Annotated in this window: 106 protein-coding genes and 4 pseudogenes (1 of these 110 running past the window's edge); 57 read left to right on the forward strand and 53 right to left on the reverse strand. The window is 67.2% G+C overall.

Going from position 1 to position 115,343, the window contains the following annotated elements:
* A pseudogene (locus tag U3653_RS17450) lies at positions 1 to 125 on the forward strand (Rv2640c family ArsR-like transcriptional regulator); the annotation flags it as partial.
* Positions 126 to 185: 60 nt separating this feature from the next.
* Here the strand turns inward: U3653_RS17450 and U3653_RS17455 are convergent.
* Both U3653_RS17455 and U3653_RS17460 read right to left on the reverse strand, forming a co-directional pair.
* Positions 186 to 665 (reverse strand): SRPBCC family protein, encoded by a 480-nt coding sequence (locus U3653_RS17455; RefSeq protein WP_195081399.1) that lies wholly within the window; start codon positions 663 to 665, stop codon positions 186 to 188.
* Positions 662 to 991, reverse strand: a complete 330-nt coding sequence (locus U3653_RS17460; RefSeq protein WP_195081398.1) for an ArsR/SmtB family transcription factor — start codon at positions 989 to 991, stop codon at positions 662 to 664. Before U3653_RS17460 ends, U3653_RS17455 begins: the two co-directional genes overlap by 4 nt.
* Before the next feature lie 247 nt (positions 992 to 1,238).
* On the opposite strand from U3653_RS17460, the gene U3653_RS17465 reads away from it, so the two are divergent.
* Positions 1,239 to 2,423: an MFS transporter gene (locus U3653_RS17465; RefSeq protein WP_323124237.1), complete on the forward strand. Its 1,185-nt coding sequence runs from the start codon at positions 1,239 to 1,241 to the stop codon at positions 2,421 to 2,423.
* 3 nt (positions 2,424 to 2,426) lie between these two features.
* Positions 2,427 to 2,798: an ArsR/SmtB family transcription factor gene (locus tag U3653_RS17470; RefSeq protein WP_195081397.1), complete on the forward strand. Its 372-nt coding sequence runs from the start codon at positions 2,427 to 2,429 to the stop codon at positions 2,796 to 2,798.
* 235 nt (positions 2,799 to 3,033) lie between these two features.
* Here the strand turns inward: U3653_RS17470 and U3653_RS33375 are convergent, their stop codons facing one another.
* The 10 genes and pseudogenes from U3653_RS33375 to U3653_RS17520 form a co-directional block, all read right to left on the reverse strand.
* Complete coding sequence (locus U3653_RS33375; RefSeq protein ID WP_323124288.1) at positions 3,034 to 3,336, reverse strand: RDD family protein; 303 nt, start codon at positions 3,334 to 3,336, stop codon at positions 3,034 to 3,036.
* The gene (locus U3653_RS17480) at positions 3,287 to 3,439 is read right to left on the reverse strand and encodes a hypothetical protein (RefSeq protein WP_195081396.1); all 153 of its coding nucleotides are present in this window, start codon (positions 3,437 to 3,439) and stop codon (positions 3,287 to 3,289) included. The genes U3653_RS33375 and U3653_RS17480 overlap by 50 nt, the downstream gene beginning before the upstream one ends.
* An 86-nt stretch (positions 3,440 to 3,525) precedes the next feature.
* Positions 3,526 to 4,074 (reverse strand): hypothetical protein, encoded by a 549-nt coding sequence (locus tag U3653_RS17485; protein WP_195081395.1) that lies wholly within the window; start codon positions 4,072 to 4,074, stop codon positions 3,526 to 3,528.
* 387 nt (positions 4,075 to 4,461) lie between these two features.
* Complete coding sequence (locus tag U3653_RS17490; protein WP_195081394.1) at positions 4,462 to 4,608, reverse strand: hypothetical protein; 147 nt, start codon at positions 4,606 to 4,608, stop codon at positions 4,462 to 4,464.
* A 76-nt stretch (positions 4,609 to 4,684) separates the two neighbouring features.
* Positions 4,685 to 4,837: a hypothetical protein gene (locus tag U3653_RS17495; RefSeq protein WP_195081393.1), complete on the reverse strand. Its 153-nt coding sequence runs from the start codon at positions 4,835 to 4,837 to the stop codon at positions 4,685 to 4,687.
* Between the two features lie 162 nt (positions 4,838 to 4,999).
* Complete coding sequence (gene mhpA / locus U3653_RS17500; protein WP_195081392.1) at positions 5,000 to 6,559, reverse strand: bifunctional 3-(3-hydroxy-phenyl)propionate/3-hydroxycinnamic acid hydroxylase MhpA; 1,560 nt, start codon at positions 6,557 to 6,559, stop codon at positions 5,000 to 5,002.
* Positions 6,556 to 6,825, reverse strand: coding sequence for a DoxX family protein (locus tag U3653_RS17505; RefSeq protein WP_435406572.1), 270 nt, complete (start codon positions 6,823 to 6,825; stop codon positions 6,556 to 6,558). The genes mhpA and U3653_RS17505 overlap by 4 nt, the downstream gene beginning before the upstream one ends.
* Before the next feature lie 23 nt (positions 6,826 to 6,848).
* Positions 6,849 to 7,487, reverse strand: a pseudogene (locus U3653_RS17510) (AMP-binding protein); the annotation flags it as partial.
* Positions 7,484 to 8,422, reverse strand: a complete 939-nt coding sequence (locus tag U3653_RS17515; RefSeq protein WP_195081390.1) for a fumarylacetoacetate hydrolase family protein — start codon at positions 8,420 to 8,422, stop codon at positions 7,484 to 7,486. The pseudogene U3653_RS17510 and the gene U3653_RS17515, both read right to left, overlap by 4 nt.
* The gene (locus tag U3653_RS17520) at positions 8,419 to 9,552 is read right to left on the reverse strand and encodes a VOC family protein (protein ID WP_195081389.1); all 1,134 of its coding nucleotides are present in this window, start codon (positions 9,550 to 9,552) and stop codon (positions 8,419 to 8,421) included. The genes U3653_RS17515 and U3653_RS17520 overlap by 4 nt, the downstream gene beginning before the upstream one ends.
* A 121-nt stretch (positions 9,553 to 9,673) precedes the next feature.
* Here U3653_RS17520 and U3653_RS17525 point away from each other — a divergent pair.
* The 11 genes and pseudogenes from U3653_RS17525 (at position 9,674) to U3653_RS17575 (ending at position 18,527) form a co-directional block, all read left to right on the forward strand.
* A pseudogene (locus tag U3653_RS17525) lies at positions 9,674 to 10,185 on the forward strand (TetR/AcrR family transcriptional regulator).
* Positions 10,186 to 10,643: 458 nt separating this feature from the next.
* Entirely contained in the window at positions 10,644 to 11,861 is a 1,218-nt protein-coding gene (locus U3653_RS17530; RefSeq protein WP_195081388.1) for an acetyl-CoA C-acetyltransferase, read from the forward strand.
* A gap of 24 nt (positions 11,862 to 11,885) precedes the next feature.
* Positions 11,886 to 12,641: an SDR family oxidoreductase gene (locus U3653_RS17535; protein WP_195081387.1), complete on the forward strand. Its 756-nt coding sequence runs from the start codon at positions 11,886 to 11,888 to the stop codon at positions 12,639 to 12,641.
* Positions 12,642 to 12,651: 10 nt separating this feature from the next.
* Positions 12,652 to 13,635 carry an NADPH:quinone oxidoreductase family protein gene (locus tag U3653_RS17540; RefSeq protein WP_195081445.1) on the forward strand — a complete coding sequence of 328 codons (984 nt, stop codon included), beginning with the start codon at positions 12,652 to 12,654 and terminating at the stop codon, positions 13,633 to 13,635.
* A gap of 40 nt (positions 13,636 to 13,675) precedes the next feature.
* Positions 13,676 to 14,437 carry a 3-oxoacyl-ACP reductase FabG gene (gene fabG, locus U3653_RS17545; RefSeq protein WP_195081386.1) on the forward strand — a complete coding sequence of 254 codons (762 nt, stop codon included), beginning with the start codon at positions 13,676 to 13,678 and terminating at the stop codon, positions 14,435 to 14,437.
* Positions 14,438 to 14,454: 17 nt separating this feature from the next.
* Positions 14,455 to 14,907, forward strand: coding sequence for a MaoC family dehydratase (locus U3653_RS17550; protein WP_195081385.1), 453 nt, complete (start codon positions 14,455 to 14,457; stop codon positions 14,905 to 14,907).
* Between the two features lie 147 nt (positions 14,908 to 15,054).
* Positions 15,055 to 15,753, forward strand: a complete 699-nt coding sequence (locus tag U3653_RS17555; protein WP_323124238.1) for an acyl-CoA dehydrogenase family protein — start codon at positions 15,055 to 15,057, stop codon at positions 15,751 to 15,753.
* Between the two features lie 75 nt (positions 15,754 to 15,828).
* Positions 15,829 to 16,830 carry an NADP-dependent oxidoreductase gene (locus U3653_RS17560; RefSeq protein ID WP_323124239.1) on the forward strand — a complete coding sequence of 334 codons (1,002 nt, stop codon included), beginning with the start codon at positions 15,829 to 15,831 and terminating at the stop codon, positions 16,828 to 16,830.
* A gap of 15 nt (positions 16,831 to 16,845) precedes the next feature.
* Complete coding sequence (locus U3653_RS17565; protein ID WP_195081382.1) at positions 16,846 to 17,487, forward strand: TetR/AcrR family transcriptional regulator; 642 nt, start codon at positions 16,846 to 16,848, stop codon at positions 17,485 to 17,487.
* A 174-nt stretch (positions 17,488 to 17,661) separates the two neighbouring features.
* On the forward strand, positions 17,662 to 17,835 hold the full coding sequence (locus U3653_RS17570) for a hypothetical protein (RefSeq protein ID WP_323124240.1): 174 nt from the start codon (positions 17,662 to 17,664) through the stop codon (positions 17,833 to 17,835).
* Positions 17,832 to 18,527 (forward strand): DUF3556 domain-containing protein, encoded by a 696-nt coding sequence (locus U3653_RS17575; RefSeq protein WP_323124241.1) that lies wholly within the window; start codon positions 17,832 to 17,834, stop codon positions 18,525 to 18,527. The genes U3653_RS17570 and U3653_RS17575 overlap by 4 nt, the downstream gene beginning before the upstream one ends.
* Here U3653_RS17575 and U3653_RS17580 read toward each other — a convergent pair.
* The 3 genes from U3653_RS17580 to U3653_RS17590 form a co-directional block, all read right to left on the reverse strand.
* The gene (locus tag U3653_RS17580; protein ID WP_195081381.1) at positions 18,428 to 19,288 is read right to left on the reverse strand and encodes a fumarylacetoacetate hydrolase family protein; all 861 of its coding nucleotides are present in this window, start codon (positions 19,286 to 19,288) and stop codon (positions 18,428 to 18,430) included. The genes U3653_RS17575 and U3653_RS17580 overlap by 100 nt on opposite strands.
* Before the next feature lie 84 nt (positions 19,289 to 19,372).
* Positions 19,373 to 20,059, reverse strand: coding sequence for a VOC family protein (locus tag U3653_RS17585; RefSeq protein ID WP_323124242.1), 687 nt, complete (start codon positions 20,057 to 20,059; stop codon positions 19,373 to 19,375).
* A gap of 5 nt (positions 20,060 to 20,064) precedes the next feature.
* The gene (locus U3653_RS17590) at positions 20,065 to 20,907 is read right to left on the reverse strand and encodes an alpha/beta hydrolase (RefSeq protein WP_195081380.1); all 843 of its coding nucleotides are present in this window, start codon (positions 20,905 to 20,907) and stop codon (positions 20,065 to 20,067) included.
* A gap of 95 nt (positions 20,908 to 21,002) precedes the next feature.
* On the opposite strand from U3653_RS17590, the gene U3653_RS17595 reads away from it, so the two are divergent.
* The 3 genes from U3653_RS17595 to U3653_RS17605 all read left to right on the forward strand — a co-directional run bounded on the left by U3653_RS17595 (position 21,003) and on the right by U3653_RS17605 (position 22,949).
* Positions 21,003 to 21,650, forward strand: coding sequence for a TetR/AcrR family transcriptional regulator (locus U3653_RS17595; protein ID WP_195081379.1), 648 nt, complete (start codon positions 21,003 to 21,005; stop codon positions 21,648 to 21,650).
* Positions 21,651 to 21,665: 15 nt separating this feature from the next.
* Complete coding sequence (locus U3653_RS17600) at positions 21,666 to 22,319, forward strand: polysaccharide deacetylase family protein (protein ID WP_195081378.1); 654 nt, start codon at positions 21,666 to 21,668, stop codon at positions 22,317 to 22,319.
* 276 nt (positions 22,320 to 22,595) lie between these two features.
* Positions 22,596 to 22,949 carry a DoxX family protein gene (locus tag U3653_RS17605; protein ID WP_195081377.1) on the forward strand — a complete coding sequence of 118 codons (354 nt, stop codon included), beginning with the start codon at positions 22,596 to 22,598 and terminating at the stop codon, positions 22,947 to 22,949.
* A 183-nt stretch (positions 22,950 to 23,132) separates the two neighbouring features.
* Here the strand turns inward: U3653_RS17605 and U3653_RS17610 are convergent, their stop codons facing one another.
* The 3 genes from U3653_RS17610 to U3653_RS17620 are packed head-to-tail and all read right to left on the reverse strand — an operon-like array spanning position 23,133 to position 26,017.
* Entirely contained in the window at positions 23,133 to 24,038 is a 906-nt protein-coding gene (locus U3653_RS17610; protein ID WP_195081376.1) for a LysR family transcriptional regulator, read from the reverse strand.
* 44 nt (positions 24,039 to 24,082) lie between these two features.
* A complete protein-coding gene (locus U3653_RS17615; RefSeq protein WP_195081375.1) occupies positions 24,083 to 25,018 on the reverse strand; it encodes a dihydrodipicolinate synthase family protein in 936 nt (311 codons plus the stop codon).
* A 27-nt stretch (positions 25,019 to 25,045) separates the two neighbouring features.
* On the reverse strand, positions 25,046 to 26,017 hold the full coding sequence (locus tag U3653_RS17620) for an SDR family oxidoreductase (RefSeq protein ID WP_323124243.1): 972 nt from the start codon (positions 26,015 to 26,017) through the stop codon (positions 25,046 to 25,048).
* Between the two features lie 59 nt (positions 26,018 to 26,076).
* Between U3653_RS17620 and U3653_RS17625 the strand changes: the two genes are divergently transcribed.
* A complete protein-coding gene (locus tag U3653_RS17625; RefSeq protein WP_195081374.1) occupies positions 26,077 to 27,156 on the forward strand; it encodes a zinc-dependent alcohol dehydrogenase in 1,080 nt (359 codons plus the stop codon).
* Positions 27,143 to 28,303 carry a DUF3500 domain-containing protein gene (locus U3653_RS17630; protein WP_323124244.1) on the forward strand — a complete coding sequence of 387 codons (1,161 nt, stop codon included), beginning with the start codon at positions 27,143 to 27,145 and terminating at the stop codon, positions 28,301 to 28,303. Before U3653_RS17625 ends, U3653_RS17630 begins: the two co-directional genes overlap by 14 nt.
* Positions 28,304 to 28,398: 95 nt before the next feature.
* Here U3653_RS17630 and U3653_RS17635 read toward each other — a convergent pair whose 3' ends face one another.
* Complete coding sequence (locus tag U3653_RS17635) at positions 28,399 to 28,896, reverse strand: TetR/AcrR family transcriptional regulator (RefSeq protein ID WP_195081373.1); 498 nt, start codon at positions 28,894 to 28,896, stop codon at positions 28,399 to 28,401.
* 611 nt (positions 28,897 to 29,507) lie between these two features.
* On the opposite strand from U3653_RS17635, the gene U3653_RS17640 reads away from it, so the two are divergent.
* On the forward strand, positions 29,508 to 30,545 hold the full coding sequence (locus U3653_RS17640; protein ID WP_195081441.1) for an MCE family protein: 1,038 nt from the start codon (positions 29,508 to 29,510) through the stop codon (positions 30,543 to 30,545).
* Positions 30,546 to 30,615: 70 nt separating this feature from the next.
* Here the strand turns inward: U3653_RS17640 and U3653_RS17645 are convergent, their stop codons facing one another.
* From U3653_RS17645 to U3653_RS17665, 5 genes are all read right to left on the reverse strand, one after another.
* Positions 30,616 to 30,813 carry a ferredoxin gene (locus U3653_RS17645; protein WP_195081372.1) on the reverse strand — a complete coding sequence of 66 codons (198 nt, stop codon included), beginning with the start codon at positions 30,811 to 30,813 and terminating at the stop codon, positions 30,616 to 30,618.
* Positions 30,814 to 30,824: 11 nt separating this feature from the next.
* Positions 30,825 to 32,009, reverse strand: coding sequence for a cytochrome P450 (locus U3653_RS17650; protein WP_195081371.1), 1,185 nt, complete (start codon positions 32,007 to 32,009; stop codon positions 30,825 to 30,827).
* Positions 32,010 to 32,623: 614 nt separating this feature from the next.
* Positions 32,624 to 34,303: an FAD-dependent oxidoreductase gene (locus U3653_RS17655; protein WP_323124246.1), complete on the reverse strand. Its 1,680-nt coding sequence runs from the start codon at positions 34,301 to 34,303 to the stop codon at positions 32,624 to 32,626.
* Complete coding sequence (locus tag U3653_RS17660) at positions 34,210 to 35,106, reverse strand: alpha/beta fold hydrolase (RefSeq protein WP_195081370.1); 897 nt, start codon at positions 35,104 to 35,106, stop codon at positions 34,210 to 34,212. The genes U3653_RS17655 and U3653_RS17660 overlap by 94 nt, the downstream gene beginning before the upstream one ends.
* A complete protein-coding gene (locus U3653_RS17665) occupies positions 35,103 to 36,008 on the reverse strand; it encodes an alpha/beta fold hydrolase (protein ID WP_323124247.1) in 906 nt (301 codons plus the stop codon). Before U3653_RS17665 ends, U3653_RS17660 begins: the two co-directional genes overlap by 4 nt.
* Before the next feature lie 61 nt (positions 36,009 to 36,069).
* On the opposite strand from U3653_RS17665, the gene U3653_RS17670 reads away from it, so the two are divergent.
* The gene (locus tag U3653_RS17670) at positions 36,070 to 36,780 is read left to right on the forward strand and encodes a TetR/AcrR family transcriptional regulator (RefSeq protein WP_323124248.1); all 711 of its coding nucleotides are present in this window, start codon (positions 36,070 to 36,072) and stop codon (positions 36,778 to 36,780) included.
* A 296-nt stretch (positions 36,781 to 37,076) separates the two neighbouring features.
* Here the strand turns inward: U3653_RS17670 and U3653_RS17675 are convergent, their stop codons facing one another.
* Together U3653_RS17675 and U3653_RS17680 are read right to left on the reverse strand one after the other, a co-directional pair.
* The gene (locus U3653_RS17675) at positions 37,077 to 38,420 is read right to left on the reverse strand and encodes an amidohydrolase family protein (protein WP_324722396.1); all 1,344 of its coding nucleotides are present in this window, start codon (positions 38,418 to 38,420) and stop codon (positions 37,077 to 37,079) included.
* A 513-nt stretch (positions 38,421 to 38,933) separates the two neighbouring features.
* The gene (locus U3653_RS17680; protein WP_195081367.1) at positions 38,934 to 39,362 is read right to left on the reverse strand and encodes a type II toxin-antitoxin system Rv0910 family toxin; all 429 of its coding nucleotides are present in this window, start codon (positions 39,360 to 39,362) and stop codon (positions 38,934 to 38,936) included.
* A 347-nt stretch (positions 39,363 to 39,709) separates the two neighbouring features.
* Between U3653_RS17680 and U3653_RS17685 the strand changes: the two genes are divergently transcribed.
* Positions 39,710 to 41,545, forward strand: a complete 1,836-nt coding sequence (locus U3653_RS17685; RefSeq protein ID WP_195081366.1) for an acyl-CoA dehydrogenase — start codon at positions 39,710 to 39,712, stop codon at positions 41,543 to 41,545.
* A gap of 545 nt (positions 41,546 to 42,090) precedes the next feature.
* Here the strand turns inward: U3653_RS17685 and U3653_RS17690 are convergent.
* The 4 genes from U3653_RS17690 to U3653_RS17705 all read right to left on the reverse strand — a co-directional run bounded on the left by U3653_RS17690 (position 42,091) and on the right by U3653_RS17705 (position 45,045).
* Positions 42,091 to 42,618 carry a CAP family protein gene (locus U3653_RS17690; RefSeq protein WP_195081365.1) on the reverse strand — a complete coding sequence of 176 codons (528 nt, stop codon included), beginning with the start codon at positions 42,616 to 42,618 and terminating at the stop codon, positions 42,091 to 42,093.
* A 148-nt stretch (positions 42,619 to 42,766) separates the two neighbouring features.
* Positions 42,767 to 43,681 (reverse strand): NAD(P)H-binding protein, encoded by a 915-nt coding sequence (locus tag U3653_RS17695; protein WP_324722397.1) that lies wholly within the window; start codon positions 43,679 to 43,681, stop codon positions 42,767 to 42,769.
* Positions 43,582 to 44,469 (reverse strand): alpha/beta hydrolase, encoded by an 888-nt coding sequence (locus U3653_RS17700; RefSeq protein WP_195081363.1) that lies wholly within the window; start codon positions 44,467 to 44,469, stop codon positions 43,582 to 43,584. Before U3653_RS17700 ends, U3653_RS17695 begins: the two co-directional genes overlap by 100 nt.
* An 81-nt stretch (positions 44,470 to 44,550) precedes the next feature.
* A complete protein-coding gene (locus U3653_RS17705; protein WP_323124249.1) occupies positions 44,551 to 45,045 on the reverse strand; it encodes a nuclear transport factor 2 family protein in 495 nt (164 codons plus the stop codon).
* A 256-nt stretch (positions 45,046 to 45,301) separates the two neighbouring features.
* Between U3653_RS17705 and U3653_RS17710 the strand changes: the two genes are divergently transcribed.
* Positions 45,302 to 46,219 carry a LysR family transcriptional regulator gene (locus tag U3653_RS17710; RefSeq protein ID WP_195081362.1) on the forward strand — a complete coding sequence of 306 codons (918 nt, stop codon included), beginning with the start codon at positions 45,302 to 45,304 and terminating at the stop codon, positions 46,217 to 46,219.
* Between the two features lie 234 nt (positions 46,220 to 46,453).
* On the opposite strand, the gene U3653_RS17715 is transcribed toward U3653_RS17710, so the two are convergent.
* Genes U3653_RS17715 through U3653_RS17725 form a run of 3 tightly spaced genes read right to left on the reverse strand, consistent with a single transcriptional unit; the run spans position 46,454 to position 51,277 of the window.
* Positions 46,454 to 48,868, reverse strand: coding sequence for a hypothetical protein (locus U3653_RS17715; RefSeq protein WP_195081361.1), 2,415 nt, complete (start codon positions 48,866 to 48,868; stop codon positions 46,454 to 46,456).
* Positions 48,869 to 48,877: 9 nt separating this feature from the next.
* Complete coding sequence (locus U3653_RS17720; protein ID WP_195081360.1) at positions 48,878 to 50,059, reverse strand: alpha-xenorhabdolysin family binary toxin subunit A; 1,182 nt, start codon at positions 50,057 to 50,059, stop codon at positions 48,878 to 48,880.
* Positions 50,060 to 50,092: 33 nt separating this feature from the next.
* Entirely contained in the window at positions 50,093 to 51,277 is a 1,185-nt protein-coding gene (locus U3653_RS17725; RefSeq protein ID WP_195081359.1) for an alpha-xenorhabdolysin family binary toxin subunit A, read from the reverse strand.
* Positions 51,278 to 52,513: 1,236 nt separating this feature from the next.
* Between U3653_RS17725 and U3653_RS17730 the strand changes: the two genes are divergently transcribed.
* From U3653_RS17730 to U3653_RS17745, 4 genes are all read left to right on the forward strand, one after another.
* The gene (locus U3653_RS17730; protein WP_195081358.1) at positions 52,514 to 52,954 is read left to right on the forward strand and encodes a ricin-type beta-trefoil lectin domain protein; all 441 of its coding nucleotides are present in this window, start codon (positions 52,514 to 52,516) and stop codon (positions 52,952 to 52,954) included.
* Positions 52,955 to 53,158: 204 nt separating this feature from the next.
* Positions 53,159 to 53,740, forward strand: coding sequence for a spore germination protein GerW family protein (locus tag U3653_RS17735; RefSeq protein WP_323124250.1), 582 nt, complete (start codon positions 53,159 to 53,161; stop codon positions 53,738 to 53,740).
* 160 nt (positions 53,741 to 53,900) lie between these two features.
* Positions 53,901 to 54,584: a hypothetical protein gene (locus U3653_RS17740; RefSeq protein ID WP_195081357.1), complete on the forward strand. Its 684-nt coding sequence runs from the start codon at positions 53,901 to 53,903 to the stop codon at positions 54,582 to 54,584.
* Positions 54,581 to 55,507, forward strand: a complete 927-nt coding sequence (locus U3653_RS17745; RefSeq protein ID WP_195081356.1) for a universal stress protein — start codon at positions 54,581 to 54,583, stop codon at positions 55,505 to 55,507. Before U3653_RS17740 ends, U3653_RS17745 begins: the two co-directional genes overlap by 4 nt.
* Positions 55,508 to 55,668: 161 nt before the next feature.
* Here U3653_RS17745 and U3653_RS17750 read toward each other — a convergent pair whose 3' ends face one another.
* On the reverse strand, positions 55,669 to 55,845 hold the full coding sequence (locus U3653_RS17750) for a hypothetical protein (protein ID WP_195081355.1): 177 nt from the start codon (positions 55,843 to 55,845) through the stop codon (positions 55,669 to 55,671).
* Positions 55,846 to 56,050: 205 nt separating this feature from the next.
* Between U3653_RS17750 and U3653_RS17755 the strand changes: the two genes are divergently transcribed.
* The 3 genes from U3653_RS17755 (at position 56,051) to U3653_RS17765 (ending at position 59,010) form a co-directional block, all read left to right on the forward strand.
* A complete protein-coding gene (locus U3653_RS17755; protein ID WP_195081354.1) occupies positions 56,051 to 56,686 on the forward strand; it encodes a hypothetical protein in 636 nt (211 codons plus the stop codon).
* A 70-nt stretch (positions 56,687 to 56,756) separates the two neighbouring features.
* Positions 56,757 to 57,611 (forward strand): hypothetical protein, encoded by an 855-nt coding sequence (locus tag U3653_RS17760; RefSeq protein WP_324722399.1) that lies wholly within the window; start codon positions 56,757 to 56,759, stop codon positions 57,609 to 57,611.
* Positions 57,612 to 58,080: 469 nt separating this feature from the next.
* The gene (locus U3653_RS17765; RefSeq protein WP_195081352.1) at positions 58,081 to 59,010 is read left to right on the forward strand and encodes a universal stress protein; all 930 of its coding nucleotides are present in this window, start codon (positions 58,081 to 58,083) and stop codon (positions 59,008 to 59,010) included.
* A gap of 42 nt (positions 59,011 to 59,052) precedes the next feature.
* Here the strand turns inward: U3653_RS17765 and U3653_RS17770 are convergent, their stop codons facing one another.
* Positions 59,053 to 59,841 (reverse strand): hypothetical protein, encoded by a 789-nt coding sequence (locus U3653_RS17770; RefSeq protein WP_195081351.1) that lies wholly within the window; start codon positions 59,839 to 59,841, stop codon positions 59,053 to 59,055.
* A 467-nt stretch (positions 59,842 to 60,308) separates the two neighbouring features.
* Positions 60,309 to 60,704 carry a hypothetical protein gene (locus U3653_RS17775; protein WP_195081350.1) on the reverse strand — a complete coding sequence of 132 codons (396 nt, stop codon included), beginning with the start codon at positions 60,702 to 60,704 and terminating at the stop codon, positions 60,309 to 60,311.
* Positions 60,705 to 60,936: 232 nt separating this feature from the next.
* Here U3653_RS17775 and U3653_RS17780 point away from each other — a divergent pair.
* A pseudogene (locus U3653_RS17780) lies at positions 60,937 to 61,476 on the forward strand (MmyB family transcriptional regulator).
* Positions 61,477 to 61,597: 121 nt separating this feature from the next.
* Here U3653_RS17780 and U3653_RS17785 read toward each other — a convergent pair.
* The 3 genes from U3653_RS17785 to U3653_RS17795 all read right to left on the reverse strand — a co-directional run bounded on the left by U3653_RS17785 (position 61,598) and on the right by U3653_RS17795 (position 63,285).
* Entirely contained in the window at positions 61,598 to 61,780 is a 183-nt protein-coding gene (locus U3653_RS17785; protein ID WP_195081349.1) for a hypothetical protein, read from the reverse strand.
* A gap of 285 nt (positions 61,781 to 62,065) precedes the next feature.
* Positions 62,066 to 62,275 (reverse strand): hypothetical protein, encoded by a 210-nt coding sequence (locus U3653_RS17790; protein WP_195081348.1) that lies wholly within the window; start codon positions 62,273 to 62,275, stop codon positions 62,066 to 62,068.
* Between the two features lie 86 nt (positions 62,276 to 62,361).
* Entirely contained in the window at positions 62,362 to 63,285 is a 924-nt protein-coding gene (locus U3653_RS17795) for a DAPG hydrolase family protein (protein ID WP_323124251.1), read from the reverse strand.
* A gap of 204 nt (positions 63,286 to 63,489) precedes the next feature.
* Between U3653_RS17795 and U3653_RS17800 the strand changes: the two genes are divergently transcribed.
* From U3653_RS17800 to U3653_RS17835, 8 genes are all read left to right on the forward strand, one after another.
* On the forward strand, positions 63,490 to 64,089 hold the full coding sequence (locus U3653_RS17800; RefSeq protein WP_195081347.1) for a TetR/AcrR family transcriptional regulator: 600 nt from the start codon (positions 63,490 to 63,492) through the stop codon (positions 64,087 to 64,089).
* A gap of 342 nt (positions 64,090 to 64,431) precedes the next feature.
* Positions 64,432 to 65,916, forward strand: coding sequence for an FAD-binding oxidoreductase (locus U3653_RS17805; protein ID WP_195081346.1), 1,485 nt, complete (start codon positions 64,432 to 64,434; stop codon positions 65,914 to 65,916).
* 330 nt (positions 65,917 to 66,246) lie between these two features.
* Positions 66,247 to 67,503, forward strand: a complete 1,257-nt coding sequence (locus tag U3653_RS17810) for an ABC transporter substrate-binding protein (protein WP_195081345.1) — start codon at positions 66,247 to 66,249, stop codon at positions 67,501 to 67,503.
* An 86-nt stretch (positions 67,504 to 67,589) separates the two neighbouring features.
* Positions 67,590 to 69,599, forward strand: a complete 2,010-nt coding sequence (locus U3653_RS17815; RefSeq protein ID WP_195081344.1) for an ABC transporter permease — start codon at positions 67,590 to 67,592, stop codon at positions 69,597 to 69,599.
* Positions 69,592 to 70,401 (forward strand): ABC transporter ATP-binding protein, encoded by an 810-nt coding sequence (locus U3653_RS17820; protein WP_195081343.1) that lies wholly within the window; start codon positions 69,592 to 69,594, stop codon positions 70,399 to 70,401. Before U3653_RS17815 ends, U3653_RS17820 begins: the two co-directional genes overlap by 8 nt.
* Positions 70,398 to 71,168 carry an ABC transporter ATP-binding protein gene (locus U3653_RS17825; protein WP_195081342.1) on the forward strand — a complete coding sequence of 257 codons (771 nt, stop codon included), beginning with the start codon at positions 70,398 to 70,400 and terminating at the stop codon, positions 71,166 to 71,168. The genes U3653_RS17820 and U3653_RS17825 overlap by 4 nt, the downstream gene beginning before the upstream one ends.
* A gap of 78 nt (positions 71,169 to 71,246) precedes the next feature.
* Complete coding sequence (locus U3653_RS17830) at positions 71,247 to 71,918, forward strand: TetR/AcrR family transcriptional regulator (RefSeq protein WP_195081341.1); 672 nt, start codon at positions 71,247 to 71,249, stop codon at positions 71,916 to 71,918.
* A gap of 265 nt (positions 71,919 to 72,183) precedes the next feature.
* Complete coding sequence (locus U3653_RS17835; RefSeq protein WP_195081340.1) at positions 72,184 to 72,948, forward strand: MsnO8 family LLM class oxidoreductase; 765 nt, start codon at positions 72,184 to 72,186, stop codon at positions 72,946 to 72,948.
* On the opposite strand, the gene U3653_RS17840 is transcribed toward U3653_RS17835, so the two are convergent.
* The 5 genes from U3653_RS17840 to U3653_RS17860 are packed head-to-tail and all read right to left on the reverse strand — an operon-like array spanning position 72,835 to position 87,314.
* Positions 72,835 to 74,589 (reverse strand): hypothetical protein, encoded by a 1,755-nt coding sequence (locus tag U3653_RS17840; protein WP_195081339.1) that lies wholly within the window; start codon positions 74,587 to 74,589, stop codon positions 72,835 to 72,837. The two genes, U3653_RS17835 and U3653_RS17840, sit on opposite strands and share 114 nt — an antisense overlap.
* A gap of 2 nt (positions 74,590 to 74,591) precedes the next feature.
* Complete coding sequence (locus U3653_RS17845; protein ID WP_195081338.1) at positions 74,592 to 79,202, reverse strand: hypothetical protein; 4,611 nt, start codon at positions 79,200 to 79,202, stop codon at positions 74,592 to 74,594.
* Entirely contained in the window at positions 79,202 to 82,522 is a 3,321-nt protein-coding gene (locus U3653_RS17850; RefSeq protein WP_195081337.1) for a hypothetical protein, read from the reverse strand. The genes U3653_RS17845 and U3653_RS17850 overlap by 1 nt, the downstream gene beginning before the upstream one ends.
* Positions 82,522 to 85,746, reverse strand: coding sequence for a HEAT repeat domain-containing protein (locus U3653_RS17855; RefSeq protein ID WP_195081336.1), 3,225 nt, complete (start codon positions 85,744 to 85,746; stop codon positions 82,522 to 82,524). Before U3653_RS17855 ends, U3653_RS17850 begins: the two co-directional genes overlap by 1 nt.
* Before the next feature lie 5 nt (positions 85,747 to 85,751).
* Positions 85,752 to 87,314, reverse strand: coding sequence for a matrixin family metalloprotease (locus U3653_RS17860; protein ID WP_195081335.1), 1,563 nt, complete (start codon positions 87,312 to 87,314; stop codon positions 85,752 to 85,754).
* A gap of 504 nt (positions 87,315 to 87,818) precedes the next feature.
* Between U3653_RS17860 and U3653_RS17865 the strand changes: the two genes are divergently transcribed.
* The 4 genes from U3653_RS17865 (at position 87,819) to U3653_RS17880 (ending at position 92,135) form a co-directional block, all read left to right on the forward strand.
* Positions 87,819 to 88,214: a hypothetical protein gene (locus U3653_RS17865; RefSeq protein WP_195081334.1), complete on the forward strand. Its 396-nt coding sequence runs from the start codon at positions 87,819 to 87,821 to the stop codon at positions 88,212 to 88,214.
* A gap of 191 nt (positions 88,215 to 88,405) precedes the next feature.
* The gene (locus U3653_RS17870; protein WP_195081333.1) at positions 88,406 to 89,302 is read left to right on the forward strand and encodes a hypothetical protein; all 897 of its coding nucleotides are present in this window, start codon (positions 88,406 to 88,408) and stop codon (positions 89,300 to 89,302) included.
* A gap of 496 nt (positions 89,303 to 89,798) precedes the next feature.
* Positions 89,799 to 90,311 carry a hypothetical protein gene (locus U3653_RS17875; RefSeq protein ID WP_195081332.1) on the forward strand — a complete coding sequence of 171 codons (513 nt, stop codon included), beginning with the start codon at positions 89,799 to 89,801 and terminating at the stop codon, positions 90,309 to 90,311.
* A gap of 312 nt (positions 90,312 to 90,623) precedes the next feature.
* Entirely contained in the window at positions 90,624 to 92,135 is a 1,512-nt protein-coding gene (locus tag U3653_RS17880) for a lectin-like domain-containing protein (RefSeq protein ID WP_195081331.1), read from the forward strand.
* Between the two features lie 269 nt (positions 92,136 to 92,404).
* On the opposite strand, the gene U3653_RS17885 is transcribed toward U3653_RS17880, so the two are convergent.
* The gene (locus tag U3653_RS17885) at positions 92,405 to 93,100 is read right to left on the reverse strand and encodes a DUF8020 domain-containing protein (RefSeq protein ID WP_195081330.1); all 696 of its coding nucleotides are present in this window, start codon (positions 93,098 to 93,100) and stop codon (positions 92,405 to 92,407) included.
* 195 nt (positions 93,101 to 93,295) lie between these two features.
* Here U3653_RS17885 and U3653_RS17890 point away from each other — a divergent pair, with 195 nt between their 5' ends.
* From U3653_RS17890 to U3653_RS17940, 11 genes are read left to right on the forward strand one after another with little or no spacing between them, the layout of a single operon-like run.
* Positions 93,296 to 94,552 carry an ATP-grasp domain-containing protein gene (locus U3653_RS17890; protein WP_195081435.1) on the forward strand — a complete coding sequence of 419 codons (1,257 nt, stop codon included), beginning with the start codon at positions 93,296 to 93,298 and terminating at the stop codon, positions 94,550 to 94,552.
* Positions 94,549 to 95,409 (forward strand): hypothetical protein, encoded by an 861-nt coding sequence (locus U3653_RS17895; protein ID WP_195081329.1) that lies wholly within the window; start codon positions 94,549 to 94,551, stop codon positions 95,407 to 95,409. Before U3653_RS17890 ends, U3653_RS17895 begins: the two co-directional genes overlap by 4 nt.
* A complete protein-coding gene (locus U3653_RS17900; RefSeq protein WP_195081328.1) occupies positions 95,406 to 96,455 on the forward strand; it encodes a PLP-dependent cysteine synthase family protein in 1,050 nt (349 codons plus the stop codon). The genes U3653_RS17895 and U3653_RS17900 overlap by 4 nt, the downstream gene beginning before the upstream one ends.
* Positions 96,452 to 97,492, forward strand: a complete 1,041-nt coding sequence (locus U3653_RS17905; RefSeq protein WP_195081327.1) for a mandelate racemase/muconate lactonizing enzyme family protein — start codon at positions 96,452 to 96,454, stop codon at positions 97,490 to 97,492. The genes U3653_RS17900 and U3653_RS17905 overlap by 4 nt, the downstream gene beginning before the upstream one ends.
* Complete coding sequence (locus U3653_RS17910; RefSeq protein WP_323124253.1) at positions 97,489 to 98,799, forward strand: MFS transporter; 1,311 nt, start codon at positions 97,489 to 97,491, stop codon at positions 98,797 to 98,799. The genes U3653_RS17905 and U3653_RS17910 overlap by 4 nt, the downstream gene beginning before the upstream one ends.
* Complete coding sequence (locus U3653_RS17915; RefSeq protein WP_195081326.1) at positions 98,796 to 99,632, forward strand: class I SAM-dependent methyltransferase; 837 nt, start codon at positions 98,796 to 98,798, stop codon at positions 99,630 to 99,632. Before U3653_RS17910 ends, U3653_RS17915 begins: the two co-directional genes overlap by 4 nt.
* Positions 99,629 to 100,558 (forward strand): GHMP family kinase ATP-binding protein, encoded by a 930-nt coding sequence (locus U3653_RS17920; protein WP_195081325.1) that lies wholly within the window; start codon positions 99,629 to 99,631, stop codon positions 100,556 to 100,558. The genes U3653_RS17915 and U3653_RS17920 overlap by 4 nt, the downstream gene beginning before the upstream one ends.
* A complete protein-coding gene (locus U3653_RS17925) occupies positions 100,555 to 101,364 on the forward strand; it encodes an ABC transporter ATP-binding protein (RefSeq protein WP_195081324.1) in 810 nt (269 codons plus the stop codon). Before U3653_RS17920 ends, U3653_RS17925 begins: the two co-directional genes overlap by 4 nt.
* Positions 101,361 to 102,443, forward strand: coding sequence for a FecCD family ABC transporter permease (locus tag U3653_RS17930; protein ID WP_195081323.1), 1,083 nt, complete (start codon positions 101,361 to 101,363; stop codon positions 102,441 to 102,443). The genes U3653_RS17925 and U3653_RS17930 overlap by 4 nt, the downstream gene beginning before the upstream one ends.
* Positions 102,444 to 102,472: 29 nt before the next feature.
* Complete coding sequence (locus tag U3653_RS17935) at positions 102,473 to 103,441, forward strand: ABC transporter substrate-binding protein (RefSeq protein WP_195081322.1); 969 nt, start codon at positions 102,473 to 102,475, stop codon at positions 103,439 to 103,441.
* Positions 103,438 to 103,983: a GNAT family N-acetyltransferase gene (locus U3653_RS17940; RefSeq protein WP_323124254.1), complete on the forward strand. Its 546-nt coding sequence runs from the start codon at positions 103,438 to 103,440 to the stop codon at positions 103,981 to 103,983. Before U3653_RS17935 ends, U3653_RS17940 begins: the two co-directional genes overlap by 4 nt.
* Positions 103,984 to 104,969: 986 nt before the next feature.
* Here U3653_RS17940 and U3653_RS17945 read toward each other — a convergent pair.
* From U3653_RS17945 to U3653_RS17980, 8 genes are all read right to left on the reverse strand, one after another.
* Entirely contained in the window at positions 104,970 to 105,980 is a 1,011-nt protein-coding gene (locus U3653_RS17945; protein WP_195081321.1) for a Rieske (2Fe-2S) protein, read from the reverse strand.
* Complete coding sequence (locus U3653_RS17950; protein ID WP_397070521.1) at positions 105,973 to 107,571, reverse strand: FAD-dependent oxidoreductase; 1,599 nt, start codon at positions 107,569 to 107,571, stop codon at positions 105,973 to 105,975. Before U3653_RS17950 ends, U3653_RS17945 begins: the two co-directional genes overlap by 8 nt.
* Complete coding sequence (locus tag U3653_RS17955; protein WP_195081320.1) at positions 107,568 to 107,900, reverse strand: lycopene cyclase domain-containing protein; 333 nt, start codon at positions 107,898 to 107,900, stop codon at positions 107,568 to 107,570. Before U3653_RS17955 ends, U3653_RS17950 begins: the two co-directional genes overlap by 4 nt.
* Positions 107,897 to 108,250, reverse strand: coding sequence for a lycopene cyclase domain-containing protein (locus U3653_RS17960; RefSeq protein WP_195081319.1), 354 nt, complete (start codon positions 108,248 to 108,250; stop codon positions 107,897 to 107,899). The genes U3653_RS17955 and U3653_RS17960 overlap by 4 nt, the downstream gene beginning before the upstream one ends.
* A gap of 10 nt (positions 108,251 to 108,260) precedes the next feature.
* Positions 108,261 to 109,265, reverse strand: coding sequence for a phytoene/squalene synthase family protein (locus U3653_RS17965; protein ID WP_195081318.1), 1,005 nt, complete (start codon positions 109,263 to 109,265; stop codon positions 108,261 to 108,263).
* Positions 109,266 to 109,302: 37 nt separating this feature from the next.
* Complete coding sequence (locus U3653_RS17970; protein WP_323124255.1) at positions 109,303 to 110,388, reverse strand: glycosyltransferase; 1,086 nt, start codon at positions 110,386 to 110,388, stop codon at positions 109,303 to 109,305.
* Positions 110,389 to 110,926: 538 nt separating this feature from the next.
* Positions 110,927 to 111,589, reverse strand: a complete 663-nt coding sequence (locus U3653_RS17975; protein WP_195081316.1) for a response regulator — start codon at positions 111,587 to 111,589, stop codon at positions 110,927 to 110,929.
* A complete protein-coding gene (locus U3653_RS17980; RefSeq protein WP_195081315.1) occupies positions 111,586 to 112,668 on the reverse strand; it encodes a sensor histidine kinase in 1,083 nt (360 codons plus the stop codon). The genes U3653_RS17975 and U3653_RS17980 overlap by 4 nt, the downstream gene beginning before the upstream one ends.
* Before the next feature lie 194 nt (positions 112,669 to 112,862).
* On the opposite strand from U3653_RS17980, the gene U3653_RS17985 reads away from it, so the two are divergent.
* The 3 genes from U3653_RS17985 to U3653_RS17995 all read left to right on the forward strand — a co-directional run.
* The gene (locus U3653_RS17985) at positions 112,863 to 113,207 is read left to right on the forward strand and encodes a DUF6223 family protein (RefSeq protein WP_195081314.1); all 345 of its coding nucleotides are present in this window, start codon (positions 112,863 to 112,865) and stop codon (positions 113,205 to 113,207) included.
* A 142-nt stretch (positions 113,208 to 113,349) separates the two neighbouring features.
* Complete coding sequence (locus U3653_RS17990; RefSeq protein WP_195081313.1) at positions 113,350 to 113,679, forward strand: ArsR/SmtB family transcription factor; 330 nt, start codon at positions 113,350 to 113,352, stop codon at positions 113,677 to 113,679.
* Between the two features lie 90 nt (positions 113,680 to 113,769).
* A protein-coding gene (locus tag U3653_RS17995; protein ID WP_323124256.1) for a phosphoenolpyruvate carboxykinase (GTP) crosses the window boundary here: on the forward strand, positions 113,770 to 115,343 show its 5' portion. Its footprint extends 259 nt past the window's final position; the window shows 1,574 of its 1,833 coding nt (coding positions 1-1,574); its start codon is at positions 113,770 to 113,772; its stop codon lies beyond the right edge, outside the window.

Consider the following 115,343-nt stretch of genomic DNA (forward strand, 5'->3'; position numbering starts at 1 on the left):
TCGGCCAGTTGCGCAAGGCCGGGCTCGTGGAATCCGAACGGCGCGGTATGAACACCTTCCACCGCGCCCGCCGCGATGCCCTGGCGGCGCTGTGTGTGGTGCTGGACCCCAACTGCTGCCGCTGAACGACAAGTGCGGCCCGCCACGGTGAGCGAGGCGTCGGGGCGGGTCGCACCGTTGATCGGTCAGCCTTGCGCTTCGGCGGTTTTGGCGAACAACTCCAGCAGGGTGCCCCACCCGCCGCCTTGTTCGGCGATGGTGTCGCGGATGGCTTTGCCCTCCACGAGGCGGTCGAGGTGGCGGTGTTCGAGTTCGACGTTGGTGTGGTTGGGTCCTTCTGCGGTGAAGCGGATTTCGATTTCGCTGGCGTGATCGGGGTCGGGGTCGTATTGCCAGTGGCCGTTGATCTGCCAGGTCACCACGAGGCGCTGGGGTGGTTCCCAGGTGAGTACGCGGCCCCAGTCGCATTCGGTGCCGTCGACGCCGCGCTCGTACCAGCGGCCGCCGACGCCGGGTTCGAGGATCGCGTCGGCCATTTCGGTTTGTCCGATGTGGTAGGCGGCCGGCCACCAGCTGCCGAAGGATTGTGTGAAGAAGGCGAATGCCTTCTCGATCGGCATCGCGACACTGGCTTTGCCTTGCAGGGTGGGAAGGGTCGTGGTCATGAGCTCTCCTGTTCGGGGTCGGCCGCGGCGTCCACGGCCTTCTGGAAACTGGTCAGCGCGTCGTCCCAGATCCGCTGGAAGTACGCCTGGATCGCGGCGAGTCCGTCCGGATTGATCTGGTAGATGCGTCGCGTGCCCTGCGGTGTGGCCACCACCAGTCCCCCGTCCTTGAGCACCCGCAGATGCTGGGAAACGGCTTGGCGGGTGATCGGCAACGATTCCGCCAGCTCACCGACCGACGACGGCCGCCGGGCGAGTCGTTCGAAGATCGCCTGCCGCATGGGGTCGCCGAGGATGGTCAGATCCGCATCTCTGAAAGCAGCCACGTACGTAAGCGTGCGCTTTCAGATACGGTTCCACAAGGGCTGCGGGGCGGATTTTTACGGGGTTTTCCGGTCGGTGATCACCAGCCGCAGGCGTGACCGCCCGCGGCGCCCTACTCGTCAATAGGTTCGCATCTGCGCACCTATTGGCGTAAGGTCGCCCTTAGTCGGGGAGTTCGGGGAGGTCAGGGGTGATCGAGGTATTGCGGCATCGCCGGTTCCGGCGTTTGTTCGCCGCGCAGGTGGTGCGTTGGTCGGGACCGGTTTGCTGACGGTGGCATTGGGGCTGCTGGCCTACGATTTGGCCGGTAGCGATGCCGGGGCGGTGCTGGGTACCGCGCTGGCGATCAAGATGGTCGCCTACGTCTTCGTCGCGCCGGTGATTGCGGCGGTTACCGATCGAGTGCCACGCCGGGTGCTGCTGGTCTCCGCGGACGCGGTCCGGGCGGTGATCGCCGTGACGCTGCCTTTCGTCACCGAGGTGTGGCAGATCTATCTGCTGATCTTCGTGCTGCAAGCCGCCTCGGCGACGTTCACGCCCGCCTTTCAGGCAGTGATCCCGTCGGTGCTGGTGGGCGAGGACGACTACACCCGCGGGTTGTCGCTGTCACGGCTGGCCTACGACCTGGAATCATTGCTGAGCCCGATGATGGCCGCCGCGTTGCTGACGCTGATCGACTACAACCTGCTGTTCGTCGGCACCGCCGCCGGGTTCGTCGCCTCCGCCGTGCTGGTGGTGAGGACCCCCTTGCCGCGCCTGGTACCCGGTGACCGATCCGTGCCGCTGATCGAGCGGATCACCAGCGGCGCCCGAGTCATGGTCGATCGGCCCGTGCTACGCGGCCTGCTGGCCATGAACCTGGCCGTCGCCGCGGCCACCGCGCTGGTCGTGGTCAACACCGTGATCTACGTTCAGGACCTGCTGCACGGCTCCGCCGCCGGTGTCGCCTTCGCCCTGGCCTGCTACGGCGGCGGCTCGATGCTCATCGCTCTCACCATGCCGCGGCTGCTGTCACGCTTCAGCGACCGCCGCATGATGCTCACCGGCAGCGCTGCGCTGCCGGTGGGGCTGCTATCCGCGGCCGCGATCACCGCGGTTGATCCTTACCCCGGGCCGGGTTGGCTGCTGCTGGTCGTGGCGTGGACAGCGCTCGGCGCGGGCACCTCGATGATCAACACACCGTCCGCGCGTCTGCTACGCGCGGAATCGACACCGGAGAACCGCACAGCGGTCTTCACCGCCCAGTTCTCCCTCTCCCATGCCTGCTTCCTGCTCACCTACCCCGTCGCGGGATGGGTCGGCGCCGGAGCGGGCCAGCTCACCGCCGCACTGACCCTGGCCGCCATCGCTACACTTGCAGCAACCACAGCCGCCCGCGTCTGGCCCGCGACCACGCCGACCGAACCGGAGGCGGTGCCAGCAGGAAGGCGGTGAACGATGGCAGGGCCTCCGAATCCGGCCGCTGACCCTCCCGTGCCCAGCCTCCTTCACCCGATCACCCCCGACCAACCGCGTCTGGACGCCGCGACCGGCGCCTTCCGCATGCTGTCGGACCCCACCCGGCTGCACATCCTGTGGATCCTCGCCGACGGCGAAGCCGACGTCACCGCCCTCACCGAAGCAGTCGGCGCCTCCCGCACCGCGGTCAGCCAACACCTCGCCAAACTCCGCTTCACCGGCCTGGTCGACACCCGAAGAGAAGGCCGCCGCATCATCTACCGCGTCCGCGACGGCCACCTCACCCGACTGGTCCGCGAAGGACTCAACCTCGCCGACCACATCGTCACCGGCGAACCACCACACGCCTGACCCGATCGGTCCACGGCCGAGCCCACCACGCCATGCCATGGCCTTCGCCGATCAAGCTGGACACGAGAGGTCGTACTCGAACTCATCATGACACCCCATCGCCGAAGTCGCCGGTGGCCTGATCCGCCTTCTGGCCGGCCTCAGCGTCACAGCACGGTGACCAGGACCTCGCCCGTGTCACGAATCTCGTGAGATTCCGGCGCCTTCCGGTCTGCGAGCACCTGGCGTCGGATTACTAACTGTCATACCTCGACGACCTGGGTGCCGTCGGCGAAGTTGTCGTGCCGGCCCTGCTTGGTGGGGCTCGAGCCGACGGTGGCGGCGAGTGCGGCGAAGAACCACAGCACTCCGCCGATGCAGGGAACGAGGTTGAGCAGCATGTACGCGTTGCGCAGGCCGAGTCCTTGATACTCGGTTTCGACGCACCGGCACGACCGTTGACGTGCAGCCCCAGGGCCTTCTTACCAAGCGTCGACCCGGTAGTGACTTCACAGGCCAGGAAATAGAGAAACCCGAATCCGGCACCCGGAAGGATGATCGTTGTACAGCTTGTACCAGCCGACCGAGGTACGTTCCGCCGAGTTCGAGGCTTCGGACACCGCGTCCCGCTTCACCTCGAGAGCTTGCTCCGCTTTGGTCATTGCCTCCTTCGATTGGGCGTTCGTCACACAACGAAGCGGTGGCGTGAACCCGCACAGGCACTCGAGCCCACGCCGAGCCGCCGGCATCACCCCACGATCTGACTCCACCCGTCCTCGAGACGCCGCATCAAGTCGCTGAAGAATCCGTTCACCTGGCCTGCCTGCTGGGGCGTGTTCGACATCAGCGATTGAAGGAATCCGAATTCCTTTGTCAGCAAGTCGATCTGCAGATCACTGACTGCTTCGAACACCGAGAGGATCATCGCTTGCCAGTCGGGGTGCTGGCGACCGAGGCTTTGGAGTTTTGCCTTGGTCGAGCCCTGCAGCTGAGTGAACTGGGTTTGGGCGCTGTCCATCAGTTGACTGATCAGGTCCTCGAACTGTTCGCGTGAGATGTCACCGGCCAGGACACGCCGAGCATCCGTGGACGCGGCGGCGCCGGTGTGGCCGAACTGCTCCAGCATGCCGGTCTCGGCGGGTTGAAGGGCGTCTTCGACCTCCTGCGGAACATCCGCCGCTCTGACCTCGGGGATGTGCGTGGAGGACTCCGCCGAAACTGTGCCGTCGCCGGCGCTGCGGCGCTGGGCGATGGTGTCGAGCAGAGTGGAGAATTCCTGTGGATCGGTTCTGGTCATTGCCCCTCCAACAAGATCGTGCACTGGGCCTTGCCGTCGACGACACCAACTCGGCCAGATCGCCAGGGACTCCCGAGCCGTGTCGCGCTGAGCCGGTCGAACGGGTCAGCGCACACGGCAGACCCGCACAGTGGCTCCCACCTCTACGCGGCGCTCAACCACAGGTTATGAGCACATCCCAGGGCAGGGATCACCCCTTACGGATGAAACCCGCGGGATGTCGAGATCCGATGGTTTTACGACATCCACCGACGTGGCCGGTGCCGACGCACTCCGATCAGCTGTTGGGTGTCATCCTCACCCGACAGTAGAGGGCCTGGATCGTGACGGCGGTGACGGCAACAGGCCACACAGCCGCCTCCCACGCCGACGGCCCGCCAGGCGGGCCTACTCGAACCCGAACGTCGCGACCGCGGGGTAGGCGCCGACGGCGACGAACGCGAAGGACGTCATCGCCGGGGCCGACGAGGCGTACTGGTGAGTCCAGCGCAGCCGCAACTCTTCGCTGGACGGATGGAACGCCGAAAACCCCACTGAGGTGTCATTACGCCTCGAGACCGCCGAGTTCGCCCAGTGTCGCCGAGAGCGAGTGATCGGTCGCGGCGAACGGCTACTTGTTCCTCGGTCTCCGCGCGGTGCGCCTGCGCACATGGCGGCGGCGATATTCGGTGCCGGGGACGGTGAAGTTGTCGTTGGTCTTGCCGCCGGTGCTCGCGGCGAACGTGATCGCGCCGATCAGCAGGACGACCCAGACGGCCAGCATCCACCAGCGGCGACGGCCACGAATCGGCCCAGAGCGAACAGATAGCGAGACATGGGATTCCTCCTACCCAGACATCGACGAGCGGGTCTAGCGGTAGCCATCACGCATGATTCCGCTACCTTTACACCGACTCTGACGACATCGTCATGAGTAGTGTCCGAATCAATCAGCGGCTTTCGGGGTTGCCGAGCCGGTCTGCGCCGGACGTGCACTCGGCGCGAAACTCGGCAGTGACGAGTACAGATCCGACAGCGTTCTCCCGCAGGTCTGCACGGTGCCGTCGGGGCGGACGAGCACGGCGTCGGCATGCCCGCCGCGCAGCCAGCGGTGCAGCGCGGTGCCCGGCACGGCCCGCAACACCACACCGCCGCGCTGTTCGACGGTCACCGCCTCCATCGGTGATGGGGCGGATGTCGTGATGATGGCGTAGCGGCCGGCGATGAGGTCGTCGACCCGGCGCCCGTCGGCCATCCGTTCGTTCGGGACCAGCCGTCCGGCCAGACCTCGCCGCAGCGGCGGTGCGGCCACCAGCGCGGAGCGGTGCAGCGGCGGTGACTCTCCGCTGATGATCGTCCGGGTCAGCCCGGGCAGCCGGTGCAGTCGCGGAGCGAGCAGGCCGCGCAGTCGATTGCCCAGTTCGCCGCCCTCGGTCATGGTCATGCCGGTGAGCTTGGCCAGCCGGATCATCGTGCGCGCGTGCGGTTTCCGCTCGGTTTCGTAGGTGCCGAGCATCGACTCCGGCAGCTCGCCGCGCAGCACCCCGGCCAGCTTCCAGCTGAGGTTGGCGGCATCGCGCACGCCCGCGCCCATGCCCTGCCCGATGAACGGCGGGGTGAGGTGGGCGGCATCGCCGAGCAGGAATACACGTCCGGCACGCCATCGGTCGGCCAGTTGCGCGCGGAAGGTGTACTCCGCCACCCGGACCAGCTCCAAGCCCTCGCGGTCGGTGTCGGCCAGCCATGGGGCCAGCAGGGGCCACAGTCGAGCCAGGTCACGGTAGTAGTCGGCGGATTCGCCTGGCTGCAAACGGAATTCCCAGCGGTGGCGGGTCGCGCCGATGCGCATGTATGTCGCGGCTCGACGCGGGTCGCATACCTGATGCACGCCTCCCCAGTGCCCAGGATCGACCGTGGTCGCGAGGTCGACGACCAGCCAGCGCTGCTCGAATCGCAAGTCCCGCATGCGCGCGCCGATCGCGGCGCGCACCAGGCTGTTCGCGCCGTCGCAACCCAACACGTAGCGGGCGCGCACCGAGTAGGACGCGCCGGTCGCTCGGTCTTCGCAATCAACTCGGGCACAGTCCTTCTCGACCGCCAGCCCGGTGACTTCCACACCGCCGCGCAGCGAGACGGCCGGATGCAGTGCCAGATTGGCCCGCAACAGCGCCTCCAGCTCCGGCTGGTCGAACAGGTTGGCTTCGGGGAATCCGTTGCGGCCCCCGGCCGGATCGCGGTCGAATTGCGCCAGCACCCGATGCCGCCGATCCACCAGGCGCAACCCGGAAGCGGGCCGGGTGATCGCGTCGAACCCCGGCCCGATGCCCAGACGTTCCACGATCCGCCGGATCTCACCGTCGAGATGGACCGCGCGCGGCTGCGGGTAGACGCCCTCCCACCGCTCGAGCAGCAGCGATTCGATGCCGTATTGGGCGAGCAGCGTGGCCGCGGTGAGCCCGGACGGGCCCGCTCCGACGATCACCACCGGAACTGTCGGCGAAGTCATCGGGATCCACCGGTCGACGTGGCCACGTATGCCGCGGCGACCAGAGCCGCATCGGCTGCGGGCGCGATTTCGATTGTGCCGCTGCCGTTTCGGAGATGGCCGGCGACCGCACCGGTCATCAACAGCACCAGCCCGGCCCCGGCAGCCCGGCCGATCGCGGGGCGGACCGGTCCCAGCAGCCCCCCACCGGCCGCGAGGAGTTCGGCCGCGCCGATGCCGCGACAAGCGGTGGTGGAGTATCCGAGATGCGCCGCACGCCCGCGCATCGACGCGACCGCCGCGACCTCGGCCGTCCCGAGGTATAGGACTCGGCGGCGAGGGTATCGAGGTAGCCGATCCGGACGCCACCGATGCCGGGCAGGGTCGGCGGCGGCTCCGGAGCTGCCGTCGGACGCAACACCAGCAAGGCATCCAACAGACCGCGCGCCGCGAGCTCGCGTGCGGCGGTCCAGGTGTCAGGCTCGAGTTCCGGACCTGCGGCGATCAAGACCCGAGCGCCCGAGCGGTGCAGCAGCTCCGCGACGCACTCGTGCGACAGGCCGCCATTGATCGGTGCGACGATGCCCACCAGCTGTGCGGCGAGGGTGGCCCGGATCAGCTCCGCGCAGTTGGGTGCGATCAGCGCGACCGCATCGGCGCGGCGCACGCCCAGCGCGTGCCGCAGGTTCGCGTACTTGTGCACGTCGACGAGCAGATCGGAGTAGGTGCGCTGCGATGGCTCTCGCCATCGCGCCGCATCCGGCAGCACGGTGATCGCGGTGCGCTCCGGCCATCGCGTCGCCGCGCGGACGCGCAGGGCGTAGGTCGATTCGGGCAGGCCGCGCGCCTTGAGCGGTACCGCTTCGATGGCGGCCAGGTCCTCCGGGCCGGTGTACCGGGGCCAGAGCAAGTCCTCGGTCGAGGTCTCGAGGGTTGTGTTGTCGGTCATCGGGCGTACCTCACGACCGTGCGCTGGCGGCCCAGGTCGAGGGCGCCGTCGTCGGTGCCGATCGCGGCCTCGACCACGTCCCCGTCCTTCAGGTACTTCGGGTTCTTGGCCTGGCCCTGGAAGAACATCTTCCACTTGACCTTCGGCGGCAGCAGCGAGCCGATGATCTCCACCGGCTTGGGCGGGGCACTGAGCGCGGTGCCGATCGGGGTCCCGGTGAGCAGCAGATCCCCGGCGTCCATGCGCTGGAATCGGGTCAGCGCGCGCAGCGTCTCGACCGGCCGGTAGATCATGTCCGCGACCGTCATGTCCTGCCGCAGCCCGCCATTGACCCACAGCCGCAGCCGCAGATCTCCGAACCGCTTCAGCTCATCGGCGTCGAGCAGCACCAGCGCCGGGCCGACCGGAGTGAAGGTCGGATACGACTTCGCCTCGTAGAATTGCGTTTTCGGCAGCTGCACGTCGCGCGCCGAGATGTCATTGGTAACCACCAAGCCCGCGACGTAGTTCGCGAGGTTCTCCGCCGAGACTTCAGAGCCGACCGGCATCTCGCGACCGAACACGAGGCCGATCTCCACCTCGTAGTCGAGCAGCTGCACATGCGCGGGCCGGATGACGTCGTCATGGGGTCCACTGATCGATCCGGACGCCTTGCGAAAGAACGTCAGCGGCACCGTCTCCGGGTCCATCCCCGCATCCTTCACGTGCGAAGCGAAGTTCGTCATCTGCGCCACCACCCGACACGGCGCGGTCACCGGGGAGATCAACGAAAGGCTCTCCACTGTCACGGTTCCCGCGCCGGATGCAGCCGCGGCGATCGCCTCACGATCGGCGAGCAGTTCCCGCGTGGTCGTCGCGGTGGTATCGATACGAGCAGCACCGGCGCGGGTCTGCACCCACCAGGCGTCGGCGGTGCGGAGGATGGATGTGCTCATGAATCGGCCACTTTCAACAGGCCGCGCAGGCGGCGGATATCGAATTCGTTGTCCTCGCGCAGCGCGTCGATGATCGAGCGCAGTTCGCGCAGCGATTCGGCTCCGGGCTTGATGCCGAGGAAGTCCTTGGTCACGGGCGGGCCCCACTGCGCCAGACCGGAGGCGCTCATCGGCGCCCAGCCCGGCTGGAGGGTGCAATCGAACATGTCCCCGTCACTGAAGTGCTCCACCATGAACCCGTCGGGATCGCGCCAGTAGTCGAAGATCTGGCTGCCCTGGATATGGCGACCTATCCCCCACGATCGGCGATAACCCTGTTCGCGCAGATACTCACCGCCGGCAGCGAGCGCGTCCAGGTCGGCGACCTGATACGCGGAGTGCACATAGCGGTTCGACGGCCCCAGCGTCAGAGCGAGCGTGTGGTGGTCAACCGGTACCGAACCCCGGTCGCAGCGAATGAAACTCATGACCGGACCGCGCTCCCGCTGGCCCGGGTAATAGAGGAAGTCGCTGACGATCAGGCCCAGATTCCGCAGATACCAGTCGAGGGTCTCGCGGTATCTCGTCGACTGGATCACCACGTGTCCGAGCCTGCGCACGCGTGCCGGTGCACGTAGCGGTCGCTGTGTGGCATTCACCCGGGCCACCTCGTGCCCGAAGTTGAAGATGTGAGGCTGCTGCGTCGGCAAAGCTTCCAGTTCGTGGGTTTCGGCGACCACTCGCACCCGCAAGCGGCTCGGATCGGCCAGGTCGACGGTCAGTCCGCCCACAGATTCCGGCAATGGCATGGCTGGCGCACCGGTCGCGGCGGCCAGTCGCAACAGATCGGCGGAATCGGCGGCACGAAAGGCGGGACCGACGAAGCGCGAGCGGACGCCACGCCGGATGAGCACGCAGGGCGCGCCCGGATCGGTCCCGCGCAGCTGCAGCTCGTCGGCCGTCCGCATGGCGGTCTCGAACCCGAAGGCGTGGGCGAAAGCCTCCGCCCCGTCCAGGTCGGGCTTCTCGAACTCCAGCCACGCCAAGTCCAGCACCTTGATCACGGGATTGCGCGCCCGGCCCGGATGCTCACCCGCGTGCGCCCCCCGCTCGCTGTGCAGACCGCTGTGTACATCGTGATGGCCGCTCATCGACCACTCCCTTCCAAGTGCTGACGATATCGTCACTCACGAGAGCAGCGTCAGTCAATATTTCTGACGATTCCGTCAAAATTGAATCGAGCGGGACCTGTCCAGTAGGAGATATGCATCGATGACCACGCTCAATGGGTCGGAGTCCAATCGCCTGGAACGCCGCAAGGCCCGCACGCGCGCCGCGCTGGTCGGCGCGGCGCAATCACTGCCGGCCGAGGGCAAGATCAACGTGCCGATCCTCGAGATCACCCAGGCCGCCGACGTCGGCATGGGATCGTTCTGCACCGCCTGCATCCCACCCTCAGCAAGGTCTTGCTCAATGACGGCCTCAGCCTGGCGAACTCGGGCCGCGGGCTCGCGCCCCGCGCACGCCGCGACATCGAGGCCGCGGCCGAAGCCGGGCGCTTCGACATTCGCGACCCGGAGCTGTCGATGACCATCGTCGCCGGCGCTGCCCTGTGCCTCGGACGCCTGCCGCACGATCATCCCGAACGCGACGACGCCGAGGCCGCCGACCAGGTGGCCGAGGACCTGCTGCGCATGTTCGGGCTCTCCTCCGAGGAAGCCCACGAGATCTGCCGACGCCCGCTACCGCCATTGGACCTGCCGCGCGTCGGCTCGAATCCATAGACTCAGCGGTCGTCAGCGGCGGGAGCCTGCGGTTTCCGCCTGTGCCACGGCGTTCCGGGTGTGTGCGCAGCGTGGCGTCGTTATCCACGTCGCCGCCGGCCCGGGGAACACCGACATGACCATGCAGTTGGCCGGGCATCGCGGTAATGGACCGGGGCGTCGTGATGCCCTCGCACACGAACAGAGCCGGACGGGATTCGAGGGTGCAGCCGGGTTTCGGCCACCGACTTGCGAAGTTCGGGGATCGGCGTCCCATGTTGCCAGGCAGCGGGCAGTTGAGACCGATGTCGTCCGCATGGGCGGGGCCGCCTTTCCCGGTGCTGTCCACGAGGAGTCGCGTGCCGAAATGTGTCCTGCGTCACATGGCGGATTCGTTGTGACGTATTGACCACCGCCAATCCGTCCAGCATCGTGGCGGAGGTTAACAAGCGCTCAGTAATGTCCGAAAGGTCACAGTCATGCCCGAAGCCGTCATCGTCTCTGTCGCCCGGTCACCGATCGGTCGCGCCGGCAAGGGTTCGTTACGCGATCTCCGGCCGGACGACTTGGGAGCGCAGATCGTGCGGGCCGCGCTGGCGAAGGTGCCGGCCCTCGATCCGAACAGGATCGACGATTTGATGCTCGGGTGCGGCCAGCCCGCCGGTGAGTCGGGCTTCAATCTCGCACGGGTGGTGGCGATCCTGGCGGGTCTGGACCGGGTGCCCGGCACAACGGTCAACCGGTACTGCTCATCGAGTTTGCAGACGACCCGGATGGCGCTGCACGCCATCCGAGCCGGCGAGGGCGACGTCTTCATCTCCGCCGGAGTCGAAACCGTGAGCCGCTATGTCAAGGGCAACGCCGACGGCCTGCCCGGCACCCAGAACCCGGTGTTCGCCGACGCGGTGCGCCGGACCGCGAAATTCGCCGACGGGGGCGAGATCTGGACCGACCCGCGCACCGATGATCTGCTGCCCGACGTCTATATCGCGATGGGGCAGACCGCGGAGAACGTGGCGCAACTGTGCGATGTGAGCCGTGCCGAACAGGACGCTTTCGGTGTCCGCAGCCAGAACCTCGCCGAGGCCGCCCTCGCCAACGGGTTCTGGGAGCGCGACATCACCGCGATCACCTTGCCCGACGGCACTGTCGTCTCGAAGGACGACGGACCGCGGCCGGGAGTCACGCTGGAGAAGGTCGCCGAGCTGAAGCCGGTGTTCCGGCCCGACGGGACGGTGACGGCCGCCAACTGCTGCCCGCTCAACGACGGCGCCGCCGCGGTCGTGATCATGTCGGATGTCAAGGCCGCCGAGCTCGGCCTGACGCCGCTGGCTCGGATCGTGGCGACCGGAGTCAGCGCATTGTCGCCCGAGATCATGGGCCTGGGACCGGTGGAGGCGTCGAAGCAGGCGCTGGCCCGGGCCGGTATGACGATCGATGACGTCGACCTGGTCGAAATCAACGAGGCCTTCGCGGCCCAGGTGATTCCCTCGGCGCGGGAGCTGGGCGTCGACTACGACAAGCTCAACATCAACGGCGGCTCCATCGCGGTGGGTCACCCGTTCGGCATGACCGGCGCCCGCATCACCAGCACCCTGATCAACTCCCTGCAGTTCCATGACAAGCAGATCGGCTTGGAAACGATGTGCGTCGGCGGCGGCCAGGGCATGGCGATGGTGCTCGAGCGCCTGTCGTAACCGCAGACTCCGCAGAAGGACTCATTGATGAACAGATTCGAAGGCAAGACCGCGATAGTCACCGGCGCGAGCCGAGGCATCGGGCTCGGTATCGCGCGGCGCTTGGTGGACGAGGGGGCGAGAGTCGTGATCACCGCCCGCAAAAAGGACGCCCTCGACGAAGCGGTGGAAACACTGGGCGGGCCGGAGCGCGCACTGGCCGTCGCGGGCCGCGCCGATGACGTCGACCACCAGGCGGAGACCGTCGCGCGCGCGATCGACACATTCGGCGGCGCCGACCTTCTCGTCAACAACACCGGCATCAACCCGGCGTACGGGCCGATGGTCGATCTGTCGTTGGAGGTGGCCCGCAAGATCGTCGAGGTCAATTGTCTGGCCGCGCTGTCCTGGGTTCAGCAGACCTATCGCGCTTGGATGAAGGACTTCGGGGGCGCGATCGTGAACGTGTCGTCGGTCGCTGGTCTCAAGCCGGCGCCCGGCATCGGCTTCTACGGTTCGAGCAAGGCGATGCTCACCCACATCACCCAGGAACTCGCGGTCGAACTCGGTCCGAACTTGCGGGTCAACGCCGTCGCGCCCGCAGTGGTGAAGACGAAATTCGCCACCGCCCTCTACGACGGCAGGGAGGACGAGGTGGCCGCGGCATACCCGCTGAAGCGGCTCGGCGTACCCGAGGACATCGGCAGCGTAGTGGCGTTCCTGCTCTCCGACGACGCGAGCTGGCTGACGGGTCAGTTGCTGGTCGTGGACGGCGGCGTCACTCTGACGGGCGGAGTCTGACGTGGCGCGGATGAAGGCATGGCGGGTCCACGAGCTGGGCGAACCGGGCACTGTGCTCCGGCTCGATGACGTGGAAGTCCCGGAGCCCGGCCCGAGGCAGGTAGTCGTGCGGGTCCGCGGCGCCGCGGCGAACTTCCCCGATGTGCTGATGTGCCGCGGCCTCTATCAGGTCCGGCCGTCGTTGCCGTTCACGCCCGGCGTCGAATTGTGCGGCGAGGTGGTGGCGGTCGGCACCGAGGTGGCCGGGACAGCCGTCGGTGACCGGGTGCTCGGTGGCGCGGCGCTGCCCCACGGCGGTTTCGCGGAATTCGCCGTGCTGGAAGCCGCCCAGACCTTCCCCGCGCCGCCGTCATTGGATGACGCGGAGGCGGCCTCCCTGTTCATCGGCTACCAGACCGGCTGGTTCGGATTGCATCGGCGGGCCGGATTGACAGCGGGCGAGACCCTCCTTGTGCACGCCGCGGCGGGTGGCGTGGGCAGCGCCGCGATCCAGCTCGGCAAGGCCGCGGGCGCTCGAGTGATCGGCGTCGTCGGTGGAGCCGAAAAGGCCGCCTACGCCGAGGCCTTGGGCGCCGACGTGGTCATCGATCGTCATCAACGGGACTTCGTCGACGTCGTCAAGCAGGTCACCGACGGTCGCGGCGCCGATGTGATCTACGACCCGGTCGGCGGCGAGGTGTACCAGCGGTCCACGAAATGCGTCGCCTTCGAGGGCCGCATCGTGATCGTCGGGTTCGCCGGCGGCGAGATCCAAAGGGCCGCATTGAATCACGCGCTGGTGAAGAACTATTCGATCCTCGGTCTGCACTGGGGTTTGTACAACGCCCAGGACCCGGGCGCCGTCGCCGAGGGTCACCGCGCGCTGACCGCACTTGCCGCCGACGGTGCGATCCGTCCCCTGGTCAGCGCGCGGCTGGCACTCGCGGACGTTGCCGACGCCGTGCAGCGACTCGCGGACGGCCAGACCGTCGGCCGCGTGGTCTACACGCCCTGAGGCCAGCCTTCCACCGCAATCACATCTTCGAGGAGTATTCATGACCGATCCGACACAACGAACTGCGATCGTCACCGGCGCCGCTCGCGGAATCGGCGCCGCCGTCGCCGGGCGGCTGGCCGCTGACGGTATGGCAGTAGCCGTGCTCGACCTGGACGAGGCCGCCTGCAAGACGGTCGTCGACGAGATCGAGTCGGCCGGCGGCCGCGCGCTCGCGGTCGGTGTCGATGTCGCGGACGAGGCGGCCGTCACCCAGGCGGTCGATCGCGTGGCCGCCGAACTCGGCGCACCGACGGTGCTGGTCAACAACGCCGGGATCCTGCGCGACAATCTGCTGTTCAAGATGAGTGCCGACGACTGGGATGCCGTGCTGAATGTGCACCTGCGCGGGTCGTTCCTGCTGGCCAGGGCGGCGCAGGCGCACATGATCGAGCAGAAGTGGGGTCGCATCGTGAACTTGTCCAGCACGTCGGCACTCGGCAACCGCGGCCAGGCCAACTACGCGGCAGCCAAGGCCGGGCTGCAAGGATTCACCAAGACCCTCGCCCTCGAACTCGGCAAATTCGGTGTCACCGCCAACGCGGTCGCCCCGGGATTCATCGAGACGGAGATGACCGCGGCCACCGCCGCCCGGATGAACATTCCCTTCGATGAGCTGAAGACCGCTATGGCCGCCCAGATTCCGGTCGGCCGCACCGGTACCCCCGCCGACATCGCGCACACCGTGTCGTTCCTGGTGAGCGAGGGCGCCGGCTTCGTGTCGGGCCAGGTCATCTACGTGGCCGGCGGCCCGAGGAACTGAACGGAGGAGAGAGAGTCGTGCAGGTATTCCAGGGCCTGTCCGAGCTGGAGTTCGCGGTCGGAACCCACCTCGGATACAGCGATTGGCACACGGTGACCCAGGAACAGATCGATCGCTTCGCCGAAGCGACCGGGGATCACCAGTGGATCCACGTGGATCCGGTGAAAGCCGCCGCCGGACCATTCGGCACCACCGTCGCACACGGGTTTCTCACCCTGTCGATGGTGCCGATGCTGGCCGGCGAAGTGTATGCGGTGCGGGGCTTGTCCATGGGCGTCAACTACGGCACGAACAAGGTGCGATTCCCCACTCCGGTCCCGGCCGGATCCCGGGTCCGAGCCGGTGTCGAGCTGGTCTCGCTCGTGCCGGGCAGCATCGGGTCGCAGGCAGTGATCCGAGTGACCGTCGAGCTCGAGGGGTCCGACAAACCCGCGTGTGTGGCCGAGACGGTCGCGGTGCTGGTGCCGTGATGGACGATCGGGACGATCTGCGCAACCGGGTGGAAAGCCTACTCGCAGAGTATGATCCGGCTGCCACCGAGTCAACTAGGCGACGGAAGTCGCAGCGCGGCGCTGCTGACACCGTTCTCCACGGCGCTCGCGACGCGAGTCCCGGCTTTGACGGCTGATGCGGATGGCCGGGTATCCGGTCGCGTCACCAGCGTCGCCGGTGCGCTCGACGCCGATGTGCTGCTGGCCGCCGTCGAGACAGCGGACGGTACGGAGGTGCACGCCTTGGCGGCCGCCGCGGCGGCGATCGAGCCGGTGGTCTCCCTCGACATGACCCGTCCGCTGGCCGACGTCGTCATCGACTCCGTGCCGAGCCGGGTGGTCGTCGCCGCCGAATTCGGTTGGGCAGCCATACAATCCGGCTTGACGATCGGCGCGGCACTCCTGGCGTCCGAGCAAGCTGGGGTCGCCGCCTGGTGCCTGGAGACGACCGTCGAGTACTTGAAGCTGCGATGCCAGTTCGGCCGAGTGGTCGGCGGATTCCAGGCGCTCGAGCACCGCCTCGCCGATCTCTACGTCGAGGTCGAGTCGGCCTCGGCCGCCGCGCGGTACGCGGCGGGAACATTCGCGGCGGACGACCCCGACAGCGTGATCGCCGCCGCCGTCGCGGCGTCCTACTGCGGCGATGTCGCGGTGCGGGCCGCCGAGGAAGCCGTCCAATTGCACGGCAGGATCGGCATGACCTGGGAACACCCGGCGCACCTCTACCTCAAACGAGCCAAGGCCGACCAGATCGGGCTGGGAAGTCCCGGCCACCATCGGAGCTTGCTGGCGGACCTCGTCGGGCTGCCGTTGGAACAACGCTGAATGACCGATTCCGGCCGGCAGCTCGGAACTCGACGCTGTCCGGCCCGATCTGTTCGGCGAACGAAAGGAGATCCCGTGACAACTACCCAGCAGGTGCGGCTCGCGAAACGGCCGTCGGGGCTGCCCGACGCGGACACGTGGAACCTGACGACCGAGGACCTTCCCGCGCTCTCCCCCGGGCAGATCCTGGTAAAGGTCGATTTCATCTCCCTCGATCCGGCCATGCGCGGCTGGCTGAACGACGTCCGATCATATGTCCCGCCGGTCGGTGTCGGGGAGGTCATGCGTGCACTGGATATCGCCACCGTTGTCGAGTCGACGCATCCCGACTTCGCCGTCGGCGACGCCGTCAGCGGAACTTTCGGCGTGACCGAGTACGCGATCCATGACGGCCGGGGAGTGCAAAAAGTCGATCTGACTTCGGCGGACGGTCCGACTTGGTTGGGTACGCTCGGAATGCCGGGAATGACAGCCTATTTCGGGCTGCTCGAGGTCGGCCAACTCCGAGCCGGGGACACCGTGGTGGTCTCCGCGGCTGCGGGCGCCGTCGGCAGCGTCGCCGGTCAAATCGCGAAGATCAAAGGTGCGAGAGTGATCGGGATCGCGGGCGGCGCTGAAAAATGCCGGATGCTGACCGAGGAACTCGGCTTCGACGCGGCCATCGACTATCGGAGTGAGAACGTCCTGCTGCGGCTACGAGAGGTCGTTCCGGAGGGAATCGACGTCTATTTCGACAATGTCGGCGGTGACATTCTCGATGCCGCGCTCGCCGATCTCCGGCGCGGCGCCCGCATCGTCCTCTGTGGCGCGATCTCGGCGTACAACGCGGAGAAGCTCCCTCCGGGGCCTTCGCGATACATGTCGCTGCTGGTCTCCCGGGCGTCGATGACGGGCTTCGTCGTTTTCGACTATGCGGATCGTTACGGCGAGGCCATCGCGGAGATCTCCGGTTGGCTGGCCGAGGGCAGGATCAAGAGCAGGGAGCATGTCGTGCACGGCGGTGTCGCCCGCTTCGGTGAAGCCTTGAACATGCTGTTCACGGGAGCCAACACCGGCAAACTCGTGCTCGCCGTGTAGCGCCATACTGTCCAGGTGACCGATACAGAGGACCGATCGCGCGCGGACCAGACCCGAGCGCGGCTGCTCGACGCGGCGGTGGTCGCCTTCGCCGAACGCGGCTTCCACGGCTCCACGACCCGCGACATCACATCGATCGCCGGAGTGAGCACCGGGACGATCTACGTGTACCACCGTTCCAAGGAAGAGTTGCTCTATCAGATCTCACGCGCCGGTCACCTGGACACCCTGGAGCGGGTCCGCGCCGCCATCGCCTCGGCACAAGACCCCGCCGGGCAGCTGCTCGCCGTGATGAAAGAGTTCACGATCCATCACGCCCGCGCCCACACCGTCGCCCGGATCATCAATTACGAGCTCGCCGCTTTGAGCCCGGAACATCAACAAGAGATCAAGGAAATCCGGCGTGCGATCGAAGGAGAGGTCAGGAGCTTGATCGAGCGAGGGGCTGCCGCGGGGGTGTTCGAGAACTCGAATACCCATATGGCCGCGACCGCGCTGCTCTCGCTGGGAATAGATATCGCGCGCTGGTACCACGAGGGCGGTTCCTGGTCACCGGAGGAGATCGGCGACTATTACGCGGACCTCGCGCTGCGGATCGTAGGCGGTCGGAGGCCGAGTTCTGCCGAGTCCGCCCGGTCGGGAAGATCTCGGGGATGAGCCCATGCACAGCGACGCCACGGAGGCGAGCTCACCGCGGCGACTGACGACGTCGCCCTCATCACCTCCGCGGTGGCCGAGATGACCGACCGTTCGTTCGCCTATATCGATCGCGTTTCCCAGCAAGTCGTGACCGCCTAGCAGGACGAGCGGGAGCGGTGGCTACAGAACCAGATGGCCGCCCGCACCGCTCGGGTGCGCTCGATCCTGTCCGGACAGCACGTCGACCCGATCGACAGCGAGCGTGCGCTGGGCTATCGGCGAGACCGAACCCACTTGGGCACGGTTGTCTGGTCCGACGCGCGCGCCGACCAGCTGCGCGCGGCCAAAGTGCCGTTTTACCCGTGAGGACGAACGCGGAGTCGTCGACGTGGCTTTGTACGCGGTCGTGCAGGCTCCGGAATCCAAGCGTTGCTCGCGCCCGGTCGTGGCGTTCCCCGGTCGACGGCGGTCACGTAGGTCTGCTCGATCCCAAGGTCGTCGTCGCTCTGGTCGTCGCCCTCTGCGCGCTGGGGTTGCGGGACAAGACGGTATTCCTGGCCGCCCGCCCCGAGCACTACCTGGTGATGCTGCTGATGTTCTTCGTCCCCTTCGCCGACATGATGATCGGATTCAAACTGGTCATGCTGGCACTGTGGTGGCCGCAGAGCGCCGAGCTGAAACCCGAGCAGCGTGTGACCATGAGCGCCGGGCTGCCGGTCAGCCAGTCGACCAAGTTGTACGGCCCCGAGATCGCCGACATCCTCATCCAGAGCGGTCTCGGCTGGCGAACGATGCATACCCACGGCCGGGGGCTCAACGGTCTGATCAGTCACGCGATCGACAACGAGGACGACTACGCCATCCGCGACGGAGAGGTGGAGACGCTTCACAGGTTCGCGGCGCGATTTGACGCCGCATTTACCTCCCGTGTTGCCGGTCTGTCGAGGTCTTCGCGTCGTTATGCGACTGTGCAGGGGTTGCGCAGCTCGCCGAGGCCCTCGATCGTCGAGCGCAGTATGTTGCCCGGGGCGAGGAACCGTGCCGGGGTGCGGGAGTAGCCGACGCCGGCCGGGGTGCCGGTGAAGATCAGATCGCCGGGGAACAACTCGCAGATGCCCGACAGGTGGGAGACCAGCGCGGCGACGTCGAAAATCATCCGCTTGGTGCGGCCCGATTGCACGGTCTCGCCGTCGAGGACGGCTTCGATGGCCAGATCGTCGGGGTCGTCGAGTTCGTCGAGAGTGGTCAGCCACGGGCCGATCGGCGCGAACCGCTCGTAGCTTTTGGCGAGGCTGAATTGCGGTGCGGTGCCGGCCATTTGTGATCGACGCTCGGAGATGTCCTGACCGATGCAGAATCCGGCGACGTGGTCGATGGCCTGCTCGGTAGCGATGTGACGTCCGCCGACACCGATCACGGCGACGAGTTCCACCTCCCAGTCACAGGTGCCGGTAGGCAACGGGATCGCGTCACCGGGGCCGGTGATCGCGGAGGCGAATTTGGTGAAGACCAGCGGGTTTTCGGGCAGTGCGAGCCCGGTTTCGTCACTGTGGTCGGCGTAGTTCAGCCCAACGGCGAAGATCTGGCGTGGCGCACGCACCGGCGGACCGAGCCGTGTCAGATCGGCGAGCAACTGCGCGCCCGTCACACGGGCATCCACATGGGGCCGATTGCCGCTGAACCAGGCGCGGATCTGCCGTATGTGCGCCACGGCCTGATCGGGATCGCTGGGCAGGACGCCGTCGGAGGCGTTGGCGAGGTCGATGATGCCGGTATCGGTGACGAGCGTGGCACGGCCGTCGAGATTGGCGAGCTTCATGAGAGGGGCGGCTGTCCTTTTCGGTCGGGTGGGCCGTGCACCGCCGGGACGGTGCGGTGCACGGTCGGCCATCGGTCGCTGGGATCAGTCGAGGCGGACCGGCGGATCGGTCTGGCTGGCCATCTGCCACACCAGCTCGTCAGGCATGGCGATGATCTGCCGGTAGACCTCGTCGGGATAGGCCATATGGGGTTTGGTCTCGTCGTAGGCCGGTTGGGCCACCGGCTCGAGCGGTCGGGTGAATGGTGCTGGGTGCCTGTAGGTTTCGAGTTCCTCGGCGCTGATGCCGTTGATCTCGACCACTTCCGGGTCGATCCAGGCGCGGTCGTCGATGGCGTCGCCGGTGGTGAGTTCGACCAGCAGACCTTCCGGGCCCGCGAGGTAGAGCGACCGGCAGAACCCGTGGTCGATCGGGCCGAGCACGACGATCCCTCGACTGCGGATGCGGTCGCGCAAACTCAGCAGTTCGTCGAGATCGCGTACATGCAGTGCGACATGCTGCATGGCACCGGGCGCGACCGGTCCGGTCGGTTCGGCGGCATGGGTGACGCCGAGCTCGCGAGTGTCGGGGTTGTCGGGGTGGTACACGAACGCGATGTAGGAGGTGGGGTTGAGTTCGACGAACCCGTGCCAGGCGCCTTCGGCTCCGTGCATGCGGTACAGCGCCTTGAGCGGCAGGCCGAGGACATCGGTGAAGAACGCGATCTGAGATTTGATGTCGCGGGTGGCGATGGCCAGGTGGTTCACGCCGATGGGTTGGGTGGCGGTCATGATGGTCAGTCCTTTTCGGTGGCGGAGTCGAGCAACTGCTTGTGGCACCAGGTCCGCACGACATCGGCGTAGTCGGCGGTGTGGAACAACATCAGCTGGTGCACCCCTTCGGGTTGAATGTGCAGTTCGACGGGGCCGGTGGTGGCGTCGACGACGGCCTGGGCCGCGGCGGGAGGGAAGATCGGATCTTTCTCCCCGACGGCGAACAGGATCGGTTTGGTGTTGGCCGACAACGGCACGGCGGGGTCGTAGCGCAGGATCGACGCCCATGAGGCCAGGTCGTAAGTCCAGGTGTTGAGCGGATCCTGATGCTTCTGCTTGCCCGCGCCGCGGAACCCGTAGTCGGTGTCGAAATCGATGTACTGGTCGATATCGAAGCGCAGCGCCGGACCGAACAGGGCGACCATCTGATCGAACGCCTGTGTGCGGAAGGCGTTGTCGGTCGGGATCAGCGGTGAGGACGGGATGGCGAATCCCATCAAAATCGCGCCCCCGAAATCCTGCGACGCGGCGTAGGCGCCGTAGGCGGCGGACGCGCCGAGCGAGGAGCCCTTGATGAATACCGGCAGTCCGGTGGCGGCACGAATGTGGTCGGTCAGCTGCAGTGCCGCCTCGATCCACTCCTCGATGGTGAACTGGCCGGCGCGTCGGTCCACGCACGAGCGGCCGTGGCCGGGAGCATCCATGCACCAGACCTCGGCTCCCAACCGGGCATAGTGTGCGGCGAAATTGTCGTAGATGCCGCCATGGCCGCCGATTCCGTGCTGAACCAGCAGCACATGATCCGCGGCCGGATCAGCGAATCGATACGCGAATGTGTTGCCGACCATCTGTTCTTCTCTGCGCATCGGCCACCTCCCTGTGTCCCGCGTCATAAAAGTTGATGACAATCAATAAACCACACAAGTTGATGGTCGTCAACATGTTGTCCTAAACTGGGCGGATGGCGACGCAGACACGAAAAGGACGACCACCGGCCGAGCAGTCACCAGCCTCGTTGACCGACATCCTGGCCGCGGCGTTGAGAGTGTTCGCCGAATACGGATTCGACGGCACCTCGGTGGCGGCGCTCAATCGCGAGCTCGGAGTGAGCCACAACCTCGTCCATCAGCGGTTCGGCTCCAAGGAGAGGCTGTGGTACGCCACGGTCGACTGGGCTTTCGGCGAGATCGCCGACCACATGAGCGTGGATGCGGAGTTGGCCGAGCGCGACCTACTCGAAGCGGTACGCGCGACGATCGTGCAATTCCTTCAACTGCACGCCACCCACCCACAGATCCTGCGGCTGGTCACGGTAGAAGGCGCCACCGAGGGGCCTCGGCTGACGTACCTGTTCGACGCGCACGTCGGACCGTTGTATCACCGGATCACCGCGCCGCTGAAGGTGCTCGTCGACCGCGGGGTGCTGGCCGAGGAAGACATTCGCACCGTGCATTTCCTGGTTGCGCACGGCGCTACCGCGCCGTTCAGTCTGGTCCCTCTGGCGGCGAGGCTGAACCCACTCGATCCACTCGACCCCGCGGCGGTTCGCCGGCACGCCGAATTCGTCGCCGGCATGGTCGTGGCCGGGCTCCGCGCCCGCGGCGCCTGACCAGCGAGGGCGACCGTGACGAAGGTGACGCTCAGTTTCGACAATGGACCCAGCCCGGCCACCGCCACCGTGCTCGATGCACTGGCCGACCACGGCATCCGCACGACCTTCTTCGTCGTCGGCGCCGAGCTCGCGCGATCGGGCGCGCGGCGAGCAACCGAACGTGCTGCGGCCGAGGGACATTGGATCGGCAATCACACCATGACTCACTCGATCCAGTTCGGCGACGACGCGGGCGCCCCCGATCTGCCGATCCGGGAAATCGAGGGCGCGCAGGAGGTCATCGGGAGGCTTACCCACCCCGACAAGCTGTTTCGGCCCTTCGGCGGTGGAGGTGTCCTCGATCGGAGGCTTTTCTCGCCGAACGCGGTGGGCTACCTGTGCCGACACGGCTACACGTGCGTGCTGTGGAACTGCATTCCCCACGACTGGGACCGCCCCGACGACTGGGTCGAGCGATGCCTGGCCGACATCAGGTCGCGGCCATGGAGTTTGGTCGTCCTGCACGACCTGCCCACCGGCGCCATGCGGCACCTGCCCCGTTTTCTGCAACGGCTCGATGCCCTCGATGTCGAGATCGTCCAAGAATTCCCCGAATCCTGCGTCCCCATCCGGCGGGGTCGCCTGCAGGGATCGCTCGATCACCTGGTCACCGCGCCCGACAGCTGAGCATCCGGACAGGATTCACGACCGACCTGCGCCAGCGCACTCACCGATGACTTCGTCTACTCGATCCCGGTGTGGTCGCGCGCTGCTCGCTCACGCTGCCATGCCCCGCGATGGGCACCCGATGCGTGGGCCCATTATATGTTGACGGCCATCAATAAATTGCATTATATTGATGGCCGTCAACATTTGAGGTGGTGTTGGGACATGTCAACGAAGGCGCGTCGTCGGTCCTCGGCACGAACGCCTACAACACCTCCGAGAGAAAAGGAGCGATCGATGACGATCGCATCAATTGTTCTGCCCGCCTTGCTGGCGCTCGAGATGATCGCCGTGGGAGCGCCGAAGGTGCTCGCCGTGCAGGCCATGCGTGAACGCGCCGCCCACGCCGGGATCCCCGTGTCCGGCTACCGAGTCCTCGGAGCCTTGGAAATCGTCGGTGCGGCAGGGCTTTTGATCGGTATCGGCTGGCATCCGATCGGCCGGCTCGCTGGGGTCGCAATCGTGCTGCTGATGGTAGGGGCGCTCATCACCCACGTCCGGACCAAGGACAAGCTCGCCGACATGATCCCGGCCATCGTCACCGCCCTGTTGGCGGTGACCTACCTCGTCGTCGCATCACTCGCGCGCTGAGCGCTGGTCACCGAAGGCGCTCGGGCGTCCTCGCCGACGTCTGAGATGCCACACCAGGCAGGATGCCCTGTGTTCCCGCACGCCCCACCGCAGCCGTCGTGGCGGGAGGCGGTGCTGCTGTTCGGCGACTCATCTCTTCGTCACAATTCCGGGAACGCGCCGACCCCGACGATGGCCCGGCTACTAGCAGCGCAAAGCGCCCGCGGGAAGATCCGTGGCCGAGGTGAGTGGCAACTCGAGGGCGATGAGCAGGTCTCGATACCGCTGCGCGAGTTGCGTCGGCGTGTTGCGGCTGTAGGCGACGATCTCCCGGTAGACCCCGTTGCCAATTCTTCTGGCGTGCTGTATCCAGCCGCCGGGTACGGCGTTGTTGGGCACCAGCGCGACTCCCAAGCCCTCCATGGCGAAGAGCAGTGCGGCCGCCACCTGTCCGGTACGCGCGACGGCGCGTGGGGTGAATCCGAGGGCGGTGGCCGTCCGGTCCACTATCTCGCTCATGCCTTGCTCGGGCTCGTAGAGAATCCAGTCGGCTGCGGCCAGTTCGTCGAGCTCCACCGAGGAACCCGTGTGCCGCCCTGCCGGGCCGACCAGCACCATCTCCTCATAACCGAGTGAGACGACGGGCCCCTCCCACAGTTCGGGCCGCGGTCCGACCGCGATGTCGCCTTGCCCGCTGCGAACCGCCTCCTCGAGAGCGCGGCGGTGCGAGAAGTCGTGCACCCGAAGGACCGCCGTCGGGAACAGGGAGTGCCACCGCACGGCGCTCGGGGGCAGGATGCCGGAGGCGATCGACCGGACGGTCAGCACATGCACGTCGCCGCTTCGCCCCTCGACTACTTGGTACACGGCATCCGCGGCTTCGCCGACAGCCCGCAACACACGCTCGGCGTGCGGCAGGAAGGCCCGTCCCGCGGGCGTGAGGGCCAGGCCATGGCGGCCCCGTTCGAGCAGTTGCGCGCCGAGTTCCTTCTCCAATAGACGCATCTGCTGCGACAGCGACGGCTGTGAGACATACAGCCGTGCCGCGGCGGCGCTGAACGATCCGCTTTCCCAGACGGCGAGAAAGTACTCCAGCTGGCGCAGTCGCATCGGAGGAGGTTACCGCCGTTGGCCGCAGACGCAGAACGAGCGCGTCATGCGACCCGATTCGCCCGACTGTCCCGGCGAGCGAGCCGGGCAAGCAAATGGTCGACTTCCGACCGCGCCCGGCTCGAGAGCACGCTGCGGGGCGCGCGCTGAGTGTCGGAGGCGAGCAGGCCGCGCCGTTGCATGACGTATTTACGCACCGCCAGGCCCACACCCGGCTGCTGTTCGTATCGCAGCAACGGCAGATGCGCGTCGAAGATGTCATGGCTTTCCTCGCAACGGCCCGCCGCGGTATGACCGACCACATCGACCAGCATCTCGGGGAAGCAGTATCCGGTCATGGCGCCGTCAGCGCCCCGCGCGGTCTCGAAATCGAGGAAGAGTCCCCCGTTGCCGCACAGGATCGACAGCCTCGGCATTTCGCCCTCGGCTTCCAACTGCCGCAGTGCGCTGATCTTCTCCAGACCCGGCCAGTCTTCATGCTTGAGCATGACGCAGTTCGGTATGGCGCGGGAGATACGCGCGATGACCGGTGCGCTCATGACAACCGAGAACGACAAGGGATAGTCCTGCACGACGAGGGGAACCGAGTCGCCGAGCGCGGCCGCGACGCCCTCGTAATAGCCGACGATCTGGTCGTCGGTGCGCAAGATGTTGGGCGGTGCGACCATGACGCCTGCCGCGCCCGCCGACATGACCTCACCGGTCAGTGCGCGCATCGCGGCGTAGCCGGGAGCGGAGACCCCTACGACGACCGGGAGTCGAGTCCTCCGCAGCACGTGCCGCACGATTCGGGTCGCCTCGTCATGAGCCAGTTTGGGCGCCTCCCCCATCTGGCCGAGCAAAGTGATCCCGGTGACGCCGACCGATTCGTAGAAATCGACCAACCGGTGCAGCGAGTCGAAGTCCACCGCTCCTTCCTCGTCGAAGGGGGTGGGCGCGATGGCGAAGACGCCCCTCGCCTCACGGGTGAGCACGGCCATTGTTGAGATCCTTTGTCGCAGTGAGTATCAGAGGCTGGGAATGAGACCGCCGTCGACGCGCACCACCGTGCCGGTGATGTACGACGCCGGAACGCTCGCCAGGAACGCCACCGTCGCCGCGTATTCGTCCGGGTCGCCGTAGCGGCCGACGGGGATGGTGGCGACGCTGTCGGCCACGACCTGTTCGACGGTTCGGCCCTCCGCTTCGGATTTGATCTGGTCGAGACGCTCGACGCGACGGGTGCCGATCCGGCCCGGCACGACGATGTTGCAGGTGACACCATCCGCGGCGACTTCCCGCGCCAGCGTCTTGGACCAGCCGAGCAATGCGGCACGGAGACTGTTCGACAGGCCGAGACCGGGAATCGGCGCGATGACCCCCGAACTGGTGCTCGTGATGACGCGGCCCCATCCGCGCGTCCGCATACCCGGGACGAGTTCGTCGCTGATGGCGATCACCGAAAGCACCATGGAACGGAAATGTTCGAGCCATATCGCGGATGGCCGGCCCAGGATCGGCGCGGGCGGCGGCCCGCCGGTGTTGTTGACCAGGATGTCCACCGGGCCGAGGGTTCGCTCGATCAGTGTGACGTTGCCTTCGATGGCATCGAGGTCGGCGATGTCCCATGCCACCGCTATGGCCCGGCCGCCGGCCGCGACAATCTTTTCGCAGCGGGATTCGGCGGCTTCGCGATGGATATCGGCCACAGCCACCTCGGCGCCCTCGGCCGCCAATTTCTCCGCGATGGCGCCACCCAGGCCACCTCCCGCGCCCAGAACCAGTGCGGTTCGACCGGCAATCTCGAGATCCAAAAGTCCACTCCTCGAACGAACGCCGATGATTCCGGCATTTCCAGATATTCCGCACCGTAACACCAGGCCACCGAATGTGCCCAATACGAATATCCGCCACACCCTATAGGGAAAACTTATACGTGCAGCATCCGGCACGATCGGCAACGGTTGTCCAACGATGACCGCCGCCGCGCCGTTGGACACGAAATAAATCGCTCACATAGCCTCCCGATGGACCACAAAACGACAACGAAAGCAATGTGATGTCCTTTCCGGAAACAATGCTCGCGGCAGTGATCGGCGAGCCGGGAATTATCAAGACCAAAACCATGCCGGTGCCCCGCCCCGGCCCGGACGACGTTCTTGTGCGGGTGCATCGGGCATCACTGTGCGGCACCGACCTCAAGGTCCGCAGCCGTCGCTTCTTCCACGGAGCCGGCCCGGCGCCGGACACCTTCATCCCCGGGCACGAGTACGCGGGCGTCGTGGCCGCGGTCGGCAGCGCCGTAGACGAGTTCGCCGTCGGCGATCGCGTCGTCACCGAGGCGCATCGGGGCTGCATGCGATGCGTGAACTGCCTGTCCGGCTCCTACACGGACTGCTTGAACTACGGTAACCACGCCAAAGGCCATCGGGTACAGGGGATGACGGTCAACGGCGGCTTCGCCGAATATGTCGTCAACCACGTCTCCACGCTGTACCGGCTTCCCGATGACATCGACTTCGACTCGGCCGTCGTGCTGACCACCGTCGGCACCGTGATGCATGCTTTCGACGCACTCGACTCGCTGCTGGTCGGCGCCGGCGTCGCGGTGATCGGTCCCGGCCCCATCGGATTGATGGCCGTCCAGGTCGCCCGCGAACTGGGAGCCGACCCGGTGATGCTCGTGGGCACCCGCAACAGCCGACTGGAGATCGGGAAGCAATTCGATGCCGACTATCTGATCAACTCCCGCGAGGAGGACGCCGTCGCCGCGGTTCGGGAGATCACCGGCGGACTCGGCCCCGACATCGTTGTGGAGTGCTCCGGGGCTGCGGGCGCCGTCGACGACGCGATCCACATGGTCAAGCGCGGCGGCAGAATCGTGTTGGCGGGATTCTTCGAACAGCCGGTGACCGCCGACCTCAATCACGCTGTCATGAACGGAATCTCGATCCATACCGTCCGCGGCGAAGGTGCACGCTCGGTAGCCAGGGCCCTGTCGCTGGCATCGCGGGGACGACTGCACACCAGCGCCCTGGTGACCCATCATTTCCCCCTGGAAGACATCGCCGAAGCTTTCGACACCTACGCGGAACGGCGAGACAACGCGATCAAGGTCATGCTCGATGTCGCCGGATGAGGCCACGTTTGCTCCGGTCCGCGAGTTGGTCGCCACCAACATGGCTGCCTGCGCGGCAGCATGGCTGGAATCGCTCGCCCCGGATCAATTGACTCGAGCGCAGTTCGACTCGCCTCTGGCTCCGGACGCGGAGGCCGAGCGGCTTCGTTGGTTCTACACCCCGACCGACCACGGTGGACTCGCGCTGCGCGACCAGACCGCACGTCAGCAGGGCTTGGCGATGCGACTGGTCGCCTCGGGACTGTCCGAGGCCGGGTACGCGACCGTCGCCACCGTGATGGGCCTGGAGAACGTCCTCGATCGGGTCGAAGGATGGCAAGTCCGCTGGGGACGGCAACGGGGCCGGGATCCCGGCCTGTACTGGCTGAGATTGTTCGGCCGACCGGGTGACCGGGTCTGGGCATGGCGCTTCGGCGGCCACCACATCTCGCTGAACAACCTCGTCATCGGCGGACGCATCGTCTCGACGACACCGTGCTTCATCGGAGCCGATCCAGCCGGCACCGCCCTGCTCGGCGGCACGCTACGGCCGCTGGGCGGGCCGGAAGAAACGGCGCGGCGCCTGGCTCGGTCACTGGACTCCGACCGATACCACACGGCATTACTGCACACCAGTGCCATATCCGACATCGTCTCCGGCAACCGACCGACGATCGCTCACGGCGACGCGATGATGCACATGCAGGATCTCTGGCGCGGCAGATTCACCGATCCGGCGCTGCGAAAGTTGGTCGACGACATCGACATGCGCGCCGAAAGCGGGAGCGGATACACCGCAGCCGACCATGCGGCCATGGCGATCTCCATTCCCCCCCGAGGTTTGTCCGCGCGCGACCTCGACCCAGAGCATCGGCATGTATTACGGCAGCTGATCAGCCTGTACACCGGTCGTGCGCCGAGCGCACTCGCCGAAGTCCACGCCGCGTACTATGCAGCCGACGACGTACTCGACGAGGTTCACTTCGGATGGGCAGGCAGCCTCGAGGCCGGGGAACCGCACTACTACCGAATCCAGGGCCCCGAGCTGCTCATCGAATACGACAACACCCAGCGCCAGGCCAACCATGCCCACTCGGTCTGGCGAGATTTGCGCTCGGATTTCGGGCTGGACAGTCTGGCCGAACATCGCCGGCGCTCCGCGCATTGAGAAGAGCAGCGGGGAATGCGGGGCAGGAACGGCGGCGGAGACCGGTCGATGGGCTCCGCCTGATCCGTTCAGCGTGACGCCAGTTCGCTGTGCCCTCAACGGTGGCCCAGCGAATTGAGCGCCTGCTGCGCGAGGAGATCCATCCATGTCGCTGTCAAGGCGGCCGCATCGCGCTGCGACGTTCGCAGCATCGCCAGGACGACTCCGCCGAGCAGATCGAGAGCGGCGCTCAGATCGTGCACGTGGAAGCGCTCCGCCGACACGCCGGACCGAATGCCCGCGGCCAGACGTGATCTGACGTCCGGATCTTCGAGGATCCGGTATCTCATCGAAAGGACGATCGCGGCGATATCAGGGTGGCCGATGCCGACCTCGCCGAGCGCATGTAAGTGCGCGAGGACTATGTCGGCAGGGTCATCGATACCCGCGGCAGCGCTGTCGAGGATCCGCGCCACCTCCTCGATCACCTCGGCGATGACTGTATCGAAAAGTTCGTCTTTGCTATTGAAGTGGTTGTAAAAGGATCCGGTCGCGACACCGGCCTCCCGCGCCAGACCGGCGATGCCGATCCTCCCGGCCAGATCGCTGGCCAATGCCCACCGCCCGGAGCGGATCAGTGCCGCACGTGTGCGAAGAGCGCTGCGTGCCCGCGCGTCCAAACGACCGGTGATCGGCTGCGGCGACGGCGCGCTGGTACCCCCGTCGAGGGGCCGGCCCCGGACTGACTCCGGGCCGATCTGCTCACCGACAGCAACGCGTCCACTCATAATGGTTACAGTGTCGCCGTTATAATCGCGGCCGTCAATGGACGACCCCGCAACGCTGCCGCCCGACTCGGCGAGCGCACGAGATTCGATCGCCGCTCCACCGGCGAGGCCGCGGCCACAAGGGGGACGGCGCGACCCGCTGCTTCGACATGCGTCGACGGAGCCGTCGGCGGCTTGGCAACACCGACTAATTCGGATACGGTGTAGCCGAATTAGTTGGACCGTCGAGCGAGAGAACGCTTCCGCCCCGCGTGTCCGAGCACAGGAGAAGGCACCCGGCGGGATTCCGCGAGATCGCTCCCCTACAACCGAGCGATCTTCATCCCCAAAGGGGGTGCAGTATCAGGCAAGACAGTGAGGCGTGTGTGCTGAAGTTCCATTCGGCGATCAAGTTCGGACCGGTCAAAATTCTCGCGATCAGCGCAACGGCGATTTCGATGGGCAGCTGCTCGCTACTGCCGAACGCGGCCGACGACGCGTGGCGGGACACCACGCACATCACCGCTGATTTCGACAACATCGCCGGCATCTACGAAGGAAACCCGGTCACCGTCCTCGGACTAGAGGTCGGCAAGGTCGAGAAGGTCACCCCGAAAGGCACGTTCATCGAGGCGCGCTTGTCGATCGAACCTCAGGTGAAGATTCCGGAAGAGGCAGTGGCGGCGATTATCTCGCCGTCCATTGTCACCGATCGCCACATCGAGCTCACTCCGGTCTACACCCAGGGCGAAACTCTCTCCGACGGTGCTCACCTGCCGAAGTCGCGGACCAAGACCCCCGTCGAGTTGGACACCATGATCAAGACAATCGATCAGTTCGCGGCGGCACTGAAGCCGCAGGAAGGAGCCGAGGGGCTCGGCCCGATGTCGGGTCGGGTCCTCTACCCCATGCTCGATGGCAACGGCGCAAAGATCCGGGACACCCTCGAAGCGCTATCGGCCGCACTGAAGGTCGGTGTCGACAACAAGGACGCGGTCTCGAACATCGTCCTCAGGCTCAACGAGCTCACCACGATACTCGCCGAGAACGACCAAACGATCCGCGATTTCAGCGACCGGATGACCCAGATGTCCGGTCTGCTCGCCGAGCAATCCTCCGGTTTGCAGGCGACCCTCGACCAGCTGACCGCCTTCCTGGCCAATACCTCCGGCGCGCTCGGGCAGTACCAAGACCAACTCGCGGGCACCTTGACCGGACTTACGAACGTAACCCGCCAGCTTCGCGACAACGCCTCCGGTCTTACCGAAGTCGCCGACCTCGCACCCATGGTGCTGCAGAACATCGACAATCTCGTCGACCGCGAGAACCGTCGAGCGCGAGTTCATTTCATCGTTCCCACCGCCCTCAACGGTGAAATCATCAGCTTGTTCTGCGAGCGCATACAGATGAAGGCCGACGGCTGCCGTACCGGGAACATGCAGGACTTCGGCCCCGACTACGGTCTGACCGCCGCGCTGCTCGGACTGACGAAGTAGCGTCGCGATCCTCGCCTTCCATCAGCCATGACAGTCGATCCGGCATTGCCGAGATTCCAGCCGAGCGGTTTCATGACTGTTCTCGGAGGGCGGCTACCGGGCAGGAGTCGACGGCCGCTCTGGCAACCTTGACGTACTCGTCGGGAACATCGGCGCCCTCGAATCGGTAGATCAGTTGGGCGTCGTCATCGAGGGTGAATACAGCGGGGGCCTGTGCGGCGCATAGGCCATGACCTTCGCAGCGGGAGTAGTCGACGGAGATCTTCATCGCGAGTGCCTTCAGGCGGGAATCAATCGGAGGGGAAGGCTTTCGAAGCGATGGATGATGTTGTTGGTCGCCCATTCGCCTGGGCCGGCGATCTCGATGCGTGCGACGCGGTCGACCAGCGCACGCAGAACGGCTTGGGTTTCAAGCCGGGCCAGGCCCTGTCCGGCGCACCCGTGGGTGCCGTGCCCGAAGCCGAGTTGCCGGGCGGCGTCGCGGCGGATGTCGAACGTGTCCGCGTCTTTCCACTCGCATGGGTCTCGGTTGGCGGAGGCATAGATGACGACCACCCGCGCGTCTCTCGGGATCGTGGTGCCGGACACCGTCGTATCGCGAATCGCCTTGCGCGAGAAGGCTCGCAGTGGTGACTCGTACCGCACCACCTCGTTCACCGCGTTCGGGATCTTGGCCGGGTCCGCCCGCAGCATCTGCCACTGGTCGGGGTGGGTGGCGAAGAGATACAACGCGCTGGAGATGGCGCCGATCGTGGTGTCCAGCGACGGTGCGAGGTAATCGATCAGCAACGCCGGGCATTCCGAGTGTTGGACCTTGCCTTCATCGGCAGCCCGCAGGACCTCCTCCCCCGCACTACCGGGGAGGAGGTCTCGATCGCGGGCGATCCGCCGGGTGAAGCGCATCATCTCCGCACTCGCCGGGGCGGTCCGGATCGATCGGCCGTTGATCGGACCCAACGAGTCGAAGGTCGCACCGGCCCATCGCAGTAGGTGCTCGCGACCGTGTTGTGGCCAGCCGATCAGATCCGGTACGACCGACATCGGGAGGGCCGTCGCGAGTTCGACACCGTCGATCGCACCGCGCGAGACCGCGGCCTCGACCGCCGCCACTGCCTGCTGGTCGACCGTTGCCCGCATCGCGCGCAGCGCCCTGGGTGTGAGTCGGTGCGCCAGCAGGGCGCGCCGACGGCTGTGGTCCTCGCCGTCGCTGTTGAGGGTGGTGCCGCGGGCGAGGCGGTTGGCCACCGGATTCAACGCGACGCCCGCGCCGGAGACGAAGGTCTTGTCATCCAGCAGCACGGCTTTGCATTCCGCGTAACGAGGCAACGCGTAAGCACGCTGCTTCGCGAGCCACACCACCGGCCCCAGCTCGCGCAGCCGCGCATAGTGCGGATAAGGGTCGTGTATCGCCGCCCGGGAGTAGAGATCGGGCTCATAAGCCGGGGTCGCACTGCGATTACGCATCGAAACTCCTCCAAAACAGGACAGTCAGCGGACGGTGGCGACCGAGGCCGGCTCCGCCCGACGTCGTAGCCCGCCGGCCGCTGCGCTCGGCGCCGGGAATGCGTCGAGTCACCTGGATGCCGATGCACGTCGACAACCAGACCGATGCAGCCGCGGCCGCCAGGTCTGCCAACGAGCAGCGGTCAGCTCAGGCCGACTCCAGCGGCCGCCTCCCGGCCACTGAATTTCGCGCGGGACTTGGGCGCGCACAGCCCACGATCCCGTATGCCATCTCGCGCAGGTATCAGAGACGATGGGTGCTGCGCGTGCGATCCGCTGCGCTCGGTACCGGGTACAGTCTCTGGCACGGCATCGCTGGGTAGCTTTCGTCCACCTGCTGGTCGACCGCGGCCGCGCGCGCCCAACCACCTTCGGTGGACTCGCGGGCGAATGCGATGGCCGCCTCGCGCGAGGCGACGAAATGCAGGGGTGCACCCAGTCCGAAGTCCACCGCTAGATGCCACAGCATCGAGGCTCCAACGTTCGAACATCAGCCCTGGCCGAAATGATCGCCGTATCGCCGTCCTCGCACTCCCGGCTGGCAAGAGGGCGATTCCAGCGAAGGACGTTGCGAGTCATGCCTGCGTCTCCGGGGTATGCAGCGCAGAGGTAGCCGCCAACTCCGGGGTCATCGCGCTGAGGGCCTTCAGCGTCCGTGACGTCCGGTCGGTGGTGGCGATAGCGCCGATGTAGCCGTCGGGGCGGATCAACAGCAGCGTGGAGTCGCTCACGCCGTAGATCCGAGCGAAGGAATCGGTGATGTCGACAAGGGCCACATCGACCGCCGCCTGCTTCCCGCTGTCGATGGCGACTCGTCTCAGTTCCGCACCGGCCGCGGGCCAGGGTAGTGCTGCCAGGTCCGCGGCCGCCGCGGGACCGTAGGCCAGCGCGGTGAAGTGCGGACCGGAGAAAAGGTCGAACAGCCGCTGCGCTCCCCCCGTCGCATTCAGCAATCTCGCGTCCGGGGCACGGTCACCGACCTGTAGGGTCGCGGTCCGTTCGGCCTCGGCCGTTGTCAACGGTCCACCACGGTAATGCAGGCCGAGTTGGCGTTCGTCGTTGCCGCGTTTGATGGACGACGGGTCGAGTTTGGACAGCCCCTCGTATTTTTTGGTCGACAAGCCCAGTACACCGGCCGCGATAGGCTGCCGTTCGGCCTCGTAGCTGTCGAGGAGGCTGTCGGGCGCCCCCGCGAGCACTTGAGCGAGTTTCCAGCCGAGGTTGTAGGCGTCCTGCAGGCCGGTATTGAGTCCCTGCGCACCCGCCGGGGTGTGTACATGAGCGGCATCACCGACGAGGAGTATCCGTCCCGACCGATACTGCTGGGCCAGACGGATATTGGGGCGGAACACCGTCTTCCAACTGATCTGCGACAGGCGGATACGCGTGCTCCCGGTGTGGGCGCGGATTCGCGTGTTCAGGTCGTCGTCGTCGAGGGATGGCTGCTCGTCGGGCGCCAGCCGTATCATCCACTGGAACTGCTCGGAATGCGGCAGCGGGCACGCACCGACGAATCGACCACCAGGCCTGGGCCACACGTGCCAGCGGTCCCGGGAAAGGCCTTCCACCACGGCGTCGACGATGATCATCCGATCGGACTCGTCGGTCGAGCCCTCGAACGCGATACCCGAGCTCTTGCGGACCGCGCTGGCGCCGCCGTCGGCGCCGACGAGATAGCGGGCGGCGATCTCGTGCACGCCGCCGGGTCCGGCCACGGTCGCCACCACCGCATCCGGACGCTGCTCGAATCCGAGCAGCTCGCAGTCTGTTTCGACAGTTCCGCCGAGTCGCCGCAGCCCGGCGCGCAGCGCGGCGTCGGTGCGGAACTGGGGGATTAACCACGTGTTCGGATGTGGCACATCGGATGTCACCTCGTTACGCGACTGCATGTGCCAAGGGATGGTCACGGGGCCGGCATGGATGCCCAACGGTGGATAGGTGGCTCCTCCGGCGAGGATGTCGTCGAGGACGCCCAGGTCCTCGAGGACTTCCAGGCTGCGCGGCTGGATGCCTTTGGCCCGCGAACCGTCGAAAGCGTGCGCGGCCTTGTCGATGATCCGTATCGCCAGCCCGCGACGAGTCAGATCGATCGCCAAAGCGGTGCCGGCGGGCCCGGCGCCGACGACAAGAACGTCGACGAGTTCCGTATCAGGCGGTGTCGTCATCGCCGTACCCCATCCTTGACTCCGTGGACGAAAGCGGTGAACCTTTTGCTCATTTCGACGGGCTCCTCGTAGGGGACCATGTGCCCGCACGGCGAGAGAATGTGCGACTCGGTGGGAGCCAGCAACGCGCACACGTCCTCGTAACTGGTGATGGGTGTGACCTGGTCTTCGTCGCCCCACAGCAACATGCGCGGCACCGGTAGGTGTCCGGTACTCCGGTAGAGGTCGTGGCGGGCGGACAGCGGGAAATCGGCAAGCGTGGCCGCCAACGCATAGATCGAGCCTTCGAACTGGTAGCACTCCCGCACCATCGCCGTCAGCGCCGCGGATCGTTGCGGGTCGCGAACATTGTGCGAGAGGTGCCGGTCGAGCATTCTGCTGCCCAGAATTCGGGCCAGGACGGTCCCCAACCACTCGTGGCGCAGCAGCCGTGCGGCGGCAGGTTCGGGCTGTAAGCCAGCCGGGCCCGCCAAGGTCAATGTCGCCAGTCGGTCGGTCTGCTGTGCGGCGAAGGCCATGGCGACCAGCGCCCCCATCGAGGTTCCGACGAGGTGGTAGGGCTCGTGAAGTCCCAGTCGTTCGGTCAGATCGGTCAGTTGCCGCACGAACAGTGATTCGTCGTAGGCAGCTCGCACACGCTCGGAGTAACCGCGTCCGTAGGCGCTGTAGGTGAGGGTGCGAAATCCGCGCCGCAAGAGTTCGGCGGCAAGGTCGTCCCAGTAGAACAGGGGGATGGTCAGCCCACCCACGAAGACGACAGTCTCAGCTCCGATGGGTCCGGTCAGCTCGTAGTGGGTGACTCCGTCGCGGCATCGGAGGAAGTCACCGCGCAGTCCGGCGCGGCTGTTCTGGTTCAAGCGGCGGGTTTCGCCGCGGGCCACGAAGTACTTCATCGCAGGCCTTCCGTCCGCGAGGTCGGCTCCGTGGTCAAGAAGTCGAGGACCGCGCCTGCCACCCATCCCGGGTCTTCGTCGGGAAGCAGGTGCCCGCCGCCAGGGTGCACCCGTTCGCGGGAGCCCGGGATGTCACGGGTGAAATGCTGACCGTCGATCGACGCGCTGCGCAGTACCAACGTGGGCGCGGTGATGGCCGGGATCTCGGCGGTGCGGTCGATCTGGTCGGTATTGGCGAAGTCGATGAATGCCTGCTGGTTACCCGGCCGGGTCAGCATGGCGTGCACCCGGTCGACCATCGCGTCGTCCACCACCGACGACCGCGACCCCACCGCCGAGCGCAGATTGCGTGCGGTGGCCGCGCGAGACGACAAGCGCCGCAGCAGCACCCGACCGATAGGGTTCCTCGCCAGACGCAGCGCCAGCGGAAGCGATTTACCCGGATAGCCCGTGGCATTGATCAAAACCAGACGATCCACCCGTCCCGGGTAATCCAGAGCAAAGTTCCAGGCGATGTTGCCACCCAGCGAATTGCCCACCAGCGAAGCCTTCGGTACCCCCAGCGAGTCCAAGAATGTGGCGACAGTTCTGGCGAACGTTTGCACCTTGTAGTCGCGGTCTGTGCGCGGCCCTGTAAGGCCGAACCCGGGCAGGTCCAGTCGGATCACGTCGAAGGACGAGGACAACGCCGAGGCCACCTCGTCGAAGCAGTGCAGTGATGAGCCGCTGCCATGGAGCAGCAGCACGGAGGGCCCCGCACCAGCCCGCTTGTAGTGGAGCTTGTGGCCCTCGACGAGCGCGAAGCGCGAATCAGGGTCGATGTAGTCATCGACGGCTACTCGTCTACTCATAATGGCAACAGTGTTGCCTATAATCTTTCCTGGGTCAACCCCTAGCGGCAACGACGTGGCCGATATTATGGTGGTCGGATGCGCCGGTCCGCCGGTACGAGAGAATGAGGTTGTGACCGCCTCCGATTCAGATACCGCCGAGACTCCGGCACGCCGCTCCCCCGGCCGCCCACGGGTGCCGTTCGACCGCATCGTGGCCACCGCGACGCGCATCGTCGACGAGGAAGGGCCCGACGCCTTGTCGATGCGCACCCTGGCCCAACGTCTCGACACCGGCACGGCGGTGCTGTACCGGGCCGTCGCCAATCGCGCCGAGCTCATCGGCCACGTGGTCGACCGGGTGCTCGGCGAGGTGGAGATCGAGGACAACGCACCCGAGGGCGACTGGCAGCGCGCGTGCGCGGCCGCCGCCGAAGCCATGTTCTCGACCCTGCACCGGCATCGCGGTGTCGCACCCCTGCTCATCGAGCAGGTACCGACCGGCCCCAACGCGCTGATGTTGCGTGAGCGGATCCTGGCGATGTTGCTCGCCAACGACTTCTCCCCCGAACGCGCGGCTTTGGTGTACACCACCGTGGCCCGCTATGTCATCGGGTTCGCCGCCCAGCTACAGGGCCACAACACCGAAGCCAATATCGAGCCGGCCGACCTCACCGCTCTGTATCGCCGGCTCGATCCTGCGCAGTTCCCCGCAACGGTCGCCGTCGCCGACTGCCTACCCACGCAGACTTTGGAAGACGAGTTTCGCTTCGGTCTGCGATTGCTCGTCGCAGGCCTTGTGGACCTGCACGCCACAGGAAGGGACTCGACTGGCTCACACTGACGCGAGTGCTCGTTTCCGCGTTCGAACGTCAGGCCCGAGTCAGCAGTGCTCGCCGACAGATAGGCTCGGCAGCAAGCCCGCAACGACCCCCGAAGACGCCGAGAACCGCTGCGATGCCAGAGTCGACGAGGTGCGTCCATGCTCTCCGCCTCGAGATCGCGCGACGGCGGCGCCCCTGCGTCGGATCAGCGAGGCCGATTCGCGGGTACAGGCTGTCGCGCAGGGCGCATCAGCCCTGCGCGTATACGCAGCATGCCGGGCGCCCGGCCGTTCGCCGCTGGTCGTGCGAGTGCAGCCTAACGCTGGCGGCAACCGGTTAGGAGGACGTCTGCCGTGCCGGAGCGGCGCACGATACCGGCCGCCGAACGATGTAGGTGCTCGAGCACGTCCTCCACATCTACGCCGACCAGTCGGCCGCCCCGTTTGACCATCCACCCGTCGACGATGACCGTGTCGACGTTGCTTGTGTCCATCAACTGGACGATGGCGCCGGGTGCGTGGTTGATCGGGCCCGCGTTGAGCGTACGTGCGTTCAAGACGATGACGTCGGCTCGTTTGCCCGGGGTGAGCGAGCCGACGAGATGGTCGAGATGAGCCGCCTGGGCTCCGCCGAGCGTCGCCATCCGAAGGATGTCGCGGGTCGATACCGGCGACATCGCTTCCGACGCTTCATCCACCATTGGCGGGATTCCGCTTCGCTGCAGCACGTACGCCGCGCGCATCTGCGAGAAGAAGTCCACGGGCGCAATGCTGACGGCGTCCGTGCCGAAACTCACCGCAATTCCGTGGTCGAGTGCGGCTTGCAGCGCAGGCCGTCCCATCGCGAGGGACTGTTCGGCGACGGCCGAGACCGATACCTTGCCACCGGTACGCTCGATCACCCGCCACGCCGAATCCTCCAGGCCGAGGCAATGGATGTAGGTGATCCATGGCCCGAGGAGCCCTTGCGTCTCGAACTCCTCGAGTGCACGCCCCCAGTTGACATCGTTGACATGCGCGAAGACGGGCAGCTGTAGTTCCTTGGCGAGTTGGAACAGGTCTTCATCGACGTGATAGCCCAACGCCATGCGAACAAGGTCTCCATCCCCTGTAGCGACGGTCTGTTGCAGGCGATGAATGTCTTCCGGATGGGCGTACGACGGCGAGGGTTCATGGTCACCGAAACACGGCGAGAAACTGAAAACGCAACGGATGCCGGAGCGGCGGATGCCGTCCAGCGCCGCGTCGGTGTGTTCGGGAGTGTAGGAGCATTGCGAGGTATCGACGACGGTCGTGGTGCCCGCTGCCAGATTCTCCAAAGCCCCGCCGAACTCACCCCAGTACACGTCCTCGGGCGTGTACTGATGGAACAGCCCGTCGGCGCCGAAGCGTGACTGCAGGAAATAGTCGGAGTCGAGCGCATCCGACCAGTACGACCTCAAGGCGGTCTGGAACATGTGATGGTGTGAGTTCACGAACCCGGGAAGGACAATCTTCCCTTCGCACTCGACCACTGTGACGCCGTCGGCGACCAGATCCATTCCGACACTTGCAATCCTGCCGTCTTCGATGAGCACATCGGCGCGTTCGTAATCGCCGAGATCGGCATCCATGGTGAGAACGATCCCGCCACGCAACAGCAGTCGATTCCCGGTTGTCATCGCTTGTCCACCCCCCTCGCCAGATCCCAGCCGCTATTGGTAGCGCCCGAAGCCCAACGCCGACGACCAGGCGTGCCGTACGGCAAGCGGTGTAGCGATAGCGTGCGGCCGTCCAAAAGTTCTCCTTCAGTTCGCGTTACGGCAGAGCACTCGCGTGAGGCTCCACGGCCCCTCAGCCGAGTCGTGCGTCGGCCGAAGAAAGGGCGAGGCAGTTCGCGGCGGCAACGGAGGTCATCCACGCCGACCAGCGCCGGCGGGCTACCCCGACCGGACAGCTGATGCGGCGACTCGCCGACACGACACCTCGGCCTCCGGTCGTCCTCGCGAGCGCAGGCCAACTATATCGGCAACAGCGTTACCGATACAAGTACCGGCGATGAGAACAGTTCGGCGCGAACGAGGAAGTCGACCACAACCGCCGCTCACGATCGTCGAGGTCGCCCGCCCACGCAGTCCTCGCCCGAACCGGGTGGCAACTTCGCCCGGCGGCCACATCGAGGGCACCTTGCACTGCTACAAAAGCGCCTCGGCCTTCCTCAGGGACTTGTCGAGCGCGCCGACCAGCGATCGCTTGAACATGCCCCCCATCGGTCCGTCGATCATTCCCCCCTCGATATTCGCCGTCATGGCGACAGTCGTGCCCCCCGACTCGGCCCGAAGATCGACAGCCAAGGCCAGCTTGACGCCGGCCCTGGTGGTTCCGACCAGCACGAGGGAGTGCGGCTCCACGACATCCTCGACCGTCCAATCGATGGAGATCGGCATATTCATGACCATCGCAGCCGCCGTCACCGCATCACCTCTGGTGACCCGATTCGGGACGTCACTCTTCCACGCCTTGTGAATCGCCAGCCATTCACTCCAGCGGGGCAAATTGCAGAGGATCGCCCAGACCTCCTCCGGTCGCGCCCCGTATCTGGCGTTCACTTCGACAGTACGCATGCCGATCACCCTCTCCTCGGGCCGAGATTATCGGCAACATCGTTGCCGTTATGACTGTACGGTTGAGAGGGTAGCGGACACACCGTCGTCGGCGCGATGCGAGGGAGCGACAGGGTGGATGCGCGATGACCGCACCATCCACGTCCCACAGCTCAGATCACCCCACGGTCTCGGCCTGCCGGCAGTAGGACCGAGGGTCGGCCGCGCCGAGCCGGCATGTCGACGAGGCTCCGCCCTGCTGCTTGCAGACGGCCATATAGGTCACTAGTTTCATAGTCAGTTTTTTGAATACTCATAAATGCTTCTTCGGCCGTCCGGAGTCGCCCATGCGCCACGAAAGGTCCCCTATGGGTCACTACAAGAGCAACGTCCGCGACCTCGAGTTCAACATGTTCGAGGTCCTGGGTCTCGATGCAATCCTTCGATCCGGCAGCTTCGCGGGATTGGATTCGGACACGGTCCGCTCCATGCTCGTCGAGGCCACGCGACAAGCCGAGGGTCCGGTCGCCGCTTCTTTCGCCGATGCCGACCGCAATCCGCCGATCTTCGATCCGGACACGCATTCGGTCGCGCTACCGGACGCCTTCAAGAAGTCGGTGCGGACCTGGCAGGACGCGGAGTGGTTCCTCCTTGGACTGCCCGAAGAACTCGGGGGAACTCCGGCGCCGTGGATGGTGACTTGGGCGATCAACGAGCTGCTGCTCGGCGCCAATCCCGCTGTCTTCTTCTACATGCTGGGGCCCGTGATGGCCGACGTGCTGTTCCGGGTCGGTAATGACGAGCAACGACGTTGGGCGAAGATCGCGATCGATCGACGGTGGGGCGGGACTATGGTGCTCACCGAGCCGGACGCAGGCTCCGACGTCGGGGCCGGCCGCACGAAGGCGGTGAAGCAAGACGACGGCAGCTGGCACATCGAAGGCGTGAAGCGGTTCATCACCGGAGCCGAATCGGACGATCTGGCGGAGAACATCTTCCACCTCGTTCTCGCTCGGCCGGAGGGAGCGGGGCCGGGCACGAAGGGTTTGAGCTTGTTCTTCGTGCCGAAATTTCATTTCGACTCGCACACAGGCGAGCTGGGCGCCCGCAACGGAGTGTTCGTCACCGATGTCGAGCACAAGATGGGTTTGAAGGCGTCCGCCACATGCGAACTCACCTTCGGCGGCCACGGCGTTCCGGCGAAGGGCTGGCTGGTCGGTGACGTACACGACGGGATCGCCCAGATGTTCAAAGTGATCGAGAACGCGCGAATGTCGGTGGGAACGAAGGCGATCGCTACATTGTCCACCGGCTATCTCAACGCGCTCGAGTACGCGAAAAGCCGAGTGCAAGGCCCTGACTTGACCCAGATGACCGACAAGACCGCCCCGCGCGTGGCGATCCTCCGCCATCCCGACGTACGTCGCGGCTTGATGATGCAGAAGGCGTACGCCGAGGGGCTACGCGCTGTTTACATGTATGCCGCCGCACACCAAGACCCCGCCAGCGCCGCGCAGGTGTCCGGCGTCGGCACCGACCTTGCTCGCCGGGTCAACGATCTGCTGCTGCCAGTCGTCAAAGGCGTCGGCTCCGAACGTGCGTACCAGCTTCTGACCGACTCGCTGCAGACTTTCGGCGGTTCCGGTTTCCTGCAGGACTACCCGATCGAACAGTACATCCGCGACTCCAAGATCGACTCGTTGTACGAGGGCACCACCGCTATACAGTCCCTGGATTTCTTCTTCCGCAAGATCGCACGCGACCAGGGCGTCGCCATGACTTATCTGCTGGGCGGGATCTCCGACTTCCTCGAACGGGACAACGGTGACGCACGCCTGAGCGATCTGCGCATTGTCCTGGCAACAGCACTCGGTGACGTACAGGCTATGAACCAAACCCTGTTCGGCTACCTGATGGCCGCCCAGGAACAGCCGAGCGAGCTGTACAAGATCGGACTGGCGTCGGTGCGCTTCTTGATGGCATTCGGCGACCTCATGATCGGATGGCGACTGCTGGAGCAAGCCGAAGTCGCGCTCGCCGCTCTCTCTGGCGAACCATCCTCCAAGGATCGCGACTTCTACGAGGGCAAAGTGGCGGTTGCCGACTTCTTCGCCAGAACTGTCCTGCCGGATCTGACCTCCGCGAGGCGATTCGTGGCATCTGTGACGGCAACGCTGATGGACCTGTCCGACGGCGCCTTCTGAGACCAGACGAAGACGATCCCCCTTCGGTCGAACCACCAAGGTTCGCAATCGCGATCTGATACGGGCCGATCCGTTCGGCCTACTCCGATCTCCTGTCTGCCGCGGCCGTTCCCCCTACCGTGCGCCCGCTGATCGCCGGTCGCGACCCGTGCGATACGGCATTTCCAGGTAGTCGCCGGTCTCGGGGTGCAGCGCCCAGATCCGGGAGATTGCACGGGGATCGCGGCGCGGCACGAACCGGGCCAGCGGCTGGCGGCGGGGATCAACGCACGCACATCCGCGTAGTACTGCACGTGGTCGACGGTGAACCCGCTGCGCGACAAGCTCCGGCGGATCACCGGCAGGAAGTCGACCAGGAACGCCGTCTCGTTTGTTCGGGGCCGACGCCCGCCACTGCTCTCCACCTGCCGGCAACGCCACGGAGCCACCCTCACCGAGACCAAGTGCGACCTCGGCCACCGTCGAGACAGCGGCGCGCAGGGGTCGGGGAGCATCCACCAGAGCAGTCACGCTATGGCCGAGGGAGCGCCGTGGACAGGCTCGGCTCAGCGCGGGCGCACCACGTTCTGGGGGAACTGCCCCTGCACGTTGCCGGGCGGGTTGTAGAGGGCGACGACGGCAGTCCAGCCGCCCTCTGAGGCGTACCCGATACCGAGTCGGGTGCTGGCCTTCCACACGACCTGCGTGAAATGCCCGGTCCGCATGCTGAATCCGGGGTTGTTGAAGTCGTATTCTTTGATCTCGTCGTACCACATCTTCGTGCCCATCTGGACAAGGGAGACGGCGTCGTAGGTGCTCTGCCCTCCGACGAGGTTCTCCCCGGCTCCGTTCTTGTAGGGGCAGCTGTGGTCGATCGTGCGTTTTTGGGCGTAGTACTTCGCGCATTGGTCGGCCAGGTTGTTCAGGTTCTGGGTCAAGGTCATGGCCGGGGAACCGTGCTTGGCCCGGTACTGGTTGTGCAGGGTGAGCCCGGTCTGCGCGTAATTGCTCTGCCCGGCGGCCGGCCCGCCGCCGGCGACGAACGCGGCGAGCATCACCGCGGCAACAACCGATACCAACCGACCGACACGCATGACGACCTCCCGAGGCAGAGTGGGCACAACAGAAGCGAACCACGCAGACCCTGAAACTCCCACAGACCGTGGAAGTTTGGGGATCAGGTGAGCCTACCGGGTCGCGCTGTGAGCGTGATCTGCTCAGAAGTCTCATGGCGCGCAGGATTCAGCGGAAGTCGTTTGCGTGAGCCACTGCCCATTGATGAAAGGTGCGAGGGGGATGGCCTGTCACTTCATCGACCGTGGGATAGATCTGGGACTCGTCGAGCGTCCGGTCACTGTAGAAGCTGAAGAAGGCGTGGACGTATTCCTCCGGCATGTGTGCGCTCATGTCGGCACGGGCCTGCTCGTCGGTGAGCGGATGGAAGCGCAGATCGCGCCCGAGCACCTGCGCGAGAACCGCCAGCCGCTCGGCCGGCAAAAGCCGTTGCGGGCCGCTCAGCTTGTGAATGCGTTCCTCGTGTCCGGAATCGAGCAGTGCCCGCACCGCGACGGCCGCGATGTCGTAGGGGTCGACGGAGGCGATGGGCACCTCAGCGAAGCCATCTCGCACGTCGTCACCGGACCGCAGTTGGGGCAGCCAGCGCAGTGCGTTGGACATGAAGGCGTTGGGACGCAAGAAAGTCCAGGCCAGACCGGACTCCCGCACGGCGGTTTCGGAGCGGATCATGAACTCGGAGACAGCGTTTCGGGTGTCGGTGGCGACCGTGGCCAGACTCGACAGCAACACGACCCGTTTCACTCCTGCCGACCGCATTGTGGCGAGCAGGCCCGGCATGTCGCGGTAGCCGGGCAGGAGGAACACCGCATCGACACCGTCGACGGCGGCGGCGAGCGAGGTCGGCTCGTTCAAATCGCCGACGGCCTGCTCGACCGGCAGGTCGGTCTGCTCGCGTACCAGCGCGCGGACCGGTTGCTGTTCACGGAGGAGTGCTTGGACGACTTCGCCGCCGACGTTTCCGGTGGCGCCTGTGACGAGAATCAACGAAGGGTCCTTCCGAAGTGTGCGGCGGCGGTGTCTGTGGCCAGCGTGACTTGGGGGTCTTGGTCGTAGAAGTCGAACTGGCTGCCCTGGGTCCACAGGATGTCCTTGCGGCCGGCGAGTCCGGCGTGGAAGCGGCGGGCGCCGTCGGGGATCGCGGCGTCCTCGCTGTGCACGAGCAGGGTGGGTTGGGTGATCTGGGGTGCCAACGCGATGGAGTCGAAGGTGAGCCAGTCCCGCCAGGCGAGGACAGCGAAGCGGTTGGGCCAGGCGGCGATTCCGCCGCGAGCCGGGTTGAGGTAGAAGTCGATGTCGTAGGGCATGGCTGCGCGTGGGTCGGTCGTGCTGACCACGGGGACGTAGTCGATCTCGCCGGTCTCCTTGAAGCGCGCCCGGGCCTGTTCGGCGATCTGGATCTTCTCGGCGACGGCGTCCGCGCCACCGTAGACGGCCTCGCAGATGGCCGCGTCGTGCAGCCACGGTGCGATCAGGGCGAGCGATCCGATACGCGGGTCGCGGGCGGCGTTGCCTGCCATGTACATCGCGGCCGCGCAGATTCCCAGCGCTCCCAGACGGTGGGAGTCGATCGACGGCTGTGCGGCCAGGAATGTCGTGGCGTGGTGGATGTCGTCGATCTTGCGGGCCGGGTTCTCCACCTCGCGCGGCGTGCCACTGGATTCGCCGAAGCCGGTGAAGTCGAACGACAGCGCGGCGTACCCGCGGTCGGCGAGGTGTTCGGCGTAGCGGTCGGCCATGAGCTCTTTGACGCTGGTCCAGGTCCCAGCCACGACGATTCCGGGGACTGGGTCGTCGCTGTCGGGGAGGAACAATGTGCCGATGAGGGTGGCATCCCCGCTGGGGAAGCTGACCTTGTGTCGAGTCGTCAAGAAATGCCTTTCAGGCGAACAAGGACGCAGCGCACGGTCGCGCGCGGACGTCGGTTGCTATCGAGGTTGCACCTCTGCCGGTCAGTGTGTGGATCGGCTGGAGGCACGTTCCATCAGCTTTTCGTTGCCGTCACCCCAGCGTGCGTGCATCACCACGCCGGTGATCCGCCAGTTGTCGCCGACACGTCGCAGGTCGAATCGGTACGTGCCGCCGAGCGTCCACAACGAGTCGCCGTATTCGGTGGCCAAACGGTGCGTGGCCTGGAACTGCGCAGTGCACACCGCGGTGTCATCGATGATGCTGACCAGCGAGTTGCCGAGTAGGTGCTGAGTGGAGTCGAAGCCGCCGAGTACCCGAGACCAGCCTTCGACGATCTGTTCCGGTGAGAGCGTCGAGGGTTCCCCGCCGTTGAGGCTCGTGTAGTCCAGATGCACCTCATCGGCGAACACAGTCTCGAGCAGATCCCACTCACGGTGGTCGGTGTGCCAGGCCATCCGCGTGCACAGGTCCATCACGGCCTGGCGATCGGCCAGCCGCCGCATCTCTGCCCCGACGGATTCGTCGATCATGCTCATCGTGCGACTCCTGTCGGCCGCACACCTGCGGTTGGCGGAGCAGCAGCCTTCACCGGTCTATGGTCATTCCGAATACTTCTCATCCTGTTCTTTCCGACTCGTCTCGGGCAGGTCGGGCCTTGGGCGGACGCCCATGCTGCCGGCTCGAAGGTGTGGCGCTGCCCCACGAAGATCTTGGCGACACCGGCGCCGAGAAGGAAACAGCGATCTCCTGTGACGGCGCACAACGAATCGTTGTGACAGCTAGGGTGATGCCGTGAGCGAGCTCGATCTTCGGCATCTGCGTTCGTTTCTGGCCGTGGCGCAGGAGCGGTCCATCACACGCGCCGGAGTGGCGCTGCACCTGACACAGCAAGCGGTGTCGACGCATGTGCAACAGCTGGAACGTTCGCTGGGGGTGTCGTTGTTGGTGCGCACCTCACGGGGGGTTCTCCTCACTCCAGCCGGTGAGGAACTCGCGCTCGGCGCGGCGGCGGTCGTCGACGACCTCAGCCGCCTGGTTCAACGAGTGCGCGCAGTCGCCGACGCCCAAACCGGCACTCTCCGTCTGGCCTGCTGCCCAGCAGCTACCGCGCTGTTCGCTGTCGCCGTGGCCGATGCGCTCGAGTCCATGGTTCCCGGGTTGCGGGTGACGTTGAGCAGTGCCCAACACCCCAAGCACGAACTCGAACTACTGCAGACCGGTCGCGCCGACGCGGCTTTCATGTGGTTGCCGATCGCCGACGTCGGTCTGCACCACGCGACGGTGCGCCGAGATCCCCGAACTGTGGCGCTGTCGCCGCGGCATGCTCTGGCACACCGCACGAGCGTGACGCTCGCCGACATCGCCGAGGATCCTGTCCTGCGTCCGGACATCCTCACCTCCGAACAGGCACAACGGTTCTGGACCGCCGACCCGAGACCCGACGGCCGCTCAGCTCCCCTCGGCCCGGTTGTGCCCACCGTCGAAGACTGCCTGCTCGAGGTCGGCCGTAACCGCGGTATCTGGATCGCGCCCCAGCCGCTCGGCGCCGCGATGCCCATCGGCGACCTGCGCTGGGTCCAGCTCACCGACGCCGAACCCTTCGACCTGGCTGTCGTATGGAACGATCAGGCACCCGAGCCCCTGATCACGCGGCTGATAGCCGAGGTCCGTGCCGCCATCGGTAACGATCGGCGACAGGATGCCGCATAGGCCGGGCTTTACTTACGCGCCAAAGTTGGAAGCCTGAATCGGAGTCCAGCGGGAACGCGGAATCGGTGGCGAGCAGATAGAAGTCCTCGTCGTTGGCGATGAATCCGTGACCGGTGAAGGGATTCACAGCGTCGCCTTCAGCTCGTCCGCCTGCCGGAACGCGGCATCAGTAGGTGCGCGGCCACGGCCGGGCGCTGGCCCAGTTCAGCCGGATCGGGTCCGTCAGTTCGTTCGTCAGGCGTCATGGATTATCGAACCGGAGAACTGCATGGTGATCGAGGTGGCGTTCGTCAGGTCGATTGTCGAGGGGTTGATCGTGATGTTCCATCCGGCGAACGGGGTCGGTTCGAAGTAGGCGTAGCTCACTTCGTGGTCGAGGGCTCCGTCGACTTCGACGTAGCCGTAGGTGCCGTCGTCGAAGGTCCAGTCCGGTGGTCCGTTCTGCTTTGGGGATACCCGGTATTCGAAGTCGAGGTCCAGCGGTTTGGAGGTGAACTGGTAGATCCTTCCCCGGTAGCGGTCGAGATAGTTGCCCTGGGTGCTGATCTGTAGGTTGACCGAGGTGCCGTTGCGAAGTATGGCGTTTTCCACCCACACACGGACCCGGGTGAGCCGGACCCTGCCGAAACCAGCGAACTGGTCGGTGTCCAGTGATACCTCGAATCGGGCGGTTCCTGATTTCTTGAATTGCGCGAGAACGTCGGGGGCGTTTGTGTTGTCGATGGTGTATCGCTTGTCGGTGAGGATCTGCGGTGGCGGGGAGAAGTGTTCCAGGGCCGTCGCGGAGTCCATGGTGATGCTGGTGAGGTTCGTCAGCCCGGCGTCGAGTTCGCCGACGTTGTCGAGAATGCGTGGGCGCACTACCGAGGGTGCGAGAGCCCAGTAGAAGTACGACGCACGGTAGCCCTGCAGGGCGGTGAACAGCGAGCTCTTGGTGTCGAGGTAGCGCAGGTACAGTTGTTGCATCAGAGCTGCGAGGGGCGCCTCGCCCCGGACCAGGGAGTCCACGTACTGCTGCAGTTGCTGCTGTTCCTGTTCGGCCAACTGTTTTTGCAGGCTGACCGCGGCGTACTGCTGGCCGGCCGCGACGGCGGCCGTTTGGGCGGCGGCCAATTCCTGCCCGTGGATGGCGACGGCATCGACGGCGAGTTCGAGCTCGCGGGCGTAGCGGATGCCTTTCTCGACCGGGTCGGCGAGCATGGCGTCGGTGTTTTGCTGGTAGATCCGCCACTGGTAGGTCGCGGTGAGATCCGCCCCGCCGGTGTCGAGGTTCATGTCCCGTAGCTTGGCGGCGTATTCCTCGGCGTCGCGGAAGTTTTCGACGGCGTCGACGATCTCCTTCGACAGGTCATAGACCTTCTTCAGCGCCTCCGCGATCTTTTTGAGCTGGTCCATGCAGTCTTTGAGCCCTTTGGCCAAGTTCGCGAGTTGGCTGCCGGCTTCGGCGGCGGCTTCGACCGCCTCCGCTCCCTCGATCGCGCTGCCCGCCGCGGCGGCGCCCGCGGCGGGGTCGCCCACGAACATGGCGCCGATCCCGACGCCGAAAGTGATGACCGCGGTACTGAGGTCGATGATCGCTTTGAGGATCTGTGCGCGCTTCCATTCGGGTACGCCGATTTCCTCGAAATCGATCTGGGTCTCCTGGGCGATGTCTTGGGCCGCCGTGAGCCGTTGCTGTGCCGCGGCGACCGCGGCGCTGGCGTTGTCGAAGTTGCTTTTCGCCTGGGCGAGTAGCTGAGTGGTGTACTGGGTCTCGTAGGTCTTGTTCGCCAGCAGTGTCTTGGCGAGCTGGATGAAGTTGTCGGTGACGACGGTCTGGGTGCTGAGGGCCTGGTAGTCGGCCTCGTACTGTTTGGCTTCGGCCACGAACGCCTGCGCGAGCTCGGTGTAGACCTGCCGACTCAGATACGGGACGAAGATCGTGCCATCGGATTCGGCGTTCATCTGCGCGGCCAGCAACGTCGCCAGTGACGAGCTGCGCAGGAGCACGCCCAGCAGTTCGACGTTGTAGCCCGACCAGTTCTTCAGCCAGGTCAGCTGGCGTAGCGCCAGGTCCGGGTGGGTGTCGTAGAGCAGCGAGGCGAACAGGAACTCGGTGCGCAGCGCCTGTTGGAAGTATTCCGGGGCAGACAGGGCCGCGACTCCGTGGGCCCGGTCCAGCGGGCTTTGGACCGGACCACTGCCCTCGACATACTTGATCAGCACGCCCCCGGACGGCGGTGGTGCATCGATGACCGGTAGAGCGACGGTCTGCTGGGAGGCGACCACGGCCTGCCCCTGTACGCTGCCTGCCAGCTCGTCGCAGAAGAGCACGAATCGGGCACCGTGGTCGTTTTGGTAGTCGAGGGTCACGGTGAACGGCTCGTCGCTCTGTATCCGTCGCGCCTGGATCCATAGAACAGTTTGCTGGAGCTGCCACGAGATCCCGGCGGGCACGTTCACGACGTCGGCTACCAGCGTCACCAGCACCGGATCGAAACCCGAGTTGCGCAACGTGGCTTGTACCTCGCCCAGATCGAGATACATGGCCCGGAGTACCGCGGAGGTCGCATCGATCACGGTGGCCGAGGCGCAGGGCACGTTGCCCTGCGCCTCGATGTCACCGTAGAGCGTGCGCCAATCGTAGGACTGCGCCGCAACGACATTCATGGCGCGCTCCTACACACCCGCGAGGACGCAGTTCGGCGTGAGGAGGGTATCCAGCCGCCATGCCTCCACCGTCCACTGATCCAAACTGGTGCGCTGCTGTTCGGTGACGTAGGCATTCACCCGGAAGCTGTCGGCCTCACTGGCCACCGCCGCCCACTTCCGGATAGCCGCGTCGACGCCCAAGTCCATGATGATCGGCGGGACCTGCTCGATGTTCTTGTCGATCATCGTCCGGATCGTCTCGAGGTCGCTCGAGATGGCCCCCCAGACGCCCTCGATCTTCTGGATCACCGGGAGCACCGCGGTGAGGTCCTGCCCGATCGTCGTAGAGCTGTCCTTAGCGGATTCGACGGCATGCATCAGGTTCGCGTAGGCCGCGTACTTGGACTCCAGCGAATTGATCAGTGCCTTGGCCGCGTCGATCTTGTGGAGGGCCTCGATGGCGCGACTGCCGTACACGCCGGCCACGACCGATGCGGCGATGAAACCGGGCAGTCCCAACCACGCGTAGGTCGGCGTTGTCGCCGCCACCACGACATCGTGGTTGTACTCGTCGTTCGCGGCCTTCAGCACGGCCTTCGCGTCGGCGATCTGCTTGGTGATCTCGGCGACGTCCTTACTGGCTTCACCGTACTTGTCGGTGTAGTACGCGACGAGGCCGCCGTCACCGCCCTGGCCCACCATCGTCGTCTTGTCCGTCTCGGTGTCCTTGGCGAACTGATGGATTTGGGCGGTGACCGCGGTCGCTTTCTGCACCCGCGTGTCAGCGTCTTTCTTCAACACGTCCAGAATCGCCTTGAGCTTGTCCTTCGCCTGCTGGTCGTTCGGGTTGTCCGTCAGCTTTTGCGCAAGGTCCTTGATGGGCGGGTAATAGATGGGCGCTTTGTTCGAACCGTAGTCGTTGATGTCGCTGGCCAGGCTGATCGTGGCGGGATAAATCGACTCACGCCACGTCGTGACGTGCTTGTTGATCTCCTGGTAGGCGTCGATCAGCTTGGTGAAGTCCGACAGGTCGCTGGGCGCGCCCGAGCCCAAGTTGTTGCGGAACTGGGTCTGGGTTGTCGGCAGGACGAGGGCCTCTTGGACGTAAGCCTGGATTCTGATCCACTCGGCCCGGCTCAGCGTGAACGCCGGCCCGCCTTGCTCACCCGGTTCTGCCAGTTCCCGGGGCCCGATATTCAAGTCGGTCATCGGAAGATCTCCTTCAGGTGGATGCGGTGACTGTCACCGGAGCGCGCCGGTGAGAACGCGGTTCGGTGTGATGAGGGTCGCCAGCCGCCATCCCTCCACGGTCCACTGCTCGAAACCGTAGGACTGCTCGCTGACGTGAGCGTTTCTGAGAAAGTTGTCGGCCTCCTCGGCCACTGCGGCCCACTTGGCGATGGCCGCGTCCACACCCAGGTCCATGATGATCGGCGGGGCCTGCGCGATGTTGTTGTCGATCAAGTCGAGGATGTACCCGAGGTCGTCGAACAAGGCACCCCAGACGCCTTCGACCTTTTGGAGCACCGGCAGGACTGTTGTGATGTCCTGCGTGATCGTCGAGGAGCTCTGCTTCGCGGATCGAGCGGCGTTCATCAGATTCGCGTCGGCGGCCAATGTGGCTTCCAACTTGTTGATCTGTGCCTTCGCGGCATTCACACGCTTCAAGGCCTCCACAGCGCGAGCGCCGTATTCACCCGCCACGACTGCTCCGGCGATGAACCCCGGTAGGCCCAGCCACCCGTAGGCCGGCGTGGTCGAAGCCACCACGACATCGTGGTTGTATTCGTCGTTCGCTGCCTTCAGCACAGCCTTCTCGTCGGCAATCTGCTTTGTGACGTCGGCGACGGCCTGGCTTGCCTCGCCGTATTTCTTGTTGTAGTACGCGACCAGGCCGCCGTTGCCGTCCGTACCCGCCAATGTCGTTTTGTCGGTTTCGATGTCATACGCGAACTGAAAGGTTGTTCCGGAGACCAAGCGCGCCCATTGCACCTGCTTGTCGGCCTCGCTTCTCACCGTCTTGAGAATCGACTTCAGGTCGTTCTTCGCCTGCTGATCGTTCGGATTGTCCATCAGCCGTTGGGCCAGGTCCTTGATGGGCGGGTAGTAGACCGGGACCTTGTCGCGACCGTACTGGAGGATGTTGCCGGCCAGGCTGATCGCCTTGGGATAGATCGAGTCACGCCAATTCTTGCCATCGTCATTGATCAGCCGGTAGACATTGATCAGCTTGGTGAAGTCGGACAGGTCGCTGGGCGCACCCGGGCCCAAGGAGTTCCGGAACTCGGACTGCGTCGTCGGAAGGACCAGCGCGTCCTTGACGAAGACCTGGATCTTGATCCACTCGGCCCGGCTGAGCAGAAAACCGGGCCCGCCCTGCTCACCGGGCTCCCGCAATTCTCGGGGGCCGATATCCAAGCGAGTCATCGGCTACCTCCTCTACTTAGAAATGGAGCGGTCGGACAGGTGAAGCGCCGAGTTTGTCGGTCGGGATCTCCGCACCGCTGGGCCCGGTACGCAATATCTGCCGATTCGGCCCGTGCCGTGCACTGAAGGCGCTTGTTCGATTTGCTTATTCCGGAGGCGGCCGAACGATTTCTTCGAGACGGCTCGGGCACCCTTGAATTCTCTGGTTGCGGATAAGCCCAGTATGGGGCATGACTGCCTATATTCCGCATGAACAGTACTAACAAATCAGCTACCGTTCCGCGGTTCGGACTTGCCTCGATACCCAACTCGCGGTCTACTCTGCGGAAGTTTGCGAATAGTTCGTTACTTTCGCCGCCAAGATCGCCGATACACACCCTGTGCGGATGTCCGCATGCTTCCCGGAGCAGGTTTTCTGCCCCAATGCGTGTGGATGCAAGTGCAGATGCACTACCAACGGCAGCACATGGGCGGCTGACTATCAGCGACGTGCCGTACTCGGCGGGTCCGGCATTTGTTTCGAAGGCGAGACCGGTGGATCCACCACGTACGTGTTATCGGAGGGCAGGTGTATTCCGCGAGCCCCCACCGAGGCAGTGCGGCAGGATAAGTCCGAGAACACCGAGAAAGCCCACCCGTCGAGGCCGCAATCCGCGCGCTGGACGGTGTCGCGGAGTTCGCCCGCCGTTCCAGGCCAGGCCGCCGCGGCCGTGAAGGCGATGGTGGACCAGGCCGTGCCGTTCGATGAGACCTTGCTCGGTGACCTGACTCTCCAACACCAATTGCTCGATCGCACAGGCTGAATCAAGGCCCGCGCGACCACCGTCCAGCTACCTGACGTGGTGGCCGCGGCGGAGCAGCGGGCGAACGACCGCGTGATCCGAGTGGAGCCGAAACCGCCCTGCAGCTCAACCCAGGCCAGCTCGGCCCATGCAGCGACCCAGAGGTGGCTTCAGCCAAGGCTCGGCACATCGCCACCGGGCACACCCTATGAAGACCTGGTCGCGAGCGACTTCACATTTACCGGATGAATTCGCCAAAAGGATCGCACTGCGGTCTCTGCATATGTCCGCGAGACACCGGTAGGGGCGACCCGTTTGTCCGGCGCGCACCCCGAGATCACCCGAACTGGGCGATCAGAAACTCACTGCGGAGCTCCTACGCTGCTGACGACGGCTAGTGGATCAGCGTGGGTGATCGTCGGTAACGGTATATCCACACAGAAAGAAGCAGACCATGACCAAGTTTCCCCGCGAGGGCCGGTACCAGATTGTCAACCTGCAACTCGACGGCGCCGCGATGGGGCTCACCGGCGCCGACACGGGTGGCCGCGGCGTGGCCGTCGGGCTGGTGGGTCCGGACCGCAACGACTACGGTCAACTCTGGCTCGTCGAGGTGGACGACGATGCGACAGTCCATCTGACCAACGAACAAACGAACACGATGCTGCTCCTGGCCGGGACGGGACACACAGGTGATCCCGTCGTCTGCGGGGGCGGGGAAACACACGGCGCCATGCCATGGAGCTTCGACGGCGACGCCGAGGAGGAAGCGGCCGTCCTCGTGCCTGGTTTGAACACCGCTCTCGCCCTCACTCCAGCAGGACCCCACTACGGACTCACGGTCGTCGACAACACACGGGACGGTACCCAGCTGTGGCGCTTCGTCCCTTCGTGAGAAGGCGGACAGGGCTTGGCAGAGCGGAACGCTCCAGGTAGCCCGAATACCGGTCACGATCGATCCACGCCGTCGGCCGTCGGTACAAGGCACGCGCTATGTCGTCGGCCAGCGCCCCAGGCGCGCAGCCCGTGGACGATGCGCCGCCTCGGCATATGACCGCGGCGGAGTTTCGGGAACACGACCGCGCGGTGGTGGATCGGGGTGGCCGACTACTGGGAGCGGGTGGAGTCGCTGCCGGTGTTGTCGACGGTGCCGCCCGGTGCGGTGCGTGCGCAACTGCTCTCGTCGCCACCGGAATTGGGCGAGCCGTTTGCCGACCTGATCGACGAAATGTATGACGCGGCGTATGCGGGCGTCGCGGCGATCTGTCCGGAGATGCGGTGGATCCATGCCGGCGTGGCCGAGTTCGCCGATTCGTATGCGACCCAACCCGCACAAGTGGCGTCGCCGATCGCGGCGCTGGCGGTGCTGCCGGAAAACCTGCGCACCATGACGGTCGAGCGCGTCTACGCCCAGCCGGTCGAGCGAGACGGTACCACGGTGATCGCCGTCGCCGCGGTGTCCGGCGGTGGCGGCGGTGGGAGCAGCAGCGGCCAGGACGGTCCGGCGGGATCCGGCGTCGGATACGGTCTTGGCGCCAGACCGGTCGGGGTGTACGTGTTGCGCGACGGCCGAGTGAGCTGGCGTCCGGCGACCGACGTCAACCGGCTGATGACCGTGGTCGGCGTCGTTGCGGTTACGGCGTTGCTCGTGGGTGCGCGCATCGCTCGGATGAAGATGTGATTCCCTGGGAGGGTAGGCCCGCCCCGGTTGCGCACAGGCAATCGGGTGAGCCGGTTTCTTCCTCAACGCTCGATACTTCTCGGGACCATCGGCCCTGTCGGGCACGACGCTCGGTCTGCTGAGCTGAATGCGCGAAGATCGGGACGGGAGGACACGACACATGCGATGGACCGTTCCCCTGTTGTCCGCGGGCGCGGCAGCGCTGGGACTGCGGCACCGGTTGTTGCGCTGGGGCGCCACCCCGGCAGAGGCGGCGGCCGAGTACCCCGGTGACACGCTCGTACCCGCTCCGACGGCCTGCTCGACCATGGCCACGACCTTCGAGGCGCCTCGGGAGGAGGTCTGGAGCTGGCTCGTGCAAATGGGGGCCGACCGCGCCGGCTGGTACAGCTGGGATCGTCTGGACAACGGCGGCCGACCGAGTTCGATGCGGATCGAACCGGAGTGGCAGGAATTGCGCGAGGGGGACCGGGTCGACGCGACGGTCGGCGGGCGCGCCTACTTCACGGTGGCGATCGCGGATCGCCCGACGACGTTGGTGTTGCGCAGCGACCTGGCATTGCCCAGCGGCCGCCCCTTCGATCCACGCGGGCCACTCCCCCGGATGTTCACGCAGGGAGTGTGGGGTTTTCACCTGACCGAGTTGCCCGGCGGACGCACTCGACTGGTGGTGCGCACCCTCGGGCGTGATGCGCCTCGGCCGATCATGGCGGTGGCCGACTTCCTGTTCGGTCAGCCCGCCCACTTGATCATGCAGACTCGGCAGTTCGCCAACCTCCGCCGCCGCCTCCGTGTCCAAGAGCGCAGCGCCGATCCATCGAATTCCGAAGGGCGACAGTCATGAACACGATGCCACCTGGAAACGACCCGCACCTGCTGGCGTCCGCGCCGGTGGTCGTCGGTGTCGACGGTTCCGAAGGTGGCGAGCTGGCCATCCGCTGGGCCGCGCAGGTCGCGGCGCGGCGCGGCCGCACCCTGCACCTCGCCCACGGGCTGGACATCGCCGCACTGCGCTCGATGCCCGGCGGCCGTCTGGCGATGACGCCGTCGATCGTCGAAGCGGTACGCGAACAGGCGGCACAGATCATCTCCGACGCGCACCGGGTGGCTCGCGAAATGACACCCGACCTGGAGATCACCACCGAGATTTCCGAGGCGAGCCCGTCCGAGCTGCTGATCCACCTCTCCGGATCCGCTGGTCTGCTCGCACTCGGCGCGACCGGCACGGCGGGCGCCTTCGCTCACCTCGGCTCCACACTGCTCGCGGTCACCGAACATGGGCACGGCTCCATCGTCGTGGTCCGCGACGCCGGCACCGAATCGGGCCTCAGGAACGACGGTCCGGTAGTCGTCGGCATCGACGGCAGCCCGGTGAGCGAGGCCGCGATCGCCGCCGCGTTCGCCGAAGCCTCCGACCGCGGCGCCGAGCTGGTGGCCACCCATTCCTGGAGTGACTGGCACTTCGGCGAATTCGCGGGTGAGAAGCTCGGAGCAGACATGGTGGGGCCTGCTCTGGAGACCGCTGAAGACGCCATTCTGGCCGAACGACTGGCCGGGTGGCAGGAGAAGTATCCCGATGTGCGCGTCACCCGCAAGGTGTATCTGAGCGGGGCCGTCGATCGCCTCCAGTACTGGTCGAACAGTGCCCAGTTGATCGTCGTCGGCAACCGCGGCCGCGGCGGTTTCACCGGCCTGCTGCTCGGCTCGACCAGCAATTTCCTGGTCCAGCACGCGTATTGCCCGGTACTGGTCGCACATCCTGGATAGAAGCGCCAGGCATGCGGTTCGTGTCGCGATGCCGCAGCACGCGACGAGTTGCTCGCCGACACCGACATCGTCACGACGCGGGCGATCACGACCGGCACCGGCGCCGACGCCATCTGGCCGTGGCTGGTTCAGCTGGGACCAGGCCGAGGCGGCGCTTACACCTACGACTGGATCGAAACCTGCTCGGCCTCGACATGCACAGTGCAGACTAGATCCTGCCGCAGTTCCAGAACCTCGAGGTCGGCGGTGGCTTCGTGCTCGGGAAGTCGGGCCCGCGCATGCGCGCCGCGACCGTCGAACGCGAGCGCGCTCTGGTCTTCGCCTCCGACGACGGCCACTGGGTCTGGGCATTCGGACTGTATCCGGCAGGGAAATCCACCCGGCTGGTGAGCCGCAACCGCATCGGACTCACCGGTGCCTCGGACCTCACCCGCCGGTTCTACCGCTACTCAGGATGTCGGGATTTCCCCACCCCTTCGGATTTTTCGCGCGATGATCGTTGGTGCAACGGGTGCTGGTCACGTGTGCGTACACCAACGCTCGATGGTGATCATGCCCGGAGGGAGGGAAATGTTCATTCGGGGGATGATGATCGTGGGTGCGGTGACAGTCGCGATCTCGGCATGTGCCACGTCGATACCCGACCGGGAAGCGGTCACTGCGACGACAACCCAGCTGCCGTCCGGAACCGATACCCCGCCAGACGACAACGTGCCGGGAAGGCCGGGAAAGACCGATGCCGGCAATGCGGCGGGCGCCCCGTTTCGCATCCCGGCTTTCACCGAACTCCAGGGGGCACCGATCGTCGACGTCAAGGACTTGGCCGTGCGGCGCATAGCCGCGGCGTGCGGTGGCTGCGTGAGCGTTGCCATCGCGCAGGACAAGGCCGACACCGAGCGCAGCGTTTGCCAATACTCCGGATTTCGCGGCGCGAAGCAGGATTCGACCCCGACCGAACAGTCGGCGAACGGGTCGCTGATCCTCACGTCCGGCTCGACGCTGACCCTTCTCACCGGGACACTGCCCCCGCAGGAATCGCCTTGCCGCACAGAAGGCTTCGAACCGAAGACCGGTTCCACCACCGGGGCGGCTCCCCATACCGGAACCAACTCGACCACCCGAACACAAACGCCCACCGAGACGGTGACGAGCAAGCCACGTGCCACAACCACCAGATGAGCAGGCACCGACACCCGCGGCGGGGTCGGCGTTCGACGGATTCGGTCACGTCGCACGATCCATCGGGCAATTGGCCGCCCCGACAACGCTACTGACCGCCGTCCTGTTCTATTTCGGCTGGGCGCACGTCTACTGGTACTTCAACTACTTCGGTGTCGACTCGACCACGCTGAATCCGAGCATCCGCGAGTACTTGATGCGCACCGTCGACGCGCTGTTCGTGCCCTTGACGCTCGCCGGTCTCACCGGCATGGCGGTGCTGTGGGGATATATCGCGCTGCCGGATTCGGTGCGTGCGCGTCGACCGGGGCGGTGGGCCACCCTCGCCATCGCGCTGATCGCCGGAGCGGTCCTGGTCAATGGTGTCTCCCGCATCTATGTGGTGACTCCGCTCAACAAGGGATTGTGCGTGGCACCGGTGTCGATCATCGCTGGTGTGTTGACGTTCTGGCTGCTGGTCGTGCTTCGGCGCGAACGTCTGCGGGAAAGCAGGCCCAGCACGGTGCCGCCACCGGCGCAGGCGGCAGCGGTCGTGGAGTGGGTGATCCTGTTTCTCATGGTCGGCATCAACTTGTTCTGGATCGCCACCGATTACTCGGTCGCGGTCGGTCAGACCCGGGCGCGGGAATGGGCCGCGCAACTGCCCACCAGTCCCCAGGTCATCATCTACAGCGAAAAAGAGCTGCACTTTTCCGGCCCCGACGTCCGCACGACGACCTGCGCCACCGATCCTGGTACCGAATCCGCCTACCGGTTCCGTTACGACGGGTTGGCGCCACTGAGCCGCATCGGTGACCACTACGTCTTGGTCCCCCGCAGCTGGAGGGCCGGGCACGGCGCGGCCATAGTGCTGCCCGCGCAGAGTCCGGGCGCGATCCGGTTCGAGTTCCGGTTGGCGGGCGACACGGTACCCGTCACCTGCTGACGCGGCTCGGGACGATGAGCTACACGTTCATCGCAATTTCGCGCGCTGACCAGCTAGCGGCGAGGGTCGCGGATCGTGTTACCGCACATTTGCGGTTCCCCGCTCGCTGGGTATCGCCTTAAGGCGCCGAGCTACCGCGCTCGCCGAAGTCGGAGCCGGGGTGAGGCTTCATCGATCACCATCGCTCGGCGCTTGCGCGCTGCCATACCCGCAGGAATCACATCATGACAGCGACCGACCCCAGCCGGATGCCACTCGAGCACGTCCGCATGGCTTTGGACTGGATCTTCTGCGGCACAGCAGATTCGCTCCGACACCAAGGACATCGATCTGAACGCCGCCGCATTGCTGTTCATGGTCTTTCGGCCCGACTCGAGGTGACCATCAGCCACGCCGAGGGCCGCCGCACCGGTCGTACGCTTCGTACGGTGCCCATCGGGTACGTCACCAAGGGTAGAGGGAGAGTTTCATGGGCCAGCAGCAATTCGACGATCCGCATCATGCCGCCGCCGCCAAGGTCGTCGTCGGCGTGGACGGATCGGATGGTTCGTGGACAGCCTTGCGGTGGGCGGCGGGATTCGCCGCTGAGCGCGGGCGCGAACTCGAGATCGTGCACGGGCTGGACCTGGTCGGCACCAGCTGGGTGCTCGGCGGCTACGAAGTCCTGATGCCGTCGGTGGTCGACGCGGTCCGCGAGCAGGGAAAGGAAATGCTCGCCCGCGCAGAGAAAGTGGCGCTTTCGGTGGCGCCGGGCTTGCGGGTGTCAATCCGTACCTCCACCGACACCGGCAAGCAGCTGCTGATCGACCACAGCCGCGAGGCCTACGCGATCGTGCTCGGGGCAACCGGCAACACCGGGACCATGGCGCATCTGGGATCGACGCTGCTGGCGGTCACCGCGCACGCCGAGGGTGCGGTGATCGTCGTGCGCCCCGATTCCGGCACCCGGGGTGAGGGCCACCGCACCGGCCCGGTGGTCCTCGGCGTGGACGGCAGCCCGGTCGGCGAATCCGCTATCGCGGCTGCTTTCGCTGAGGCTGCCGCGCGTGATGCGGAGTTGGTCGCCGTACACGTCTGGAGCGACTGGGATGCCAGCCGCTTCGCCGGCCAGCCGGGCCGGCTCGACGCCGTACGCGAGGACGTCGAGCGTGCGGTCCTCGCCGAGCGACTGGCGGGCTGGCAGGAGAAGTACCCCAGCGTGCGCGTGACCCGCGAGGTGGAGATGGCCGCCCCCGGTGCGCATCTGCTGTCGCGGTCGGAAGATGCGCAGTTGCTCGTGGTGGGCAGCCGCGGACGCGGCGGTTTCGCTGGCATGCTCCTCGGCTCCACAGCCAACGACCTCGTGCAACACGCCTCCTGCCCCGTCATGGTCGTCCACCCCGCGCCAGGAAGCGACTGACGAGAGACCGGAGCGACCGGACCGAGGCTGCCGGCGCTTTGCTCATGTTGCCAGGAAGGTTCTGATGGCTTCCTCGCTGGAGAGGTGGTTGGCGCTGACGGTGACGTCGATCGTCGGGTAGTTTCTGCGCACCGCGTCGGCGATGGCGGAGAGGCGCTCGGCGACTACCGCGGGGTCGCGTAGAGACTCTTGCCGGAGGCCGTCGAATCCGGGAAAGCCGTCGGCCACCAGGGTTACATCGGGATTGTCGATGATGTCGTCGTAGGTCTGGAATTCCACGCTGACGATCTTGGATGTGTCCACGCGGCCCGGGGTGGTGAAGACGCGGTCGCTGACACCTTCGAGGTAGTTGGCCGCCGAATGGCCTTCCTCCAGCATCGGATCGACCCTGATGCGGTTGGCGTCGACACCCAATACCATGCCTGCGGGGTGGAACCGCATCGTTCCGTCGCGGACATCGGTCCAGCTCGTGATCGTGCCGTACACGCCGGCGATGTCGCTGCCGTCGGTCAGGTACACCACGTCTCCGGCGGTGCTGTGTGACGCGGTGCGGATATAGCCTTCCTCGGGTGCGGATTCCCTTCCGCGAAATGCCCTGGGAAACACTTGATCGACCTGCCACAGGCGTGCACCGTTATAGAAACGATCCGGCATCGTGGACCCGGATCCCACCAGCGGACGCGGGAACGATGGGTCGCCGGGATCGAAAGCGTGGCGAAAACCTCTGTCGGCGTCGGAAAGTATCTGCGCCGCGTCCCTGGCTTCGCGAGCGATGGGCCTGACGCCGTGTTCGGCATCAGCCCTCGCTATCCTTCTGATCTCGTTGCTCAAGTGTTGGGCGAAGCGTGCGTATGCCCGCGCAATCAATTCGGATCTGATCACCAGAACAGCGCCCGCGACAGTCGCCTACTCGTGTGAGCAGCTATGATCCAGTCCCTGGGAGGACGCAACCGGTCCGACCGGGGATCGGGGAATTCGTCGTCGTCCGGAGATACTCGCGGGGAACTGCCTCGGCCACTCTGCTCGACCGACCCGGCGAGATCCTCATCCTCGGCCCACGTCACGGCGCTCTCCGCGCTCCGGGAACGACGAACGCGCCGAAGCCCTGGATGGGCCAGCGCACGACCTCGACCGCGAGCAGTGCATGAACAGTTCCCACAAATCGCCTGAAATCGGTTCGTCGTCAGGATCCGAAGTGTTCTCAGGCGAAGATTTCGCACTTCGCGCCCCGCCGCAATGCCGGTATTCACCAGCCGTGGCAAGTCCACCGGCCACCGAAGACGTTCGGAGCGAACGTCTTACCCAAAGACTTCTTCGTGCCGCCAGCGATCGGGGCGGCTGAAGCAGGGGCCGACCCGGTCCGCCTCGAGCACTCGTAGCTCCTTCAGGTCGATGTTGTAACTGCGATGAAGCGCGACGATTTCGCGCGAACCGTATTCATCGACGGCGAGGTACAAGGTGCGCACTCGTCGTCGGTACGTCTCGATGTAGGAGATCAGGTCGAGCCGTGTGTGCTGCGGTGCACCATTGCTGTCCGCCCGGAGTCGGACGGGCTGGCCGATCGGACGGATCGTCACCGTGTTGAGGTCGACGCCTGCCGTCTGGTCGAGCGCGAAGCCGATCGCTTCGGCCACCGAATCCGGGCTCATCGCGATGGGGGGAGCCTGGCCGTGCCAGAACGCGGTGTCGATCATGCCTGGGTTCACAGCTGCGGATCACCGCCGTCGATGACGCCGGCACCGCCGGTCCGGAAGTGATCCGCGGACGCGCCGCCTGCGTTCGCGATTGCCGCGTCGAGCGACCCGAAGCGCTCCACCGTGCTGGTGACCGCCGCGCCTCAGTCGCGATGAACGCGACCATCTGTACCGGTTGGCGAACCGACCGATCCCGCACCAGGGCGGGACGGCGTCACACGCGCACCCCGCGATGCTCGACCTGCTGACACGAATCGACGGGACCCCGGCGATGGTGAGCACCGACCTGCACACCGTTCTGGTCCAGAACCCGCTCGCCATCGCGATGCTCGGCGACCTGTCCGCGCGCCACGGCCGCGCGGCGAGCTTCATCTACCGATAGTTCACCGACCCGGCTTCGCGGCAGATCTACCCGCACGAGGACCTCGCCCCGCAGTCACGCTCGTTCGTTGCCGACCTGCGCGCGGCAGTCGGGCGACGCAGTCCAGGCGACGCCGAGGCGACCGAACTGGTGGACGAGCTGCTGCAGCAGTCGCCGGAGTTCCAGGCGCTCTGGGCCGACCAGGACGTGGAGGTGCGCAGAGACGAGCGCAAGCGGATCTTCCACCCCACCGTCGGCATGCTCGACCTCAACTGCCTCAGCCTCTTCAGCGAGGACGGCCGCCAGCGGTTGCTGTGGTTCACCCCACGCGCCGGGACCGACACCGCCGAGAAGCTCTCGCTGCTGACCGTCGTGGGCACACAGGCGATGCACACCGAACCAGTCCGATGAACCGATCGAGCCCGGGTTGCAGTCGCGGGACTGGCTGGATATGGCCGATCGCTGTGCCGCGGTGCACCGGGTGCAGCACGCCGAGCTGAACCGTCCAGGCGGCGGGACCCCGCGCTGCCTGTCACGGGCCCAGGAACAACCGTTCACACGGCAGACGCGGCGGCCGGTGCTCGATGCTCGGGTTGCGGACCACTTCGATCGTGCACCAGCGCGATTTCGCCCAATCCTGCAGGAGATTGCCCACTGCCGCGGCCGAGACCACGTAGTCGAAAGCGATGCCGCTCACCCACAGCCGCAGATACACATCACCACCAGGGGCCAACGGGCCGCTCTCGTGGGACTTGCGGCTCCTTTGCGACGGCGCCGCGCGCCCGGCATCCGCCGACGGCGCCGAGGTGGCCTTCCCGCACGCGGAGTGTGGGTGCCGCCCCGACGGCTCGGCCTGTATGCCGGATGGGGTCTGCCGACCAGTAGTGGGCGGATAAGAAACTGGGCCCATAAGGGCGATAGGTCGCGTCGCTGTCAGTGCCATGAGGTCTCACAGTCCGGGGGGTACTGGTCGTGCCATCAGCGGGAATCGAAATCTAGACTACATCGCAACAAAGATGGTTGCAATGTTGCAGAGAGATCGGGTCGCCGATTTGGAGGACCCCTTCCCAGCCCGGGACGGTGGCTGGACGCGGGTGAGGATGAGCGCAGCCTCGTCGAACGGGAACAGCCGGTAGAACAGGCGTGAGGATGCCTTGATCACCGGCAGCGCCTCCGCCTTGGTGATCAGTAGCGGGTTCATGATCTCCACCGTGCGGCCGTATCGGCGGAGCCGACCGCCACCGGCCGCCTGGATGTTCTGCGGCCAGTTCGACCGCAGGCCGTACCCCGCCGGGCCTAGTTTGCGAATTCGCGGTGGAGTTCGGGAAGGAACGTGGCGAGATGGTTCATTTCCTGTCCGCAGTGCAGGAGAAGCTCGCGGGCCATATCCAGCCCGAGCATCAGATCGGCGGGATCGACAGCGGCTCCGCGCGCTACTGCCCGCGCGGCCTGACCCGCATCGGGAACTCGCGGGCCGTACAGATTCAGATAGAACCGACTGCGCATCTCGCATCCGCCGGCCACGGGTCGGACCTGATGCGTCAGCCACCCCACATCCAGCGGAGCCACGCTGCTGCCCACCCGGCCGGAAATGATCGTGTGACCGTCGGGTACTTCCAGGCCGAGCAACGCCGGGTCGTGAAAGCTGATGGCTAATTGCTGCAGCTTGACGCCGATGTACTCATCGACATAGACCGTGTTGCCAATGTATTTGTCGCGGTCACCGAGCCCCGCCTCGGTTCGCGATTGGGCGGCACCGACATACAGGTGCGCTTCGGGATGCCAAAGCTTATACCGAGCCGACTCGGCGATATGCCAACCGAACCACCAGTCCCACATCGCCGCACTGACTCTCGGCATAGCCGTCCGCACCGCCACCCACATCACACCCGATCGCGTATGCCCGTATCCGGTCTCGACCGGGGAGTATCCGCTCGGGCTCAAATCGCTGGGCAGACAGTCGAACTCCGGGATCAGCTGCGGATCGGTCGGAGGCCCCGCATAGGCCACGGCGACCTCCGCGGGCGCGGGCAGCGTGCGCGCGGTGAAGAACCGCGCAAAGGGCAGGAGCCGATCCTCGGCGGAATACCCCCGATAACGCGCCTCTCCCGCAGGGGTGGCGTGCCCGGCGCCCGTCGACTCTTCGATCATCAATATCGCCCCCACATTCGTGATCATCGACAGCATCGCGCGCCGCGACATCCACCAGCTTCTCAACATGTGTTGAGATTAGAAGAGGTGCGTCGGCATGGCTGGCCGTCGACCCAGCTCTGTGACACAACACAGGGCCCTGAGTTCGCGCACTGGTCGGCACCCCACATGACTTCGGCCGCCAGCGCCGGTCGCTGGTTGCGCCCCTGGCTTCCAGCTTTTTCGACAACCAGCGGCGATGGCGGCGCCGGACCCGCGCTTTACGATGCCGTCATGAGCGAGCCCCCCCGTCCGGACGTGGCCCGGCGCCGCCGCAGCATCGCCTCGGCGGCGATCGATGTGCTCGTAAACCACGGCGTGCGCGGTCTCACCCACCGGGCAGTCGACGCTGCGGCCGGGATGAGCCCCGGCGCGGTCAACTATCACGCGCCCACCCGCGGCAAGCTCGTCGCCATGGCTGTGGAGGAGCTGTTCTCCCGCGACTACGAGCTCGTGGTCGCTCATTTCACCGATGTGTCGGCCCTCGACCTGTCCTCGATTCCCCAACTGGCCGAGCTCATGGCTTCCTTCATCGAGGCTATGACCACCGGACCGGCACGTCGGCGGGCTCTGGCAAGACACCTGCTGCTGGGCGAGGCCCAGTTCCACCCCCAGCTGCGGGACCTGTTCGATCAGCAACGTCGCGCCTTCGTGCAGTTCACCCAACGGCTACTCGAAACGCTCGAGGTCCCCGAACCCGCTCTGACCGCCGAGACGGTTACCGTCGTCGTCGACGGACTGATCCAACGCCAAGTCATGATCGGCGCGGCCCCCTTACCGCCGGCCGAGCTCCGCCAAGTCCTCACCCGACTGCTGTTGCCCTGGAACCAATGATTCGGCACCGAATCAACGTGCCGAATCACGTCTGTCTCCCAACGGCTTCGATCGATGAGCCCTGCGCGGCGGGCTGATCGAACGTCATGGTCGCCGCGGCGACGCTGGGCGCGCGATGTTTTCCCCGATGATCCAGTTTTGCGGTTCTCCATCAGCGCATCCGCCTCGGCCGCGCCGGAGCGCAACGGCCATCAGGGGAACGATCCGCCAACAACGCGGCCCGGACACCGCCACGTCACACCGTTACCGTTCGGGAATCGACTACGGCGGATTGCCCGGCGATCGGCGGGTAAGAGTTCCCTTAGCAGCCGGGTGGCGTAGCCCGATCGAGAGGACCTGGACTTGAGCGATCTTTCTCGTCGTGACCTGCTCAGGGGGTCGGCGGCCGCCGGCGTGGGAGCGGTCGCCGTTTCGGGCCTCACCGCCGCAGACACTCCGCATATCGCGTACGCGAGTCCGGAATGCCCGCCCGCGACGCTGACCGGTCACATCGTTCGTCCCGGTGACGCGTCCTACACGGACGCACGCCTCGGCTGGGACCAGCTCTTTTCGCACTACCCGCTGGTCATCGTCTTCGCGCAGGAGACTCAGGACGTGGTGAACGCCCTGACGTGGGCGCGGCAGCACGACGTCGCGTTGCGGGTGCGCAGCGGCCGCCACGCCCTCGAGGGCTGGTCGAACGTCGACAACGGCATCGTGATCGACGTCAGCCGGCTCAAGTCGGTCCGGATCGATCCCGGCGCTCGTATCGCGACGGTCGGCGCCGGGCTGAACCAGTTGGAGGCGGTGACGACGCTCGCCGAGCAGAACCTTGCGATCACGACCGGGAGTGAGGGCAGCGTGAGCGTGTGCGGGGCGACGCTCGGCGGTGGCCTCGGGCCCCTCAACCGCTGGCTCGGCATGGCCTGCGACAGCCTGATGGCGGCTGAGGTCGTCGTCGCGTCGGGTCGAGACTGCGCCGAGGTGATCAACGTGGATTCGCAGCAGCACTCGGACCTGCTCTGGGCGCTGCGCGGCGCGGGAAACGGCAACTTCGGGATCGTCACACAACTCACCTACCAGGTGTATTCACTCACGCGGCTGGCCAATGTGCAGGCGACCTGGAATGGACTCGGTGACCTGGACGGGGTCTTCGAGGCATGGCAGCGGACGGTGCCGTCCGCCGACAGCCGTCTGGGATCCGAGCTCGAGATCCACAAGTCCCAGATCCTGCTGTCCGCGTGGCTTGTGGAGGGGGAGGCGGCTCAGGCCGGAGAGATGCTCGCTCCGATCCTCTCGGTCGGCACGCCCGACGTCACGGTGCAGGTCGGTAATTGGGGCGATATTTTCGCGCGAGCGCAGATTCCGCTCGCGCAAGAGCCCGCGAACTGGAAATTCTTCTCGCAGTTCGTCAAAGAGCCGTTGCCGAAGATGGCGATCGACATCATCGGCTCCTTCATGCGCAACGCTCCCACAGAGGACAGCAACTACTTCGTCGACGCTTTCGGCGGCGCGATCAAGAGCGAGCCGCGCGGCGGGACCGCGTTCGTCCATCGCGACGCGCTTTTCTACGGTGAGATCGGCGCAGCTTGGGGGACTCGTTCGACTCAACCAGGCGTCAGCGACCCGCTGACCCCGCAGGCCCAGGCCTGGATCGCCGAGTTCAGCCAGGCGCTGCGGCCCTACGTGGAAGGCGCCTACGTGAACGTGCCGAACGTCGGAATGCAGGAATGGGAAACCGCCTATTGGGGGAGCCGGCACTTCGAACATCTGCGAAAAATCAAGGCGAAGTACGACCCCGACAACGTCTTCCAGTACGAGCAGAGTATCCCGCCCGCCTCACGCTGATCGGCAGTCTGCCGGGAGCCGGCGTCATGCCTGCGACGAGACCGGCCTCCGCGCGCACCGCGACATCGATATCGTCGCCGAACGGGCCGGCGTCCTGCCGGAACCGGCTTCGGTCGGTCCGGTCGGAATGTGCCGCTCTCCTGCCGAAACCCTGCCGGAATCGAAGCTTGACACCCCTGTAAGGCTGAGCTAGCTTCAGGTGGCCCAGATCACAGGAGCAGATCGGGTCGTCGGAATCGCGCGAGGTGCGGTGCGGCGTTGAATTGGCAGCTCGACGGGGCGGTTCGGCATGCGCGCCGGAACCGCGACCGGCCTGGAAAGGCATTCACTATGAGTATCAAAACCGGTCGAATCGCCGCTGCGGCATTGGCTGCGGCATGCGCGTTCTCCGTCGTTTCGTGTGGTGACGACAGCAAGTCCGCCACCGGAGAATCGTCCATTCCGCCGGGGGTCGTGGCGAACGGCGAACCGATCAAGGTGGGCCTGTTCAACCCGTCGAAGGGACCGGCGACCCAGCCGGGCGTGACCACGGGCAAGAACGCCGCGATCGAATACATCAACAAGCAGATCGGCGGCATCGACGGCCGCCCGATCGAAGTCGTCGACTGCGGAATCGACAACACCTCACCGGAATCGACCATCTCCTGCGCCAACCAGTTCGTGCAGGCCGGGGTGGTCGCGACCATCGACGGCTACAACGCCGAATCCGCGGCCGCTATGCCGATCCTGAGCTCGGCGGGAATCCCGCTGATCGGCCAGATTCCCTTCAACACTGCCACCGGAGCGGTCACCGAGAACCGGGTGTTCTTCGGCCCGCCCCCGGCGGCCTTCCTGGTCGGCTTCCTGCAGTCGCTCAAGCAGGCCGGCAAGAATTCGCTGACTCTGGTCAATTCCGATCTGCCCCAAGCGCATCAGGTGTTCGACCAGCTCCTCGCCCCGCTGGGAAAGCAGCTCGGCATCGACGTCAAGAGCGCCTACTACCCGCCCGCCTCCCCCAACTTCACCGCGCTGGCCTCCACTATCGCCGACGGCAATCCCGCCGCAGGGGGCCTGATGACCTCACCCAACGACAACACCTGCAACAAGCTCGCCCAGGCGCTGAAGTCGGTGAAGTACACGGGCACGATCTTCCTCGCCGCCTGCACCGATTTCGTCGACGTGCTGGGTCCGCAGGCTGTCGGCTCGCAGGCCTATTCGCCGGTCTGGCTGCCGCCCGCCGTCGACGCCGCTCCCGAGCCCGCGAAATCCAATCTGAAGATCGCCGAACGGTTCATCGAGAACGCCGGCGGGACGACGGGCTTCTACGCCTACGGCACCTTCGCCACCTTGGTCGATTTCGCCCAGGCACTTACCGCGAAGCAGCCGGCCGAACTCACCGGACCCGCGATCACGGCCGCGCTCAAGGGACTCACCGACTACCAGAGTTTTCTCGGTCCCAAGCTGAACTGCGGTAAGCCGACCAGCCCGAACTGCACCACGGACATGCTGCTGTTCGAGGTCACCGCGGACAAGAAGCAGGCGCCGGTGACCGGTGGCTTCCTCACGCCGAGCCCCGAAGTTCTGAAGCTGATTCCGGGTGCGGCGTAGCCGACCGAAGTGACCGGGGGCGGGCCGTTCGAACTCGAGCGGCCCGCCCCTTTCCACCTCGGCCATTCAAGAGAAATCGGGATCACATGGCCCAGTTCTTGCAATTCGTCTTCTTAGGTCTGTCGACCGGCGCGGTATACGCGGTGCTCGCCTCCTCGCTGGTCGGCGTGCACGCCGCCACGGGAATCATCAATTTCGCGCAGGGCGCTTTCGCACTGTGGGCGGTATATGTCGTGGCCGCGCTGCGCACCGACGGCACCTTCGTCCTGCCCGTCGGCAGTCTCTCCCTCGGCACCGCCGACCATCCGACACCGATGGTGGTCGCCGCGGCGCTCGGCGTCGGCTCTGCGGCGGCCTGGTCGCTGCTGGCGCACCTGCTGGTGTTCCGGCCGCTGCGCAAGGCGCCGGTGCTGGCCCAAGTGGTGGCATCGGTCGGGCTCATGCTGTTCCTCCAGGCCCTCGTCGGGTTGCGGTTCGACACCGAAAACCTCTTCGCGACACCGCTTCTGCCGGAGAACACCGTCACGGTGGCCGGTGCGACGGTCAATGTGTCGGATCTGATCCTGGCCGGCGTCGCGATCGCCGTCGCGGTCGGGCTGCGCGCATACTTCACGCTCACCACCGTCGGGATCGCGACTCGCGCCGGTTCCGAGGACGAACTCGCGGCACGGCTGACCGGTTACTCGCCCGACCGGCTGGCCGCGATCGTGTGGGTGATGACCGGCGCGGCCTGCGGGCTCATCGGCGTCCTCGCCGCCTACACCATCGGCCTCAACGAGACGAGCTACACCTTCTACGTGATACCCGCGCTGGCCGCGGCACTGGTCGGGCGGCTCGCGTCGTTCGGCGTGGCCTGCGCTGCCGGCTTGGTGCTCGGATCGTTCCAGGCAGTCATCCTGTGGGCCGACACCAAAGACTTCTGGCCGAACTGGGCCCAGGCCGGGCTCGGCGACGCGGTGCCCTTCGTGATCATCATCATCGCGCTGTTCCTGCTCGGCGGCAGGATCCCGGCGCGCGGTTCGCTCGGGTCGGTGCAGATGCCCGCCGTCACGATCCCCCGGATCCGGTTGGCGCCGACGCTGACCGTCGTCGCGATCGCCCTCGCGGCCATCGTCTCGACCACGGGCACATGGCGGTTCGGCGTCGTCACCTCCATCATCCTGTCGCTCATCGCGCTCTCGCTGGTGCTGCTGACCGGCTACCTCGGTCAGATCTCCCTCGCCAGTATGGCTTTCGCGGGCACCTCCGGATTCGCGCTGTCGAAGCTGGCGAACAACTGGCACGTGCCGTTCCCGCTCGGCATGATCGCGGCGGCGCTGGTCGCCACCGCGCTCGGCATCCTGGTCGGCGTGCCCGCGCTGCGCATCCGCGGCGCCCAGCTGGCGGTGGTGACCCTGGCGGCCGCACTGGCCATCCAGGGCTTCGTGTTCAACAATCCGTCGCTGACACCGGCGCAGGGCAATCTCATCGCCGACCCCACCCTGTTCGGCGTAGATCTCGGAGTCCGGGATGGTACCGACCTGGTCACCTTGCGGTTCGCCCTGATGGTGCTGGCGGTGGTCGCGATCTGCACGCTCGGGGTGATGCGGATCATGGGCGGCGCCACCGGACGGGCGCTGCTGGCGGTGCGTTCCAACGAGCGGGCGGCGGCCTCGGTGGGCATCGACGTCGCGAAGACGAAGCTGCTCGGCTTCGCCGTCTCGGCCTTCCTCGCCGGCGTCGGAGGCTGCCTCATCGGTTACAGCCGCGGGCAGCTCTCGGCAGGGTCGTTCACGGTGATGATCGGCCTGACGGTGCTCGCGATGACCTACGTCGGCGGCATCACCTCCGTCACCGGCGCGTTCATCGCCGGGATCACGGGCCCGCTCGGCGTCGGTTACGTATTCCTCAACCAGACACTGGAACTCGGCGAGTACTACGAGCTCATCGCCGCGGGCGTGCTGCTGCTGATGGCGGTGCTCAACCCGGTCGGCGTGGCCGGGGCGATCACCGGGACGACACACCGTCTGAAGGCGGTGATCGCCCGCCGATCAGGCGGCGAACCCGCGGCCGCACCGGCGCCGGGCGCACAGGAGAAGGCGGCGGCACATGTCTGAGACCACGACCCTACTGCGAACCGAGCGACTGTCGGTGCGCTACGGCGGCGTCGCCGCCAACTCCGATATCGACATCACCGTCGGCGCCGGCGAAATCGTCGGCCTGATCGGGCCCAACGGCGCAGGCAAGACCACCTTCGTCGACGCGGTCACCGGCTTCACCGATGCGACCGGGCACGTCACCCTCGAAGGCGTCGCGCTCGACCGGTTCGGACCGCATCGCCGCCGCCGCGCCGGACTGGCAAGGACCTGGCAGGCCGGAGAACTGTTCGGCGACCTGACCGTGAAGCAGAACCTCGCCGTCGCGCTGCAGCGCACCGGTCTGCGTTCCCTGCTGACCGACATCGTAGGGCGGTCCGCGCCACCGGGCGAGACCATCGAGGCCGCACTGGATCTGGTGGGTGTGCCCGGTGTCGGCGGCTTTCGCCCCACCGAACTCACCCTTGGGCAGCAGAAACTCGTCGGCGTCGCCCGCGCCCTCGTCGGCGGCTCCAGGGTGGTGTTGCTCGACGAACCCGCTGCCGGGCTCGACACCCACGAAAGCACGGAATTCGGGCAGCATCTGCGCCGGATCGCGGCTTCGGGCATCGGCGTGCTGCTCATCGACCACGACATGCAGCTCGTGCTCGACATCTGTGCCCGCCTGTACGTCCTGGATTTCGGCGTCGTCATCGCCAGCGGCGAACCAGCTCGGATTCGGGAGGACCCCCGCGTGATCACCGCCTATCTGGGCACCGCCGCACACGGCGAGGACGCGCGACCACCGGCGACGGCCGACCGGCCGGCAGGAGAGAACGAATGACCAGCCCCGCCGCGACCCGCCCCGTCCAGTCCCGGACCGAGCCCGTCCTGAGTATCGAAGGGCTCACCGTCGGCTACGGCGGCGTCCCCGCGGTGCGCGAACTGAGCGCGCGGGTCAGGGCGGGTGAGATCCTCGCCCTGCTGGGCCCCAACGGCGCGGGTAAGACCACGACCCTGCTGGCGACGGTCGGTGCGCTGCCGATCATCTCCGGCGCCGTCACCGCGCTCGGCGAACCTCTGGACCGGCGCGTGGAACGCAACGCGCGCCGCGGCGTGATCCTGGTGCCCGACAGCCGCGGGGTGTTCCACCGCCTCTCGGTCGAGGACAACTTACGTCTTTCCCGTCGCAAGAACAGTCCCGCTCTCGACGACGTGCTCGACTACTTCCCGAAGCTGCGCACGCTGCGCGCCCGCCGCTGCGGCACGCTCTCCGGCGGTGAACAGCAGATGCTCGCCCTGGCCAAAGCCCTTCTGTGCGGGCCGAAAGTACTACTCATCGACGAACTCAGCCTCGGGTTGTCCCCCATCGCGGTGGAAGAGCTGCTGCCTCGCTTGCGTGAGATCGCCGACGACCAGCACATGGCCGTGGTGCTGGTCGAGCAGCACATCGGACTCGCGCTGTCGATCGCCGACTCGGCGGTGGTGCTCCACCACGGCCGGGCAGCGCTGACCGGTTCCGCGACCGAGCTGCGGGAGCGCCGGGACAAGGTCGAAGCGGCCTACTTCGGTAACCTCGAGGACGCGTCGGAGAATCCGGCGCGGAACTGACGCTCGCGATGCCACGCCCCCGACTCCTGCGGAGGTGGCGCCGCATCGAGAGCTTCGTCGGGCGAAGAGGGGAGGAACGTGACCGAGAGCGGGCACCGGGATCGGCGCAAAGGCGCGCCCGCGCGCCGCAGCACTCGCAACCGTCCGACCGACACACAGCTGCTGGACGCGGCGTGTGCGGTGATGGCAGAGGTCGGCGTCGATCGCGCCACGATGGACGCCATCGCCAGCCGTGCCGACACCTCGCGGGTGACGCTCTACGCCCATTTCGGCTCGCGCGACGCCCTGGTCCACGCCGTGATCGAACGCGAACTCGACAAACTCACCACCTGGATGTTCGAGATCTACGATCACGGCGAGACGATGAATTACGGTAGGCGGGCCAGGTACTCGATCGAGTCGCTGTTCGAATACGCGCGCCGCCACCCCCGCGGCTTCCGCGTGCTGCTGGACAACCGATACGACGACACCGATCCCGGGCGGCGGCTCTCGGCCGCTCTCGAACCCCGCGTCGCCGAGGAACTGCGCGCCAATTACGCCGAGCGTGGAACGCCCATCGGCCGCGGCGCCGACACCCTCGCCACCATGCTGCTCGGCATCAGCCTCGACATCGCCTACCGGGCGGTCATCGTCGACGGCGCGGACATCGGCGCGGCCTGCGACCTGGCCGTCACCGCCTCACTGGCGGTTCTGCGCGCGATCGACCCTGGCCAGCTGCGCGCTCTCGACACCACTCCCGCGCAGGGCTAGTGGACCTTCACTCCACCGCCCCGCTCGTCCTGCCCGCCGCCATCACCTCTTGTCGGAGTTCGAAACGGCTTCTCAGCTTTCGGGTCGTGGATCCGTCCCGAGTACCGCAGAGGTGTGTCGGTGTGCCCGTCCCAGTGGATCCCGCTCCCGCTATCCACCGATCGAGCCCCGAACTCGGAGGATGGAGACCTCGCGCACGATGGATGGTGCATGTCGGTCGGAACTGGACAAGCGCGGGATCCTGCCGCGGAAGGGACCCTCGACGATGAAACATCAGCATAAGGTTCACATCTCGGTTCTGGACACGGCTCCCATCACGCAGCTATCGAACGCGCGCATGGCGCTGCGTAACAGCATCGAACTGGCGCAGCTGGCCGACGATCTCGGCTACCACCGATATTGGGTGCCCGAACACCACGGAATGCCAGGCGTGGCCAGCGCGGCACCGGCAGTTGTCGCCGAACGCATTGCGTCGGTGACACAGCGGATACGGGTCGGAGCCGGCGGAGTGATGTTGCCCAACCACGCTCCCATCGTGATCGCTGAACAGTTCGGCACGCTGGAGGCTTTCCACCCCGGACGTATCGATCTCGGTCTCGGGCGTGCCCTCGGCGGACCTCGCGACATCGCCGACCGCGTGCGCAGCGAACAGGAACGCACGGCCACACCATTCGACGATCAGGTACGGGAACTGCTCGCGCTGTTCGAGGCGGACAACGACGGCGGCCGAGCGGCGGCGGTGCCCGCCGTAGGCAACAGACCGGAAATCTGGATGCTCGGCAGCGGTGACCACACCGCCCGAATCGCGGGGAGCCTCGGGCTCCCGTTTGTCGCCGCCCACCATTTGCAGTTGCTGAATACCGTTGCGGCAGTCCGGACATACCTGCGAACATTCCAGCCGTCATCGCTAGTCGCCCTACTGAGCCGGGCGCCGCGCGATAGCCGAGTCGAACGCGAGCTGGCTTGCGCCTTCGCCGCGACCGACACCGACACGCCGAGTTGTCCAGCGCAGGTAGCTGCCGTCGGGTAGGCGCGTAATGCTAGGCTGGCGGCGAATGAGTAAGCCCTCGCGCGGGATCTCGGCATCGGCGATCTCGCGGGTGTCGGTCCGAGCGAGGAAGCGGCCCTGCGGCTCGGCCTGTGTGCCGTCGGGACGCGGCATGCGACCTTGCACCAGCTCGACCGACCGGTATCCGGTGGAGCGCGGCACGTACGGGATCCAGCGCGCTGGTACCCCCGTCTGCAGCGAATAGTCCAGTGCGGCCCGCGTCACCGGTCCGCGCGTGGGTGCGGGCGGGTCGTCGTGTTCGCGGGAGCGATCGCGGGCCAGCCCGCTGGGCCCTTCGACGGAACGTTCCACCGCCCATACCAGGTTCGCCATCTCGTCACGCAGGAACAGAACCTCCTCGACCGCCGGTCCGTCTTGCACCGCGACCGCGCCAGGAGGCACCAGCAATCCGTCCGCGGTCACTCCGTCATCGGAGGTGATCGTGAACATGCGCCAGCGACTGTCGGGGCTGGTCACGTCGGTCGGACGCACCACGAAGTGCTCGCCGAAGGTCGTTGTGTAGACCACGGATTCGACGGTGGTCAACGAACCGAACGGCACGTCGACCGGTACCACCAGCCAGTCGTTGCCGTAAGTCAGCGCGAACTCGGCCACCAACAACCGGGCCAGATCCCACGGCTCGCTCTCCACCACACCGAGGCTGACCGCCGCGTCCTCCATCTCCCACAGCCGATCGGCGGGCATGCCCGGGTAGCGCAAGGGAGTTGCCAGCAACGCATGCACCCGGCGCTGCGGCGGCGCAGCGGCGCGCGCCCCGACGGGCTCGGACAGCGTCGCGCCCGCTGCGGCGGGTTCGAAACTGTACCAGTCGACATCGCCTCCCGTATGCGAAGGCGCATCCAGGACGACGTCGCCCGCGCCGATCCGGAAGGAATGTTCGAGCCGTGGCCCGACCCAGGCATCCGTCCCACCCGCCGGAGGCGACACCTCGGCGCGATACCAGGACAGCCAGGGATCGGTCACTGCCCGTACCCCCGCCTCATCGGCTCCCGTCAGCCAAGCCGGCAGCGCCGGTGCCGCCGCCCCCAACGCGTCGGCGATCAGTTCCCCATCGGCCATGCCGCGGCCATCGAGCAGCCGCGCCAGCCGCAGCCAGTGCGGATCGAGCGCGGCGTGCGTGCCGTCCGGGTGATGCAGCGGGTCCAGATCCAGCGGGCAGTTGACGACGACGTCGGCGCGCAGGCCACCGAGCCCGGCGTCGGCGAGCGCGGCCAGCAACGCCGCCGCCGCCTCCGCACGTGCCCGCAGGCCTGGCGAAACCTCGCCCACCGGTTCGCGCTCGACCAACGGCTCCAACAACTCCTGACGCTCGCGGCCGAACGCGATGCCCGCGGTGTCGTCACGCGCCGCCCACCGATCCACCGCCGTGGTGGCGGTAACCACCCGCACGGTGAGCGGCGTACCGGCGTCTTCTCCCTCGAATTCACCGAGTTGCCATTGCCGGCCGATCAGCCACAGCGGATCGTGCACGCGCGCTTGGGTTCCTGGACTCGGGTCACCTGAACTGCTCTGCGGCTCCAGCCGGGTCCATGTCGGGGGGTCCGCCAGCGCGAAGACCGGCATCTCGGTCAGTTCCCGAGCGGAAATGAAGTCGGCTGCCATGATTACTGCTCCGCCTCGAGATAGTCGAGCACGCTTCTTGTGTCGAACTCGGTCGCGACCTTCGCCCATTCGATCACCGGCTCACCTTGCAGCGACCAGTCACGGAAGTACAGCGCGGGCAGGTATCGCCCGGCGTAGGGCAGCTGCTGCAGGGTGAGCAGCCGCATCCTGGCCAAGGCCATCGTCTCGTCGAGCACCGCCACGAGCTTGTCGGCGTCCCAGTCCGAGCCGTCCGCGGACAACGCCAGGAGGATCGCCTGCGGCGGACGGGAGCCGGGTGCGTTGGCATTGAGCGCGATCGCGGTCGTCGTCACGTCGACCAGTTCGGGTGCGGCGTCCGGGTCGGTGGGATCTCGCCGCTCGAGCCGCCGCGGCAGCACTTCGGTCCACTCGTCCAGCACGACGCCCGCCACTGCGCCGGAGAGGTCGGCGCCAGGCGGCCCGGCCACCTCGACCACCGTGTTCGTCAGCGGCACCATCGGCGGACGGCCTTCGGGGAACGGTAGGCCGACCCACGACCCATAGGCCCCGGCGGGCGACTGGACTGCGCGTAACCGGGGATGCATGCCGAATGCTTCACGGACGAGCAGCGTTTCGCCGAATGTGCCGGTGTGCGCGCGCATCCGCCCGGCGCGCTCCAGCCACGGCCGCAGGTCCGCCCCGGGCCGCGGGTTCACCGCGGTGGTACCGACCGCACCCGACCACAGGTCGGTTTCGCCGGCCCTCGGTGCGAACAGCAGAGGAATTGCCCGGAACTCGCCGCCGAACACCACGCGCAGCGCCTCGGTCGCCAGTTCCACCACCGACTTCGCCGGCATGTCCACGGTAACCCTCGCCAGCAGAGCGGCCGCCGCCGCCGCTCGCTGCTCGGCTTCCTCGACCAGAGCGTGCCGGGTCGCGGCCTGCTCGCCGACGTCGGCCGCACCCGCCCCGACCGGCGCACGCACACCGAATCGGAGCAGCATCGGTTCCGGATCGACCCCTGTCGCAGCCGCTTTCAGTTGATCGGTGGCCTGTCGCGCCCGGGCCAGCAGTTCGGCAGTGTCAGGCGCTCGGCCCACGTCCGCCGCGGCGAGCGGGCGGCCGAGGTCGGCCACGTCGAGCGCGCGCCCGCCGGTCAACAAAGCCCGCAGCATCGAGGCCAGCTCCCAGTAGGGGGCGAGTGCCGAGAAGTCGTCGCCGAGATCGGGGAACCGCACCCGTAGCCGGCGGACCAGTGTCGAGGCGCCGACGTTGTCGCCGTCGCTGTCGTAGAGCATGTCGAGGGCGGACAGGCCGGAATAGGCGACGTTCAACGCACGATCGGGCACGATCGGGATAGTCGACGGGTCCGGTAGTGCCCGCTGCGCCCACGCCTCGAGTCGCGGTTCGGCCGCTGCTCGTGGACTCATCGGACTCCACCCGGGCACCCGGGACGGCAACGGGTCCGGCACGACGATCGCGATCCGGTGCTGAATCGGTACCCCGGTGCGGGGCGTGCGGACGACGTCGGGGTCGGGCGGCACGGCCTCTCCGGCGCCGAGCACATCGAGCACGGCCGCGGCCCGGGTGGGGTTCCCGGAGACCAGCTGGTGCACCGACTCGGCCAGCAGCAAGTCGGCGACCGCGTCGTGGGTGTGCTCGAGTTCGGCGATTGCGGCGAGCACCGCCTTCGACTCGTCGGGAAGCGGCGGCACCCACTGGTCGATGTACCGGTTGTCGGTGGGGCCTTCCTCCAGCTTCTGCGCGATGAGCTGCGGGTCGATTGCCATCAGCCGCAGGCCGTCCACCACATCCGACGCTGCCAAGCCCTCCTGTACCGGTGCGCCGGGTTCGGTGAGCTTGCCTGACCGCAGCGGAGCGAGTGTGCGTAGCACATAGATGAAACGGTCGAGTTCGAGTTCACCGCCCGAGCGTTCGTGCAGCCGACGCTCCAGCCGGTAGCCCAGTAGCGCGCCCAGCGACTGGCCGTTGCGTATCCCTTCCAGCAACGACAGCGCGTCGCGTGTGCGGTTGCTCGACAGGTCGATGTCGAGCGCATCGGTGTTCGGGTCGCCGCGGCGATGCGTGAGCCTGCCGCTGCGCAGTACCGCGGCGGTCGCGGCGTGGGTGAGGCTGGGCGCGTGCACGTATCCGCCGTCCGCCCCATCCTGCAGCACATCCAGGCCGTCGACGGTCCCCGCGTCGGCCGGCACGCGGATCTCGATGTTCTCCAGCCATCCGTACGCGCCGATGTACGCACCCCGCGGCCGGCTCGACCGCACGTCGGCGAGCCGACGCGCGGCCGCGGCGGAGATCCAGGCGTCGAGGCGGTGCGAGCAGCAGTCCAGCGTCTCGGCGAGCAACAGCCGGCGCTCATCGAGCGAGTCGATTCCCGCGATCGTCTCGAGCGCCGACCGGAACCGCGCGCCCCAGCCGGTCCGCAGGAGCAGCTCGCCGATCACCTGCAGGCCCGCCGCGCCGGTCAACAGCTCCAGCCGCACCTGTCTGCCCGCGACCCGTTGCACGGTAGAGCGCGGCGCGAGCGCCGGGATCGGGTTGCGATCGGCGATCGTTCGCGGATCCAGCCGTCCGACGCGCTCCTCGATGTGCACTGCCGCCGCCGATACCATCGGGTCGTCCCAGCCGCGGCCCTCCAACAGCGAGTCGACGGCTGCCCCGACGAGGTCGCGGTCGAAATCGGTTCGGCTCTCGCCGATGATCTCGTGCAGCAGACCGGCCCGCCCGGCTGGCAGCACCGAGTCGCGGGCGTGCTGTTCGACCGCTGCCGCATGCGCCAGCAGCACCTGCAGCACGCTCTTGGGCCCGCCGGGCGGCTCGCCGCGCAGCAGCGCCTCGACGAACGCCGGATCGGAGTCGTGCGCCAGCGGCAGGGCCAGCGACCGGGTCATGGCGCCGAGCAGATCGTTGTCGTCGAGCGCGTTGTCGGCGACGCCCGCGAGCAGCAGCAGCGTCTTCGTGATCTCGCGGCCGCTGCGGGTATCGCCGAGATCCGGCAGCGTCAACGCCATCGCGCCGCGGACGATCGGGTCGGGTGAGAGCGCCGTGCGCACCCGCAGGCCGCGCAGCACGGCGTCCGTGCCCAGGATCCGTGGTAACGCGTCGTCGAGGGGCTGGTTCATCACCGTCGCGACGTCGCCAAGCCCGTCCTCCCATATCCGCCGAACCTGCTGGTCGATGAACGGGACCAGCCGGTTCTCCACGAAGCCACCGCGTAGCGGTTGCCATGCCTCGTCGGTTCGGACGACGGGGAGCAGCCCGTAGGGCTGTTTGCCCAGCCGCAGCACCGGCAGCGGCCCGCGCCCGCGGACATGGTGAATCCAATGGTTACGCACGGCATCGAGCGCGGCGCTGTCGAGCCGCCGATCACCGTTGGCGCGACCGGCCGGGGTGAGGTGCTCGATCGCCTCACCCCAGGTCGTCGCCCACAGAGCCGTGTTGAACGCCGCCGCGTGCGCCTGCTCGCGGCCATCGGCGCCGGCCAAGGACATGGTCGATGACGGGGAGACGCCGAGCGCGGCTGCCGACACCGCCGCGTTCGAGCCCGGCGCGGCAGCGGAGATGTCGGTGTCCGGCGGAGCGGGCGGGGTCGATTTGCTCCACCCCGAACGCGCCGACTCGGTGTTGTTCGTCGGCGTACCCTGCGCAACGAATTCGGCGCCGTCGGTGAACTGGTGCGAGCGCAGGAGTTGTTCGAGCCGTTGCGCACTTGCCGCGCCGTCCAGAGCGGCGCGGACGCCGAATACCAGCAGCCTGCGTACGGTCACCCCCGGCCGCGGCAGGGTGACGGTCACGGCCATCCCGATACGGACCGCCTCGTCGTAGTCGACCAGCCAGCGCAGCGACTCATCGATCGGCGGCAGGTCCCGGCCCTCGATTCGCAGCGCACTCAGCTCGTCGCGGTCGGTCAGGCCGGTGGGCACTTCATCCGGTATCGCGTTGCCCGCCACCGTGACCGGCGCTGCCCCGTCCTGCTCGATCCGGACATAGAACCGGTCCGGCAGGGTGCGCGCCGCAGGTGGGCGGGCGGTGCGCGGCGGCGTCGCCGGGAAGTCCGGTGGGTCGGCGGGCCGCCGCGCCAGGTTGCGCGGGCGCAGCGCTTCGGCCACCCACGTGGCACGGCGTCTCCCCGTCGCGGCCAGCAGCGTCTGCCATGCGGCGGAGGTCGCGGCGGGATCCGGCCACACGGCGGTCCAGTACGTGATGCCCGCCTCGCGCTCAACGTCCGACAAGCCCTCGTCCAGCGACTCCGAGTGCAGCGTGTCGTGGTAGATCCGCACGCGCAGCCGCGCGCCGTCCTCGGTCGAGCGGGTCTCCACCCGCACCGGCAGCAGCGCCAACGGCAGGTCGGCGTCGAGCCGCAACGTGTTGCCCAGCAATCCACCCAGTTCGAGCCGCACCCGCTCGTCGAGCTCACTGATCGCCCGAGCCGCCGCGGCGCGCTGCTCGACCAGTTCATCGACCCGAGCGGCAGCGGCGTCGCGGTCGCCCGGTGCGCCGGATACCTGAATCTCGCCGAGATATCCTCGTGCCGAGGAGATTTGCGCCACCTGTTCGTTCAGCGAAGCGATCAGCTTCGACCGTTCGGCCGTGGCGGCAGCCAGCCGAATCCGCGCTCGCCCCAGTTCGGCCATCACAGCACCGCCCCCGCGACCATCTTCTTGGCAAGGAACGCGGCTCGCGCCGGCAGTTGGAAGAGCAGATACGCCGTCTGCGCGCTCGACGCACCCCAGCGGCAGTTGTCGAAGGCGATGTCGGTGTGCGTGGTCGCGTCGAGGAACCCGCCGGGCCGGTTGACGCCGAGGTCGGTCCACACCAGATTGTCTCGGGTGATCGGCCCGTCACGGGACGGGTCGAGGCCGAAGCGCGGCTCTGTCGGATTCTCGGACAAGGTGAACCACCATTTCTCGCCTGGCGTATCGATGCGTTCGCGTGGCATCGCGAACCCGACCAGCAGCAGGTTGGGCGGCAGATGAACGTGGAAGAGGGTCTTGATCGGAGAGTCGGCCTCGAAGACGGGGATGCCGCGGTCGCTGGCGGCTTCGCGCGCGGCGTGCGCGACGACGCCGGGGTAGCGGCGGATGAGGTCGCCACGTACCAAGAAGACCAGCTGCCCGTCGAGGTGCGGATCGACATGGGACCGCAAACCGCCACTATGCCAAGCCGTCTCGTGCAGATCTGCCACCAGCTCCTTGGCGCCGGTCCAGAACGAGTCGAAGTAGGTGCCGCGCTGATCTGTCGGGAACTCGCGCCACAGCAGCTCGCGCGCCATCTCGTGGTTCAGGCCGATCAGATAGGCTTCGATGAACCGGTTGTTGGTGAGCAGCAACGTCGCCATATCCGGCGACTCGATCAGCCCGAGCCCTGGGACCATCCATTCGCGGTCGTAGCGGTGCAGCGGCTCGTACATCGGGTAGGTGAAGCGCGGGTGCGCCATCACCGGCTCGACCAGCAGGTCATCGAACCAGTCCGGCCGCAGCCAGTTCGGGAATCGGCCGCTGCCGAGGTGCAGTCGCGCCGAGACCCGGGCCGGGATCGTGCGGGCGGGATCCAGCTTGCGGACGAGCTCGAGCGCCGGAGCGTTGATCCGCCCCCGTGCCGGTGCGGTGAACCGATCATCAATGACCACGCTGGTCGCGATCGCGCGCAGCGCCGCCGAGATCCGGCCGCCGCCGACGTCGATGCTGTCGCCGATCAAGCCGGTCAACCGGGTTGCGGTCTGCGCGAACTCTTCGTCCAGCGCGGTAGCCTCCCACCGCACTGCCCACTCCCTGGCGCGAGCTGCGTAGTCTCGCAGTGCGACCGGTGAGACGAATACCTGGTCCGATTCGCGTGCCGGTCCGAGCGGCTCGAGCTGCAGCCGCTCGGCGTCCGCGCGAGCGACGGGGAACTGGAGCAGTCCGACGATGTCGGCGCCTGCGACGATCTCGCCGAGCATCGTCGCGAATGCCAGCCCGTTGGCGGCGGCGTCCGCGCTGTGTTCCATCTCCGTATCATCGGGCGCGGTGCGGACCAAGCGGGCGCCGAGCGACTCGATGATGTGTCGGCCCAGCGGGACCGGGTCCTGTGGGATCTGATCGAGCGATTCGGGCGTCAACAGCTCCGACGGCGTCGGCTGGGTGAACGACTCCTGCCAACGGGCCAGCAGGGTGTCGCGGTCGACCTGTGGGTCGACCGCCTGGGCGAGGCCGGCGGTGAGCCGCGCTCTGGCCGCGGCGCTCAACGCGCGGATACCGTCCGGCGCAACGTATTTCGCGACCCAGTTGCGGGTGAATCGGTCCGGCAGCACGGTCAGCGCGTCGACACGGGCTCGGCGCAGCGCCGCCTCGCGCACCGCCGTCTTCACGATCGGCCCGCGCACCCGCGACAGCCGACGGAAGGCGCCTGCCGTCACCGCGTGCGGCAGGCTGGACGCGCCGAGGACTGCCCACACGCTGCGACCAGGCGAGTCCAGCACCTTGCCATGCACCCGTTCGGTCGTCGCGAGGACAGCGGCGTCGGTGAACCGGGACAAGTGACGGCGGTGCAGCGAAGCGGTGACGTGTTTTGCCAGCTGCGCCAGCCGCAGCGCCCGGTTGGCCGCCTCGATGCCGGTGATCTGGTTCCAGGCTGCGGCGATCAGATCCTCCTGCTCGGCCTGGACGACCCGCGTGCCCAGCCCGCCGACGATCCGGTTACGTGGATCGGTGTTCAGCTCTCGGAACCATTGCGGCTGGCTCGACAACTGTGGTTCGGCCATCTCGATCCGAGGCTGGCGCGCGTGCATCGCGCCGTAGAGCGGCGGTCCGACCAGCGGCGGCCCGGGGTCCTCGGCGTGCGCGAGTCGCTCCGGCCGGTTCAGCGTCGACACCAGCGTGTCGGTGACATCGCCGGGCCACTGCTGGTCCGCCTCGGTCGGCCATTCTTCCTCCGGCACGGACTCCGGTTTCTGCGGCGACACGACCGGACCGGCCACCACCATCTCCGCGCCCTGGGACTCGGCCGTCAGTTGGAGTTCGGGCCAGGGATGTGTGGTGTCGACCCGGCGGCGCCCGACCCCGGGCGGTGCCACCCGAGGCCGCAACTTCCGTGCCAGGCTCTCGAAATTGCCGTCCTGCGCGGTGGCGAAACTCCACGAGTAGTAGACCGGCAGCGTCACCATGTCGAGCGGGTCGCCGGCGGTGGAGTCGGCCGCTGTGCCCCACGCCGGCGCGAGCGTCGTCACCGGAGTAAGCCCGAGCGCTGCTTGTGCGCCGGCCAGGAACGTCGGCACGACGCACGCGGTGTAAGCGGTGTTGTCATCGAGCCGGCGCGGGCAGACCAGCCGGCTCAGGTTGTGCGCGGCGTTCGCCTCGCCGAGGCGGCGTTCGAGTGTGGGTTCGGTCTCGGCGTCAGCGGCCTTGGCGCCCGTTACCTGGGCGTGCGCCCAGGCCCACGCGTCGTGCAGCGGCTGCAACTGGTCGCGTCGGATCCGCGCCACCCGCACCGATCCGCGCTGCTCGCCGAATTCGACGAGTCGTTTCTGTGCGACCACGAGTGTCAGCCAGGGCACCAGCCGGCCCTGCTCGTCCGGCCCCGCGGGCGTGAACAGCCACGGCAGGTCGGGCCGATCGAATTCGACGTGCACCAGGTCGTCCACCTCGGCGTCGACGGCGTCGTCCTTCGGGAAGGCCCGGATCACCTGACGCGGATCGACCTCGAGGACGTCGGCGGGACCGTAGACGCGCACACGCATCTCGGCGTCCACCGAGCCGCGCTCGTCGACGACCGGCACTTTCAGCTCCACCGCTGCGCGGCTGGGCAGGTTCCAGTCGAACGGCGTCGTCAGCGCGGCGGCGATGCCGGTGCGCGCGTGCGGCATGAACACGTAACGGTCCAGCACGATCTGTTCCGGGGGGAGCGGCTGCTGCAGCGCCGCGATGACATCGTCGGCGCGAAACCTCGCGCCCGCAAGCGATTCCAGGGTGTCGGCCATCAGGAAACTCCGAGCCGTGCGAGTTGGGTGTCAGCGGCCAGGTGCTGCTCCGCCGCGTGGGTATAGGTCTGCCACTGCCCGTCCGTGGCGACAGTCGCCTTGGACACCACCGTGACCTCGGCTGGATCGGCGAGCACGATCGGATCGCGGGCGGCGGAATACCGGCTGCGCGCGCGCAGTTCGCTGCGCGCCGCGGCCCCTGCGTGCAACGCCACGGACGCGGTCGAGGCGAACAACGTGTCTGTGCCGATGAGGTGGAGTCCGAGCAACTCGTCGTCGTCGCAGACGAACGTCTCGTAGCGCGATTGGGTCTCGCGGGCAGCGTCGAAGTTCGCGCCTTCACCGGGTGGCCGGATGCGCGCACCGGCGGGCATCTGCTCGAAGCTCGGCCGCGACAGTTTCTGATCTTCTGCGAGGTCGAGATACGAACCCGGCGCGAACGAGTCGGTCACCTGGCTCACCGCGCCGACCGGTGTGTTGTTCACCAGCGGCACCCCCAGGTGTACCCGGCGCTGCCCCTCGGGGACGGGGTTGGCACTCACCCGCGTGACGATCGTCTCGAGCGGCACCGCGTGCTGGCGCACGTCGAACAGCCCCATCGGGTGCACCGTCACCTCGACCTCGCTCGGCGGCGCGGTCTTCAGCCGCACCACGCGGTCGGAGTCCGGTGGCGACAATGCCTGCCACGCTCCGGGATTGCGATGCAACGCGGCGTGCACGAGCTTGCGGGGCTCCGCCGGGGTCGGCGGCGGGTTGTCGTTGTCACCCCAGGTGAACGGGCCCACGTCGATATCGGCACTCGTCCACAGGACCTCCACCTCGGCGCTGCCCGCCGCCCGCCAGGGCGCCGGGCCCGACAGATGCAGCGTCAGCGAAACGCCCGCGAGGGTGGTTCCGAACACGTGCACGGTGAGACCGGCGTTGGCGTCGATCAGGAACGAGAAGGAGGGCGAGAACAGCACCAGCGCGTCGAACGCGAAATGCCCACTGATATCGGCCACTCCGACGTCGGCCGACATCTCCACCCGTGAACCCAGCTGCACACTGTTCGTTGTCACCGCGAAGTAGGCCTCCGCCCGCAGTGACAGGATCGCCGGGGGCGAGAGATCCATGTTCAGCCGTGTCATTCCGGCGAGTTCTCGCGGCGGCTGGTAGCGCGGGTGGAATCCGCCCGCGCTGATCGCGATCTCGGGTGATCCGCCCCATCGCAACAACAGGCCGATGTCGCCGCCGACGGCGAACCCGGCGATCCTGGAACCGTTGAGTGATACCAACACCAGCAGGTGGTCGGCAGTGATCTCGCCGTAGACGAGCGCCCGCAGGTCGACGATCGGCACGTCGGGGGTCGGCAGCGCGACGCGCACGCGCCCGATCAGCACGATGCGCGGATCGGGCAGCGACACGATCACACCGACCTGGGCGGTCAGGAAGCTGACCGGCCGGCCCCAGCCCAGCTCCAGCATCGGCCCGACGACGATCGATCCCGGCGACGTCGGGAATACCCGCTCCAGGGTGCTGAGAATGGCGGGTGCCGCCGCGACGGGGTCGGCGGGAAACAGGATGTGGTCGAGCGCGCCGTCGGCCATGGCCACACGCAGCGCATCGCTGTCGAGGCTGTGCTGGATGCCCAGAATGCCGCCGACCGCGTTGAGGGTGAACCCGAACGTCAGGTCCATCGGTGGGCGGAACTCCACCGACATCACTATCACGAGCGCGAATTCCGGATCCAGCGTGAGCAACCCGACCGCCTTGATCTCGACCGGTCCCATGCGCAGCTGCAGCGCGCCCCCGAATCCACCGGGACGGATGCCGAGATACCCGCCGCCGCGCACGATCCCGGTGTCCAGCAGCAGGCCGATCCCGGTGGGCTCGCGGACGGCGACCGACACGGGGTTCACGCCGTCGCGCACGGCCGCCGGATCTATGCGCAGGTGCACGCCCGCCCCGTCGACGGTCGCGACTACAACGCCGAGCTCGGTGGTCAGTCCTGCCCCGACGTCGACAGTGTTCGGAACACCCGCAGGCAGCTCGACGGCGATCTCGCGGACGTCGATCGGGCCCTCCTTCGCCCTGGCGGGCAATACGACGCGGGTACCGCCGCCGATCGTCACGCCCCGGCCCAGCTCGACGCCGACGACCGCGTCAGCCTGGAATGAGCCTGCCGCACCGGCGAACAGCGCGGCGAGGGCGCCGCCTCCGACACCGGCCGAGAGCCCGGTCAACGCCAACTTGATCCCGAAGTCCGGTTTCTGCCCGGTCGTTCCGAGCCGCACGGTCACCTTCGCTTGGTCGAACCTCACGCCGACCGGTGCGGCGAACAGACTGCGTCCAGGGGCGATGAGCGTGTACTCGAGGGCGCCGTCCGCGACCCGCAGTTGTGGCACGGCCTTCGGAAGCCCGAGCTGGGCGGCGAGGCCGCGTGGAACCACAGCATCCCAACCGATCCTCGTGGCCAGCAGACCGGTCAGTGACAGGCCACCGACCGCTGCCGTGGCGTCGCCGATCGCCTTCAGCGCGATCCCCATCTGCAGCGCGGCTCCGGCAAGGTCGAGCGCCGCGATCCGAGATGGCACCAGGTCCAGTGCCGCATTCGCGGCCACGAGCAGGCTCGCGACCGCTCCGCCCGCATCCGCGAACCCGGGGACAGCAACGCCGGCGGCGAAACTGGGGACGTCGGCGAGCAGGCCGCGTAGCTCGGCCAGACGCGCGAAGGCGAACTCCAGAGCGCTCGCGAGCAGTTCGGTGGCCAGCGCTGGGTCGGGGTTGCGCGCGGACAAGCCGATCGCGAGGTCTTGCACGGCGGGCGCGGGATCGGCCGCCGCGACTGTTTGTACCGCCGCGGCGACCGTCGGGTCCAACGGAGGAGTCAGTCCGCGGAACGCGATCAGCCGCACACCGGCGTCGGCATCGCCGAGGCACTCGGCAATGAGATCTTTCGCCGCGTCACCGGCCGATGTCGCGCCGAGCGCCGCCGCGGCTCGGGTGCCTGGATCGGCGTGCTGCGCGGCGATGGTCAGTACCGGCACGGCCGCGGCGCTGTGGGTCCGGTCGACAGCGATCGTCGCGAGCAGCGAGGCCGCGCGCGCGGCAACCGCGGGCTCGGGATCGGCCACCAGTATGGTCAGCGCATCGAAACCGTCGCCGCCGACCTCGGCCGCCGCGGCGCGATAGTCCGGTTCGTCGGCGTCGAGCAGTTCGCGAATGCGTTCCTGTGATATGGGCATGTCGTTCAGCCTTCCGCGAGCGGGCTGGCGGAGACGGTGGCCACGTCGTCCTCGGACAACTGCGGCGGGTCGGCTGTGATCGCGGCGGTCGAGGCGTACATGAGATTGTCCGAGTCGGCGGAGTCGCCGAGCCCGAGCACGTGTCCGAGCTCATGCGCGAGCGTCCACTCGCTCGCCAGCGACGCCGAGAGCAGCACTCCCGGCTGTGCCTCGGGGTGGCTCGCGCATCCGGACGCCGCGGGCACCATGTCCCGCACCACCGCGATCAGGACCTCGCTCGCCTCCAACCCGGGGCCGGACTCGTACTCCGGCGAGCGAAACGTCGCATGCAGGTCGGTCACCTCGGCTGTCGGCGCGGCGGCGGTCCCGACGTACAGCGTGCGGAACCGGTCGAGATCTCCCGGGTCCGTCAGGTCTTCCTGGGACACTCCGACAAGTTCCACGCCGTTGGCCGCGAACAGCGTCATGGCGTTGTACAGCATCTGGTCCACCGACGCACGTTTCGGCGGTGCGAGCACCTTGGTGTGCACCTTGACGACCTTGGCCAACGGCAGCGACTGGAGGTAATACACCTGGTAGCAGTGCCGGCGGGTGTCGTTGGTATGGTCACCGAATTCCTTGGCGGCTTTGTGCCGGTCGATCTTGGCCAGGTCGGCGTCGTCCACCGCCGTGGACAATCGCGTCGCGGTCGCGAACAGCACGCCGAACCCCCGGCCCCATGTGGTCGAAGTAATCTCCGTGTGCGCTGCGTCCGGATCCCAGAACAGAAACGCGTCCTTACCGGCGATCGTGTCGTGCGCGAACACGAGCACGTGGTGCTCCGGCTGGGGAAACTTGCTGCGCTCATGAGCAGCGCCGCTCAGCACGCCGCAGTGCACGAACCCCCCGGCGTCGAGCGTGGCGCGCATGCGAGCGTATGCGGCGGCCAGCGCCCCCGGTGAGTTGTGCTGGATCCGCTGTGTGGCGACCTCGTCCGCCGTGGCCGCAACGCCCGGCACCACCACCGCGTCAGCGAGTCGACCGCTACTGATCACCGCCGTCGGCGGCAAGGTCACCGCCCCACGCTTGGCCAGCAGCTTGCGCGCCATAGCGCGCAGCACCTCGAAGCAGCGGTCCTTCTCCAGTTCGTGCGCGGCGAACACCTTGCCGATAGTGTCGGCGCTGCCCGACCAATACGGAGCCGGCGGAATGTCGGGCGTCGACCAAAGCTGCTGAAAGTCCGCGCGCGCGGCAGCCGCGTCGGTCTTGCCCGTGGTGAACAGCTGCCGGATCGGGAACATGTCCCCGTCGACCTCGAGCAAATTCAGCATCGCCAGAATTGCCCCGACATCGATCGGGTCGGCATTGAGCTTCTTACGGAAGAACTCGATCGCCTTGGTCAATTCGGTAGCCGGAAAGAACTGCAGACGGAGATTGCTGCGCAGTTCGGCTTCGATCTGCCGGATCATGCCGGCGACCGTCTTGTTCGTGACGTAGAACTGACCGTCGGTGAACATCTGAGTGTGGCTGCCGAAGTCGGCCTTGAAAGCGGCTACCGCGGCATCGAACTTCGGCGTAGTGAAGTTCATGACCGTGCTCGATGACAGTGCGACGTCGCCATAGCAGACGATATTCCTCGCGAGGGCTCGCTACCCGCACGAGTACCGGACTACTCGGATCCACCCCCGTTGCGTGGTCGACTACCTGCGCCGCAAGTACATGCCCCTCTGACTTCAGGTGCCGGACCTAGCCGGGACAACCCCGTGCCCCGCGATCACCTCCATCGACCTCGACGCTGTCCGCCACAGTGCGCTCGACCCTGTCCGACAGCCCGGATCCCGTGGTTCGCGCCGATCTGGCCGAAATGGCTTACCACGCCGTCAACAGCGGTGTGTTCGCCGCCCAGCCGCTCATCGCGTATCTACGGGCCCGGCTGTCGGCCGCGATGGAAGCAGGCACCGTCGGCGACGACCACGAGATCCGGATTCTCCGCCGTCTGCAAGTAAGCCTGCTGGCGATGCATGGCGAGGAATCGAATCACACCGAGATGGTGGATCTCGCATTCCTCCCTCGCGGATATCGAGACCAGTGCTGTGGCCGGTCTGGCCGGGTTGTTCGTCCCCAAGAACCGACCCGCGGGTCCTGTGCCGGTGCAGGCCAGTGCCGAAGTGCTCATCGCGGTCGGCAGGCGGCTCGCGGGACCAGGGGTCACCAATCGCGCGCCGCGCGACATCGCAGGCGCATGGAAGAGCATTTTCGGCCCATTGCTCAACCAGGCGGACGAATCCACCCTCACGCGCATCGTCGCCGAGATCCCCGCCATGGCGTCCCCGTATGCGGTCAATATCATCCACCGCCTCCCGGAAGTGGGCAGCTCGGAGGTCGCACGAGAACTCGACGCCATTCGCGCGGCGCCACTGGCTGCGGAGGTGCAGCGCCATCGACTTCTATGCCAAACGAGGCGGTTTTCCGATAGGCGGTTGGCCTGAACTGGACGTGGATCTGCGAGAAGCGGAGAAATAGCCACGACTGCCGGAGAACCCGCCGCACAAGCCGTCATCGACACCGACGACACGCGCTTGGGCGAGGTCGACGATGCCGGGCTTGCGATGGAACAGCTCTGATCAGGGCCGACTCGACGACGTGGCGGGGTCCGTCCAGGGCCGGAGGGGCTACAGGCATGACTGGCGCTGCGCACGAACCCGGTGACCAGGGACCGGCGCTCGACACTGATTCTGTTATGTGGCAACCGAATTCGCCGACGGATGGCCGATCGATCCCTGATTCGGACCTCTCCTCTCCCGTGTCGGCTTCACCCCCCGGTCATCCCGTCGGAATCCAGCACGCCGGTAGCGGGCACCGGGCGCCGCAACAACCTCTGCCACCGGTGTATTCGACGCAGCAGGTCGGTCGCAGTAAGGCGGTGTTGATCGTTGCCGGTGTCGTCGGGCTGGGAGTGATATTCCTGGTGATCGGGGTGGTGATCGGTTTCGCCGTGCGGTCCCTGGACAGCGTCAGCGCCTCGGCCATTGCGCCGCCGGGACCGCCGACCTATTCGATGAGGGCGGTCACCAATGCGTGCGACCTTGTCGATCTCACTCCATTGACCAAGTGGGCGTCGGCGCCGTACCTCGATCCGAAACATGAGGAAACTCCGTCATCCGGCAGCTTCGGCACCCTGAGTTGCGATGTGCACTACGGCAATTCGACCGGCGACACCTTCCCCATGAACACCGCGACGGTCAGGGTCCGGGCCGACGTCGTGGATGGCTCGGCTTCCCGGACCTACGACCATTGCAAACGCAGCGCCGCCGACCTCGCCGATGACGGATCCGTGGTGACGTCAGGGGAGTTCACCGGAATCGGTACCCAAGGCTACTGGCAGTTCGAAGACGACAACTTCGGCGGCATCGTGGACGCCGGATACGTGATGTGCGTATGGGACGGCGGTGTCGCGGTGCGGGTGGAGATCGACCTCTCACGCGAAAAGGAAGCACCGGTGGTCGGCAGGGACGAACTCGATTCGGTCGCCAGATCCCAAGCTCGCAAGGTGCTGGCCGGACTGCGACAGAACTAGCGGCCATCGACTCGAACGGGCCGATGCCGATGGTCGGTGGCTACTCGGGCACCGGCGCAGTACGATCGGCGCGAAACGGAGGGGTCGACGGTGAGCACGTCGAGGAATCGAAGGGCTGCGAGAGATGACGGACCCGCGGCACACACCCAGCCAGCCGGTCCCGGGCGACTCCGATCCCGCTTTAGGACAACCACCTTCGTCGACCGGCGACTGGACACGGCCGGTCGCAGGGTACGGCCAACCTGGTGAGGGGTCTCAGCCGTGTGCGCCGCAGGGTGGGTCCTCCTCTGGCGGTTTCGGTAGGCCGGGCCTGCTCGCCGCCGGTGTGGTCGCGTTGGTGGCGATGCTGGGCGCCGGTGTGGTGATCGGCATCGTCATCGCCGACGGCGCCGGCGGCAGTCGGTCCGTCCCTGTCGAGGCGTCCGCCAGCGCCGCGGCGACATCGTCTACCGCCACAACTACTCCACGTCCGGAGCCGGCGCCGGGGAACTATTCGATGAGCGGGATAGCCAACGCGTGCGATCTGGTCGACCCCGCCCCGTTGCTCCAGTGGTCGTCCACGCCGGACCAGCCGCCCTCCCACCACGAAACTCCACCGAGCGTCTACACCCCCGGTCGTCTGTCATGCCAATTCAGCTACAAGAGCCTCGCGCGCGACGGCGTCCACTGGAATCAAGCGGCCGTCGAGCTCAGCGTCGAGTTCACAGCGGCCGGAGCCGCTCCCGCCTATGACGACTGGAAACGCCAAGACACCACTGCCGGGCCGGGATCGAGTTCCGGCGAGATGACCGGAATCGGCGCCCAGGGTTACTGGCACACCGCGGTATCGGAATCCAGCTACACAACTGGAATGGACTACCTCGTCGGCGTGCAGGACAGCAACGTCTCGGTACGAGTACGCATCCCCATCCTGCGCCAGCATGGCGAGCCCTCGGTGAACCTCGACGAACTCGACACCGTCGCCAGGACTCGAGCCCAGCAGGCCCTGGACGGACTGAGGAAGAGGTAACCCCGCCGTTCACATCGCTGCTTTGTTGTCAGGCACCATGCGTGGTCTCTTCCGTCCGCGTCGAAAAGCCCTCGTTGTCAACGGCGGCTGCGACTGTGGTTCGCCGGCTGAGCGAGCTGCCGGGTTGCCCCGGTTCACTCGAAAGGGGTGAATCGGTCGCGTTCGAATGTTCCTACAGTCGACTGTGTGGCTCTGGGTTGCTCGGCCAGCAGCCGCATCAGTAGACCGTGGCTCCGCTGGATCTGCGGCGAAGTCGATCTGCACGGCGCAATCGCTCATCTCATGGCACATCCGGCCAAGGAGGGTTCGACTATGACGACGTATGCACCGGTCACCATCCAGCAGGCACAGTTCCCGATCGTGGAATCGTTCACCCAGGAAACCGTGACCAACCCGCACTGGCAACTGCTGGGCAGCGCGCGGCTGCACGACGGCAGCCTGGAGTTGACGCCCAACGCCAATTCCCAGGCGGGGACGGCGTTCCTCGATCAGCCGTTCTCGTCCACGCTCGGCGTCACCATCGACTTCGACTACGCGTGCGAGGGAGGGGCCACGCTTGGCGACGGCTTCAGCGTCTATGTGATCGACGGTGCGCACACCACCCAGCCCGGCGGTATCGGCGCCGCACTCGGCTACTCGATGACGAAAACAGGGTCGGGGCAGATCGTCGCGCCCGGGGTCACTGCCGGGTTCGTCGGCGTCGGCTTCGACAACTATGGCAACTTCGCCACACCGTTGGCCGGTTCCGGAGGCGGAGCACAACGGCCCAACACCGCCGGGGTACGTGCAGCCGGCAGTCTGCGGGAGGGGTTCGGTTGGCTCACCGGCGTTGCGGTGCCGGGCGGATTCCGCGCGGATTGGGAGCGCGGCGCTCACATCCAGGTCTCCATCATCGGCGGTCGGCTGACCGTTCGGCACGCCGACAGGAGCAACCCGAACGGCACTCTACTGATCGACAATTTCGATCTCGGCGGCGCGAACGGTCGGTCCCGCGTGCCCGAGACCTTCAAGTTGGGCTTCGCGGCCGGAACCGGCGCCGCGACCGCCTCTCACCGGATCAGGAACCTGAAGGTGACCCTGCCCGCGGAAATGCCTCTGGAGATCAGCGGCCCGCAGACAGCACAGTCGGGACATCGGATCACCTACACCATCGGCGTGCAGAACCTCGGCCCCAACGACGCCCCCGACGCCGTGCTGGACGGCACTGTTCCGACAGAGCTGACCGATCTGGAACTGACCTGCCAGGCCGAGAACGGAGCCGTCTGCGGCACCGCTTCGGTTCGCGACGGCATGCACCTGCCGATCGACCTGCCCAAGGGCAGCAAGGCGGTCATCCACCTGACCGGCACGATCGACCCGCAATTCGAGGGCCGACTCACCTGCACCAGCCTCATCACCTCACCCTCACGGGCCAACACCGCCGAACGGCACTCCGGCTCGGTCACCACCGACGTCGATCGGCCCCCCGTCACCGTCTCCCCCGTGATCGTCGGGCAGTGGCCCCAGACCTGGCCTGACGACGCGAAAGGCTGGGTCATCAGCTATGACCTCACCCTGGCCGCACACGAGCAGCGGGTGGTGTGGTGGGAGATCCGATTCGACGTCCCGCCACGAACCCGCATCAATCCCCAGCAGAGTCAGTGGTATCGCGTGATCGAGGACGGCACAGACGGATCGGTCGTGATCACTACGCCGGATGACACCCACACCATCGAGCCCGGCACACCCCTGACCGTGGCCGTGCAACTGCTCTACCCCTCCCAGCACGAGGCCGGAGACGGCGTCCTGCGCAACCTCCACGCCACCGAGGTGACCCGCCCATAGCCCGGTCGCCGCGCAGTACAGCAGAACAGCGTCAGGATGGCGCGAGAACCAATTCATCCTGACGCTGTTCATCGCGGCGGGCTACCGAGCGCTGACGCGATGGCACGCGCTCGACGAAAAGACCGGCTTCGGCGACGGCGATCCACCCAACGGGTAACGACCGGCTGGATCCATAATGGCGCTCGATGGGGGCGGCGTCCTGGACGCGGCGGGGTGGCGGACAGGGGCGCGGCCCGAGATTCGCCGCCCGCATCGAGGGGCCATGCTGGCTACTTTGTCGCGAATGGGGTGTTGATCGTGGTGAAGTACTGGATCGCGGCGCCGATCGCCACTGGAGCGGTGACCAGGATCTGGCCCGCCACGGTTCCCAGAGCGCCGACCGCGGCGATGCCGACAAGGCAGCCGACGCCCGCGGCCGGGATGAACGGGCCGAACAAACCCGCGATGGTTCCCGCGGCGATGGTCGCGCCCGCAAGGCCGCCGAGCACGCAGCCCACCGCCGCGCCGCCCAGGCCGCCGACCAGGGTTCCGATGGTGGCGCCCATGCTGATCGTGCTGGTCATGCGCGACCAGGCGGCTTGTTCACGGTCGTACTCGGTCTTCCACGGCGCCTTGTCCTCGAACGGCAGCGCCACCGGCTTGTAGACCGCGCGATCCATCGACAGGTCCGGCGTCAGGGTCGCGGTGCGGCCGGAGATCTCGGCGACGATCGGGAATTCGAATTCGTCGACGGTGAACCGCAGCGGCGTCCCCGCGACGGTGACGCCGTCTCGGGACTTCACTTTCAGCGCTCCGTCCTCGACCACCAAGGCGCCGGAGTCGATTTCGATGATCGAGGACGTGTCGGTGGCATGCGCGGTGAAGGAGATGGGCCGGTCGTCGCCCGGGTCGGCGTGGGCGGTGCCCGTCACGGCGGTCAGGGCGGCCAGCGCCAGCGCGGGCACGGCAAGTGTCCTCAGCAACATGGTGGTTCCTCATCATGATCTTGGTCGAGCCAGGTGCGCGACCACGAGTCATTATTGAGAATGATTATCGTTATCAGCAACTTTTTCGCGAAATATGTTGCACCACAATGCCTCTGCGCTCGTCGGTCGCAGAACCCTCTTGCTTCACAAGTGATAATGGTTATCATTATGTGCCGCTCGAAGGTTGGAGGGTTTGTGGGACATCTGCTGATGGTGGAGAGCTGGGTCGGCTCTATGAGCACGCTGCTTCCGGCCGGGATACGCGACCGAGGGCATACGTTCAGCTTCCTCACCCGAGATCTGAGTCATTACCTGCGCGGCAAGCCGAGCACCCATCCGCTTCTGGGCGCGGCCAACGTCCTCACCGCCGAAACCAACGACGAGACGGCACTGGTGGCGTATGTGCGCAGGCTGCACGAGGTACTGGCCTTCGATGGAGTGCTGTCCTCGTGTGACTACTACTTGCCCACCGTCGCGGCGATCGCCGCGGATCTGGGCTTGCCCGGCCCCGCCAGGGACGCCGTCGACGCGGCCTGCCGGAAAGACCGCACCCGCGCGCTCTGCCAGGCCGCCGGAGTGCCGGGCCCGGCCTTCGCCGTTTCCGAGGATTGGGGCGAATTAGCCCGTGCGGCAACAGAAATCGGCTACCCGCTGGTCGTCAAACCGGTGGACCTGTGCGGCGGCATGTACGTCCGCCGCGTCGACGACGAGCAGCAGTTGCGCGCGGCCGTCGAGCGGATCGCCGGCTTTCCGGTGAACGCGCGCGGGCAGATACGCGCACCACAAATCCTTGTCGAAGAGTGTTTGGCGGGGCCGGAATTCAGCGTCGAGACGGTCACCGTGCGCGGCCACACCACCGTGGTCGGCGTGACCGACAAGCGGCTGACCGGAACGCCCGCGTTCATCGAGGCGGGGCACATGTTCCCGGCCACGCTGACCGACGACGAGCAGGCGGCCGTCAGCGCGGTGGCCCGCGACGCGATCACGGCGCTCGGCCTCGACGACACCGTCGCGCACACCGAGATCAAACGCACCGCCGACGGGCCTCGGTTGATCGAGGTGAATCCCCGTCCCGCCGGCAATCGGATCACCGAACTGGTGCGCCGGGTGACCGGGATCGACCTCGCGGCCGTGCACGCCGAGGTGGCCGCAGGTGACACCCCCGACCTGACACCCCGCCCGACCGGTACGGGCAGCGCCGCCATCGCATTCGCGGTAGCCGATCGCGCGGGTGTGCTGACGGCGATATCGGGCGACGAACGCTGGGACGACGATCCGCGCGTCGTCGAGCACACCCTGGCCGAGCCGGGCACCGAGGTCCGGATCGCGACCGACAACAACACCTACCTGGGCCATGTCATGGTGGTCGACGAGCAACCAGGCGCCGCGGGCGATCTGGCGCGCGACCTCATCGACAAGCTCACCGTCGACGTCGCGCGGGTGGCGTCATGACCACCGCCGATCTCGCCCTCGCGCCACGGCCCCGCTCGGTCGTCGAACTCACCGACTGGGCACGGGAGGCTCGTCTCGGCGCCGATCCGGCCGGCCTGGCGGTGGCCACGGCGTTCCACACCCGCTACGGGACCCGGCACACGGGCCGTCGCGGCGGGTATCGCAACGAGGTGCTGAGCGTTCGCGTCGGTGCGGCCGTCGGCTCCTGCGGGCTCGAGCCGGGTGAGGATTGCGGCCGCGCGGACGTGCTCGACGACTGTGTGGGAGCGACAGTGGCGCAGCTGTTGGCCCATCCACGACAGACGGTCCGGATCGCCGCCTTGGACGCGTATCTGATGCATCTACGGCCGCACCCCGTCGCGGCAGGTGTCGCCGCCGAACTCGTCGACGTGACCGGGGGCAGCTCGCTGGAGAAGTCCCGTCAGCGCGCCGAGGCGGTGGTGGATCTGCTGCCCTCCGGCGTGCGGCGCGTGCTGGTCGTCGGCGTGGTCGGCTCCTTGCTCGCGGCACTGCGTGCCCGCGGCATCGGCTACTACCCGTGCGACCTGGTCGGAGGGCGAACCGAATGGGACGAGCCCGTGTATCGCGCCGTCGCCGACACGCCGCCGGACTACGACGCGCTGCTGGTCACCGGGATGACACTGGGCAACGGGACCTTCGACGCGCTGCTGGCCGGAGCGAACGACCGATCACTCCCCCTGGTGTTGTTCGCCCAGACCGGCAGTGCCGTCCTGCCCTGGTTTCTTGGCCGGGGCGTCACGGCGGTCTCGGCCGAACCGTATCCCTTCTTTTCCCTCGACGGCGGCCCCAGCACCCTGTTCCGCTACCGAGACGGGGGAACCTCGTGCAACCGATGACCAGCCCCGCACCGCAACCCGCGCTCCTCGGTTTGGTCGGCGGCACCCCCGTCGTCCCCATCCCGGCCGGCGCGGGCAGTTACCTGGCCAAACTGGAGGCCGCGAGCATCGCGGGCATGAAGGCGCGTGCGGCGGTGTCGATGCTCAGCGCCGCACGCGCCCGCGGCGAACTCACCGCGGGTGCGACGGTGATCGAATCCACCAGCGGCACGCTGGGTCTCGGCCTCGTCCTGGCGGGCAAGGCGCTCGGTCATCCCGTCGTGCTCGTGGTCGACGACGAACTCGAGCCGGAGATGCGCGCGCTGTTCACCGCCTTCGGTGTCGGATTGGAAGTGGTCTGTGACCCGCATCCCGAGGGCGGCTGGCAGCGCGCCCGGCTCGACCGGCTGGCCGAACTGCTCGACGCCACCCCGGGCGCGTATTGGCCCGACCAGTACGACAATCCGGACAACGCCGCCGGTTACGCGGCCATGGCCCAGGAACTGCTCGAGCAAGTCGGCCACGCCGATGTGCTCGTGGCGGGTATCGGCTCCGGCGGCCATTGCGCAGGCCTGACCCGGGTGTTGCGCGCACACTGGCCGGAACTGCGGGTGGTCGGTGTCGACTCGGTGGGCTCGCGCATCTTCGGTCAGCCGGCCCGGCCGCGGCTCATGCGCGGCCTCGGCAGCAGCATTCTGCCGCGCAACGTCGCCTACGACGACTTCGACGAGGTGCACTGGGTCGGCCCGTCCGAAGCGGCGGCATCCTGCCGTCGACTGGCCGCCGCCACAGGTATCGCGGGCGGTTGGAGTACCGGGGCGACCGCGCTGGTCGCCGGCTGGATCACCCGGCGCGAGCCCGATGTTCGCGTACTCACCGTCTTCCCCGACGGACCACACCGCTACCTGCGCAGCATCTACGACGACGAGTGGTGCCGGCGAAACGGCTTGCTCGGATCGACCGTCACCGAACCGGTGGAACTGCCCGCGCCCGACGCCGAAGAGGCGCACGGGTGGGCTCGGTGCGCCGTGGTCCGCGACCCGTTGGGCAAGGAGGTCAGCGCATGAGAACGACGTGGACGACCACGACTCTGGAATTGGCTCGCCCCCTGCGCATCTCGCGCGCGACGATGGTGGAGCGAGTAGCGGTGTGGGTCACGGTGACGGCCGACGGGCACGCCGGACACGGTGAAGTCGTCGGCAGCCCCCGCCTCGGGCTCGACCTCGCCGCGATCGACGCCGCCCTGCGCGGGCTCGCCGGGCGGATCGCGGGCTGCGCCGATCCCGATGAGGTCCGCGCGCTGCTGCCGTCGCTGCGCTCGGAGTTCGCGCTGCCGGTGGTCGCCGCGCTCGACAGCGCGGTCCACGATGTGCTCGCCCGCCGCGCGGGGCTGCCGCTGGGTGCGTATCTCGGCCTGCCGCAGTGGGATTCGGCACCCACCGCCTACACGATCGGCCTGATGAGCCCAGGCGAAGCCGAGGCTACCGCGGACCGCATCACGCGGGCCGGATTCACCGTGCTCAAGGTCAAAGCGGGTGCGCCGGACCCTGCCGAGGACATCGCACGTGTACGCGCGATCCGCGCGGCGGCGCCGACCGCGCAACTGCTGCTCGACCCCAACGGCGCCTGGGACGTCCGCACCGCCGTCGCGGTGCTCGACGCACTCGCCGACCAGGGCATCGCCGCCGTCGAACAGCCGGTGACCGCAGGCGACCCCGATCGACTCGCTGCGGTCGCCAGGCAGGTGCCGATGCCGGTGCTCGCCGACGAGGACGCGGGTTCTCTCGCCGATCTGGACCGGCTGCCCGACGGCATCGGCGGCATCAACGTCAAACTCGCCGAATGTGGCGGGCTCGACGCGGCGCGCACGATGCTCGACTGGGCGAGAGCGCGAGAATTGCCGGTGCTGCTGGGCTGCCAGGCCTGCAGCTCACTGGGCATCGCTCCCGCGGCCCAGCTGGCCGGGGCCGCGCGCTGGGTGGATCTGGACGGTCATCTGTTGCTGGCCGACGACCCGTGGACGGGTTTGGGCGGGGCGGACGGCACGCTGCGGCGACCGGCCGGGCCCGGACTCGGGGTACGGCGCGTGCGAGCCGCCGCGTGAGGGGGCTGGGGCTGTTCGGCACGTTCCCGCTCTCGGTGCGCTTACTGCTGGTCAACCAGCTCGTCGGGAACATCGGGTTCTTCATGCTGGTGCCGTTCCTGGCCGAATACCTGCGCACCGATCTGGCGCTGTCGGCGGCGGTGGTCGGTGTGGTGCTCGGCGTGCGCAATCTGAGTCAGCAAGGGCTGTTCCTGGTCGGGGGCTCGGCTTCGGATCGCCTCGGCGCGCGCGGGGTGATCATCGTCGGCGCGAGCATCCGGGCGACGGGGTTCGCGCTGTTCGCCGTCGGCGGCTCCCTGCCGGTGGTGCTGCTCGCGTCGGTGCTCACCGGATTCGCGGGGGCGCTGTTCAACCCGGCGGTGCGCGCCTACATCGCCCGCGACAGCGGCGACCGGGCGGCCGAGGCGTTCGCCTTGTTCAACATCTTCGGCAATACCGGTTCGGCCTTGGGGCCGGTGGTCGGGACGCTGCTGGCCACGGCCGGATTCCGCTTGACCGCGGTGGCCGCGTCCTGCGTTTTCGCCGGATTGACCATCGCGCAGTCGATCCTGCTGCCCGCCCGGCCCGCGCCGCGCAGGGACACCGCACTGCGCGCGGATTTCGCGCGGGTGTTCGCCGATGGCCGATTCTGGGCTTTCGCGCTCGCGCTCATGGGCATGTTCGCCCTGCAGAGCCAGATCTATTTCCTGTTCACCCTGCAGGTGCAGGACCTCGCCGGGTCTTCCGCCGGCCCGGCGGCGGTGGCGGCGTTGTTCGTCGTCGAGACGGTCGCGGTGGTGGCACTACAGGTTCCCATCACCAGGACGCTCTCGCGGCGGACGGACCGTGGCTCCGCGATGGCGCTGGGGATGGCGGTGCTGGGCGCGGCATTCCTGGTCGCGCCCGCCGGGCGAGTCGCCGCGTCGCCGGGCGGCGACGGACCGATCGCCGTCGCGGTGCGAGTCGCGCCGGTCGTGGCGGCCGCGGTGGCGCTCGCGCTCGGTGTGATGGCCGTGCAGCCGTTCGTGAACGAGGCGATTCCCCGCTTCAGCGGACCGCACCTGACCGGCACCTACTTCGGCGCGTTCTATCTGGCCTCCGGTGTGTTCACCGTGGTGGCCACCACCGTCGTCGGCACCGCCGTCGACCATGCGGGCGGACCGCTGACCTGGCCGCCCGCCCTGCTGTGCGCGGGCATCGGCTGGTTGTCCGCCGTCGCCGTGCTGCTGTTGCGCAGGCGCGGCTGCCTTCCGGAGCCCACCGCATCGCAACCCCGACCGATCGACGCGACGCCGAGTCGCACGGCGAAAGGCGATCCCGCCCGATGACTGCTCACGATCAGGGCCCGGTCCTGCTCAGCGAGAACCTGCTGACCGACAATCCCGCGCTCTACGAACGCACTTTTCCCGACAGCGGCCACCGCAACGCGCGCTTCGTCGCCGATCTGCTCGCCCGCTTCGGCGCGGGCACGCTCACCGACCTGCTCGACGTCGGGTCCGGCACCGGTCGCGACGCGGCCCGTCTCAGCGAACTCGGATACCGGGTGCGGGGGGTCGACATCTCACCGCGCATGGTCGAATACGCCCGGACCCGTTACCCGGCAGTGGATTTCAGCGTCGGCGACGCCCGCGCCCTGCGCGCCGACGCGCCGGTGGACGTGCTCACCTGCTTGGGAAGCACGCTGCTGCACCTGCACGACACCGCCGAGTTGGTCGCGGCCCTCGACCGTTTCGCGACGTGTCTGCGCCCCGGGGGTCTTCTGATCCTCGAGATGCGCAACGGCGCCTTCCTGCTCACCGATCGCGGGCGACGAGAATTACTCGACGAGCAACTGGTCCGGCAGGTCGACTGGGAAGGCATCACCTACACCTCCCGCACCTCGCTCACCGTGGACCTGCCCGCGCAACTGCTGCGCAGGCAACGGATCTGGACGTGGCCGGGATGTCGGGAGCCGGTCGTCCAGCACACTGCCTGGCGATTGCTGTTCCCGCAGGAACTGCGTCACCTGCTGGCGGGTGCGGGCTTCGAGGTGCTCGCGCTGTTCGACGCGCCGGGACCGTTGACCACACCGGGGTGGCCCGCCGACGGCGTGCTGTCCGAGCGGCTCGACGGAGACCGGCTGCACGTGGTCGCCCGCCGCACCGCCACGGGGCCGCGGTGACCGCCGCACCCCGCGTCGGCGTCGGCAGCGCGTTCGGCAGTTGCGGGGAACTGCTGCAAGGCGTCACCGCGGAGCACGACCGCGACTTCCTGGTCACCCTGCCCATCGCGCGCGGCGCGGTCGCGGTCTTCGAACCCGACCCGCACCGGCACACCGTCACCGTCGTTCCCGCCCACAAGACCAAGTCCGCCGCCCTGGCCCGCGCGCTGCTCGCACGCTCGCCGGTGCTGCGTGGCGGTGTGCTCACCCTGCTCGGCGACCTGCCCGAGGGCAAAGGCCTGGCCAGCTCCACCGCCGACCTGGTCGCCACCGCCCGCGCCGTGGCCGACGCCGAGGGCCGGGAGATCGGCCCCGGCGAGATCGAGACCGAACTACGGCGTATCGAACCCTCCGACGGCGTGATGTATCCCGGCGCGGTCGCCTTCTACCACCGAGAAGTACGGCTGCTGGCTGTGCTCGGCGCGCTGCCGCCGCTGACCATCGTCACCGGAGACGAAGGCGGCCACGTCGACACCGTCGCCTTCAACCGGCGCAAGCGCCCGTTCACCACGGCCGTCAAACGCGAATACAGTGCGTTGCTCGCCGAGCTCACCGGCGCGGTCGCCCGTCGCGACGTGACCGCGATCGGCGCGGTGGCCACCCGCAGCGCGGAACTGAGCACCATGCTGCGGTCGCGGCCGCATCTGGACGCGACCATCGGCGCGGCCAGGGAACTCGGCGCGGCCGGGGTGGTCGTCGCGCACAGCGGCACCACGACCGGCATCCTGCTCGACGAGGCCGACCCGGCGCTGCCGGCGAGAATCAAGGCGGCACAGCGTGTCTGCGCCGGTTTCGCCACGGCGGTCACCGTGCACCGCACGTGGCGGCCCGCGCCGCCGGACTGGACCGAGTCTCCACGGCGTGCCGCGGCGGCGGTGAGCCGATGATCACGGTCGATGACGTGGGCTTCTCCTATGGCGGTCAGGTCGTGCTCGACGGAGTCGGACTGATCGCAGAGCCCGGCACCACCGTCGGCTTGATCGGGCCCAACGGCTCGGGCAAATCCACACTGCTGCGCCTGCTCTATCGCGCGCTGCGGCCCCGGTCCGGTGTGGTGGCCATCGATGACACTCCGGTCGAGGCGCTGCGCGGCCGGGCCCTGGCGGCGCGACTGGCCGTCGTCGCGCAGGAGTCACCCGCCGAGACAGCGATCACCGTCGCCGAAACCGTGCTGCTCGGCCGTGCCCCGTGGGCCGGTGCGCTACAGGGCTACTCGCGCGCCGACCGTATCGCCGCCGCGGCGGCGCTGGCTCGTGTCGGGGCCCGTCACCTGGCCGATCGCCCCTACACCGCGCTCTCCGGCGGCGAACGCCAACGGGTGCTCATCGCACGAGCTCTGGCGCAGCAAGCCGACCACCTGCTGCTGGACGAACCGACGAACCATCTCGACATCGGCTATCAGCACGAACTGCTCGGACTGATCCGGGGTCTGACGACCACCACCACGTTGGTGGTGCTGCACGATCTGAATCTGGCCGCCCGCTACTGCGACCGCCTGGTGCTGCTGCACCGAGGCCGGGTGGCCGCCGCAGGCCCGGTGGCGGAAGTACTCACTCCGGCCGTCCTCGAACCCGTCTACGGCGTCTGCGTCCACATGTCGGCCGCGTTCGGCGCGATGCAACTGCTGTTCGGCCCCCGCGACGCGGAGTCGCCCACCGAGGTTCTGGATCCGGGAAAGGCGGCTGCTCGATGACCGCGATCTCACCCCGCACCGAAGACGCCGACGATCTGGACCACGCGCGCCACCGCGCGACAACCGTGCTGTGGCTCGGCGGGCTCGGCGCCACGCTGGCCGTGGTGCTGATCGTGGCCACCGGGCTGGGGCCGGTGTGGGTGCCACCCGGCACCGTCGCGCGCATCGTCGGCCACCACCTCTTCGGGACGCCCGCAGTGGCGGACTGGACACCGGCCCAGGATTCCATCGTCTGGCTCGTGCGCGTGCCGCGCGTGCTGCTCGGCGCCATGGTAGGCGCGGCGCTGGCCGTCGCGGGAGCGGTGCTGCAGACCTTGGTGCGCAACGTGCTCGCCGACCCGCACATCCTCGGCGTCACCTCAGGCGCCTCGACCGGCGCGGCGATGTCGCTGCTGTTCGGTGTCACCGCGGCCACCGCGAGCGCGCTCGCGGCCAGCGCGTTCGCCGGTGCGCTCGCCGCGACGGTCCTGTTGTTCGCCATCGCCAGGATCAACGGGCAGATGACCTCGCTGCGGCTACTGCTGGGCGGGGTCACCATCGGTTACCTGTTCTCCGCGGCGACCAGTTTCCTGATCTTCGCCTCCGACAACCAGGAAGGCGCCCGGACCGTGTTGTTCTGGCTGCTGGGTTCGCTCAGTTCGGCGGGCTGGTCGTCGGTGGCCACCACCGCGCTGGTCACCGCGGCCATGGCCGGTTCGCTGCTGCTGCTGGCGGCGCGACTGGACGTGCTCGCCGCGGGTGACGACACCGCACGCGCGCTGGGCCTGTCCCCGGTCCGGCTCCGGATGCTCGCGTTGGGCGTCGTCGCGCTCGGCATCGGCGCGGTCGTCGCGGTCGCGGGCGCGATCGGCTTCGTCGGCCTGATCGTGCCGCACGTCGCCCGCCTGTGCGGCGGCGGGACGCATCGCAGACTGATCCCGCTGTCCGCGGTGCTGGGCGCGCTGTTCCTGGTCGTCGCGGACGTCGCGGCCCGCGTGGTCTTCGCCCCCCGCGAACTACCGCTGGGAATCGTCACCGCTGTCGTCGGTGCGCCGCTGCTGCTGGTGCTGATCCGCCGGTTCCGGCACTCACCCACCTGAAACTCTGCAGGAGAGGAATAACGATCATCGTGTCCATAGGTCTCCCCCGGCTCGCACCCGTACCCGTCGCGCTGCTCACCGCGGCGCTGCTCACCGGCTGCGGCAGCCCCGCACCCGCCACCGTCGAGGCGGCGGAAGGGTTCCCGATGACGATCTCCAGCTGTGGCCGCGACGTCACCTTCACCAGCGCGCCCCGCCGCGTGGTGACGGTCGGATCCGTCGCAGCCCCGCTCATCGCGGCCGCGGGCGCCGCCGATCGTATCGTCACCCGTACATTCGAAACCGCTCCCTTTCCCGGCCGATACGCCGACGCCCTCGAGGGCATCGAAATCACGGCCCCCACCGGCGAACTGGCGCGCGAGGAAATCATCAACCGAACCCCCGATCTGGTGGTGAGCTTCGAGGGTGCGGCGGTCACGCCCGAGGATCTGGCACGGGTGCGCATTCCGCTGCTGGTGACCCGCGGTTACTGCCGCGATGCCGCGGGGAACTACGACGATATCTTCGCCGACATCGAGTTGTACGGACGGTTGTTCGGCACGTCCGCGGCGGCGAACGCCGAAGTCACCGCGTTGAAGCAGCGGGTAGCGGCGGTCGCGGACCGCCACCGCGCCGAGCGGGCCGCCCGGCCCGCCGCGGCGCTGATCATCTCGCGCGACGGCGCCAAGCTCAGCGCCTACGGCAGCACCAGCACCGTCGCCACCCAGATGCGGATCCTCGGTCTGGACAACGTCTTCGGCGACGTAGCCAAACGCAACTTCGACGTCAACACCGAAACTCTGATCCAGCGCGATCCCGAAGTCGTCATCTTGCTCACCCAAGGCACCCAGACCCCCGAATCGGCCCGCGACGCCCTGCGCGAGCGCCCCGAACTGGCCGGACTGCGCGCGATCCGCGCCAACCGAATCATCGCCGTCCCGTTCGGCTACACCGGCCCTGGACCGGTCGCCGTCGAGGGCCTGGAAGTGCTGGACCGCGAGTTGGGAGCGCACCGGTGAGCGCGCCCGCCGCCACCGGCTACCAGCTGCGCGTGGCCTGCGCAGACGATCTTCCCGGCGCCCGCAGTGTCATGCTCGACACCTTCTACGACGTGTTCGGCATCGGTTATCTCCCCGAGCACCACTATGACGTGATCGACCCGGAAACGGTGTATCTGCGCCACCCTCGCAACCGGCTCTGGGTCGTCGAGCACTCCGGCCGCATCGTCGCCACCACCGCGATCCGCGCACAAGGCCCTCGCCACCCACCGCACCCGGCGTGGCTGGCCGAACAGTACCCCGACCAGAGCACCGCACAGCTGTTCCGCGTCTACGTCCGCCCCGAGCACCACCGGCGCGGCCTGGCCACACGGTTGGTCGACGCGGCGATCGACTACGTCTCGGTTACACCGGCGTTCGAGCGGCTGTATCTGCACACCGACGCCAGGACGCCCGGCGCGCTGGAGTTCTGGCTCACCTTCGGCCGGATCGTCCACGACGCACGCGGACCGCACAGCGGATTCCAGACAGTGCACCTCGAGATTCCCCTGCCCCGGGCATAGCACAGCCAGCCGCCGCAAGTCGCCGCCGTTCGTGGCTTACGAAGGCGATCGCCCACTACGCACGCAGAGCAGGTATGGTCACGATCGTCAGTGGAGAGACCGCTGGCCCGCAGGTCCGCGACCGCAGCGGGAGGCCGAAGCGCGGCCCACACCGGAAGGGCCCGTATGGCCGCCCAGCTGCCATGTCCCTGGCTCCGGTGCTCGGCGGTTATCTGTTGAGGGAGAATACGGGCGTGAGCGACGCAATCGGCAGCACGTTCGAACATCAGCTCGACGTATCAGCGGTCGTGGCGCCGACGGGTGCAGTGGCACTCGTCGGCTGCTAGCCCGATGTCGGAGCGGGTAGGGCCCGGATGGGAATCCATGCCGCAGTCCGGCGGGAAGAGGTTCGACGAGCCGGAACGGTTGCGCAGTAGGCAGGCAGAAGGAATGAAGGCTGTGGAGATGCCCGGAGCCGACGACGGCACGTCGAAAGTCACCCGACTACCACGCCGCCCGCGACGCGTGGCGGAAGAGGCCGGCGAGCGTCTTCAGAAGACTTGGCGCTCCGACCGTGGCTCCGTCTACGACCCCGCGCCGACCAAGCCCGTCCTGCGATCGGAACTGCAGCGGGAGACAGGCTGGTGGCCGGTCGGCCCCGGCACGGCGCGACATCGCGCTCCGGAGAGCGATCCAGGTGGTGCCGAGCCTGACGGAACTGTGGTCGACCTCGACGCGTTGCGCAGGAAACGAGCTGGTGGCGATAGTCCCGCCGCCGACATCCGGCGCACGGTCAAACCGCGCCGAATCGCGAAGAGCGCGGGCAAGAGATCAGGCACCGAAGATCAGCCCGACGATGGTCGCAGCGGTGATCCCGGTTCACCGCGGGTCGATGGACCTGCTGGGCCATGACGCCGACCGCCGCGGACCCGTGGGATCGGCGGTCGCGATAGTGGCGCGTTCGTGATCGATCGTGCGTGAACAGTTCGTCGCCGGGGTTCCACTCCCTATCGACGGTGAGTACGCAGTTGGTACCGGCGCTCGGCGTACGCCAAGTCGTCACGCCACAGCCGCGTCGCGGCGCGAGCCATCAGCGGGCGCAACACCGGCAGGAGTCGATGCGCGTACCGGAAACCCGGCCGTTCCGAGTTCGCGATCACTGCTTCGATCACCGCGGTGCGCGCCCGGCCGTCGGGGCCGGGGCCGATCGGCGTCGCGTGGGTTTCCACCACGCTTCCGGTTCCCTCACCGGAGACGATTCGCATCACGACGGTGCGCGGATCCGGGCAGGTGAACTCGGCCACGACGGGCACGCCGAGCCTGCGGGTCACTCGGAAGGTCACGGTGAGCAGGAATCGGTGATTCTCCTCGGTGATGTCGTGCCGCGGCGGGGTCTGTGTCACCTCGAGGCGGGTGAACGAGTACGGATGCAACCATGCGCCGTGCCAGGGGTCGAGTCGGTTCGCGATGATGTCACGGGGTTCGCACACGCCGGTCGAGCGGGTCACCGCGTGCACGGTGGTGTCGGCGGGGCGGGGGCCGATGATCGGCGTGTCGGTAGGTGTCTGCTCACCGATCGTGTCCAGCCGCACCCAGGCAAGCACGCCGTCGTCGTAACTCGGGTACGGGCACCATCGGGCGGATCCGGTCGCTTCCACCCGCAGTCCGTGCCATCGGCAGATCAGTGCGGCGTCATCGACCTGCGCCTCGGCGAGCGGCGCCCCCAGGTGTGGACAGGCTCCCGGACCGACGTGCAAGACGTCGCGCTCGTCGCGCCAGGCGACGAGTTCGATCCCGCCGATGGTCGCGCTCAGCGGACGGCCGCGACCGACACTGCGACTGGCCGCGAGGGTGTACCAGTTACCCGAGGGTCGCTGCTGTGACCATCGTGTCGCCGCCGCGATCAGACCGGGGTCGGCATCCGCGTGGGTCGGCCGCTGGCGAGACCATTCCTCCGGCGCGAACCGCTGTAGCGGTATGTCTTTCGGCCATCTGCCGAACTCGGCGCGCTTACTCATCGCTACCCCCGCGAGCGGCGAGCGCGCGCAGGATCGCCGATCGGCCCCGGATGGGGACCGTCTGCAAGGAGTGTCCGGCACCGGCCCACTGACGGACCAGCGTGTTCGCCGCGATCCAGCCGGTGGTGGCGGCGCGTTCCATCAGAGCGACCGGCAGGTCGACGCGTATGCCGTCGCCGGCCAGGACCAATCGCGGGTGCGGAGTAGAGATACCGGGCCGTCGAGCGAAGTCGCCCGGCGCGAACCGTGGGCAATCCTGCCGCCACAGCATGGTCTCCCCCACGATGCGCGCTTCGGCCGTCTCGGGGTAGATATGGTGCAGCCGGGCCAGCATCCGGCTGCGGACCTCGTCACGCGCCTGGCTGGGCGGCATCCCGTCCGCAACGGCGTACGCGTGCGATTCGACGACGCTTCCACCGCTCTCGCGCGCCCAGTCCGCCGCTTGCTTCTCGTACTTGCTCACCACGCTGATGTTGTCGAGCGGGTCCAGATTGCCGGTGCCGAGAAAGCTCGGACGGTCAGCACGAATCGGCTGGTTCAGCCACAGACGCTGCACCGCGAAGGACGGTGCGACAGCCAATCGGGCTACTTGCGCGCGCCATGGGCCGTCGCCGAGCGTGGGTGACGCGGCGACGATCCGGCGCAACCCGGTGATATCGACGGCCAAGACCACCGCGTCGGCGGTCGTCTCGGCGTCGGTGTCGTCGAGCACCCGGAATCCGCTGGTTTCGTCCGCATCGATTCGGCCGACGCGCACGCCCGTGTGAATGCGGACGGTGCCCGGCCGCCGGGGCACTCGCGGCGCGGTGAGGTACTCCGCGAGTGGTGTCCACAGGCTGACATCGAAATTGTCCTCGGCCACGTCGAAGAGCAGGCCTTCGCTGGAGCCCAGAAAATAGATGTGGAACATCGTCGCCAGTTCGGCGGCGGACATGTGCTGGGGAGCGACGAAGAAGCTGCGGGAGAACACCTCGAACGCGAGGTGGCGCGCCGCTTCGGGAAAGTTGACGCGATGCAGGAACGTTTCCGCATCCAGGTGATCGATCCGGTGGTAGATGTCCGGGACCGAGACCGCGGCCAGCGGCGCGGCGGCGCGTGGGTCCATACGAATCAGATCGCGCAGTCGAAACGTCGGGCTGCGCAGGGCGAAGGCGAGCGCGTTCCAAGGCGGAGTGCTCGGAAGATGGCGGAAGGTGTCGCGGCGGCCCTCGGCGTCGATGAGCGGGTAGTCGTCGAGCCGACGCAGCCTGCGTAGCTGCGGATCGGTACGGGCGAGCAGTTTGCGGAGGTTGTAATACTGCGCGAAGAAGGCGTGGAAGCCGCGATTCATCCCGACGGCGCTGCGGTCGGGAAGCCGCTCGGTCCAGCCGCCGACCCGTCCGCCCAGGTACCGTTCGCGTTCGATGACTTCGACGTGGAATCCCCGTTCGGCGAGCCCCGTCGCGGCCGCCAAGCCCGCGATCCCCGCACCGACGACAACGGCGCGCGGGCGGCGACCGTCGCGGCCGACGTCCATGTGCCCCGCGGCGGCGGGAAAGCGGACGCGCCGGGAATCCCCGCGCCGCCGCGAAGCCGACCCATCGCGCCTCATCGCCGCACGCCTTCCTGCCGCTGCCTTGTCCGCTCCCAGCCGAGGAGTACCGAGGTCACCAAGACGAAGCCGAACAAGAAGTCCTCCACCGGGATATCCCAGGGGAACCGGAGCCCCAGGACATGGTCGGGGTTGTACCGCACGATCGGCGCGTCGAGCCTGGTCAACCACCCGTCGACGGGGATTTGAAAACTGAGGACGATCAGCATCGTCAACCAGTAGCCAGGTCGCCGGAACAGCCCGGTCCGCAACAGCGTGCACTCGACCAGACACACCACCACGACCGCCGCCACGGCGGGAAACGTGTACCCCCAACCCACCGAATTCATCGTCGCGGCTGTTTCGTCGGGCTGGTGCTGCCGCGGCGGCGAGCAGCGCCGAGCAGCGTTTCGACCGCGTCGTAGGTCAGCAGCCCGCACAGCGGGACGACGAGGAAGAACAGCAACTCCTCCAGCGGAATCGTCCCGGGCAGGAACACACCCAGCAGATAGCGGGAGTTGTAGTCCCACACTCCGGCGGCGATCGCCACCAGGTCCCAGACGACGAACAACGTGACGGCGGGCAGCAGGGCGCCGAGCAGCAGCCGCGGTCTCCGGTAGACGCCGCCACCGAGGAACTCCAGCGGAGCGGTCAGCACCAGGCAGGTGAGGAGAACAAGTAGATAACGCCAATGGTCCATCCCAACCACCTCACGTAGGTTCGCGCGAATCGGTGGAATCGAGCGGTGATACGGAATCGTGCGCTGCCGCGCGCGGAGTGTTCGGCCGGGTCGGTCCGGCAGGCCGTCGTGCCCACCACGCGCGGAGCTGGCCCGCCGCGCCGACCTGCAATCTTCGACCGGTGCCGACTCTGGCGCGTCGGCCGAACACTTCGAAGTCCGCGGCTTCGATGCGGTCGAGTATCTCCGCGTACAGCGTCGCCGCGGTCGTCACGCATGGCCGCGAGCGAGGTGCGAGCAATGCGATCCCCTCCCGCGCGTGAGCGTAGATCTTCCTGGTGATCGCGTGCTGTGCCGCCAATGCGCGGCGCACTCGCGGCTCGCCTCGGCGATGTCGGCGGCACCACAACAGCAACTCTCGGTCCACACCGTGCGCGGCCAGTTCATCGGCGGGCAGATAGACACGGTCGCGAGCCAGATCCTCGTCGACGTCACGCAAGAAGTTCGTCAGCTGGAATGCCTTGCCGAGGGCGGCGGCGTAGGGCGCGGCCGCCGCCGTGTCCGTGGCGCCCAGCACCGGCAGCAGCTGTAGCCCGATCACTTCCGCCGATCCGTAGACGTATCGGTCCAGCGCCGCGCGGTCCGGATAGTCGGTGACGGAAAGATCCAGACGCATCGAGGCCAGGAACGCACTGAACAAATGGCCCGGTATCCGATAGGTCTGCGCGGTGTGCAGCACCGCGGCCAGTACCGGATCGCCACCGGTGTCCCCGGCTTCGAATTGCCGTGCGAGTGCGTTCAGCCGGGCAGCGCGTTCGGTCGTCGACAACTGCGGGCGGAAATCGTCCAGGATGTCGTCGGCGCGACGGGCGAATCCGTACAGCGCGTGCACGGCGGGCCGCTGATCGGGTGCGAGCAACCGGGTGGCGAGAAAGAAGGTCTTCCCGTGGCGAGCGTTGAGTTCGCGGCAGATCCGATACGACCGGCGCAGTTCCGGCTCCGTGATGCCGGCGGCGTCGAGTTCGGTTCGCATCATGTCCACCTCTCCTCAACGGCGAAATCGGCGGGCACCGTCATTCCCCGTTCCCTTTCCACGGATACCGTTGCCCGACGGCGGGCGCGGATACGGCGGGCCGCCGACCTGCTGTCACTTCGGTCAACACATCCGCGACCGAGTCGAAGGGGGACCGATTCGCGATATCCGCCGCCAATCGGTTCGCCGCGTCACGGAAGCCGCCCGAACTCAGCACCCGGTCGACCGCCGCGATGATGGCAGCGGGTCGCGGCCGTGCGGTGCCGAGATTGATTCCCACGCCGGCGTATGCCACGCGGGCCGCTGTTTCAGGCTTGTCCGCAGTATCGCCCGCGACGATCAACGGCACCCCATGGCGCAGGGCTTGGTTGACGCCACCGTAGCCACCATTGGTGATCATCAAATCGACGCGCGGTAGAAGACGGTCGTACGAGATGAAATCGGCCGCATATGCGTTCGCCGGCAGCGGGCCGATCGGTGCGTGGGAGCCGCCGGTACACGCGACGACCAGCACATCGGGGCGATGACTCAATGCGGTCAGGGAAGGGCGGAGCAACTGATCGAAACACCGATTGTCCCATGTTCCCTGAGTGACATGGACAATCGTTTCGGCACTATCCGCGGCGGGCAACCGGCTCGGTACGGCGGCATCCATGGCCGCAGGAGCCGGGATCGGTCCGGTGAAGACCACCGACGGCGGCAGATCATGTCGCGGATATTCGAATCCTGGCACAGTGAACTGCAATATCCGATCGGCGAGGAGCGGCCAGTCGAGCAGGAAAACCGGCGCGGGCCCCACGCCGAGCGCACGCAGAACTACATCGAGTTTCGCCTGGACACCGCGAAACAGCACCTGTTGTACGAACCGGTTCATGGACGTGTAGTCGCGACCCGCTTGCGGCTGCCATCCGGTCCCGAACGGCGGACAGTCCGCGCTGGACAGCATCAACGGAACGACGCCGCAGGCAATCACCGGCGGACGTTCCCGCTGGGTCAACAGCAGCGGAATGGCCCCGGTGAACATCACATCGACCAGGACGGCATCGAAGTCCGCGCGGTCCAGCTCGGCGCGCAACGCACGGTGCTGTGCCGCTATCGGCGCGAGAAAAGCGGACTGCAATTCCACTCGGCCGATTCGCCACCGCTGGACCAGACCCGAGGCCCGATTACGCGGCTGTGCAGCGCGCGCCACCTCGGCATCGCGAGGTAGCTCCGAGAATTCGACACCTCGCGCTCGAATGGATGTGCCGAACACGGCTCCGGTGAGCAACCGAACCTGGTTCCCACGTCGCCGCAAATCGGCCGCGACGGCCCGCATGGGTGCGACATGACCGGATATCGGACTCGCCGCCAACAGGTATCGAGCCATATCCTGATTCCTTCGCTGATCTCTCGAGACATCGCAATGGGTTCAAGCGTGGCCGCCGTACCAGTCGTCGGCGCCGATCGCCGACTCGCGCCCATCATTTTCTCGTCGGTGCGATTTCGGGTTCACCGTGAAAACGACGCGGGTGCGCACCCGTACATCCAGATCAATTGTGTCGCATTTTGGCGGGGTATCGGACTGAACGCGGAGAAGACACGCCGATTCGGGGCGCGGGCGGCAACGCACCCTCCGTAGCGTGCTCGGCGCGGCGGACGGCCACGCCAGGCCCCGGGGAAGGTCAGGCTCGGCGAGCGGTCACGAGGCCGGATTCGTAGGCCAAGACGACCAGCTGGGCGCGGTCGCGGGCGTGCAGCTTGGTCATGGCCCGGTTGACGTGCGTCTTGGCGGTCAGTGGGCTGATCACCAGATGCTCGGCGATCTCGTCGTTCGACAGGCCCCGGGCAACGAGCGTGACCACCTCTCGCTCGCGGTTGGTCAGCTCGGTCAGGCCGGGAGCCTCCCCCGAGTCCGGTGGCCTGCTGACGTAGCGGTTGATCAGTTTGCGGGTGATCGACGGCGCGAGCAGCACGTCACCGCGGGCCGCCACCCGGACGGCGTACAGGAAGTCCTCCGGATGGATGTCCTTGACCAGGAACCCGGCCGCACCCGCGCGCAGGGCGTCGAAGACGTACTCGTCCAGGCCGTAGTTGGTCAGTATCACCACGTGCACTCCGGTCAGGGCCGGGTCGGCGGCGATGCGCCGTGTTGCCTCGATGCCGTCCACGACAGGCATCTGGATGTCCACGAGTGCGATGTCGGGGAGGTGTTCGCGGGCCAGCTCGACGCCCCGGGCGCCGTCGGCGGCCTCGGCCACGACTTCGATATCTTCCTCCGCGTCGAGCAGCGCGCGAAATCCGCTACGGATCAGCGACTGGTCGTCGACCAGCAGGACGCGGATCACCGGGCCCGCTCCACAGGTAGCTCGGCGCGAACGGTGAAACCGCCCTCACCGCGGGGTGCGGCATGTAACCGGCCGCCGAGGGCGGTGACCCGCTCGCTCATCCCGAGCAGCCCCACGCCAGGCGCCGGCGTGGTGTCGGGCGTGGCGCGGCCGTCGTCGTCCACTCGGATCACCAGGGCGTCGGGACGGTGCTCGATGTGGACCGACGCGGTGTCGGCGGCGGCGTGCCTGGTGATGTTGGTCAGCGATTCCTGGACGATCCGGTAGGCGGTCCGGTCCACCGCCGCAGGCAGGGCCTCGCGTTGCCCCTCGACCGTCAGCTTCGCGTCCAAGCCGGTCGCGCGGACGCCTTCCACCAGCGCAGGCACCTGATCGAGCCCGTACGACGGTTCGCGGTCGTCGCGCAGGGCCTCCAGTGTGGCCCGCAGCTCCCTGGATGCCTCGCGGCCTGCCGCCAGGATCGCCAGCAACGCCTCGGGGACCTGCTCGCCGCGCCTGCGGGCCAGATGTACGGCCACCTCGGCTTGCAACTTGATCACCGAAATCTGATGGGTCAGCGAGTCGTGCAATTCCCGCGCGATATGCAGGCGTTCTTCGTCGGCCCGCCGCCGCGCGGTCTCCTCACGGGTACGCTCGGCCTCCTCGGCCCGCCGCTCGGCCTGCCGCAGCGCTTCGCCCGCGGCGCCTGCGGCGACCAACCACGCCAGTTGCAGCACGCCACGGGCTTGCGCGAACGCCTCGCCCACGGGCAGCCCGCGCGGTGCGATCAGCAACGCGAGCGGCATGACGAGCACCATGACAACCGACCCCGCCACGGCCGCCACTCGGCGCCCCGCACGGAACGCCGCGTACACGGCGAACAGGAACGCGACAGCGGGCACGTCCACCCCGATGGCCTGGTAGGCCAGCGCGGTCGACCCGGTCACCGCCAGCACCACGACCGGCGCCCGGCGGCTGGCGGCCAACGACAACCCGCCTGCGACCAGCAGCACCCACCCGGCCACCGGCCCCGACAGCCCCGAGACGAGCTGGAACACCGCGATGCCCACGGCGATCGCCCAGTCCCGAAGCCGTTCCATGGCTGCACCCTAACCCGATGCCCGCGCGGGAGAGTCGTCCACCGGAATGATCACTGTCTACCGCGGACGCGGTACTCCCCTCCGGTTCCTACGCCCTCGGTGGCAGCGTGAAGTTGCTGCGCGCGCAGGACGACCGGAAAGCGGTACGGCAGACAGGATGGGCTCCGTCCGCGTCGTTGAAGAAGGAGCACACCATGTCCGTTCCGCACCTGCTCGCCACCTCGGAGCTTCTCGCCCAGGCGGGCAGCTCCGGGTTGACCCCCGGCCGCTTCTGGTCCCTGGTCGGTGTCGCGGTGGGCCTGCTGGGCGTCGTCACCGGCGTCCGGGCCGTCATCCACCGCGCTGGACGCCGCGGCGCGATCACCGCGCTGGCTGCCGGAGTGACCGGGCTGGTGCTCGGCGGACTGGTAGTGGCCGCCGCCGAAGGCGGACCGGGCACGGGATACGGGATCGTCGGCGGCTTCGTGGCCTTGGCCGTCGGGCTGGTCGCCGCCGTCCTCGGCGCGGTCGCGTTGAAGAAGAACCCGCTGTCGTCGTGACCCGCGCTCCGCGCCCCACCGGACCATAGTCGAAGGCAGGCCGCGCGAGATGCAGTGATTGCGTTGTTTGCTAAACTCTGCAAACAGGGTGCGGCCGTGGATGCCGAGCCGCCGCCGGTGGGAGTGGAAGGAGTGGTCATCGATGCCCGGACTGCAGCGACCGCTCTATCAGATGAAGGCCGACTTCTTCAAAACACTCGGGCATCCTGTGCGGGTGCGGGTGCTCGAGCTGCTCAGCCAGCGTGAGCACGCCGTCTCCGAGATGCTGACCGAGATCGAAATCGAGGCGGCCAACCTGTCTCAGCAGTTGTCGATCCTGCGGCGCGCCGGCCTGGTGACCGCGCGCCGCGAAGGGCTCTCGGTGACCTACGAATTGACAACCCCCGAGGTCGCACAGTTACTGGCCGCCGCACGGGCCATCCTCACCGGCGTCGTCGCAGGCCAAGTCGAAGCCTTGGAAGAACCCGCCTGACCTCCGTCACCCCCGGAGGGTGCGCACGTGGCCATTGATTGCAGCTTTTCTAAACTAATAACCTAATTGTTTGCGAAGGAGATGTCCGTCTTGACCAACCATCTAGACGTCGCCGCGAGCGTGCAGTGCCCCACCGAGCACGAGGGCATCCTGGCGTGGGTCGCCGAAGTCGCGGAGTTGACCGCGCCCGATCGCATCGTGTTCTGCGACGGCTCGCGGGCGGAGTGGGACGGGCTCACCGGACTGCTGGTGGAGAAGGGCACCTTCGTGCCGCTCGCGGCGAAACCGAACTCCTTCTGGTGCGCGTCGGATCCCGACGACGTCGCGCGGGTGGAGGATCGCACCTTCATCTGCTCGGAACTTCGCGAGGACGCGGGCCCGACCAACAACTGGGTCGATCCGCTGGACATGCGCACGGTGATGACCGAGCACTATCGCGGGGCCATGGCGGGACGGACGATGTATGTCATCGCGTTCTGCATGGGACCGTTGGATGCCGACGATCCGAAGTACGGGGTGCAGCTCACCGATTCGGAGTATGTGGCGGTGGCGATGCAGGTCATGACCCGCTCCGGTGCGCCGGTGTGGGACAAGATCACCGATGGAACCGGTTTCGTGAAGTGCCTGCACTCGGTCGGCGCGCCTCTGCGAGAAGGCGAGGTGGATGTGCCGTGGCCGTGCGATGCGACCAAGTACATCTCACATTTCCCGGAGCGCAGGGAGATCTGGAGTTACGGCTCCGGGTACGGCGGTAACGCGCTGCTGGGCAAGAAGTGTTTCGCGCTGCGCATCGCCTCGGTGCTCGGGCGTGACGAGGGGTGGCTGGCCGAGCACATGCTGATTCTCAAACTCACCTCCCCGCGGGGAAAGGTCCATTACATCGCGGCCGCGTTCCCGTCCTCGTGCGGCAAGACCAACCTCGCCATGCTCGAACCCGCCCTGCCGGGCTGGCGGGCGGAGACGATCGGCGACGACATCGCCTGGATGCGGTTCGGAGCCGACGGCCGACTGTACGCGGTGAACCCGGAGGCGGGGTTCTTCGGCGTCGCCCCGGGGACCGGAGCACGGACCAACCCGAACGCCATCGCCACGATCGATGCCGGGAATTCGATCTTCACCAACACCGCACGCACCGATGACGGTGACGTGTGGTGGGAAGGCTTGACCGATACACCACCCGCGCATCTGATCGACTGGCACGGCCAGGACTGGACCCCCGATGCGGAAAGCACTGCCGCGCATCCGAACTCCCGATACTGCACCCCGATCCGGCAGTGCCCGACGGTAGCGGCGGAGTGGGACGACCCGGCCGGGGTGCCGATCTCCGCGATCTTCTTCGGCGGCCGCCGCGAGACGACGATTCCCTTGGTGACCGAGACCTTCGACTGGGAACACGGTGTGTTCACCGCGTCGGTGCTGTCGTCGGAGACCACCGCGGCCGCGGCGGGAGCGGTGGGTGTGGTGCGGCGGGATCCGATGGCGATGCTTCCGTTCCTCGGCTACCACGTCGGCGACTACTTCGCGCACTGGCTGAAGCTCGGCGCCGCCGCCGACCCCGCGAAGCTGCCGAGGATATTCCAGGTCAACTGGTTCCGTCGCGGCGCCGACGGCGGTTTCCTGTGGCCCGGTTTCGGCGACAACGTGCGTGTCCTCCAGTGGGCACT

The organism is Nocardia implantans, assembly GCF_035544775.1.
In the GTDB taxonomy this organism is placed as follows: domain Bacteria; phylum Actinomycetota; class Actinomycetes; order Mycobacteriales; family Mycobacteriaceae; genus Nocardia; species Nocardia implantans.

Bases quoted from the DNA above. Each gene is read 5' to 3' on its own strand.
- U3653_RS17740 (WP_195081357.1), top strand. From the start codon at position 53,901: ATGCGATGGACCGTTCCCCTGTTGTCCGCGGGCGCGGCAGCGCTGGGA.
- U3653_RS17605 (WP_195081377.1), top strand. From the start codon at position 22,596: ATGACGATCGCATCAATTGTTCTGCCCGCCTTGCTGGCGCTCGAGATG.
- U3653_RS17540 (WP_195081445.1), top strand. From the start codon at position 12,652: ATGAAGGCATGGCGGGTCCACGAGCTGGGCGAACCGGGCACTGTGCTC.
- U3653_RS17455 (WP_195081399.1), bottom strand. From the start codon at position 665: ATGACCACGACCCTTCCCACCCTGCAAGGCAAAGCCAGTGTCGCGATG.
- U3653_RS17685 (WP_195081366.1), top strand. From the start codon at position 39,710: ATGGGTCACTACAAGAGCAACGTCCGCGACCTCGAGTTCAACATGTTC.
- U3653_RS17820 (WP_195081343.1), top strand. From the start codon at position 69,592: ATGTCTGAGACCACGACCCTACTGCGAACCGAGCGACTGTCGGTGCGC.
- U3653_RS17480 (WP_195081396.1), bottom strand. From the start codon at position 3,439: ATGACCAAAGCGGAGCAAGCTCTCGAGGTGAAGCGGGACGCGGTGTCC.
- U3653_RS17615 (WP_195081375.1), bottom strand. From the start codon at position 25,018: ATGGCCGTGCTCACCCGTGAGGCGAGGGGCGTCTTCGCCATCGCGCCC.
- U3653_RS17925 (WP_195081324.1), top strand. From the start codon at position 100,555: ATGATCACGGTCGATGACGTGGGCTTCTCCTATGGCGGTCAGGTCGTG.
- U3653_RS17675 (WP_324722396.1), bottom strand. From the start codon at position 38,420: ATGACAACCGGGAATCGACTGCTGTTGCGTGGCGGGATCGTTCTCACC.
- U3653_RS17730 (WP_195081358.1), top strand. From the start codon at position 52,514: ATGACCAAGTTTCCCCGCGAGGGCCGGTACCAGATTGTCAACCTGCAA.
- fabG (WP_195081386.1), top strand. From the start codon at position 13,676: ATGACCGATCCGACACAACGAACTGCGATCGTCACCGGCGCCGCTCGC.
- U3653_RS17520 (WP_195081389.1), bottom strand. From the start codon at position 9,552: ATGAGCGGCCATCACGATGTACACAGCGGTCTGCACAGCGAGCGGGGG.
- U3653_RS17835 (WP_195081340.1), top strand. From the start codon at position 72,184: ATGAAACATCAGCATAAGGTTCACATCTCGGTTCTGGACACGGCTCCC.
- U3653_RS17585 (WP_323124242.1), bottom strand. From the start codon at position 20,059: ATGACCGCCACCCAACCCATCGGCGTGAACCACCTGGCCATCGCCACC.
- U3653_RS17640 (WP_195081441.1), top strand. From the start codon at position 29,508: ATGGGCAGCTGCTCGCTACTGCCGAACGCGGCCGACGACGCGTGGCGG.
- U3653_RS17980 (WP_195081315.1), bottom strand. From the start codon at position 112,668: ATGGAACGGCTTCGGGACTGGGCGATCGCCGTGGGCATCGCGGTGTTC.
- U3653_RS17660 (WP_195081370.1), bottom strand. From the start codon at position 35,106: ATGAAGTACTTCGTGGCCCGCGGCGAAACCCGCCGCTTGAACCAGAAC.
- U3653_RS17990 (WP_195081313.1), top strand. From the start codon at position 113,350: ATGCCCGGACTGCAGCGACCGCTCTATCAGATGAAGGCCGACTTCTTC.
- U3653_RS17880 (WP_195081331.1), top strand. From the start codon at position 90,624: ATGACGACGTATGCACCGGTCACCATCCAGCAGGCACAGTTCCCGATC.
- U3653_RS17470 (WP_195081397.1), top strand. From the start codon at position 2,427: ATGGCAGGGCCTCCGAATCCGGCCGCTGACCCTCCCGTGCCCAGCCTC.
- U3653_RS17580 (WP_195081381.1), bottom strand. From the start codon at position 19,288: ATGAAGCTCGCCAATCTCGACGGCCGTGCCACGCTCGTCACCGATACC.
- U3653_RS17745 (WP_195081356.1), top strand. From the start codon at position 54,581: ATGAACACGATGCCACCTGGAAACGACCCGCACCTGCTGGCGTCCGCG.
- U3653_RS17885 (WP_195081330.1), bottom strand. From the start codon at position 93,100: ATGTTGCTGAGGACACTTGCCGTGCCCGCGCTGGCGCTGGCCGCCCTG.
- U3653_RS17610 (WP_195081376.1), bottom strand. From the start codon at position 24,038: ATGCGACTGCGCCAGCTGGAGTACTTTCTCGCCGTCTGGGAAAGCGGA.
- U3653_RS17720 (WP_195081360.1), bottom strand. From the start codon at position 50,059: ATGACCGACTTGAATATCGGGCCCCGGGAACTGGCAGAACCGGGTGAG.
- U3653_RS17725 (WP_195081359.1), bottom strand. From the start codon at position 51,277: ATGACTCGCTTGGATATCGGCCCCCGAGAATTGCGGGAGCCCGGTGAG.
- U3653_RS17690 (WP_195081365.1), bottom strand. From the start codon at position 42,618: ATGCGTGTCGGTCGGTTGGTATCGGTTGTTGCCGCGGTGATGCTCGCC.
- U3653_RS17955 (WP_195081320.1), bottom strand. From the start codon at position 107,900: ATGAATTCGGTGGGTTGGGGGTACACGTTTCCCGCCGTGGCGGCGGTC.
- U3653_RS17815 (WP_195081344.1), top strand. From the start codon at position 67,590: ATGGCCCAGTTCTTGCAATTCGTCTTCTTAGGTCTGTCGACCGGCGCG.
- U3653_RS17495 (WP_195081393.1), bottom strand. From the start codon at position 4,837: ATGCTGGCCGTCTGGGTCGTCCTGCTGATCGGCGCGATCACGTTCGCC.
- U3653_RS17810 (WP_195081345.1), top strand. From the start codon at position 66,247: ATGAGTATCAAAACCGGTCGAATCGCCGCTGCGGCATTGGCTGCGGCA.
- U3653_RS17895 (WP_195081329.1), top strand. From the start codon at position 94,549: ATGACCACCGCCGATCTCGCCCTCGCGCCACGGCCCCGCTCGGTCGTC.
- U3653_RS17965 (WP_195081318.1), bottom strand. From the start codon at position 109,265: ATGATGCGAACCGAACTCGACGCCGCCGGCATCACGGAGCCGGAACTG.
- U3653_RS17825 (WP_195081342.1), top strand. From the start codon at position 70,398: ATGACCAGCCCCGCCGCGACCCGCCCCGTCCAGTCCCGGACCGAGCCC.
- U3653_RS17650 (WP_195081371.1), bottom strand. From the start codon at position 32,009: ATGCGTAATCGCAGTGCGACCCCGGCTTATGAGCCCGATCTCTACTCC.
- U3653_RS17645 (WP_195081372.1), bottom strand. From the start codon at position 30,813: ATGAAGATCTCCGTCGACTACTCCCGCTGCGAAGGTCATGGCCTATGC.
- U3653_RS17860 (WP_195081335.1), bottom strand. From the start codon at position 87,314: ATGAACTTCACTACGCCGAAGTTCGATGCCGCGGTAGCCGCTTTCAAG.
- mhpA (WP_195081392.1), bottom strand. From the start codon at position 6,559: ATGACTTCGCCGACAGTTCCGGTGGTGATCGTCGGAGCGGGCCCGTCC.
- U3653_RS17850 (WP_195081337.1), bottom strand. From the start codon at position 82,522: ATGGCCGACACCCTGGAATCGCTTGCGGGCGCGAGGTTTCGCGCCGAC.
- U3653_RS17960 (WP_195081319.1), bottom strand. From the start codon at position 108,250: ATGGACCATTGGCGTTATCTACTTGTTCTCCTCACCTGCCTGGTGCTG.
- U3653_RS17915 (WP_195081326.1), top strand. From the start codon at position 98,796: ATGACTGCTCACGATCAGGGCCCGGTCCTGCTCAGCGAGAACCTGCTG.
- U3653_RS17680 (WP_195081367.1), bottom strand. From the start codon at position 39,362: ATGCGTACTGTCGAAGTGAACGCCAGATACGGGGCGCGACCGGAGGAG.
- U3653_RS17945 (WP_195081321.1), bottom strand. From the start codon at position 105,980: ATGAGTAAGCGCGCCGAGTTCGGCAGATGGCCGAAAGACATACCGCTA.
- U3653_RS17515 (WP_195081390.1), bottom strand. From the start codon at position 8,422: ATGAGCACATCCATCCTCCGCACCGCCGACGCCTGGTGGGTGCAGACC.
- U3653_RS17875 (WP_195081332.1), top strand. From the start codon at position 89,799: ATGAGCGGGATAGCCAACGCGTGCGATCTGGTCGACCCCGCCCCGTTG.
- U3653_RS17715 (WP_195081361.1), bottom strand. From the start codon at position 48,868: ATGAATGTCGTTGCGGCGCAGTCCTACGATTGGCGCACGCTCTACGGT.
- U3653_RS17930 (WP_195081323.1), top strand. From the start codon at position 101,361: ATGACCGCGATCTCACCCCGCACCGAAGACGCCGACGATCTGGACCAC.
- U3653_RS17775 (WP_195081350.1), bottom strand. From the start codon at position 60,704: ATGATCGACACCGCGTTCTGGCACGGCCAGGCTCCCCCCATCGCGATG.
- U3653_RS17505 (WP_435406572.1), bottom strand. From the start codon at position 6,825: ATGCGCGGGCGTGCGGCGCATCTCGGATACTCCACCACCGCTTGTCGC.
- U3653_RS17625 (WP_195081374.1), top strand. From the start codon at position 26,077: ATGTCCTTTCCGGAAACAATGCTCGCGGCAGTGATCGGCGAGCCGGGA.
- U3653_RS17855 (WP_195081336.1), bottom strand. From the start codon at position 85,746: ATGCCCATATCACAGGAACGCATTCGCGAACTGCTCGACGCCGACGAA.
- U3653_RS17530 (WP_195081388.1), top strand. From the start codon at position 10,644: ATGCCCGAAGCCGTCATCGTCTCTGTCGCCCGGTCACCGATCGGTCGC.
- U3653_RS17595 (WP_195081379.1), top strand. From the start codon at position 21,003: ATGGCGACGCAGACACGAAAAGGACGACCACCGGCCGAGCAGTCACCA.
- U3653_RS17630 (WP_323124244.1), top strand. From the start codon at position 27,143: ATGTCGCCGGATGAGGCCACGTTTGCTCCGGTCCGCGAGTTGGTCGCC.
- U3653_RS17590 (WP_195081380.1), bottom strand. From the start codon at position 20,907: ATGCGCAGAGAAGAACAGATGGTCGGCAACACATTCGCGTATCGATTC.
- U3653_RS17800 (WP_195081347.1), top strand. From the start codon at position 63,490: ATGAGCGAGCCCCCCCGTCCGGACGTGGCCCGGCGCCGCCGCAGCATC.
- U3653_RS17570 (WP_323124240.1), top strand. From the start codon at position 17,662: ATGGCCGCCCGCACCGCTCGGGTGCGCTCGATCCTGTCCGGACAGCAC.
- U3653_RS17485 (WP_195081395.1), bottom strand. From the start codon at position 4,074: ATGACCAGAACCGATCCACAGGAATTCTCCACTCTGCTCGACACCATC.
- U3653_RS17755 (WP_195081354.1), top strand. From the start codon at position 56,051: ATGGTGATCATGCCCGGAGGGAGGGAAATGTTCATTCGGGGGATGATG.
- U3653_RS17705 (WP_323124249.1), bottom strand. From the start codon at position 45,045: ATGAGCATGATCGACGAATCCGTCGGGGCAGAGATGCGGCGGCTGGCC.
- U3653_RS17905 (WP_195081327.1), top strand. From the start codon at position 96,452: ATGAGAACGACGTGGACGACCACGACTCTGGAATTGGCTCGCCCCCTG.
- U3653_RS17845 (WP_195081338.1), bottom strand. From the start codon at position 79,202: ATGGCCGAACTGGGGCGAGCGCGGATTCGGCTGGCTGCCGCCACGGCC.
- U3653_RS17950 (WP_397070521.1), bottom strand. From the start codon at position 107,571: ATGAGGCGCGATGGGTCGGCTTCGCGGCGGCGCGGGGATTCCCGGCGC.
- U3653_RS17870 (WP_195081333.1), top strand. From the start codon at position 88,406: ATGACTGGCGCTGCGCACGAACCCGGTGACCAGGGACCGGCGCTCGAC.
- U3653_RS17795 (WP_323124251.1), bottom strand. From the start codon at position 63,285: ATGTTGAGAAGCTGGTGGATGTCGCGGCGCGCGATGCTGTCGATGATC.
- U3653_RS17900 (WP_195081328.1), top strand. From the start codon at position 95,406: ATGACCAGCCCCGCACCGCAACCCGCGCTCCTCGGTTTGGTCGGCGGC.
- U3653_RS17765 (WP_195081352.1), top strand. From the start codon at position 58,081: ATGGGCCAGCAGCAATTCGACGATCCGCATCATGCCGCCGCCGCCAAG.
- U3653_RS17985 (WP_195081314.1), top strand. From the start codon at position 112,863: ATGTCCGTTCCGCACCTGCTCGCCACCTCGGAGCTTCTCGCCCAGGCG.
- U3653_RS17840 (WP_195081339.1), bottom strand. From the start codon at position 74,589: ATGGCAGCCGACTTCATTTCCGCTCGGGAACTGACCGAGATGCCGGTC.